Raw genomic sequence first — 115,343 nt, 5'->3', positions numbered from 1 at the left:
GACACTCTGCTGCGGGGACGCGAACCAAGCCAGCAAATCAGAAGCGTCCGCGACACAGGAGAAGTAATTATCGAGCAGGAGTCGGCAACTCCCCCCGCCCGGTTTCCGGGGATGGCAGCTTCCGGCAACACCGCTGCGGTATCGGCAATCCGGCCCGTCACACCGCTCTCTGGGTGGCGGAGTGCTGGCAAAATGGTTCCTATGCCCGCTCAAGGCGAGAACTTCGCTGCTAAGAGCGCGCCGGTTTCTGAGACTCGGTATTTCGAGCAACTGCTCGAAGAATCCCTGTCCGTCGAACCGGTACCCAAGGCCGGACGCTATTCCCATAATGTCGGCCCTAACGGCGAAGATTTGCCCCTCCACGTTTATCCTTACGGCATACCTCGCCACCAGCTCGAACAGGTGATTTCGACGCTGAACCTGCCGGTACTGCTGACGAAGGATATTGAGAGTGCTGACGTGGTTGTGGCTTTACGATCGAACGTTCGGAACCAGTCAAAATTGAGGCACTTGGCCAAAACTCGCCAAGTTCCCCTGCACACAATTAAGGCCGCCACTATTCCCCACGTAGCGAGAGCTTTGCGGCGCCTGTTGGACATGGATGACCCCGGCACCCCGGAAGTGGCAGACCTCGCCTTATTCGCCCGCAGCGGTTCTTCTGATGAGCTCGAAGCTCTCGAAGAAACCCGTTTGGCAGTCGAGCAAATTGTCATTCCGAAGGGACAGCCGGTGGAACTCCTGCCTCGTTCTCCCAACGTCCGCAAAATGCAGCACGAACTTGTGGAACACTATCACCTGAAATCCCACAGTTTTGGGGAAGAACCCAATCGCCGCCTGCGGATATATCCAGCTTAAAGTTGGAGAGTAGTGCCTTTGAAGGCAGAAGGTAGAAGGCAGAAGGGATAATTTTTTCCTGGCTTGTGTCTTTTACCTTTTGCCTTTTTCCTTTAAGTAGCTGGCCACTTTCTGATATGATGTGGTGTAACACTGTTCTTGTTAAGGCGATCGGCTCCCTTCCCAATTTCTAATTTCTAATTCCCCAATTTCCAATTACCAATACTTCGACTACACGAGCTTACAAGTTCCCCAATTCCCAATAGTTCAGCTACGCACTTCCCTTCGGCTCCCTGCGGCTTTGCGAACGGATGAGCCGCAGGCTAGCAGCTATGCTCAGCACAAACTCAGCACCAGCTCAGTAAAAGTTGCCACTTTCCAAATTATTAAATTAATCTACCTGAGTTGACATGAATGATTCCATAGTTCAGCTATTTATCAACTTAATTACTACTGAGATTGGTGTGCGAATTAGATCCCAAGATCGAGCTGGTTTGTCTCATAAAATTTTGACTCGGATGAGAGCAAAAAAAATCGCAGAACCCGAAAAATATTATAAGCTTTTAACAGCCCAAAATTGGGAAAGTAAAAAGGAATGGTCAGAATTAGTATTGCTATTGACAACAATTGAAAGTTATTTTATGCGAGATAAAGGACAGTTTTATCTGTTAAAAGAAGTAATTTTTCCTGAATTGATAGAGCAGAAAAGAAACTTGCACAAGACATTGGGAATGCAGCCGACACTGCGAATCTGGAGTGCGGGCTGCTCTACCGGTGAAGAACCTTATTCTTTAGCTATTGTTTTAAAACAATTGATTCCCGATTGGGAACAATGGAAAATATTAATTTTAGGTACAGATATCAATGAAAAAGTAATCAAAAAAGCGCCCCAGGGAGTTTACAGTCATTGGTCATTTCGCTTGGTTGAACCGGAGATACAAAAGCAGTATTTTCATCCGAGGCAAAATGATTGGGAAATTAATCTAGAATTGCGCGAAAGTGTAAGCTTTAGCTGTGTAAATTTAATCACAGATGAGTTTCCTAATATTTACCAAAATCTTTATAACATCGACTTAATTTTGTGTAGAAACGTGTTTGTTTATTTTGAACATAAGTATATTTCACTGGTACTGAAAAAATTTGCCAATACCCTGAGACCTAGAGGATATTTAATGACCGGTCACGCTGAAGTTTACGGTCAAATTATGAACGAGTTTGAACCCAAGATTTTCCCGGAGTCGGTGGTTTATCAGCGTCGGGATTCAGTAATGCAGGAAGGCTCTCAAATAGAGTCTAGGGTTGCGACGGTAGGGGAAGCAAACTCGGCTTTTCGGGAATTGCCCAAAGCAGATACTATGGGCGATGATAGTGGTGAGTTGCTAACAGGGGAAACGATGCCACCTCGTTTTACTACTAACAGCAATTTTCCCGAGATAGAGATGCCACCCGTATTAAAAACAAGTAATCCGCTGGGGAAGATGCTGCCCTCTCCCTATCGGGAGGAAGGTTTGCCGAACACTGCCGTGTCAGTTACAGAAAAAATAATAGCAGAAAATACTCAAACTAAAACGCCTCAAATGCTAATTTTAGAGGCCAAAAAATCCTTTAAAAATAAAAATTATGCTGAGGCAATCAACAAGGCACAAGAGGCAATAGACTTGCAGGGGCATAATTTTGATGCTTATTTTTTAATCGCTCAAGTTCAGGCAAATGCCGGCAATTATTCTCAGGCAATAGAATACTGTAATCGAGCGAGAAAAGTAGAGCCTGGTTCAGTATATACTGATTATTTACAAGCTCAAATTGCTGAGGAACAGGGGCAGTTGGAAACAGCAAAGAATTTATTAAAGAGGACTATTTATATGTGTCCATCTTTTGTTTCAGCTTATATAGAACTAGGGAATATATACAATAAAGAAGGTCAAGTAAAAAGAGCTCTTAAAATGTACAATTCATCTTGTGAAATCCTGAAAGCACTACCGCCCAGCACTCCCATAGATTCACAGGGGAAAATGACAGCTAGTCAAGTTCTGATTAATGTTAAAAAAATTGTTAAAATTATACAGTAAAGAAACTGTACACTAAAATATGGAAACTAAACCGTATCTTATCTTTGAACAGAACGGTTTTCTCTGCGGTATAGAAGCCTGCTACGTTCGGGAAATTTTCTTTCTGCCGGAGTTGACAGCAATTGCAGAAGCACCTCAAGATATTGTTGGGGCGATCGACCTTCGGGGCGAAATTCTGCCCGTGATGGATCTGAATCTGCGTTTTGGATACGCTTGGCAGGAGTATGCTGTGACAGATAGTACGATCGTCATCGAGTGGCAAGAATTGAAAGTCGGTATAATTGTCAATCAAGTTCGCGAAGTTAGAGAACTTTCAGAAGATGCCATCACTCCCCAGCTATCTTACGGGCGAGACAATTCAGAAGCCTCCCATCATTTTGTCGCTGGAGTGGCCCGCTGCGAAGCCGATATTATCATGCTGCTGAATCTCGATCGCTTAATTCAATATTCTCCCGAAAAGTCAGAGGAAAGCTGGTCTGTTTTTCCAAGCAATGCAGGTAGGGAAGAAACAGCAGGTGAGGCAGAGACGAAAAGTTTACAGAGGCAAATAAATGCAAAATTGTTAGGAGCAAATCCTAAAATTTTGAGCAAGCGTCACGTTTTTTGCCCGCAAGCTACGCCGGAAGAAAAGGCAATTTTTAAATCGCGGGCTAATAATTTGAGGCTACAAGGCGAGGGGGAAAATGATGCTGCAATTAATATGTCCCTGGCGGTGTTTGTTTTGAATGGCGAATACTTTGGTATTCCTTTGGATCTAGTGCGCGAATTTACTGACATTAGCCAAGTAACTCCGGTTCCTTGCACTCCCGATCGCATAGTTGGAAATATGAATTTACGGGGAGAAATTTTGACGCTAATTGATATTCGCAATGTTTTAAATATGTCTTTAAATATGTGGGAGGCTGCAAATTATCTCTCTAAGGCGATCGTTGTTGAAGTCGCGGATTTGGTCACTGGTATAGTTGTTGACGAAATATTAGATATTATATACTTAAATGTGTCGGAAATGGCGGCTGTTCCAGCAGGACTGCATTCTGCCAACCGCGAATATCTACGGGGGACAGCTATTTACGGGGAAAAAATGATGGCTATTCTGAACTTACAAAAACTGCTGACAAAAGGAGGATTAGTTGTTGATGAAGAGGTTTGAATCAAATCAAGAACAGGACTTACGCACAGCCTATGTATGATGAGTCAAGTGAAGCATCTGGCTTGATACTTCATTTCCTTCGCAATCCCAAGCCAACGCAGAGCTCAGGACTGGTAACGAGCGGGACTTCCCATGAGAGAATTATCTTGAAATGCGTCCAGGACTAAAGAAGTTAGTTATATCACAATACGGTTGAGTTAAGCTCGATATCCCTGGCGCCCCCTTCTCAAGGGGGGGACAAGAACTTACTCAAAGTTCTCGCAACGATGCGGGGGATGCAAGGGGGATCTCTGAGGAATAAATAGTTTTAACCCAAGCGTAGTGAGTTATACAAAATCCGCTTTTCAAGCGAGATTGGACTAAGGAATCTAATTCGTATATGCACGTGCTTAAATTAAGGAGAAAAATATGTTTTCTAAGTTAATAAAATTAAATATTAGAAATAGAATGCTGCTGGCTTATGTAGCGCCCGCAACTATATACTTGGGTTTTCCCTTGCTAGTTTATACAACTACTAATCAGGTATTGAATAATTTTCAAGAAGTAGAAAGAATCGAAAATGTTATCAGATACACAAATGATATGTCCGCAGGTGCTGAACAAATGGTACGAGGCTTGCGCGGGTATTTCATTAATAAAAATCCTAACTTTTTAAAGGATTTTCAGACAGGGAGAGAATTAGCTCTTCAGTCGGGTAAGAGTGCGGATTTGAAAATCGAAAATCCTGAACAGAGAAGTCGTTTAGACAGGATGTTAGATCTCTGCCAAGAATATTATGATGGTTCTAACCAAATAGTTGTTTTAGTACAACAAAATAAGAGAGCCGAAGCATTGGCTATATTTAACACAGGAAAACAGACCAAATTTGTGGAGGAATTTGTGGCCCTAAATAAGCAATTTCGCGAAATAGAAGTAAAAGCCATTAATCAAGCTACAGAAAGAACGAAGCAATCTTTAGTTTTCTTGCTCTCGGCATTGGTATTTGGTTCTGTGTTTTTATTGGTGTTAGGTGCGGTTATAGCTTGGCTGATTTCGTCAGGAATTGCCCAAACTATCGATCGGGCAATTAGCTCGATCGCCACTTCTTCCACTGAGATTGCAGCCACCGTCGAAGAACAGGAACGGATGGCAAGTCAGCAAGCAGCTTCAGTAAATCAAACTACTACTACAATGGACGAATTGGGAGCATCTTCTAGGGCGACATCACAGCAAATAGAAACCGCCGTGGTTCAAGCAATGCAAGCTTTGAATTTAGCTGGCGGTGGCACAAAAGCTGTAGAACAAACTTTAGAAGCAATGGCAACTCTGAAAACTAAAGTTCAAGATATCCAAGGACAAATTATAGAGTTGAGCGAACAAACAGATCACATTGGTAATATCTCAACTGTAGTGAGCGATTTGGCCAATCAAACTAATATGTTAGCACTCAATGCTGCTGTTGAAGCAGTGCGGGCGGGAGAACACGGCAAGGGGTTTGGCGTGGTGGCGTCAGAAATTCGCAAACTTGCAGATCGCAGTAAAAAATCAGGAGCACAAATTAATCTATTAGTTGCTGATATTCAAAAGGCGATTAACTCAACGGTAATGGTGACAGACGAAGGAACTAAAACAGTGGAATCCGGCGTGAATATTGCCTCAGAAACCGCAGCGGCATTTGCAGGAGTTGCCAATGCCATTAACAATGTGGTTTTGAGCTCTCAACAAATTTCGCTGAATGCCAAACAGCAATCGATCGCGATCGAACAGGTAGTGCAAGCTATGAACTCCCTCAATCAAGCCGCAGCCCAAACCGCTTGCGGTATCAGTCAAACTAAAGTCGGGACTCAAAAATTGAATGAAGCAGCCTTAGATTTGAAAGCAGTTTTGTAGGAGAGCGATGAATTATGAGTAGTTCCCAAAAAATGCCAAATATATCCTTAAAAATTAAAGCAATTGCTTTGGCGATTTGTCGCGGTAAAATTCCAGCGATATTAACGGGAGCAATAACTTGTTTCTTGGAAATCAGAACCTAATCTCAAATCAGGAGTATAGTTAGTTGTGAGTTATTATTTGGGAGTTGTTATTTTTTATTTCCTACCAAGTCTCAATTCCCTATACTTGACCTAAGCGAGCGTACAATTTCCCAATTCTCTATACTTGACCTAAGCGAGCGTACAATTTCCCAATTCCCTATACTTAGACTATGCTCGCGTACAATTTCCCCGTAACTAATTCGCCGTAACCAATAATGAACAAATTTTTCCAAAAAATGCAGCACCGCCTGCTAGTCCTCCTAATTTTAAGTACCTTAATCCCCGTATCTATTGTTGGTTGGTATGGAATTGCTTCTTCAACAGAAGCACTACAAAATTTAGCATTAATAACCCTTAGTGACAGTGTTAATTCTACTGCTAATCAAATGATTAACAAATTTGAAAATCTGAGAGCAGATATTTTGTTTCTCCGCAAAACTCCCCCTGTTCAGGGAATGATTAGAGCTAGAGAAGGAAATGGAGTAGACAAACAAACTAATTCAACTTATAAAGATTGGGTTTATCGAATGCAACTCACATTTTTAGCTATGATGGAAGCCAAGCCGTATTATATGCAATTGCGTTACATAGATAATAGTGGCAAGGAGATCGTGCGCGTAGATTCTGACGGCAGAAATATCCAAGTTATTCCAGAGTCTCAACTACAAAATAAAGCAGACCGAGATTACTTTATGGCAACTATGAAGCTAAAATTAGGAGAAGTATATGTGTCTTCTTTAGAGCTGAATCAGGAAAGGGGAAAAATAGAAGTTCCTTACAAGCCAACAATTCGCTACGCAACTCCTATTTTTAATTCCAAAGGAGAAAGACAAGGTATTTTGATTAGCAATGCTCTGGGTAGCACTCTGATCGATAGGGTTAAAAATTTTAATCATGAATTATCAGAGCAATCTTTTATCTTAAATCAAGATGGGTATTATCTGGCTCATCCCAATCCTAAAAAAGCATGGGGATTTGAACTCCAAACTAAGGAAAATGTCCAAAATGATTATTCAGCAGACATTGTTGCTAAAATACTCTCAGGGGGTCAGGGAAATATTGATGATAGGGAGCTAGTGATTAGCTATAATACAGTTTTTCCCAGCAAAGAAAATACAAAAAAATTTTTAGTAATTGTGGATAGTTCACCCAAAAAATTGCTATTTGATTCGATCGATTCTCTTCAAAAAATAGCTGCATTTATTGCTGTTGTTTCCCTGGCGGTGGTGCTGGGATTTGGATGGTTGTTTTTGCAAAAAATTGTTGCTCTGATTCGGGGGTTAATTTACCAAATATCGTCATTTTCACTGCAAATAGAATCAAATATGAACCGACAAGAGCAAATAGCAAATAGGCAATTTGTCTCGGTTAATCAAACAACTATAACTATAGAAAATTTGGGCAGATCTTCTCAGCAAACAGCCGAGCAAGCTGAGTCTGTTGCCATTGCCGCTCGCCAAGCTTTAAATTTAGCCGAAGAAGGTACTAAAAAGGTAGATCAAACTTTCAATCAAATGCTGAATCTTAGAGAAGCTGTGGTGGCAATTTCTAAGCAAAATCATCGACTCGACGACAGCACGAGTCAGATTGGCAATATATCGACTCTCGCAAGTTTGGTTAGCGATTTAGCCAGCCAAACTAATATGCTGGCTCTCAACGCCGCTGTTGAAGCAGTCAGAGCCGGCGAGTACGGTAAAGGTTTTGCGGTGGTAGCAAGCGAAATTCGTAAGTTAGCAGATGAAAGCCAACAAGCAGCACAAAAGATTAATGGTATTATTCCAGAAATTAAGGGTGCGATCAACTCAACGGTGAAAGCAACTGAAGATAGTCGCAAAACAGTTGCAGAAGGGGTAAAAACAGCACAAGATACGGCAGAAGCTTTTACGGGTGTGAGGGAAGCTTGCAATCTGGTGTTTGCTAGCAACCAGCAAATTTCATTTAATGTTAAACAGCAGGCGATCGCAATTCAGCAAGTAGGTGATGCCATGAGTTCTCTGAAGGAATCCGCGTCTCAAACAGTCAGTGGCATTACTCAAGTTAAAATCGGTACTCAACAACTCACAGAAGCTGCATTTAATCTTAAAGAAGTAGTGTAGTCATTAATCATTAGTCATTAGCAATTGACTGACTATTCAACATAATTATCATTACCACTTACCCATGAGCCATGCTCAATTACCTATTACTCAAAAACATATATGATGATTGAAGATCAAGAACTTCGAGATGTATTTAAAGTCGCTAGTCAAGAACACTTGCAGAAACTAGACGACGGACTGCTGTACTTAGAACAACATCCGAGTGACTTAGGTAAGTTAGAACAATTGTTGCGGGAAACCCATTCTCTTAAAGGTGATGCAGGGATGCTAGGGGTAAAAGATGTAGCCTCTTTAGCTCATCAAATTGAGCATATTTTGGGAGGCATCAAGCGGGGAGAAACTCAACTGAATTCGGATATTAGCGATCGACTTTCGCAAGGTTTAGAAGCCATGCGGAAACTCGTTAACGAAGCCGTTACCGGGGAAGATTCCGGCGTTAATACTTTTTACATCCTCGCTAGCATGATGGGTGCTTCTAGTCAGCCACAGCCACAGGCAGCAGCCTCAATAGTAGATCCCTCATCTTCACAAGTACCAGAACAACCCTTGGTAGAACCGCAATTTACTGAGCATCCTATTCAAGAACTAGAAACAAATATTGAAACTTCTCAAGCCCTTAACTTAGAGAAAAATTCCTCTTTTTTACCCTTACAATCCAAGCCGGAATTTCTACGGCAAGCTCAAAACTTGCCTGCACCTTCTGAACCAGCCACTGCGTCGGCTTCGCAGTCTGCAGTTACTGCCTCCTCAACCTCATCTTACCGCATTGAAACCATTCGCGTTGCTACTCAAAATTTAGACGATTTAATGACTCAAGCAGGGGAACTTACTGTCACAAAAACTCGGCTAGGACACCGAGTTGCAGAGATCGAACAAATTACAACTTTGTGGGAAGAGTGGAGCAGAGAATATTTTGTGACGAGCTTGAATGTCGATCGGATGCAAATAGATGAAAACGGTATTAAAGCCAACGGTAAATATAGCCAATTGCAGGATTACTATCAAGGTACAGAAGAACGTTTAGAACGTCTCGGAACTTTAGTCAACCGCTTGAGAAATCGCGTTTATGAAGATACTGCCCGACTCGAATTAATCGCTGAGGCATTAGAATCAGGAATTCGCACTCTGAGACTGCTGCCTTTGTCTACTATTTTTAATTTATTTCCTCGCACTGTTCGAGACTTAGCGAAACGGGAAGGTAAAGAAGTTGCATTAGTGATTGAAGGAGGGGAAACTACAGTAGATAAACGCATTTTAGAGGAAATGAAAGACCCTTTAATGCACATGATTAGAAATGCGATCGACCACGGTATTGAAACTGTTGAGGATCGTAAAAAACTAGGTAAACCTCCCGTGGCTACTCTCCGAATAAAAGGCTATAATGTGGCTAGCAATATTATTATTGAAGTTGCTGATGATGGCCGCGGACTAAATCTAGAAAGCATTAAACAAACGGCTGTAAAACGTAATATTTGTACGTTTGAACAACTGGCCGAAATGACCGAAAGTCAAGTAGAATCTTTAATTTTTACTCCTGGTTTTTCGACAAAAAATTTTGTTACAGAAGTATCGGGGCGCGGGGTGGGTTTAGATGTAGTTCGTACTAATGTTGAAGCTTTAAAAGGTAGTATTCAAGTAGACTCTGTACCGGGAAAAGGATGCACTTTGAAGCTGCAAATCAGCACGTCTTTAGCTACAGCAAATGTATTAATAGTCATAGTTGAAGATATTCCTTATGCTCTGCCAGTGGAGTTTGTAGACACGGCTCAACAGGTATCTCAGTCTGAGATATTTGCTATAGAAGGTAAGGAAACTATACTTTCAAATGGTCAGCCTCTGTCAGTTGCTCATCTGACAGATTTACTAGAATTAAACAATAGACAAGGGGGGCAAAAAAATCGGTATTTGAGACAGGAAAACGGGAGCGAAGCTCTGAGAAAAAATCAAAACTACTTTCTAAATTCAACTTCTTCAAAAATGCCTTGTATTGTTGTGAAAGTTGGGGAGGAAAGATTGGGATTATTTGTAGATGCTTTGATAGACGAACAGGATGTGGTGATGAAACCTCAAAGTCAATTGCTGAAACGGGTGCGAAATGTTTCGGGCGCCACAATTCTGGGTACTGGGGAAGTTTGTATGGTACTCAATCCCCACGATTTGATAAAATCTGTACGCCAGCAAGTTTCGTCCCGTGGGGTTGGGAGTGCGCGATCGCAACTTGAGACTGGCAGCAGAAAACAAGTTATACTATTAGCAGAAGATTCGATCGCCACGCGCACTCAAGAAAAACGCATCCTGGAAGGTGCGGGTTACGAAGTTGTGACTGCGGTAGATGGATTGGATGCTTTCCATAAATTAAAAACTCGCGATTTTGATGCTGTGATTTCTGACATACAAATGCCAAATTTAGACGGTTTGGCCCTGACTATTAAGATTCGGGAGCAAAAAGAATACAGTGAGTTGCCGATAATTTTAGTGACATCTTTGGCATCGGATGAAGATAGAAAAAGAGGGGCGGATGCGGGGGCAAATGCTTATATTCCTAAAGGTACTTTCAATCAAGATGTTTTGGTAGATACCCTAAAAAGGTTAGTTTAGTCAAGAGTCATTAGTCCTTGGTTATTAGGGATTTGTTATTTACTACCAATTAGCAAGGCCCAATGCCCAGTGCCCAGTACACAGTTGCCAGTGCATGGATGCTTAATACCCCATACTTTGACTACGCGGTTACTAAGGTAGTTGTACTGAGCTTAGCCACTCGCTCTGCGCGGCTTGCCCGCTCACGAAGCTTAAGGGAAGTAAGTCGTAGGGCATTACAAGTGCCTAATTTCCTATTCCCCATTTCCCATGCCCCATTTTCCAGCAAATAGATGTTATCGCCCATTAAACTATTGTTAGTTGAAGATTCTCCAGTAGTTACGATCGTCCTCAAACGAATTTTTGAGTCCTCGCCAGACATCCAAGTTGTAGGAACCGCTTGCAACGGATTAGAAGGACTAGAATTAATCCCCAAACTTCAGCCCCAAGTAATCTGTACGGATTTGAACATGGCACCAATGAACGGGTTAGAATTTACGGAAGAAGTAATGAAGAAATATCCGCTACCAATTTTAGTAATTAGTGCTTCAGTGCAAGCGAATGATACTCACAATGTATTTCAAGTGTTAAATGCTGGTGCATTGGATGTTTTTCCGAAACCGATTGGCGGGTTGGTATCTGATTACGCTCGCCTAGCCAATCAATTAATAGCTAAAGTTAAAATTCTCTCAGGAGTTAAAGTATTTACACGGCATCAAAAAAAAATGCCAACGCAAGATAATAATCAAATTGTAAAAATTAACCAAGCACCAGTTCCTAATTACCAATTTTCCAACGAAAATGTTAAATTCTCAACTATTAAAGTATTGGCTATAGGGGCTTCTACAGGGGGGCCGCAAGCACTGTACGCAATTATTTCTAAACTTCCGGCTAGTTTTCCCGTGCCTATAATTTGTGTCCAGCACATCAGTGAAGGTTTTTTGCAAGGATTAGTTGATTGGCTGGGTAATGAATCGAAACTGCCTGTTAAGATCGCTTCTTTTGGGGAATTGCCCCAAGCAGGAACTGTTTATTTCCCGCCCGAAAAACGTCATTTAGAATTTGACTCTCAAGGGCGATTTGTTTATTCAGAAGCTGCTCATGTCGCGGGACACTGCCCTTCTGTAACGGTGACATTTAAGTCGGTAGCTAATTTTTATGGCCGGGCAGCAGCGGGAGTTTTGCTGACAGGAATGGGTAGAGATGGTGCTGACGGAATGTTGGCTATCGCCAAACAAGGGGGGTTGACAATCGCCCAAGACGAAGCTAGCTGCATTGTCTTCGGAATGCCCAAGGAGGCGATCGCCCTCGGTGCCGCCCAATATGTTCTACCTGTGAGTGCGATCGCTCCCCTACTCCTGGCTAAATTAAAAATTTAGGACTTACCTCGCAAATTGTGCAGAATACCCGGCCCCCCGACTTGTTAAAGAAGTCGAGGATCAGAGAGCGAGATCGGAACTTTTTAGTTCATTAATTACTCAAATTACTTCATTAAATTACTCAAAACTAATTTTTTTTCTAAGTCCAATTATTTGATTTTGATAAACTTACCAATTACCTCGCGCAACTTATCAGCATCAAACGGCTTAGTTAAATACTCTGTTGCTCCCGCCAAACGCCCCTGTACCTTATCAAAGGCTCCATCTCGCGCTGTCAGCATTACGATCGGCAAATTCTGAAACTGAGGCAAGCTCCGCACCGTACGGCAGAGTTCCAATCCGTCAATACCAGGCATCGAAACATCCAGCAACAAAACAGAAATTTGTTCGTGATAAATAGTTGACAAAGCATCCACTGCATTGTCTGTTACGAGAACTCTAAACTCTTTGCTTAAGGCCTGTTTAACAAGTCCTTGCATTACGACGCTATCATCAACTGCCAAAATAGTTGGTACTTGACTGCTACTTGCAGACATATTCTTCTCCCTGTTTATTTATAGTTCTTGAAAATACAAAACATACTTCCTGCAGTTATTTTTTGAGAGTTGCCTCTACACAATAATTGTCAACCCCGTTCGAGCGTTAGTTGAAACATTACCCTGTTTTTTTACCTCTAACTCGAAAAAAGGAATTGGGAGAGTGGTCGATCGGCAATTACAACAGTTGCAAAATGTGCATCTGCGCCCAGAAACCCTAAAAGGTCGAGTTTGAACAACTCTTGTTACAAAGTTTAACATCTTACCAATCTTTTGTAATTCATCTCCTAACTGTAGTTGAACTCCCGGCTAAGGCACAGCTCGGTAAAGGACACTGGTATTGTGGCACAAACCCCTGATTTAAATCTACCAGCAAGCCAGCTACCCACGATTAGACAAGTCTGTTAAAATACAATTAAACTGATTAAAAAATTCTAGGTAAGCAATCGTCATATATTTTGGAAAGCGGCTTCCTCCCAACAGAGGCTCTGAGGTTTAGAGAGCCGGAGGTATTCAAAAGCATAGTCAACTGGAAGTATAATTTATATAGTCTTAAGATCTGGGGTGCTCTAACTCCGATAACTCAAAAGTTTCCCGATCAGTCAAGAGGTTAGTTTGAATTCGGCGCAAGCAGCCTGCGCCGAAGTTGCGCCCACAGTCTCCCATCACACAATTCATAGCTTGTTTTTCTCTAAAGTATTGAGAAGGGCGGTTGCCAGCAACTAGACGGGCAGTTACACATGATGAAAGCACCCTTGCCTCTTGGTGAAAAAGTGTTCAAGCTCCATAACATTGACTTGTATCAGCTTCTCGGCTCTGCTCCAGACGCTTGCTTGGACAGTTTGGTCGGTTTGGCAGCTCAGATCAGCCGAACTCCTATTGCTTTCTTGAGCTTGATTGACGGTAATCGCCACTGGTTGAAGTCGCAGTTAGGTATCGATCGAACTTTGGCCCCCCGTTACCTGAATTTTTGCGCTCGCGCCCTCGACCGAACTCCCGAAGAGTTCGCCCAGAGCTCAAACTCAAACTCGGAATTTGACCGGGCAATTTCCCTGCAACAACCGCCAGTTGCTCCCGAATTTGCGATCGAACCCCCTGCAAATTCCTTCAAGGAACCGCCTGTGGCCATTGTCCGAGACGCTTCCACAGACGTGGGATTTGCCGAGCATCCGCTGACGGTTTCCTACCCCTTCGTGAAGTTTTACGCCGGAATCCCAGTCATGACCTCCGATGGGCAGATGCTGGGAGTGCTATCCGTCATGGACTCCGTGCCGAGAGACTTGACAAAAGAAACGATAGAAGCTATAGAAGCTTTGGGTCGGCAAGTTGCGAGTTTGGTGGATCTGCGCTGGCAATTACTCAAAGCCCAGAAACACTTGCCAGAAGTAGAAGATATCACCTCCGACACCCAGCTAATCTCGGAGTTAGTTCGTGGCTCGAACCGATCCAGCTTGTGTGGCGAACAGACGCCACAGAGCGGCACGAGAAGATACCGAACAAAAAAGCTCCCCAGGAGCGGGGAAACCGGCAAATCTCAATATTTGTGGGAAACTTCAGGGGGCATCGGGCGCGCGGACGATACCCAAGCAATCCGAGAAATTGTTGCCAGCCCCCGGGACACCTCCAGCCAACTAACGGCCGCGTCGCTAGAAGAGCGAGCTCGCTTGGGAGCTCTGCAAGCTAAAGTCGGTGCAGCCCTCGGACAAGGTGGGAAAATATCGCCCATCCTCAACCGCTGCACCGAGGCAATGGTAGATTACCTCGACGCCAAAGAGGCGAGTATCTGGACGTTCAACCCGCAGACAGAGCAGTTAGAATTGCAGGCCGATTCAGGACTCACCACGGAAGGGTGGCAACGGGAAATAGAAGATTGGGTGCGAGCAGAACCGGGAAAACTCCAAACGGCTCCTGTATGCCTACTGTCGAACCCGTCTCTGTGCGCCATTGCCTATCCGCTGATAGTGGAGGAGCGGCTGGTGGGAGTGATGGCTCTGTGCAGTAGCGCTTTGGTAAGCGAGGGAGCGCTAGAAGTCCTGAGCTGCATGGCTAACGCCATCGCCGTGGCGATCGATCGCATCACGGCCCGAGAAGAATTGTTGAGCCGCCGGGAAGGTCTGCTCTTCGGCCTCGCCAGCCAGATGCGGAATTCCCTCGACCTCGACAAAATTTTAGATACGGCTGTCAACGAAATTCGCAGCTTGTTGCAGGTTGACCAGTGCTACTTTTTGTGGTATTCCATCTCGCCAGACGGGCAGCCAAGCTTTGCAATCACCCACGAGGCGGCAAATCCCGAACTCAAAGAGCGGCTTACAGAATACCCGATCGAACAAGTAACCCTGCTGGCCGAGAAAATTTGCCACCGCCAAACGCTCCGGATCGGGGACGCGGCAACAGCACTGTGCATCGAACAGCCGACGCGAGATTTTTTGACCAGTCTCGGGATTGTTTCTAACCTGCTGCTGCCGCTCAAGACTCGCTCCGGTCAAATGGGTGCTGTAGTTTGCAACCATTACAGCAGCAACCGTTCCTGGGCCACGAGCGAAGTGGAATTGCTGCAAGCGGTGGTGGATCAACTGGCGATCGCGATCGACCAAGCCGAACTCTACGCCCAAACCCGGGCGGCAGCCTTAGCGGCTCAAACTCAAGCCCGCCAACTGACGGAAACTTTGCAGCAGTTGCAGCAGAAAGAAGCTCAGCTCATCCAAAACGAAAAAATGTCCTCTCTCGGTCAAATGGTCGCCGGCGTCGCCCACGAAATTAACAATCCGGTTAATTTTATTTACGGCAACTTGACTTATTGCAAGCAGTACATGAAAAATCTGCTGGATTTACTGCACTTGTATCAAAAGCACTACCCCGAGCCTTGCCCCGAAATTCTTGACAAAAACGAAGAAATCGATGTTGATTTCATAGTGCCGGATTTGGTGAAAATTCTGTCTTCAATAGAGATGGGAACTGAACGCATCCGCCAAATTGTCCTGTCTCTGCGGAACTTCGCACGGCACGACGAAGCAGAGATGAAGCTGGTGGACATTCACGAAGGGATTGACAGCACGCTGCTGATTTTGCAGAGCCGGTTGAAGTCAAATGGGCTAATACCGGGAATTGAGGTAATTAAAGACTACGGCAACTTGCCGAAGGTAGAGTGCTATCCCGGACAGCTAAACCAAGTATTTATGAATATTTTGGCGAATGCGATCGACTCTTTGGAAAATCAGCCCCCACCCAAGACGATCAAAATCTCGACGGCGGTGGTGGCCCCAGACTCGGAGGCAGATCAGTCAGGAAAGTCGATGGGTCAAGTTGTGGTGATTCGGATTCAAGACAGCGGGCCGGGATTGGCCGAAAAAGCTAAATGCCACTTGTTTGACCCTTTCTTTACCACTAAACCTGTGGGCAAGGGTACGGGACTCGGCTTGTCTATCAGCTACCAGATTGTGGTGGAAAAACACGGAGGAAGTTTGAACTGTATCTCGAAACCGGGACAGGGAGCTGATTTCAGGATTGAAATCCCGGTAGCTCGCCCCCCTGCGCTCAAAGAATAAACCTGCGGGCGATCGGTTTCAAAAAGATTTTTTAAATTTTATTGTCAAAATGCTTGACAGATTGCTGTGTTTGAATGTTAAGATAGTGAAGGTTAAGACGTTGGGGCGTCGCCAAGTGGTAAGGCAGCGGGTTTTGGTCCCGCCATTCAGAGGTTCGAATCCTTTCGCCCCAGTTAAATTGTGTCCGGTCAATCGATTTTAGATTTTAGATTTTAGATTTTAGATTGAAGCATTGAACCCACGGATAAATTCGGGGGGCAAGTTTCATCGATTTTAGATTTTAGATTTTAGATTTTAGAATTAAAGCATTGACCCCACGGATAAATTCGGGGGGCAAGTTTCATCGGATACAGGTTTTTTATTTCACCGGTCCTGAGTCTGCGCGTTGGAATGAATCCGGGGGCTTGTATCCTGGATGATGAAGGTCAATCAATTGTTTAACTGATTGTTTGTAGTCTGCCCAAGGGCGACGAGAGAAGACCGACGGGAGCATCTCAATGAAAGCAGCCAAGCCCAAAATTGGAGTTAGGAGTCAGGAGTCAGGAGCCAGGAGAAAAGAGGAATAAGGAAGGAGCCAGAAGAAGTGTTTTTACAAATATGAGATGCTCCCAGACCGACTTCATAAGTACAAACCTAATTAGGACTTGCACACAGGGTATAAGAAACCGGTTTTTTTTGGTCGCCAGTGGGGATTTGTGGCAGAAACCAGTTTTTTTGCGTAAGTCCTCATACAAAAAAGAGTGAACCGCCCTACTCCATATCACTGCACAGTGAGCGGGCCACGAGCATTTAGCCGATCAAAAACGTATCGGGAAATTGCCGGAAAGGCTGTTTCGTCCTTGGAATAAGCCGGATCGTCTGCAAAAACAACTAAGATATAAATCGCGCGATCGTCTAAAGTTCTAACAAAAGCCGCTTCGCTGCGGGATTTGGAAGTATAGCCCACTTTGGAACCAAAATAAATATTAGTTGGTAAAGATTCGCCGAGAAATCCTTGTATCGAGTTGCTGGGGTCATTTTTCCAGGCCTTGGGGTCTAAGTCTCTCGTCAGCAAATAAGCCATTTTGCGGCTGGCGACGCTAGAAACCGCTTGCCTAGTATATATTTCATATATTAATCTGGCGGCTTGGTCGGTAGTTACTTGATTGCGAATCGGCTGGGAAGCATCGCCCCGCAATTGCAAGTCGCGACCGATTGGGCCTTCTTGCCTCAAATAGTATATGGGATAATTTTTGGTGCTTATACGAAGATCGTTGTAGCCGGCTGACTGGAAAAATGTGTTAACTTGAGTGCGCTTTTTCAGCCAGGTTTGCAATTCTTCTCCTGCAAGCCTACCCCCGGATTTTGTATCTGTGATTTTGTCTAAAAGTCTGCTGGCAGCATCGTTGTTGGAGACGCGAATCATTTGCTCTAGGTCGTTTTTAAAGGCAGATTCTCTTTGCGTAATGATGCCTTTTTCGATGGCAGCATAAAAGGCTGCCATCCAAAATAACTTGGCAACGCTAGCAGGAAATCGGAGAGTTTGATTTTGATATCCGGCGAAGGTATGAGTTTTAGGATTGCTGACATCAAATAAGGTAATTGATAGCCGTTCTGCCGGTAGTCCTTTGCTGGTTGCAATCTTCACAGATTCATCAACAATCCCTTGCAATTCTTGAGAGTAAACGGGATTGGGAGGTGTTTTGATGTTGTAGCTAAAGGTAGGGTCGCTTTGACGATCGGCTAAATTTTCCGATGGTTCAATTGTCGGAGGCGAGAGTGTTTCTTGAGGCGAGATGGGCTGTTGAGTCAAGATGACTGGCGGTTCTGGGGCACGGCGAATTCTGAACGGTATTGTGACGAGCCAAAAGAACGCGATCGCCCCGGCAATTAAGCACAGGATGTTACGGTATTTTAACCGAGAAAATTTCGTCCTGACTCGACGACGGGATTGGACTGGGCCTTCGCTGGTTTGGCGTCGGCGTCCGACTGGGCGCTGGCTGCTTTGGCGTCGGGATTCGATTAGACCTGTTGCATGAATCTTAGCTCGATCGGTCAACCGCAGATACAAGGGAGATGAACGCAGATTAACCCAGATAATTTCAAGAATTGAGAGCGACTTTTGCAAGAGGTCTATGGGGCGTCGGGTCTGGGTTGGGCGACGAGATGGGACTCGGCGCTCGGTGCTTTGGCGTCGCGACTGGACTGGACGCTCGGTGCTTTGGCGTCGGGACTCGATTGGGCGTTGGGGCCCGATGGGGCGGCGTCGGCGTTCTACTTGCATTACAGTTTTGTGCTATCAAACTCGCACGATCAGTTTATAATAGGGCGGCATCTAAATGACAAGTGTATCGATCTAGTCCGCTGTTGCCAATTTTATCGGCCTACTAGGCTGATTGAGACTTCTAGTAATTGTAAAAATTTCAGGATAGCACTGAGTTGAAGCAAAATCCTTTGAAAAACATGAGAAATTTTTGGAGTCTGGCGGTTTTGGGATTTGCGATCGTCGGCGTGAATAATTCTTTGATACCTGATGTTTGGGCATTTCAGTCTCAATCTGCTACGGGATATGTTGTCGATCGACAAACAGCAGGACAGGGCGCGGATGTAGCGTTTTCCTTGACGGGAGAAAGCGAAAATCTGGAAATAACAAACAAGCAAACTGTGTCCAGTTTTCCGAGTATGTTGTGGGACTTCAACAATTTAGCGGAAATTTCCTATTCCGAATTGCTGAAAGTGCTGGCGAGACGATCGGACTCAAATAATACCGAGAGAGAAACCATTTCACAACCTGAAGATATAGCACGTTTTGAACAGGTTGTACAGTATGCAAAACAACAAAACTTGCACGATCGCTCGATGGGAGAAATCGTCCAGGCGATCGCCGATAATTTCCGAGGAAAACCCTACGCCGCTGGTTTGCTGGACGAATCCGGCGAAGAAAAGTTGATCGTAACGTTGAATAAATTTGATTGCGTTTTATTTGTAGAAACCGTTTTGGCGATCGCCAGGGGCGTAGCCGTAAAAGATTACGACTATCAAAATTTTGTAAATCGCATAGAACAACAGCGCTATTTAAATGGTAAAATGAACGGTTATTGCAGCAGGTTGCACTATTTTTCAGAATGGATTAACGACAATCAAAAACGGCAAACTGTGGCAAATATCACCGCTGAATTAGGTGGAGTTCCCATGAATAAAACCCTAAATTTCATGAGCCAGCACCGCAGCAGTTACCCGCAAATGGTCAAAGACGAAGCGACTTATCAGTGCATAGTCAGCCAAGAAGCAGAGTTAGCCAAAACTATTGTTAATTATATCCCAACAAATCGGATAAAACGTGTTTATTCTCAGTTAAAACCAGGGGATATTGTAGCGGTAGCCACGGATGTTAAAGGATTGGATGTCACCCACACGGGTTTAGTTTATCGGAATGCTGACGGGAACCTCGGTTTAATTCACGCTTCGCCCGCTGGGGATGTGACAGTTGCTTACGACTTGCAGAGGTATATTAGGAGAGTCGAAAGTGCGATCGGCATAGTAGTCGCTAGGGCAAAAACACCTAATTAAATTGGTTTGTACTCCTAGGGTGCATCAGCTTGCATTATTTTAGTTGCAAATTCAAAATTTCTGTGTTCACCCACCCTACAAACTCTCTTGTGGGGTGGGCATCCGAGATCGCCCAGAATATACAATTTCAATTCACAACAGCTTATTGAACAATTTCGCTGCGAGATACCTTACTACTTCTAGCAGGATTTGGGGTTAATTCGGGTGGCGAAACTTGAACACTTCCCCAGTCATTCAAAAAGCTTTTCAGCAAAACCTCTTGCTGAGTGCGAAATGTCTCGACATTTGCCCCGCGATTCATAATCACAAACCACACTGTTTCTTGTTTTTGAGTGGGCAGGGCTCCGCCCAAAGCGCTAACATTATCCAACGTGCCAGATTTGATTACTGCTAATTGGGGAAGCGGCCGTTCTGATAGTATTCCTTTATCTTTCCCAACTACAGTTAAGACATCCGCAACTGTCATGCTGTAAGGTTGAAGATAGCGTTCTAAAGCTATAAATAACGCGCAAGCAGCCCGGGGAGAAATGCGATTTTCTTCGCTCAATCCCGAACCGTTGACGAGTTGAATTTCTGCGGGAGGAACTCCGGTTGCTGCTGCTGCTTTTTGCGCGACAGTTTTGGCGCCGCCGACAGTATCAGCTAGCATATCTGCCATGAGATTGTTGCTGTACTGATTCATTTTTTTGATCAATTCAGCAAGGGGCAAAGAATAATGTTTGACTAAAGGCTGCACGTCATTGGGAGATGCTGACAAAACTTTGACAGTACCCTCAATTGCTATTTGGGGTTTCGGCGTATTTGGAGGCAGTGTTTGATACTGGGCGGCGGCTTCGCTGGGCCAGGTTTCACTGTTCAATCCTTGTTTGAGCAATTCTCCCGATTTGAGGGGATCGAGTTCAAAGTTCATGTAAAACTTATCGACAATTATCAAATTGCCACTGACTCGCTTGATCCCTTTTTGATTTAAGGCGTTACCGAGGGCGATCGCCTCTTCCCATACAAACAACGGGTCGGCGTTTCCCTGTACAATTAAATCGCCTTTTAATACGCCGTTTTCAATTTTTCCCGTTGTACCAATTAAGGTGATAAATTCATGTTCCGGCCCGAATTTTTGCAATGCTACGAGAGATGTTGCTACTTTGGTAATAGAAGCGGCCGACAGAGGAACAGTACCTTGATGATTGGCTAGCAAAGTATTGCCAGATTGCATCCAGACGCCTTGGTCTTCTTTGGCATAACCTTGGGCGGCCAACCCGTTGAGATATTGCTGGATTTTGGTATTTGTGGGGGTTTCGGGATTGCTAACAGAGACTATTAAGGGCTGAGGCTGACTTGGTTTAACTGGGGGCGGGGAAGATTCAGCTACAGGAGAGGGAGATGCAAGTTGAGGTGATTCAGTAGCTGCACATCCGGCAATAATTGTGAGAAGGGCGATCGAACTCGCAGCAGTCAAGTAGCGGTTTTTCAGCATTACTTTAATTTTTTTCATCAAATGTACGATCGTCTGTTCGGCACGCCCGATGGAAATTTTAGCACTAGCCCGCGCGTTTTGGAGCATCAGGATCTGCGTTACCAGAATTGCGAACTGCTAACATTAGCTATCTTCTTCTCCATCTTCGTTCGCGTTCTTTGCGTCTTCGCGGTTCGTTAAATAGAGATTGTTTAAATACTGCGGGATTTTATATCAATAGCCCGGACTGTTTTTAGTTCTTAGTCTGAAACCCTCGATTTTTCGTTGGTAGCTCACATCTTGGATCATTCTCAAGAACAGGCTTTCCGGCCTGTTCCACAACAAGTGCAATTTCTTGTGGGGTGGGCAGGAGAGTCCGCCCATAAAAAGCTTATTGAAAATGGTGCAAGATGTCAGTTGGTAGTTCGATTGCCGAATCGCCTTGAAACCCTTATTCTACGGTTGGCAATCAAAAACTGTCCGAAGTTTTTTTATACCAGTTCCCAAAAACAATCCGACTTTAGGCAAGCTCCCAACCCTTATTTTATAAGCCATTCTAAAATCTAAAATCTAAAATCTAAAATCTAAAATAGTCTGATCTTCAGCGCCTGGGGCCTTCACCCCAGGCCGATCGCTCTCACAAATTTTCGATAAACTGGTTTATCCGGCCATACTCCCTATACTCAGCGGCACCATTTCGCCGTGCATCGTCAGGCCTAATAACATCGGCCCGCCCGGTCGAATCAACTCTCCTGTAAGGGCGCAGCGTTCCTCCTGCTGTGCTGTGGCATTAATGCTAGCTCGAATATCCGATCGAGAAAACATCTGCCGATACTCTCCAGACTTCTGCTGCACGTAATTCCAGAGCAAATCTCGAATCAAAGCTTGATAGCCTTGATTGCCCGCGAGCTCTTTAAGTCTCTCTTTGAGTTCTCTTTCGAGTCGAATGCTGGTGACTTCCATTTCGGTGGTTGAGGTTCTAGGTAGGGTATGCATAATTTTTTCTCCGTGACGGGTGGACATATCTGTAATATCAGTGTAGTATGTTTACAGCTAGATTGAAAGCCTCTTAACCACCTTCTGCCTACAGTGAAATTTCTCCCCACCTACTCCACCTATCAACTGAAGTGCGATCGCCCCACGGGTTGCTCCGAGTCGTTACAGCACGTCTTTAGCACGGGTTTGGCGACTGTCGCAGCGACCTCGTGGGCGGGCCGGGGCCTAAATAAACGCGGTTATAGTGGATTAGGAGAAATTGCAGAAATTCATTACAACGAGGTAGACCGGGACGGTCTGCAAGTGGCACAGCCATATCGAGATACGCGAAGCGGGAGGTACAGCTAAACGACTGTACCAAGACAGGATGAAAATTTGCATGAAAGCAGTTTTTCTAGCCCCCGCTTCTCTCGTAACAGAAGCGGGGGCATTTGATTGGATATTTGAAAAATTCGATCCGCTTGGGGAACTGGGAAAAAACCAGATGTAGCCAATGCTGACGAAGCAAGCAAAATTCAAAATTCAAAATCTAAAATCCAAAATTGATGAGGAGGAGCAAGCCGTGACCGTAGTAACTGATGTATTGAGGCAATCTGTGGTGGTGTTTTCTCAGAATTACCTACCAATGAGCCGTGTCAACATCAAACGGGCGATCGTACTTTTGGTAACAGGCAAGGCTGAACCTCTAGATTTTAGCATCGGCAACGGCTGGGTGGTACGATCGCCCAGCACCAGCATCCACGTACCCGAACAAATCCGCTTGACTTTTGGTAACAGGGAACGCCTGTGGAAAGTGCCCCCGGTCAATCGCCGGGAAGTTCTGCGCCGCGACGCTCATTCTTGCCAATACTGCGGTAGCAATCGGCATTTGACGCTGGATCACGTCATGCCTCGATCGAAGGGCGGCCCGCATACTTGGGACAACGTGGTGACGGCTTGCGAAAGGTGCAACTCTCGTAAGGGCGATCGAACTCCCATAGAAGCCGGAATGTCTCTGCGAACTAAGCCAAAGGCTCCTATACACCCCACTGTTGCTTTTGCCGAACTGTTTTGGCACGAATATCAAATAGGGGAATAGGGAATGGGAAGAATTTTAGATTTTAGATTTTAGATTTTAAATTGATGCGTAATTCTCATCTAAAATCTGCCCTAAATCGCAATTCCAAATTCCCGATCGCCAATTTTCAATTACCAATTTTAAACTTTCAATTTCAAATTTAGGGCTGTCAATATGCTGAAGTTGACTTACACTGAAACGGGCTTTAACCTCGAGCGTTTGGCTCAATCTCCCGAACAGTTAGTGGCGCTGCGAGTTGTGCTGGCTATGCGAGTTGGTCAAAGCATCAGCGTCGAACCGAGCACTGCGGCATTTTTGCTGCCCGCAAATTTGGCGGCGCTGTCTCTGTTGGAATCTGAGGCCCGCCGAAACGACAACGATGCGATCGACCTTTGTGTTGCTGATGCTGACTTTGTAGAAGTGACTCTGCGCGGTACGTGGATTTCTGAGGCGTCTGAGGGGGCTGACGGCGTGTTTGCGACTGTGTTGGGCGATCGGGCGGAGCTCTTGCTGCTCAATCTCTGGCTCGAAACTCAGGCTGCTGCGGAGGTTGTCGGGGAAGTCGGCGATTAATATGGGATGTGGAAGGAAGAGGGAACAAGCAAGAGGGAACAGGCAAGAAGGAAATATTTTCTTCATATCGGACTCCCCCACTTTTTCCCCTTCTGGCGATGTCAGTGGCGGGCTCAATTCCATTCTCCTTGCAGCCCAAAAGCAGCCCAATAATAAGGAGATTGCCATTCTGAAACCTGTAGCATTTCGATTTGCGCCGATCGCAGTGCCGCAGCAGGCGCCAATTTATCTTGGAGCATTTTTTTGTAAAATCGTGTCATCAGCTCAGAAGTTACTTGATCGTCAACATTCCACAGAGAAACCACCACACGCGGTGCCCCCGCATACATAAATCCCCTCGTCAAACCCACCAACCCTTCTCCTTTAATTTCTTTTCCCAAACCCGTCTGACACGCGCTCAGCACCACCAATTCGGCCGGTAAATTGAGATTGAAAATATCATTCAGTCGCAAGTAGCCATTTTGTAAAGAGCCTTTCTCATCAACCAAAGAAAGTACCAATCCCGATAATTCTGGATGTTTGCTATTAGCAAATCCGTGCGTAGCGAAATGAACAATGCGATATTGAGATAAATCGGGATTGGTGGCCGTGGTACGATTAGCAGTAAAGTCAAATGCTTGTTTTTCCAAATCATCGGGAACCAAAGCCAGAATTTGCTCAGCTTCAGTTCGCGTGAAAGGTAAGCGAGTCCAATAAATTTCGGCCTCCGATGCTGATCTCTGTAATTGTTGCGCTTCCAGGGGCAGATTTTCAACAGTTTGATTGTTCGTTACGGGCGATGTACTCGTGCCTTTGAGCCGTTCATCGTCAGTGCTAAAAACTGGATCTGCAAACAAGGCGATCGTCTTTGGAGCCGGTTGACGAGTCGCCATATCCCGCCGCAGAATAGCCAGAGTTGAGGCAGAAGGCAGATTAACAATTTCATGCTTAACTATTAGCGGCGCTTCAGATTTTTCCAGAGTAAGAGCGCCAAAAGGGATGTATTGCAAGGCTCCATCCGCAACAATTAGCAAGCGCTTGTTGCCCAACTCAGAAGCAACTGGAGCGACGATCATTTGGCTTATAAGTGCAGCAGATTCGGCAACCATTTGAGGAGATGTTCTCGTGGTGGCTTTGGTTAAAGTATCGCGGAAATTCTTAGCCGTAGCTTCAATCTCGGTGCGAGAAGGAAGTTCGTAACTGGTGAAAGAAGTTTTCGTCACCGCCCACAAATAACTGCGCTCCTCACCCAAAGAATATTCTAAAAGTAGCGTATTGTCATCGATTACCTGTTGTTGAATTTGTTGCCGGTTGAGAGGTTCGGGATATTTGAGAGCAGCGTAACGAGGACTGCTGGCGCGAACTTTAGCTTCTATTTGAGCGAGTTCATTGAGAAGTGTGTCGATTTTTTGTTGAATTTCATCCACAGCTTCTGGGGTGGATTGAGCGCTGACAATTTGGTATTTGCGAGTCTGAAAATCACTGAGTTGTTGTTGCAAATTTTGTTCTTGTGCTAGCAGTTGCGGGTCAACTCCTTGGCGAATATTTGCACTGGCTTCGCTGAGGAGTTCAAGCAGACTGCGGGCACGGGCACGTTCGCTAGCATGAAAGGCTTGTGCGTCGTAACCTTTATCTGGATTTTTCTGGTGCAGTTGCATCAACAAATCGATGTAAAACTGGTAATAATCTTGGTTGCGGGCAAAGTAAGACTGGCGCAGTTCTTGGCTAGCGATTTGAGTGCGGAGGTTTTCAATAATATTAATGGCGGTTTCGATGGGTGTTTGGGCGGCGGCGAGGTTATTTTGTTGGCGGTTTAAGATGGCTTGATTGTAGAGGATGTGCGCTTCTTCTGTTTTGTAACCGAGTTGTTGGGATAGAGATAAAGCTTGGTTATAGTTTTCAAGTGCGGTAGAATTCTGACCTAAAGCAGCTTGTATTTTCCCCATTTGGTTGAGGATTGTGGTTTCTTTTACTTTGTCGTTTAGGTATCGGGAGATGCTCAGGGCTTGGTTGTAGGCATTCAAGGCCGTTGACCATTCTTTTGAAGCGATATATTTGCTACCAATGCCAGTTAAGGCAGTAGCTTCTGCTGCTAAATTACCTGCGGGTCTGGAGATTACCAGGGCTTTGTTGTAGGAGTCTAGGGCATTTTTCCAGTTTCCTGTAGCAGCGTGAATATCACCAATGTTGTTGAGGGTGTTGGCGACTGTCGCTTGGTCATTTAATTGATAGAATAAGGGTAATGCTTGGTTATAGTAATCCAGGGCGCTTGTCGGGTCAGCTAAATCGATATAGAGTTGACCAAAACTGTTGATAATGGCGGCTTCTTCGGCTTTGGCACCGGATTGTTGCGATAAGGGTAATGCTTGATTGTAGGAGTCGAGGGCAGATTGAAATTGTCCGAAATGGGCGTAAATTTTACCCATTGAAAGGAGAGTGCGTGTGGCTTGGGCAGAGTTTTGCTCTGCACGATAGCCTGCAAGGGCTTCTTCTAACTTTTGAAGTGCGAGTTGTCTAGATTCGACACTACCTTGGCTAGAAAGTTGAGTTCCTTTGATAAAGGCGACTTCAGCCGCAGAAACTTTGATGCCCGTAGCAATATCCCAGACACGGGCAGTTCTATCCTGACTAGCCGTGAGGATTTGCCGCCCATCGGGGCTAAATTCTGCATGGTTGACCCCATCCTCATGTCCTCGAAATATCGCTAGAAGATTGCCTTTTACATCCCACAGACGGGCGGTTTGATCCTCACTGGTGGTGAGGATTTGCCGGCCATCGGGACTAAATACGGCGCTGTTGACAGAACTGTCATGATCTCGCAATACTGCTAGGAGATTGCCAGAAATATCCCACAGGCGGGAAAGTCTATCGTTACTGGTGATCAGGATTTGATTGCCATCGGGGCTAAATACTGCACTTTCATCGTGACTGGAACCTTTATCTACATCCTTCTGCCCCCGAAACTCTGCTTTGAGATTGCCTTTTGTATCCCACAGGCGGGCATTTCCGTGGAAATCACTGCCTAGAGTGAGAATTTGGCGACCATCTAGGGTAAAGATTGCACTTTCGACACTCGTCTCATGCCCTCGGAACACAGCCAGGAGATTGCCTTTGGTATCCCACAGACGGGCGGTTTTGTCTAAACTGGCGGTGAGGATTTGACTACCATCGGGACTAAAGACTGCACTGTTGACATCATTCTCATGTCCTTGGAATATAGCCAAGAGATTACCTTTGGTATCCCACAGGCGCGCGGTTTTATCTATACTAGCGGTGAGGATATGGCGACCATCCGGGCTAAATACTGCACTTCTAACAGAATATTTGTGTCCCTGGAACTGTTGCAGAAGGTTGCCTTTGAGATCCCACAGGCGGGCAATTTCATCATAACCAGTCGTGAGGATTTGGCGACTATCGGGGCTAAATACTGCACTTAAAACATAATGCTTGCGCCCTGGTAACTGTGCTAAGAGATTGCCAGAATTATTCCACAGGCAGACGGTTTGCTCGGTGGTGGTGAGGATTTGGCGACTATCCGGGCTAAAGACTGCACGCTGGACTCCATACTTATCGTCCCGTAACTCTGCTAGTTGAGCGCTATTTTTAGATACGCTTTCCCGAAAAGTTTGCAGCGCTGCCATTTGCTGGGCTTGGGCAGCAATTGCTACTGATACATCCCACAGACGGGCGGTGCCATCAGAACTAGCGGTGAGGATTTGACTACCATCGGGGCTAAATACGGCACTTGTGATACCTCTTTCATGCCCTCGCAACGCAGCCAGGAGATTGCCTTTGGTATCCCAGATTCGGGCGATTGGGTCGATTCCATTTGCAGCTTCAATACTGGCTGTGAGAATTTGGCTGCCATCGGGACTAAAAACTGCACTGTGGAGATATCTTTCATCTTCCCGAAACTCTGTCAAGAGATTGCCTTTGGTATCCCACAGACGGGCGGTTTTATCTAAACTAACCGTGAGGATTTGACTCCCATCCGGGCTAAATACGGCTGTTGTGAGTCTCTCTCTATGCCCCCGGAACACAGCCAGGAGATTGCCTTTGAGATCCCACAGGCGGGCGGTTTCATCATTGCTAGCGGTGAGGATCTGGCGACCATCCGGGCTAAATACTACACTTCTGACCCCATCCTCATGTCCCCGAAACTCTACCAATAGATTGCCTTTGAGATCCCACAGGCGGGCTGTTTTATCGTTACTAGCAGTAAGGATTTGCCTGCCATCAGGACTAAATACCGCATTTGTGGCTATTCCCCCCCATACTTTCTCAGGTGGTTGCAACTCAGCTAGGAGATTACCTTTAAGATCCCACAGGCGGGCGGTATCATCACCACCACCATTACCACCAGCGGTGAGAATTTGGCGACCATCGGGGCTAAATTTTGCACTGTAGATTCCTAAAGAGCCACTCCCCCGCAACTGAGCCAGGAGATTGCCTTGGGTATCCCACAAACGGGTAGTGCTATCATTCGCATCAACACTACCAAAACTAATGGTGAGGATTTGACGACCATCGGGGCTAAATATTGCGCGGCTGAGCCCCTCCTGCCCCTGGAACTCGGTTAGGAGATTGCCTTTGAGATCCCACAGACGGGCTTTTTTATCCTGACTAGCGGTGAGGATTTGCCTGGTATCGGGACTAAATACGGCACTGAGGACATCACTATTGTGCCCTCGGAATATTGCCAGTTGAGCGTTATTTTTGGACACGCCTTCCTGAAGGCTTTCCTTGACAGCTATTTGCTCGGATTCGGCAGCAATTGCGGCTGACACATCCCACAGGCGGGCGATTTTATCCCAACCTAATGTGATGATTTGCCGGCCATCGGGACTAAATACTCCCCAGACGAGATCCTTATGCCCCCGCAATTTTGCCAACAGATTGCCTTTGGTATCCCAAATTTGAGCAGTTCCATCCATACTACTGGTAAGGATTTGGCGACCATCCGGGCTAAATCCTGTTGCAATCGAGACAGAACTCCAGTGGGAATCTCCATGCTGCCCGAACACAGCGAGGAGATTGCCTTTGGTATCCCAAACTCGGACTTGCCTACTATAGGTTAGGATTTGCCGACCATCGGGGCTAAATATTGCATTTTGGACATGATTTTCATGCCCCTGGAACTCGGTTAGGAGATTACCGTTGGTATCCCACAAGCGGGCAGTTTTATCTAGACTAGCGGTGAGGATTTGCCGTCCATCGGGACTAAAGACTGCATTGGCGACACGATCCTTATGCCCCTGGAATTCTTTGAGAAGATTGCCTTTGATATCCCATAAGCGGGCAGTTCCATCCGAACCGACAGTAAAGATTTGGCGACCATTAGGGCTAAATACAGCTTTTGGGCGGACTGGTGCGCTAATTCTTGCTTTATGCCCCTGGAATTCTTTGAGAAGATTGCCTTTGATATCCCACAACCTGACGGTTTCATTCCCAAAGTTACTACTGGTTAGGATTTTAGAACCATCGGGACTAAACACGGCACTTATAACTTCACCCCGCTCCTGATCCCCCCGGAACTCTTTGAGGAGATTGCCTTTGATATCCCATAAGCGGACTCCATACTCAGTAGTAGTGAGAATTTGGCTGCCATCAGGACTAAATATGGCTGTACTGAATCTGGTTCCTGGGATGCCTCCCGAGCTACTTCCCGCTTTATCTCCCTGGAACATAACTAGGAGATTGCCTTTGGTATCCCACAAGCGGGCGGTTTGATCGGCACTAGCGGTAAGAATTTGCCGACCATCGGGGCTAAATACGGCACTGGTTACCTTCTCCTCATGCCCCACAAACATGGCGATTTGCCCGCCAAATGCTTGCACGGGTTGCTGCGTTCCTGATGGGTTGGGTTTTTCCGTTGTCGGTGATTGGGATGGCGTGGGAACCCTGGGTTGGCCGCTGATGGGGATGCTGTAGGTAGTAGCGAATACAACTCCCATCACCAGAGGGAGACAGCGATGCACTTTTCGGTATTTATCTGGCAGCATAATTGTTTTTTGGGAGAGTTAAGAATTGGGAGAGGGGGGTCAACTAAACCTGTCTCTATCGAATCCCTAAAAGCCAAAAGCTATAGTTTTTTGGATAGGCAAATCTGCTTAGCGTTGGCTCATGGTTTACCGAGGTCATTAAAAGTAAGATTGGCTGGGGGTTAGTTGTCAGAAAAAAATATTTATGTTAAGGACAAACTCTATCATTTTTTATAATCTTTGTCTGTCATTGGCTGCGTCAAGGGTGAGGCAAAGACGTTAAGAGATGTAACTTGAATCGGCGGCGGGGCGTTGGCTCGTCGATGTTATTATTTTGTGACGCGCTGAATGTGGTTTGTAAAGCGAGCTGATTTTTCTCAAGAAACTGCTATCTGGGTGTAATACCAACTCCGGTAGCGTGGGAATTCATATTACCCCCAGTCAGGACACCGCGAGTGCCTAAATCCTCATATGTTGCACCATTCTCAATTAGCCTTTTAGGAACAGGCAAGATGCGTGTTCCACAAGAAAATTTATATTTTGTGGAACAGGCATCTTGCCTGTTGCTGACAATGCTGCCAGATATCAGTAAGTCCCTTTAGGGTGTATAAATTATGTTGAAGTAAATGCCGTTATCTTGCAAATTGTCGCCTTTATCGCTAATTCTCACCAAAGGAAAAGCGTAATCTACCCGCAAGTTCACCCGCTGTATCGGTTCCCAGATTACCCCCAAACCCACACCTGCTAAAAATGTCTGATTGGTTAATGTATTAGGATTGTTCGCAACGTTCCATACCGTACCTGCATCCAAAAATGGAGCTAATTGTAGTTTGGGATTTCCCGAAGCATCGCGCTGCAAAGTAATCCGATCCTCGATCGACACTCGGAAGCCGTTATCCCCAGAACGGACATTTTGGCGGTAGCCGCGCAAAGATTGCCCGCCGCCAATTACAAATTGCTGCGAAGGCAACAAACTATTAGCTGACAACTGTAAGTCTGCCTGCAAAATTAATAAATGTTTGTCATTCAATCGCTGTACTCGCTGCACTTGACCCAGCCAACTCAAAAATTGTCCGTCGGGATCGGAACCTTCGTTTTGAGTAGCATCCAACAAGCTAGTGCCGATCGTAAATTGCGATCGCACGGCCCAAGCACCCTGCGGGTCGCGGCGAATGTAGTCCTGTCCCAGCTTAATTGCACTCGTAGTAGTCACACCATTGGAGTCCGGGCCGATGCCAAAAGGAACCGGTTCGCCAGCGACAAAAGTTCTACCTGTCTGATAAGTAAAACCGGCAGATAAGGCAAATTCTTCGATCGGCGTTCTCCGCAACGGCTGGCGGTAACTAATTTCAAATAAATGCGATTTTCCCGAAATGTCAGCACGGTTAAAAGGTGGTTGTACGATACTGTTGCGATTCGGCGCCGCCCTCAATTGCAAAGTGCCGTTCATCGCATTTAGCGGCACGCGATAGCTGAAATCAAACACGTCTGAATCGCCGAGCGATCGATAATAAGCCCCTGCCAGTTCGTCGCCATTTCCTGTTATATTGCGGTGCCGCAAACTAACTCCCAATCTTTCGGAACCGACACTGGGAGGCGAGTAATTGTCAATGCTGAAAGTAGGTTGAAACGGATTAGCTTCCGAGACTCGGACGATCAGAATGCTCTCGCCTTCATTATCCCCAGCCCGCAGACTGGCTTCTACATTGTCAAATAAAGGATCGACTCGCAGCAGCCGGAGTTGGTCTTCTAAGGAAGCTGTGCTTAAAGGCATTCCGGCACCGAGTCGAATCCGGCTGCGGATGTAACTCGGATGCAATCTTTTAGTTCCTTCTACCTCAATTCGGGCCAGCTTGCCTTCGATCACTTGAATTTGGACTACCCCTGCGGTGATAGTTTGGGGCGGCAAGACTGCTCTAGAAGTGATGTAGCCACGATTGAGGTAAATTTCGGTAATTTTGTCGGCGATTTGTTTGAGCTGTTCTAGGGTGGCAGAACGGCCCTCTAACGGGTTGACTAAGGCATTAATTTCGTCTTGGCTTAAAATTGTGCTGCCAACTACTTGAATTTTCTGCACCTCAATTGCTGTATTCGGCAGCGTTGGGGGAACTGGCGACGGGGACGGCGGCGCTACTGTGGGTGGTACTTGGGGAGGTTCTGGGGAAGGCTGCGGGGCCGGTTGCAGGAATCGATCGCGATTTGGATCTGGCTGAGTCGGCGGCGGTGGCAGGTTTGGAGGCAGCGAGGGTTGGTTCTGGGCTAAAAGATGATTGCAATCTAGCTGGTTCTGACATTTGGGCTCATTGTCAACCAGATTTTTTTGTTCGGGCAAGATGCCCGCACCACAAGCAGTTTCATCGATTGTGGAACAGGCATCTTGGCTGTTCTCGGCGCGGTTCGATTGTGTTTCTGGTTCAGGGTTGGTCTCGATCGAATCGGGGAGTTGATTTAAGTTTGTTGCAGCTTCATTTTGCTTGATTTCCAGTTTTTGCAGTGCTAATACTTGATTGCCCGTATCTGCTGAGTTGTCAGCGGCGACGGGCAACTGAGAAATATCGTCGGTTTGGGATATAGCTTTATTGGCATAAAAGCAAGCGATGGGGAGTCCAGTCAGAAGTGAAATCGCCAACCGAAATATTGCAATATTTGCATTCGGGCGCATAATTAATAATTTCTCTAAAATAAGTTTGTCGGCTGCTTGACTATGCCAGTTTATCATTTAGTATTAGGCGAAATTTGACCATCAAAATTTCCACAGTCCGCCTTTCAAGATGCCAGAAGTCCGAACTGCCGATCGGTACACAAATTTTAATTTATTTAGGACGATCGATCAAAAAACCCCGAACAGCCAAAAATCATCTGTGGCGCTGCCAAACACCCCGCTCGAAACCGAGTTTTTTGTATGCCGTGCAAAAGTCATACCATTTGAGATTTGAGATTTGGCAATGACTCGCCCAAAAACGGATACCGTGCCCCGAACGCTCATCAGTGTAGAGCCTAAAATTTTAGACTCCTGTTCCTCCTGCCAGATTCAATGCAGCAAGTAAATCTAAAATCTAAAATCTAAAATCTAAAATCTAAAATCGACTGACTTATGGTTATCACGGTTTGGGGCCAGGGCCTAGGGTTGCATTGGGAGCATCTCAATGAAAGCAGCCAAGCCCAAAATTGGAGTTAGGAGTCAGGAGTCAGGAGCCAGGAGAAAAGAGGAAGAAGGAAGGAGCCAGAAGAAGTGTTTTTACAAATATGAGATGCTCCCGTTGCATTCTTTTGTGAAACTAATGTCAAATTATTTTTTTGTTATGGGTGTTAACTCACTTGCGACTAAGGGTTCTTGGGCGATTTTGCCGAGTTCGACTGAGTTCAACACTTCTAACCACTTGAGCGCTAAACTGGCATCGCTGGGAGACTCCATACGCAATTGAGCGAGAGTTGCCAGGTACTCGTACCAGAGACGTTGTTGGGCGAAGATACTGAGCTTGGCGCGACGATCGGGCGATCGATCCAATTCTGTTTGCACGGTTGGGGCGAGTGCGGTGCGGTTGATCCACCCGGAAACGAGAACATCATCTCTTGTATTTTTTGGGTTGCATTTGATAGTAAAGTACCATTGATAGTTTTTGCCAACTTCCAGCGCTGGCGAGTTGTCGTCGGGGCCGAGGCTGACGCTAACTACACCTGCACGGCTAGTTACCATGCGAAAACTTTTTTTGTATAGTGTTTTGTCTCTTTCGTCTGCTAACTCAAACTGAACTGTTTTGTCGAGGGCTACGGGAAGGTAGTAGAAAAATGTTGGCTTTGCTGATATGGTTTGCCCCATAGTTGATTGGGGAATCAAGGCAGTTAAGGCAGTTGTGGCAGTGGGGCATTCTAAGCCGCGGGTTCCTCCCCCTTCCCGCCTTCCGGGTACTCCGTCCTGTGGCGGTTGAAAGCTATTCCACGTGGAACCCGTTGGCTGAATGTTCGGTCTGCTTCCGCTGGTTTCAGGGGGTTGAACTGTTTGCCAGTTGAGGGGTAGCTGCCGTGGTGAGGGGCGCTTGACAATGTTTGCGGGGCTGTTGAGAGCCTCTGCTGGTATTAAGAAACTACCGGCGGCAACTGCCTCTAAAGACAGAATTAATGAAAAAGCACCGATATTTAGAGCAGACTTCAAAGCCATGACGAACCTGCCTTTTGATGAACCTAGGAACTTTATCGCACGGTTTTATTGTATCCAAGGTTTTGATGGATATAGTAATCTGTTGTACTTAATTTATATCTTTAGGCAGATACGATTATTTTGGTCGCTGTGCTCAACATAGAATTCTGTGTCGCCTTTGTCAGTGGTAGCTTAGTAGTTATACTTACTTCCATTCACGGCAGCAGGTTGGGTTGAGCTTGTTAAACCTAACTTTGACAAAGACTCATATTGGGGCTCTTTTAACTCTAGCAAGAGGATACAGCGTGTCTTTTCGTAAAAACACCCGGTTGATGCGTCAATCCTGAATATCAGGAAACTCGGCAATTTTGCTGGTTAACCTCAAGCGATCGGCTACAAGTTACAAATCAGGTTTTCTGTACAATACCGGCAAGAAATTTAGCATGAATCTCGATTCACCTGTTCTCTCGGACAAACAGCCTTCGGGGCTGCGGATGGTCAGACCCATCGGAGTCTTGGCACTGCACGGCATTGCTTTTTTAGGAAATAGGTTGTTCGCTGTCGATCGCGCCGAAGGGCTGCTATTGGAGATCGATCGAGAAACTGACAACACTACTGTTTTAAATCCTTATCAAACGGCTAAGTTTGCGGGCGCAACCGGGCTGGCTATTTGGGAAGATACTCTCTGGTTTGCGCGGGATGAGGATATTTGTTGCTGTCGGGGCGCAGTTCGGGACGGGGCGATAACTGAACTCAAACCGGAACATTTTGTTTCACTTTCTTATCCTGCTGACGGGATTGCTGTGTGGAAATCTACGCTTTATGTGACTTGCCAGAGATTAAACTCGATTCTGGTTTTTGACCTGAAAACTGGTCGGGAAATTACTCGGTTTTACGCTCCCGGTATTGGCGTAGAAAATATCACAGTCCGGGATGAGGAAATTTGGGTTTGCGACAAGACTGAGCAAACTGTTTACTGTTTGGAACGGGCAACTGGGGAGATTAAATTTAGCGTTTTGACTCCCTTTGAGTCGCCTTCTGGTTTGGCTTTTCACAAGGATTCCGAAACCGGAGAGGAGGTTCTGTACGTGGCTTATGCCGGGGATGAACTTTACATCCGGGATGACCCGAATTCGGAAGATCCTTTTCAGTTGACGAAGCGCGATCGCACTTTTATTCAGCCTTTATATTTTCACTACAATGAAGCCGAGCGCTACGCTCTGTCAAACGGTTTTTTGATGGAAATGTCTTATGTGGAGGAACTGTCTCCTCTCGATGAGGTAGAAATCGAAAATTTGGAGTGGCGGATTGCTTTGCCTTCGGAAACTCACCGACAAAAGGTAAGGAGTGTTACACCGATCGGAATGCCTTTTACTGAGGAAATTCAGGAAGGGGAACGGGTGGCGGTGTTTAAGTTCGATCGCCTGCACCCTGGGGAACGCCGAATTTTTGGCTGGAAGGCATTGTTAGAAGTTCGATCGATTAAGTATCAGTTGTCGCCTCGGGATGTCGAAAAGATTCCGAAGCTGTCCCCGGAGTTTGCTGCTAAGTATTTGGTGGATAATGACAATTTGGCGATGGATACGGAGATTGTGCGATCGGCTGCTGTGGCTGCCATTGGCTCAGAAACTAATATTCTGAGGCAGTTACTGAGCATTCGCAATTTTGTTTACGACCAACTTTCTTACGGAATTAGGCCTCACATTGACACTCCCGATCTTGTATTACGCCGGGGCATCGGTTCTTGTGGCGAGTACGTGGGCTTGTTGTTGGCTTTGGCTAGGTTAAACGGGATTGCTTGCCGCACGATCGGGCGCTACAAGTGTCCGGCTTTTGCTGACAGAAAAGGGGTGTCGCTGGAGCCAGATTTCAATCACGTTTGGCTGGAGTTTTACATTCCGGGTTTTGGCTGGGTGCCGATGGAATCTAATCCTGATGATATTCAAGACAGAGGCCCTTATCCTTTGCGATTTTTTATGGGTTTGGCTTGGTATCACGTTGAAATTGGCAAGGGAATTCGGTTTCAAAGTCTCACGAGCGGCGGTCTCCCTTTGAACAAGGAGGATGTTTCCGTGGGGAGTCTGGCAATTAATCATGTGAGGTTTACAATTTTGGAAGATTTGCCAGCAGTTTGAATCGAGTGTTAACAATTAACAGTTAGCCGTCAACATTCAACTGTTAATTGTTAACATTTTTCATCTAAAATCGAAAGTAGAAAATGTAAAATCAGAGGAAGAGGGGTTGTGGAATTTTCGATTGCTAATATTCTAGTTTTAGTGGCCTTTGTACTGCTGGTGACGGTGACTGGCGGGGTCGCTTATTTGACTTCTGTGGAGTGGCGCGATCGCAGACGGTTAGATAAGGCTAAACGGAAAAAAAAGTAGCGGTTTGCTGTTGACAAATCGCATTTTTTATGATAATCAATAAGGCGACCTGGTTGGGTCGCCTTGTTTTTTGATTTGGGGAGTTTTCACCCCAGAGGTGCAAGGAAAGAGATAACCTAGGTCTGGCGCTTCAAAAACATCTTATTGAATAGCCTTAATTGACAGATTTTTTCTACTTTTTATTTTTCCGCTTCCCTCCACCTGTTTTAGGTGGGATTCCCCGCAATAAATCACCTAAAGCATCATTACTTCTGTTATTAAAATCAAAATTATTTTTCCCAAACTCCTTTAATAACTTTCTCTGATATTCCTCATGTTCGTAGGGTGAAGAACCGGCACACGCATAAATAAATGCTTTCGCCGTATAACTTTTTTTCAGATGTCGCTTGAAAGTATTGTATGTATTAATTACTTGCTCTGTGGCATGACCTAAATCACCTATATTATCTTTTAATTCTACAAAACAGATAACGCGCTCGCTCTCTTTAGCGTAAAAAACCATCAGGTCGCACATTTTTTGACCTTTTTCTATTCCCCATAAAAATTGACGCAGCTTACAACCAGGATTTGATTGGTCATCTATGTTAAAAAAAAGTATTGTTTCGCCCGGTAGGGGTTCTACTTTTACTGAAGCTTTACTTTCCTTCAAATAGGTTTGACCTGGAAGTAAACAGGAGGATAAAAGCAAATTTTCAAAAGGCATTAACTGTCTCTCAATCTTGAATTTTCAGTAAATTAGCATAAATGCGAGAAACATCATCAGACACTCGACCAAAAGTTTCCCAATTTATTGTACCTTCTTCACTGATAATGTTTTTGGCTGTTCCATCCTCAAACAAATAGACTGAAACTTTTTCTTGAGAAATAAAAGCATCTGTTCGCTCTAAATAAAACATTTCTTTAATGCTATCTGGATCTTCATGCTTAGCTGCTTGCATGAGATTAGCAAGATGGTCAACAATGTAGGGACTGTGGGTTGTAATTAAGACGTGCAATCCAGCATTGACTAACATTGCCAAAAATTCAGCTATCTCTACTTGAGCCGCTGGATGTAAATTCATTTCTGGCTCATCAATTATCAGTAACTCATTTGGTTCAACTAAATAGCGCAAACAGAGAACTAATGGAGCTAATTCTTTTACCATTGAAGAAACAATAGGCATCTCCAACTTGGTACTTTCTTTCGGTTGAAAAAGTAGTTCTTTTCGCAATTCGGATGTTGTTTCAAAGCCCACCTCTCCTTGTAAAATCTCTTTTTCCAAAAAATCAGCTAACTTCACATATTGCTTTAAAAAAGAATTTTCTTTTATTTCCTTTTCTCTGTCTTCTTTTTTTATAGAACTCAATATAATCATGTCCAACAAACGCTTTACTGGTTCAACCAAAGACGTTTTTCTTGGTTCAAATTCGGATTTATCTGTTTCTTTTAAAGGTTCTTCGCCTCTAATTTCTCTGACTCTAAAAGAGCTAAATGGAAAAGTTATAAAAGTAGTCCTTTCAGTAGGGAATATATGTATGTAAGCATAAAATGCTCTGTGGAGCATCAGAAAAATTTCCTGAATTACGAATCGCTTAATCGCTTTTCTGGGGAGCTTATTCAAATCTTTGCCTCCTCCTGAATAAAAGTATAATATTGTTTCGCCTGATTCTTTTACAGAATTTAGTAAGCCCAAAGAAATTTCTCTCTGGACAGAAACAGATTTTATCCTTTCCAGAAACTCTAATTTTGTTTCTTCCAACTTAAAATCTACTTGCAGATTTTCAAAATCTGCTCGTTCTGTAGCCATAAAAGAGCGCATCCAGTTTGGAGCCAAACGAGCCACATCATTAATATAAATTTCGGCACAGTCATTAGCAAATTTAATCATATCAATTTGTGCATTACCTTCATCAAAAAGTTGCTGAAGTGCGCTATCTATGATTGGATATGTCTGTTGGGTTTTACTCTCAAGATAATCTTTCAAGTAATTTCTGTATCCCTGCTGTCCGAGGATCGCTGATAAAGTGTATGCAGCCCATGTTTTCCCTTCACCATTACGACCAATAAAAACAGTTAAAGGCTTTAAATCAATTTCTGCTTTTTCAACAACACCTAAGTTTCTAATTTCTAATTTCATTAAAAAATGTCCTGTTGATAAACTATCAGATAGAGAGGAACCTAAAACCGTTAGTTTTATAGATTTTTCATTCCTTAACCCATTATACCTGGATTGGTGATTCCTGTTCAATATTAACAGCAAGTAGAGCGGCGACGAGCGCCGCCTTTCCCAACATCAGCTCTAAGTCCACTGTCGGAAAAATGTATTTTCTTGCCAAGCGGCGGCGGTGCGTTTTTCAAGTGCTGCCATTTCTGTTTGGTTCAAAGGTTTGAATGCTTGGGCGACTTTGAAGTTTTCTTCTAATTGCTTTACTGACTCGGCGGCGATGACGCAGCAGTGCACGCCGGGAAGTGAAAGCGTGTAGCCCATTGCTTGGTGCATTCCATCTAAAACACCGTTCTGAAATAATTTGCCGTAAGCTGGTATTTTCATGGCTATGACGCCGATGTTTTTGGCTTTGGCAACTGGTAAAGCGCTGGTAACAAAGGAGCGCGGGTGGTGTTTTTCGGCGGCGTTTAGGGAGATTAATGTTGTGTCGAAAGGATAGCGCTCCAAGCCTGCTGCAATGATAGCAGGTTCGTGGTGTCCGGTAATGCCGGAAAAACGAATTATTTTTTGCTGTTTGGCTTCTTCGATCGCCTTTATTGCTCCTTTGGCACTGAAAATTTGGTCTAACTCGGCTTGGAATGAGACGTGGTGGAGTTGCCACAAGTCTAGCCGATCGGTTTTCAATCTTTTGAGCGATCGCTCTAAGTCTCTCCACGCGCCGTCTCTGTCTCTGGCGGAGGTTTTTGTGGCTAGGAATAGGCGCGATCGATATGGTGGCAAAACTTTGCCTAAGTTTTCTTCGCTGGGCCCGTACTCGGCCGCCGTGTCAAAATAGCGAATGCCTAGTTCGATCGCGCGTTCAATTTGTACCGCCGCTTCTGCTTCTCTTCCCGGCTGTGACAGCGGTGTTTGTCCGGCCCCCCCCAAACCGAAAATCGGCACTTTCACCCCGGTGTTGCCTAACAGCCGTTCGGGCATTTTTACTGTGGCGGCAGCCTTGTTATTGGGTGCGGCTGCGATTTCCCGATCCTGCTGTTCGATCGCCTTAGCACCTGCAATGCCGCTGGCAACAGCTATACTGCTCAATATAAAATTGCGGCGAGTCTTTTTGCGGGTCATTGTTTCCGTCTCCTCAGAATATATGAGAGAAATTAACCGCGTTTGTGTTGGCACAATACATAAAATTTTACTGCAAATCAGATAATTTTCCCCCTCTCCGAGGGAGGAGAGGGCCGGGAGAAAATTATCTATGTGCCGATCGATTATTGGTCAATTATCCATGCGCGAATCAGTTCGTTTATCTGTTCTGGTACTTCGTCGTGGGGACAGTGACCTGCTTTGATAAAGTGTTCTGTTAACTGCGGATAGTGTTTGCGAAATTTGGCGCTTCTTTCTGTGGAATTCATCCACGGATCGCCTTCTCCCCACAGCATTAGCAAGCGGCAGGTTAATTGACTAAGTAATACGTCAATTTTTTCGCCTTGGGGTGTTCGGAATACGGATGCGAATACTTTGGGGGCACCGGGATCGCAGGATGGTTGGTAAATTTCTTCTACTAATTGGTCTGTGACGGCGCTTTGGTCGAGATAAACTTTTTCTAGGGTTTTCCGAATTGTCGATCGCTGGCGCACGTACTGGAACAGCAGAAAACTTGCCCAATCTTGCTGAAATAAGGTTTTAGCTACTGCAGATATGGCTTTTTGCAAGGGCGGGGCTTCGGGTGCGGGCTGCGGTTCGCTGAAGGGGCCGGCGCTGTTGATTAATATGAGTCCGGCTGCTGATTCGGGGCGCTGGGCTGCTACACACAAGGCGGCGTAGCCTCCGAGGGAGTTGCCGGCTAGTACGGCTGGTCGGCCGATGATGTTGGTGATAAAGTCGTGGAGTTGGTCGCGCCAAAGGTCGCCGCTGTACTGCAATTCGGGTTTTGCCGATCGCCCGAATCCCAAAAGGTCGATCGCCCACACTTCAAAGTCTTTGCTCAGCCCGCTGATATTTTTGCGCCAGTGGTCTGTGGAGGCTCCAAAACCGTGAATTAACAGCAGGGGAGGGCGTTCTGGATGCCGATCGCTGGATCGAACGTAGTATACTGAATGCCCTCGCCACTGCCAGTAAGTGCCAGCTATGGGGGCTGCGGTGATGGCTGGGGTTGTTTGCATGATGTAAAGAAATAATTATTTACTTTAACTATTGTATCGCGACGCTCAGATTTATAAAGTTTGGCATCCGCGCCGGGGTTCCGCTAGCAAAGGATTCGTCAATGTGAGCGAGTTGGGATCTGGCGATCTTACGCACTCAGGATTAATAAGTTTTGTAACGAATATTGATTTTGTGAGGGTCGCAGCAATGGGAGATGTTTTGCCCGATCGCATTTGGGAAAATAAATCGGGTTTTGGCTGCAACATACCTAGGTATGATGATTGTGCTGTGTGGCGGTAAGAGATAGCTCTGCGGCGATGGGTGCAAAGCTTGGCTGCGAGGGTCGGATCTGATTGGCGATCGTCAAGGGATCGACTTTTTTATAGTTATTTCCGAGGTTTTCCAGGTGGGGATCGTTTGTGGAAGAGGTGTTGACGGCTTGGGGGATGCAGCGAACCGTTTGGTTGCGAGTTGGCAAAAGCCGAGCTCAAAAATTTCGTGGCTGGGAGAAGTTATAAGTAAAATTACTGATGGTTCTCTGCAGAAGTTTCTCAGAATCGCTGAATATTTTGTGACGTTGTTTGCTGTTCTTAATTGCTTTGATACTCTAATATAGAAGTAGAGCTGCGCCGCTCAATTAATTAGCATTTTGAATATTAGGGAGCCAACTATGCAGGGTGTGAACTTGATCCACCTGAAAGTTAGGGAGTTTTCTGAGTGATTGCTACTTCACCTCGTCCCGTCGGACGCAATTGGATTACGATTAGCTTCGCTTCTACTCTATACCTTTGTCCTATTTTGGATCTGCTCCTAGCAGAGGTGCCAGATTACTGGCAAGCGGAATTGCGGTTGGGGCTTCAAGAAGCTTTGGTAAATGCTGCTAAGCATGGAAACAAATTAGACCCCGCTAAAACTGTTGGAGTCCGTTTTTCCATCGTCCAAAACCAATATTGGTGGGTGATATCGGATGAAGGTTCTGGCTTTAAAGCTCCTTGCAGTTGTAACCTTTATACCGATGATTGCGACAATCTCCTAGCAGAGGACGTTGCAGATAACTCTGGACTACCTCATGTGGAACAGGAATGCGGTAGGGGCTTGTTTATTCTTTACCAAATATTCGATCGGGTAGAGTGGAATTCTCAAGGTACAGAGTTACGGCTGTGCAAAGAACTTCCCAGTCGCTACCGACTGCCTCGCTTTCGCTAGCACCGCTATGAAAGCAGCAGTTTTCACCTCAGCTAGAGCTGGAAATTTTTTCCTTTCCGGGCTGAAGCTGGGAGTGAGAATTTGAACGCTCTGGCTATTGATAGCTGATCATAATGCAAAATGTGAGTTTTGAGTTAAAAAAGTATAAATCTTTTGAACTCACAATCGCGCTGCTCGATCGAGCGGCGCGATTGTCTAATTTTTGAGCGACTAATCAAGCCAAAACTCAAGACTCAAAACTCAAAATTATTTGCCGTGGGTGGGACAGGGAGGAGCCGATATCGATCGATCCAGCCATCCTGCTGCTTGGTTTAAGCGCGGGAGAGCTTCTTCGGGCTGTTTTTTGAGCAAAAAGACCAAAGCGGCTGCGGCTTGCTCTGCAGCCCGCGCAGAACGGTTGGCTTTGAGGCGGTGCCAATCTTTTTCGTGGATGGCGAGGCGCGCGGCTAGAGCTTGGGCTAGTTCTACCGTGCTCAGCTCGTTGAGGTTGACAGTTTGGGTTGTTTGTGTAGTTTCAAGCATAGGTGGTAAGGAAGAAGGAAGAAGGAAGAAGGAAGAAGGAAAATGCGATAAAATCAATGGTTTCAGCAATTAAAAACGTTTTAAATGCCGTTCGAGTTGCTATACTTATGTCTATTTGGCTAGAGTTCGTTAATTTAGAAAATATACTGCATATAATAACAACTTAATTGGAAATCGGTTTTTTTATTATTATTGTCAGGTTTGCAGATCGAAATGCCTCAACAGCCGTCAGAGTTAAATCCCGAAGAGCAAGAAAGTGAGTTTGTTCAAGCGATCGCAGCAGTGGAGCGATCGCTCGCGGCAGTCAAAGAACGGTACACTCAAATTCAGGTCGATCGACAGCGCCAAGTCGAACTCGGCCATCGGCGCGAAGAAATCCGCCAGTCGGGGCGCCGAAATCCCTTGCCGCAACTCAAAAAAGAATTGCGGGAAATTGAGCAAGAATTGGAAACTATCGAGTTGAATTTAGAAAGCAGCCTGTTTTCTTGGGGAAGCATAAAACAACCTTTTTGGCAAGCAGTTCGCTTTGGGGGACTCGGTATTTTGATCGGTTGGATTTTGAAATCCTATGCAGGTTGAACAATGTTGGGATTTTTGATTTTTTTATTTACCGCAGAGGGCGCAGAGGGCGCAGAGGAAGAGAAAAGAGAGAAATATGGTGCAAAATATTAAATAAACAGGAGTGGATATGACAAATCAACGAATAGCAGTAATTTTGCGCGCAGGTGAACCCGACGAAACTGTAACTGTTCAAGGCTGGGTTCGCACTAAGCGCGAATTGAAAGAATTTGCCTTTGTCGAAATCAACGATGGTTCGGCGATGGCTAACTTGCAAGTAGTCATAAATTCCGATTTGCCAGACTTTGAAAAGGTACTGAAACAACTGAATACAGGTGCATCTCTAGAAGTGTCGGGAGTGCTGGTAGCATCTCCGGCGAAGGGACAGCGAATGGAGTTAAAAGCCTCACAAGTACAAGTTTACGGTGATGCAGACCCGCAAACTTATCCGTTGCAAAAAAAGCGGCATTCCTTTGAATTCTTGCGGACAATCGCGCATTTGCGGCCGCGCACAAACACCCACGGTGCTGTCTTTCGAGTCCGCAATGCTTGTTCGGCGGCGGTACACCAATTTTTTCAAGAACGCGGTTTTTTGTGGGTTCACACTCCGATTATTGCTGCTAGCGACTGCGAAGGTGCGGGGGAAATGTTCGCTGTTACAAATTTTGATTTAAAGAATGTGCCGCGCACTGATTCGCAAGAGGTTGATTATGCTAAAGACTTTTTTGGAAAGCGCGCTTATTTAACAGTTAGTGGCCAGTTGGAAGCGGAAGTTATGGCGATGGCTTTCGGAAATGTTTACACTTTTGGCCCTACTTTCCGAGCAGAAAATTCTAATACTTCGCGACATTTGGCTGAGTTTTGGATGATTGAACCGGAAATGGCTTTCTGCGATTTGCAGGGAGATATGGATTTGGCTGAGGCGTTTTTAAAGTACATTTTTAAATACGTTTTGGATCGTTGCCCGGAAGATATGGAGTTTTTCAATGAGCGCATTGACAAAACGGTTTTGGCGACTGCTGAAAATATCATTAATAATCAGTTTGAGCGGATTACTTATACGGAGGCGATCGCACTTTTGGAAAAAGCAGACAAAAAGTTTGATTTTCCGGTCAGTTGGGGTTTAGATTTGCAGTCGGAACACGAGCGTTATTTGGCTGAGGACTTGTTTAAAAAGCCGACAATTGTCAGCGATTATCCCGTCGGGATTAAAGCATTTTATATGCGTTTAAACGATGACGAGAAAACGGTGCGAGCAATGGATGTTTTGGCTCCTAATATTGGGGAAATAATTGGCGGTTCGCAGCGGGAAGAAAGGCTGGATGTGTTGGAGCGGCGCATGGAAGCGCAGGGTATGAATAAGGAGGAATTGTGGTGGTATTTGGATTTGCGCCGCTACGGTACTGTGCCTCACGCTGGGTTTGGTCTGGGATTTGAGCGGTTGGTGCAGTTTATGACGGGAATGGGGAATATTCGCGATGTGATTCCGTTTCCGAGAGCGCCTTTGAGTATTGATTTTTAGCAAAACGTAGGGACACTCCAAGAGCCCATTGGTGTCAACTTAACGTCAAACGTAGTATCAGTCTGCTGTCGGACGATTAAGCCTCGATCCCCCCTAGCCCCCCTTAATAAGGGGGGGACAAGAATATTCTCAAAGTCCCCCAACAACCAGGGGGATTTAGGGGGATATAGACTCAGCTAAAAGCGATATTTATCAAGGGTTTTAGGCTGAAGTTGACACCAATGAGCGAAAGCCCGTCTCCCTACCTGAAAAGAGAGGAATGCAAGCCTTTTTTACCGATTAAGTCGCCGAGGGAATCGTGATATCAACTGATTGCACTTTTACCGAACTTCCCAAACTCGATAACGGCGGTTGAATCCCCTCCGTATTTCCCACTACTAGCGTTACCAAATTTTCCGGTTTCAAGTAAGTCTGAGCTACGCGCTGCACGTCGGCAATTGTTGCTGCTTCGATGCTGCGGCGGTAGCGAAAAATGAAATCTTCGGGATAACCGTAGTATTCGTAGCGCATTAATCGCGACAAAGTTTGACTGGGACTTTCAAATTTGAAGATGAAAGAATTCAGGGTGGAATCTTTAGCAAAAGCTAATTCTTCCGGGGTAATTGGTTCGGTGCGGATACGATCGATCTCGGCGCGAATTGCCTGGATAAACGGTACTGTTGCGTCCGATCGCGTTTGGCCTCCTGCGACAAACACCCCTGGATAGTCATATCTCGGACTCCAAGCGGCGTACACTGAATAAGCTAAACCTTGGCGCGATCGCACATTATTAAACAAACGCCCGCCAAAACCGTTGAGAACCCCATTCATCACGTCCAAAGCACCGTAATCTGGACTGCTAAGCATTCCGCCCAAATGGCCCATTTGCACGTAACTTTGACTTAATTGCGGCTGATTTACCAAAAATATGCCACCTTGATTTGCTGGCGCTACCGTTGGTAAGGGTGGCACTTCTGCACTTTGACTCGGTTGCCAGTTGCCGAATTTTTGCTCGATCTGCGATCGCATTTTAGCTGTATCAAAATCGCCAGAAATACCCAAAATCATATTCTTGGGATGGAAATATTTCTGGTAGAAACTCACCAAATCGTCGCGGGAAATATTCGCGAGGGTTTTGTATTCTACCGTGCGCGCGTAAGGACTGCGATCTCCGTAAATTAATTTTTGAAACTCGCGGCCGGTAATATCGTCAGGATCGTCATTGCGGCGGGCGATCGCACCTTGAGTTTGGTTCTTCGCTAAATCTAACTTTTCCTTAGCAAATATTGGCTCCCGAATCACTTCTGCAAATAAGTCAAACACGGGTTCCAAATCTTCAGCTAAAGCACTAAAATTAGCGCTGCCAGAAGTAACATCAATCCCCGTTTCTACCGACGCAGCTCGCTGTTCTAGCAACTGATTTAATTCATCAGCCGTATGCCGGCTCGTGCCGCCAGTTCGCATCACTTCTCCCGTCAAACCTCCCAATCCAATTTTATCGGCAGGTTCAAAGCGTTCGCCCGTGCGAAATAGCGCCGTTCCCCCAACTAACGGGAGTTCCCGGTCTTCCATCAGATACACCCGGATGCCATTTTTCAGCTCGAAGCGAGTGTATTTAGGCAGTTTAATTTCAGCCAGCGGCGGAAATGTTAATTCGTCGTAGTGTTTGGGTGCCGCCGCAAAGGAAGGTAACAAATTAAACGTGCCAAGTGAAACAGTAAAAAAGCAAAGCGATAGCAGAAATAACTTTACTTTTTTCAGTCTCAATTTAGTCCTTTTCATTCTTTCTCCAATGTTTCCTAATTTGACAATTCGAGGCAGAGCCTCGCGGATATGCGTTCCCAGGCAGAGCCTGGAAACGACTGTTTATTCCCTCTTTCTGCTTCCCTCTTTTTACCCTGAGCGAAGCAGAAGAGCCTTCTTCCTTTTTCCTTCTTCCTTTATTTCATAAGTTGACAATTCGAGGCAGAGCGTTGCGGATATGCGTTCCCAGGCAGAGCCTGGAAACGAGTCTTCCTTCTTCCTTCTTCCTTCTTCCTTCTTCCTTTTTCCTTCTTCCTTCTGGTTACAGTGGCAAAAGCTTACCAATCGTGCGATTTTCCGGGCGGAAAGTTGCCTGAGCGACACGCTGAATGTCAGCGGGAGTAACAGCCGCGATCGCATCCAATTCCTTGAACAAATTTCGCCACGAACCGGTATTTACTTGATAGTCCACCAGCGCAAATGCCATGCCCATATTAGAATTGAGCGATCGCAACAAATCGGCTCTCGCCTGAGTTTTCACTCGCTCCAATTCCAAAGCAGAAACCGGCTCTGTTTTCAGGCGATCGATTTCCTTGCTCAAAGCTGCAGCTACTTCATCAACGGTGCGGCCCGGAGCAGTTTGAGCGTAAAATAACATCAAATTCGGATACTTTTCCCCCGGATAACCGCTGAAACCTTGAGCCGCCAGCGCCAATTGCTGCTCTTCTACCAAAGATTTGTAAAGCCGAGAAGTGCGGCCATCGCTGAGCAAAGAACCAATCATTTCATAAATCGCATTGTCGGGATGATTCATCGCCGGTTTGTGGTATCCTTCCAAATACCAAGGTTGAGTTTTTAATTGCAGCGTGACTTCCTTAGTTTGCGTTTGGGGAGGTTCGACAAGTTGCAATTCTGGAGGCGCTGGTGAAGCCTTGTAACGGCCGAAATAAATTTGAGCGAGTCGCTTCACCTCCGAAGCTTTCACGTCTCCTACCACCGCCACAGTCAGCTTGCTGGGGACATAGTGAGTATCGAAAAACTTCTGCACGTCGCTGCGGGTGAGGTTTTTAATGTCTTCACTGTAGCCAATTACAGGGCGGCGGTAGGGATGAACAGAGAAAGCTTTGTTGGCAAAAGCTTCAACCATTTGTCCGATCGGAGAATTCTCAGTTCGCAGCCTGCGCTCTTCTAAAATTACCTGTTTTTCTTTGTAAAATTCCCGAAATACTGGTTCTAGAAATCGCTCTGATTCCAGCGACATCCACATTTCTAACTTATTAGCTGGAAGGCTGTAAAAATACATTGTGGCGTCGGTGGAAGTAGCAGCATTTAGTCCGACTCCGCCGGCTTGTTCCACTATTTTGCCGAGTTCGTTGCGCTTGACAAATTGCGAAGCTTCGGCTTCAACTTTGTCAAATTCTGCTTTTAATTGGGCGACTTCTTCAGTTTTGCCGCTGGCCTTGGCTGCTTGCATTTGCTCGAAGAGTTGGTCTTGTTTTTCTAGCAGCGGCTTTTCGGCTTGGTAGTCGGTAGTGCCGATTTTTGGCGTGCCTTTGAAGGCTAAATGTTCGAGATAGTGAGCGACACCTGTTTGACCGTCGGGTTCGTTTGCCCCACCCACATCGGCGTGAATCAGAAACGATGCTACGGGAGCTCTGGGCCTTTCGAGTACGATGAATTTCATGCCGTTGTCGAGCTTAAATTCGCTGACTTGGCTGATTACTCGATCGAGCGACGGTTGAACAGAGACTGCTTGGGAGCCGCTAGCGGGGTTGGGGCGGGCGAGGGCGATTTCGGGAGAAATGCCCCACCACAGCAGTACAGCGGCCAGCAGGGAGGCGATGAATCGAGTTTGGCTCACGGGCGATTCCCTACGGGATAGCTTCGCCGCGCGTGGTTGTTGGAACTGCGGGGTCATTCGATTTTAGATTTTAGATTTTAGATTTTGGAGTGTCAAACAAAAAAATGTTTGTGCTCGGTGGCCAGAGATTCTTTTTTAAGAATAAAGATTTTTGGAGGCATAAGCGATCTGTTGCGCCCCAGATGTTAGGCTGATACAGCAAATCTCAAAAAAGGTCTGGGGCCAGGCGACGAGTTTTAAGTTTGGGATAAAAGCCGCGCACAACTTAAAACTTAACATTATTTAGCCATTCCGTCCCGATCCCGTAGTTACAAGTCGCAAATTACCGATTGCAAAGCCATGCGAATTTTTAATCAGTCTCCTCCTTCTGAAACAGAAACCAAGAAGCGGATTTTACAAGCCGCTCAGCGGTTGTTTGCCCGCAGCGGATACGACGGCACGACAACTCGCGATTTAGCAGCGGCGGCGGGGGTGGCCGAGGGTACGCTATTTCGGCATTTTGATAATAAAAAAGCGATTTTGATTGAGGTGGCGACAGAAGGATGGGTGGAGTTGCTGACGGATTTGCTGACTGAATTAAGCGAAATGGGCAGTTACAAAGCAGTGGCTCAGGTGATGCGGCGACGGATGCTGAATATCCGCGAGAATAGCGACATGATGCGGGTGTGTTTTTTGGAGGCGCAATTTCACCCGGATTTGCGCGACAGAATTCAGTTGGAAGTCATCGGAAAAATGAGCGATGTTGCTGAGGCTTTTTTTGAAACAGCGATGGAAAAAGGAGTTTATCGGAAGATGAATCCGAAGATTGTCGCTCAGGTATTTTTGGGAATGTTTGCAGTTGCAGGTTTCAGTCAAAATACGATTATGGAGCCGAATGCTTCACCGCAGGAAATGCAGGAAATGGCTGAAGGACTCGCAGATATTTTTCTGAATGGGGTTTTGCAGAAAGATGAATAATTACGGCAACAGGGAAAACTTGTTATGAGCAAAGTTTTGCACTATTCTATTCGGCCGCTAACGCAGGAAGACGAGCCTTTTCTCTGGCAAATGCTGTATGAAGCGGCGCACATGGCAGAAGAAGGTGAATCAACGGTGCAAGCTGTTGTCAATCATCCTTTAATTGCGAAATATGTCCAGAATTGGGGACGTGCAAGCGATTTGGGCTTCGCAGCAATCGAATTGAACGGGAGCCAGCCAGTAGGAGCCGCCTGGCTGCGTTTGTTTACAGAGGATGACAAGGGGTTTGGCTGGGTTGACGATACTATCCCGGAATTGGCGATCGCCGTTCTTCCAGAATATACAAATCAGGGTGTAGGAACGCAGTTGCTCGATCGTTTGTTGTCAGCAGCAAAAGTCTCTTATCGATCGGTCTCCCTGAGTGTCAGAAGCTCAAATCGGGCCCTGAGTTTGTACGAGCGCTGTGGATTTAAAGTAATTGACGGAAGCGAGACAATTAACCGCACAGGAGGAACATCCTTCACAATGAAAGTGAATTTTGATTAAGTGAATTATTACTCTATAAATTCGTACATCTTTTGCACCCACTTCTCCCGATAATCCTGCCAGTCATCCGTCACTACTTCCCAAGTTGTATTGCTTTCAAGTTCCAGCAATAGACTTGATACTTCTTCCAGAGTCGATGCTATATGACATTCTTCTACCCAACTTTCACGGATCATTTTCCAGAGACTTTGTACTGCTTCTCGCTGAAAATTTGATTCTAATTCAACTAGCAATTTGGCTAGGTGTTTTTCGTCACTTGCTGCTGACACCTCGCTCATCCAACAGTCGCGACGTTCTTTCCATTCTTCCGTCACTGCGTCCCTGCTTAGGTGGGCTTGAAACTCTAACAGTAATTGGTTTAGTTCTACCATATTAAATTTGGTATTGTTTGCAGTTTGTGCTATGATTGTACAAATTTTAGTAATTTAGAGTGTGGGTTTTTTATAAGGAGATATGTGGCTGAGGCTTTCTTGGGAAACGGCGATGGAAAAACAAGTTTATCCAAAGACGAATCCGAAAATTGTCGCTCAGGTATTTGTGGGAATGTTTTCAGTCGCCCCCTTCAGGCAAAATACTATTATGGAGCCGAATGCTTCTCGGCAGCTACAGGAAATGGCTGAAGGACTCGCTGATATTTTTCTGAATGGGGTTTGGCAGAAAGATGAATCTTGACTCATTAGTTATGAGAAAATTTTAGAGCCTGAAAACGCATATCTACAGGCTCTGACTCGTCGCAACTACTGCTTCAACTTGTGCATTTCCTGTACCCATTTCTCGCGATTCTGCTGCCATTCATCGGTCACCGCTTCCCAATTTGTATTGGTTTCAAGTTCCAGCAATAAACTTGATACTTCTTGAACAATCGATGCTCCCAGACATTCTTCTACCCAACGGTTCCGACGCTCTTGCCACTGAATATCTACCGATTCCCACTGCAAGTTAGATTCCAATTCTACTAGCAATTCTGCTAGATATGTCAGGTTAACTGATGCTGCCACATCGCTAACCCAACTTTCCCGGCGATTTATCCATTCTTTTGTCACTCCTTCCCATTTGAGGTTGTTTTCAAACTCTAACAGTAACTGATTTAGTTCTACCATCTTAAATGTTTAATTTTTTGTATTTTGCGCTACAATTATACCAAGAAGTTTACTCAACAGAGTGTTAATTTTTTTTTAAGATTGCCGTTGCAGTGAAACTACAGAATATATAACTGAATAATGAGCGATGAATTTACTTTAGATATGCTAGACATTCCCAGCGGCTGGAGGCGGGGCGAAGGTGACTGGACAGGAGTGGCGGCGGCTCTTGCTAGAGGGGAAACTGTCGAAGTAATTCAAGAAGTTGGTTCTACTTTGTGGCAAAACAGTCTGCCAGAAAAACATTCTTTGTATTGGGATGGGGAAAATCTATCAACTATCAAAGCCAGAATTTGGATTAGTTTCACGCAGAGAAGATTTTCGCCCGAATCTTCTTTGCCAAAGGTTCAGTGGCATCCGAGAGTGTTGTGGATAGGGATAGGTTGCGAACGCGAAACAGGGCGAGAATTAATCGAAACTGCGATTAAACAAGTATGCCGTGCTTATCATTTAGCCGAAAGTGCGATCGCAGGTATTGCTACAATAGACACTAAAGCAGGTGAAGTCGGCTTGTTAGAACTTTGTCAAGAGCGAAATTGGCCGTTAAAAACTTTTGCGGCTGAAATTTTAAGTTCCGTAGAAGTCCCCAATCCTTCAAATATTGCAGCAAAAGCAGTCGGGACGCCCAGCGTAGCAGAAGCTGCGGCACTTTGTGCAGTTAGAAAAGAAAATTTAACCGCAGATGAACGCGAATATACGCAGATATCCATCAATCATCAGCGTCCATCTGCGTTTATCTGCGGTTCAAATCCCCTCTTAGTTCCTAAACAAATATTTCGCAGCAAAAATCCCCCCCTTTCACAAGGAGGGGTTAGGGCGGGTTCTGCGGTAACAGTAGCGGTTGCAGTTTCCCCGATCGAGTATCTGGGATAATGTATTACTGAGACAAAGTATTGGCATTCACAAATCGACCAATCAACCCAGAAACGAATGACAAAACAATCGAACCAAACAAAGCCGGCCAAAAACCGTTAACCGCAAAGCCAATATTGAACGCACCCGCCAACAACGAAGCCAGGGAAAGCGAAATTGCATTCACAACGAATAAAAACAAACCTAAAGTAATAATGGTCAAAGGTAGCGTCAGCAATGTAAGAATCGGTCTGACAACCGCGTTCACCAATCCGATAACAACAGCAGCCACCATCGCCGCCGGAAAGCTCACCACCGAAATACCTGGTACAATGTTAGCGGTAATGATCAGCGAAACTGCTGCTACTATCCAAGTTAAGAAAAAACTTAGCATATCTTTTTTTCCATCTCCATCACTATTAATTAAGATTGTAACTGTTTAGTCGATCGACCAAAGTTCGGGATACACTACGAAATACCCACCTTGCGAGAATATCAGACTTATGAAAATCCGGCAACTAGCAGCATTCCTTTTGGCGCTAACTTTCTTCATCCTGCCGCGGCCAGCGCTGGCTCAATCTAAATATTACGCTCCGCCGTTGTCCTTTAGCAACGCCGAACTGACAAGACGCGATTTTTCTGGTCAAATGTTGCGCGCCGCCGAGTTTTCTAACGCTAATATGGACTTGACTAATTTTTCTAATGCCGATTTGCGGGGAGCAATTATGAGCGCTTCGGTGATGACTCAGGCGAATTTGCACGGTGCCAATTTAACTAATGCAATGATAGATCAAGTTAAATTTACTAATGCCGATTTAAGTGATGCAATTTTAGCGGAAACAATTTTGCTGCGTTCTACTTTTGAGGGAGCTGATATCACCGGCGCTGACTTTACTGATGCAATTATGGACGGATCACAAGTTAAAGAATTGTGCACAAAAGCCAGCGGTATTAATTCCCAAACTGGGATTTCTACTCGCGATTCCTTGGGCTGCCGCTGATATCATCTCCGGTCAATTACTGATGATTGTTTGTTGGGTGGGGGCGGGTTTTTGAGATTGTTTGTTTGGGGCGATTATAGTTGGTGGAACCAGCCCCTACAAAATATGGTTTCGTAGGGGCTGGTTCCACCAAAAAGATATAACGATTACCAACAATTTAGATAAACCCGCCCCCACACCACCAATAATTCACTTTGCTTTTTTCTGAGCAGCCGCATAATGCTCACTCATTAACTGATTAACTTCTGGATTGTAAATCCGCAGATAATTCCAGTAATTCTCAAACACCGATTTTACGTATCCTTTCGTTTCAGGAAACGGAATCTTTTCCGCAAAAGCATCCGGGTCACTAAAACTAAACCTCTTCAACCAATCTGCTACTGCATTCGGCCCGGCATTGTAACTCGCCACAGCTAACATCGAGTTATTCTTGTACTCGTCGTGAGTGTGATCCAAATACCACGTACCGAGTTTAACGTTGTCGTCCACATTCTCCAATGAATACTTTTTGAGGCTGATTTGAGCGGCAACCCAAGCTGCGGTTTCCGGCATTACTTGCATTAAACCGGTAGCGCCAACTGATGATTTGATGGCGGGCATAAACCGCGATTCTTGCCGGATTAATGCTGTTACTAATACTGAATTTAGTTGGCGTTCTTGCGACCATTTGACAATGGTTTCTAAGTAAGGAAAAGGATAAAGTGCTTGCCAATAAATCGGTTGCTGTCTGAGTTCCAGGTATTGGGTTCTATCATCGGGTTTATCGCGCTGCCGCAAACTACCAACCATCCACAAACCGTCTAAGTTGTCTCCAACTCCTACTCGCATTAAACCGTCGGTAAACTGTTCGGCAATACTTGGTTCTACGCGGTCGATAAATTCTACTTGCCACAGCGTCCAAGCATCCCTATCTTGACCTAATTGATAGAGTTCTTTCAACGCAGGAGAACCGGCGGTTGGTTCGGGGCGCTGAGGCGGCCGCACTACATTGGGAGACAAATCTCGGACTGTTGTAAAGTCGCCTACGGGCCAGCCGAGAAGTACAGCCGATCGCCATGCAAAATATGATTCTGGATAGCGTAATATAGTGTAGTCAAATGCAGTCTTGGCGTCTTGTTGGCGGCCGAGTTGCTGTGCCCATTTCCCGACCCAAAATGCGGCTTCGGGAGCTTGTTCGCTGTCGGGATTGTGGGTGGTTAATTCTCTTGCCCACTGCCAAGCTGATTTTAAATCTCCACCTTTGGCAAACTGCTGGGCGATCGTCCACCGCAATTCGCCTGCCTTATCAGAATTATTGTATTTTGTCAAGAGCAACTTGCGGGTATCTGAGGCGGATTGACCGCTGCGTGCTTTGTCGAGAAGTTGGGATTTATCTAACAAAGCTTCGGGGGCATAATTGGGAAATTTGCTAATAACTCGATCGAGCAAAACGATCGCTTCTTTCGGTTCGCTCAGCCGCGATAGCCGAATTAAACCCAAACCAGTATCTTCGGCATCGGGAAACTCCCGCACTAATTCTTGATAGGCAATTCTCGATTCCGGGATTTTTCCGTCTAGCCACAAACCGCGAGCTTTGCGGTAAAGATTTTTGGCGTTGCGGGGAGCTTTCCCGTAAGCAATAGCTCCTTTGCCGTAATCTTGTTTTTCCCAATAGCCAAAGGCAATGTGTTCCCAATCTTCCGGTTTCAAAGCGGCGCTGTTTCGCTGCACCAGTTGTTCCAAAATTGTCCCGTAGTCTTTGACATAATGACCGTGTTTTGCTACGAGCAGCATCAACTGCGACTGATTGGGATTTTCTTTTAACTTGCGGAGGGCAATTTCTACGCTGCGGGGATGACCAGGAAATTCAGTAATTGCCTGTTGCCAATATTCCGGTTTTGACTTGCCTAAAACATATAAAGCTTCCGCTGCTACGGGGTCGTTTGGATAGTTTTTGAGCAGTTCCTGCCAAGCTTTTTGGGCTTTGCCTTTGTCGCCGGTCAATTGGTAGGCTTCCGCTCTTTTTAGGGCAATGTGAGCAGCTAAAACCGGATATTCTTGCTCTAATTTGTCCAATAATTTTAATGCTTTGGCCGCATTTCCTTGCTGGATTAAATCGCTGGCCAGCAGGTAGCGGGCGCGGCTTTGAGGGGAGATTTGCTGCTGCGGGTTCGTACTTTCAGACTGACTGGCTGCGAGTTCAACTAATTTTGCCGATCGCTCGCTCGGTGACAGCGATACCAGCATCTTGACTTCCGATTCGGAATTCGCTGCATTCAGGGGCTGCTGAGCCTTCTGGACAGAGCCAAAACCCATCCATTTCATCGCAGCAACCAAAGAGCCGATCGCAATAACGCAAACTGAAACGCTGATTAAAACAGAAAATCGGGCCCGGCGTCGTTTTAACATGGGAAAATTTAAGAGAATAAGATATAGAGAACTGATCGTTTGTCCAGAGCTATCACAGGCAGGATGGGTGTTCCACGCCATCACAGGCAGGATACCTGTTCAACGAGAAATAAATGTTAAGAGTGGGGCAAAAACGGACAGCCGACCCCCAAACAGATGATTGAGATTGGTGGAAGATCCGATCGCAGGCGGACTTGGCTGATATAGTAGCAGAATTTATTTTGATGTGGAGCGGAAAATTTGTGCGATCGATCTATTTACCCGCACCAACGAAAAACCACAAACCACCCACTACAAAGTAAAATCTAAAATCTAAAATCTAAAGTGTAAATCAAAACATGGAATTTCTAGTCACCGATACGCCCCGCTCTGTTTGGACGGGAGACGCCCTGGCAATTGGTCTATTTGAGGACGCCCTGGAACTCACCGGCGATCTGGCACAATTAGATGAAAAGCTTGCAGGCACTTTGAAAGAGCTGCTACTGGAAGTAGATTTTAAGGGCAAAGTGGGCACGAGCGCCATCACCCGCGTCGGCGGCAATAATCCCATTCGCAAAATTGCGCTCGTCGGTTTGGGCAAAACAGAGGACTTAAAATTAGACACCGTGCGGCAAGCTGCGGGCGTTTGCGCCAAGCTAGCCAAAAAAGAGAAATGCAAAACCCTCGGAATTAGCTTTCCGGTGTGGAAAAACGCGCCGGATGTTACAGCAAGCGCCATCGCCGAAGGTGTAGAACTCTCCCTAAATCAAGACAACCGTTTCAAATCGGAAAAGGAAGACAAAAGCCCGCAACTCGAACAAATTCATTTGCTCGGTTTTGCCGGTACCGAAAGTGCGATCGCCCGCGCCCGCCAAATCACTGCCGGAGTCATTTTAGCACGCGAATTAGTCGCAGCGCCGGCAAATTTTGTCACCCCGATTACAATGGCAGAAACCGCTCAGAGTCTGGCTGCAGAATGCGGTTTAGAATTAGAAATATTGGAGCAGGAAGAGTGCGAAAAACTCGGCATGGGAGCCTTTCTTGGCGTTGCCAAAGCATCCGACTTGCCGCCAAAATTCATCCACTTAACTTACAAACCCGAAGGCACACCGCGCCGCAAAATAGCAATTGTGGGCAAAGGATTGACCTTTGATTCCGGCGGTTTGAACATCAAAGGTGCCGGCAGCGGCATTGAAATGATGAAAATAGATATGGGCGGCGCTGCGGCTACTTTGGGAGCGGCAAAGGCGATCGGACACATCAAACCCGATGTAGAAGTTCACTTTATCAGCGCCGTCACAGAAAACATGATTAGCGGCCGCGCCATGCGCCCTGGAGACATCCTTACAGCTTCCAACGGCAAAACAATTGAAGTCAACAATACCGACGCTGAAGGTCGTTTAACCCTGGCTGATGCTTTGGTATTTGCTGATAAATTGGGAGTTGACGCGATTGTCGATTTAGCAACTCTAACCGGGGCCTGCGTAATTGCTTTAGGCGACGATATCGCGGGTTTGTGGAGTCCTCAAGATAGCGTCGCTGCCGAAATAGTCGCCGCATCAGAATTGGCAGGCGAAAAATTTTGGCGAATGCCGATGGAAGAAAAATATTTTGAGGGCTTGAAAGCATTGCACGCCGACATGAAAAATACTGGCCCACGTCCCGGCGGTTCGATTACGGCGGCGCTATTTTTGAAACAGTTTGTAAAGGATACTGCTTGGGCGCATTTAGATATTGCCGGCCCGGTTTGGACTGACAAAGAAAATGGCTACAATGGCCCTGGGGCTACCGGTTTTGGAGTTCGGACTTTGGTGCATTGGGTGCTGGGCGGTGCTTAATTCTGGATTTCCAGCCCAAAAATTGAGATTTTCTCTGCCTTAAAAGTCTGCTAGTCCATCTGTGAGCCAGAGGTTTTTAACCCCTGGCTCACTGCTTAAGTAATCTAAAAGAAAATTTAATAGCGCTCATTAACAATTTAAATGTTTCTGAATCAAGAGGTAGGCGAACCTATATATTCCGTTACAGGGAGCAACCTAAGCGTTGCTAGCCGTGACGCTCACCATTGCTCATACTTGCGATAAAGCTTCGTTCCCAGGGCCCAACCTCGACAGTTTTGACATTTCCTGAAAAAATAGCTGTTTCATAAAAAATGAAAAAAGTATATAATTATGTAAATATTTCCCTAGCCGAAATCAAATAATTAGATTTGATCGGATTTGCATTGGTACAGATAATTTTTTTCTTGAACTTTATGCAAGAACAATTAACAATTTTTTTTTCCACACTTGCTGTATATTCTACACTCGCCTGCAACGTGGTGCCGGAGTTGCGATTGTACGCTGTTTTTGACTCGCTGACGGCACTGGCTTATTGCTCGATCGCCCTATCTTTAGTTTATTTTACCCGCCAAGGTTCTCACCGCAAGATTTTCCGGGTATTTGCCGTTGTTTTTTTTGCTTGGGGCGCTGCTAAATTGACGGAAGTTTGGACGCTGTGGCACTCGATATATTGGCTGTCAGTAACTCTCAAAGCTGCAAGTGCTTTGATTGCGTGGTTTTTAGTCGCAGTCGCCCTTGCCCTCATGCCCAAAGCACTTGCCGAGTCTGGTTTCAATCAAAAAGAAAAACTTCAACAACAGTCGTTAAAACAGGTAGAAAAAAATCAGCAGCAGCATGATATAGAGACAGGAGAATTGGCAAAAAAAGCGCTCCATTTTTACCCTTCGGATACTATTGTCGATCGCGCTTTAGCTCTCAATTCGCTTAATGAACAGTTAGAAAAAGAAATTGCCGATCGCCACCGAGTTGAGGAAAAGTTGCAACTGACTCAGTTTGCGATCGACCGATCGGCAGATGCGATATTTTGGATCGGGCCCGACGGTAAATTTTTGTACGTCAACGACGCTGCTTGCACTTCCTTGGGATATTCTGCAGCAGAATTGCTCTCGATGACAGTGCACGACATCAATCCAGATTTTCCCCAAAGTGCTTGGAGTTTGCACTGGAAAGTCTTAAAACGCTGCGGTTCAGTTAATATTGAAGTTCACCACCTCACTAAGTACGGTCGCATTTTTCCGGTAGAAATTACGATCAACCATTTGGAATTTAACGGCAAAGAATATCAGTGCGCGTTTGCTCGTGACATTAGCGAACGCAAGCGGATTGAGGCAGCTTTGCGAGAAAGGGAAGAAGAATTTAGGTCATTAGTTTCTAGCATTCCCGGTGCAGTTTACCGTTGCAGTGCTGCAGGGCGATCGAGCCTAACTTTTATCAGCAGTGGCATAGAAGCTATTTCCGGCTATCCTGCAGCTAACTTTATGCAAAAACCAGTGCAGGCTTTTCTGAGTATAGTTCATCCCGATGACGCCCAGCAGATCGAGACAATTATCGATCGGGCTATTAAGACAAAACAACCTTACATCATCGAATATCGCCTGATGCACTGCGACGGAAATGTGCGGTGGGTTGCAGAGAAAGGTCAAGCCCTTTTCAACGCAGACGGTGAAGTTTTATCCCTCAACGGTGCCATTTTTGACATGACAGAGCGCAAAGCAGCGGAGGATGCTTTGCGACTCTCCGAGGCGATCGCCAACAACAGAGCCCAGCAGCTAGAAATCGCTCTCAAAGAACTTCGAGAAACTCAAGCTCACCTAATTCATACCGAAAAAATGTCAAGTCTCGGTCAAATGGTAGCTGGAGTAGCTCACGAAATTAATAACCCTGTCAGTTTTATCTACGGCAACATTTCCTACGCCAGCCAATATATCAGAGACTTGTTGCAGCTTGTGAAACTTTACCAAAAACATTATCCTCAGCCCGTGGTAGAAGTTCAAGAATGTATTGACAATATCGATTTAGAATTTCTGACAGAAGATTTACTAAAAATATTATCTTCGATGAAAATGGGAGCAGATCGCATTCGCGAAATAGTTCTGAGTTTGCGAAACTTCTCGCGTTTAGACGACTCAGTAAAAAAACCTACTAACCTTCACGAAGGCATAGATAATACCCTCTTAATATTGCACAACAAACTCCGAGCCCGAGGCGATTATCCAGAAATAAAAATTATCAAAGATTACGGTCAGCTCCCTTTAATAGAATGTTATGCTGGTCAGCTCAATCAGGTATTTATGAATCTGCTTAGCAACAGTATTGACGCCTTGGAAGATGCTTGCAACCAAAAAAGGCGATCTGCAGCCGACGGCGACGATTGGAAACCAACTATTAGGATTCGCACAGAAGCCCTGAACGAAAATAGTATTTGCATCCGCATTGCCGATAATGCGATCGGCATGACAGAAGACGTGCGGAGTCGATTATTTGACCCGTTTTTCACGACCAAACCGATGGGAAAAGGCACTGGTTTAGGGTTAGCCATCAGTTACCGAATTGTCGCGGAAAAACACGCCGGAGCCTTGAGCTGCAGTTCCACCGTAGGAGAAGGTACGGAATTTGCGATCGAGATTCCTTTATAAATTAGTGCGACGGAAGCATCAAGACTTTGGCAGAAGTTATCGCTCACTATAAATTGTAACGTGGGGTGTAAAAAACTTTCAATTTTCCAGAAAAATTCCAAAATTGGCTATAAATTATCCAGCTAATGCTCAACAGGGCAGTGAAATTATAAATTCTGTACCGCGACCTAAAGTTGAGTTGACTTCGAGCATACCAAAGTGTTGATCAACTACAATTAACCGTGCGATTGCCAATCCTAATCCCGTTCCTTTCCCTACGGCTTTCGTCGTAAACAAATGATCGAATATTTTCTCTTTGACTGATTCACTCATACCCTTTCCATTATCAGTAATGGTAATTTTTACCTGGTTATCTTCTAGTGAGGTTGTAATTGTAATGCGGTTGGGATTCGCCTGAATTTCCGCAAAACTTCGACCAGTATTTGATTCATCTAACGCATCGATCGCATTGGCTAGAATGTTCATAAACACCTGGTTAAGCTGTCCGGGGAAGCATTCGATCGCCGGAATATTGCCGTAGTATTTCACTACTTCAATGGCGGGTCGCTCATCGTTCGCTTTCAATCGATATTTGAGAATTAAGAGCGTACTATCTATGCCCTCGTGGATGTTGAAGGGCGCTTTATAGTCTTTGTCAGCTCTAGAAAAGGTGCGGAGCGAAGTGCTGATACTTTTAATGCGATCGCATCCCAGTTTCATGGAGTCAATCATTTTAGGCCAGTCTTCGATGATATAGTCTAAATCGATATCTTCGGCATGGTCTGCAAGCTCTGTTTCTGAGGCGCGAGATCGATAGAGATTGAGATGCTCCACTAAGTCTTGCACGGTTTGCTGGGTTTCATTCAAATTGCCCCAAATAAAGCCGACGGGGTTATTGATTTCATGAGCAACACCTGCTACCAGATTTCCGAGTGATGCCATTTTTTCGCTTTGCACCATTTGCAGTTGGGTGTTTTGCAAATCTGCCAGAGTCTGTTCGAGTTCCTGTGATTTTTGAATCACACCTGCTTCTGCTTGCTTGCGATCGGTAATATCAATCAGCATTCCATCCCAAACGGTTTCTCCGTCTTCTCTACGTTCTGGCTGAGCAGCGGCTTTCACCCATTTCACTTTCCCACTGGGAGTAATAATCCGCCACTCATGTTGAAATGGGGTGAGCGTTTGAGCGGACTCGATAACTGCCCGAAACCCCTCTGCTCGATCGTCGGGATGTTCAAAATCGCGTAGGCTGTATTTTCCTAGCATCACATCCTCTGCCGCCACTTCATAGAGTGTTTGACATCCAGAACTGACGTAGGGCACTGAAGCAGAACCATCGGCTTGAATCCGAATCTGATAAATCAAGCCAGGCACGTTATTGGCAAGTTTCTGAAAGCGGGCTTCACTATTCTTTAACTCTTCCAAAGACTCTTCTAGCTGTTGAGCATAGTTCTGAGATCGCTCGTAAAGTCGAGCATTTTCTAAGGAAATCGCCGCTTGAGCGCAGAGTAAGTTAAGTAGTTCAACGCGATCGCTGGTAAACGCCCCCGTTGCTAAATTATTCTCTAGATATAAAATGCCCATCAACTTACCTTGATGCAAAATCGGGCTACACAAGATACTCTTCGGCTGCTGACGCATGATGTATGGGTCATTGGCTAAAGTAGGATCGGTCGTCGCATCAATCAGTACAACAGTTCGCCTATCGTGCTTGACTTTGTAAATTAGCTTCAGAGGAATTTCTTGACTGTCTTCAACCAGAAGGCGCTGCAACACGACTGGCTCCATCCCCACGCTAATTGACCCTTTGATTAGCAGGCGCGAGTCTTGCAAGAGCATTAACACGCATTTATCAGCCCCCGCATTTTCGATGACGATTCTCAGCAACGATGCCAGCAGTTTTTCCAATTCGATTTCGGCAGAAAGAGTTTGGGAAGCTTTGAGAATCGCAGCTAAATCTAAAGCTACAGAGACACTGCTACTGCTGGAACTGGGAGAACTGGTGGAGGTGACACTTCCCAATGTGAAGATAGTTTCGTGAGGGGAGAGGGGAGAACGGGTTTGCTGGAAAAGGGGAGCCAGTAGTTGAGGATAGCGTTTTTCTAAGTCGGCGACTTTGGCTTTAGCGCCCCAACGAGCATAGCCATAGTAGGCGTTTGTCATGTATTCCTGGGCAATGCGCTGTTTACCCCAGTCGAGGTAAAAGTTGGCGGCTAGTTCATTGGCCAGTGCTTCTTCTTGGATGTATTCGTTGGCTTTGGCTCCAGAAATTGCCTTGTCGTATAGCTCACTTGCTTCTGCTTTGTGTCCTAACACTCGACATTTTTCTGCCTTGATTAAGTCAACTTTATGTTGGTGATTCATGGGGGCATGATGCGCCCATTGAGTAATATTCGTTTGATGAATTTCCATCCTGCTAAGAGTGTTTGCTTGCTCAATTTCTGACTCCATAGAGCATAGTGCCAGGTAGGTTAAGCCAGCATAGAAATGAAAAACAGGAATTTGAATCATTCCTGTCGCTCCCATCAAATAGCGGTTAGCTTGGGTAAGGTAGTCTAGGGCATTGGTGTAGTTGCCAAAAATATAGGCAAGCATCAGTTTATAGATATAAACAACAGCAAGGACAGTGAGTTCGTTATTTTGATACTGCTTAGGAAACATCACAGTTTCATCGTAGGCAGTACCGATTAATAAATCCGGTTGCTTGACAATTTCCGTCAAGTTCTGCGCCGTCTGTTGTGTTGCCTTTAGGTAAGCCAGAGGAGAATCTTGCTTCAGAGTCGCTAAGACAACACAGTAATTTTTTATTTCTAGTACCCAATCGTCCAGAGCCACTCCACCGAATAGATGATCGTAAAAACAAATAGCTATACTGTAGCCAGCATTGAGGAAATCACCTGTTTCCATCCCCGCTAAATAGCTATCTTTGAGAGTTGGTATTACTGCCCTCAGTGGTTCTTGACGATGCTGGAGGAAAGCGCCAAAAAACAGTAAAGCGGAGGACTTAAATTCCCGTACATTCAACTGATTGACTAAGTTCAGTGCCAATCGCCCGAAATCATAACCTGTTTTTACTTCTCCTAAAAAAGCAGATAACACCAGGCCATAACCTACATATCCGATTGTTGATGCGGGCGCATTTCCAAATTGGAGAGATAGACTCACCATTGTCGAGCAATACAGAGGTAGCAAGGCAGGAGAGGCTGAAAAAATCGCTGAAAACAACATGGCTAATAGTTGCATCGCTGCAATTGTCTCTGAGTCGCTCATCGCAGGGAGGTTAATCAGTTCTGAAATCTGTTTACCCTGAAGGCGAGCGCCAAGGGTTTGTAGTGCTTTGCCTGTCAACGCTTCATCAGGTTCAGATGAGAACTCAACCCCCAATTCTACCAGCGCATTTTTGCCGACAGATATTGCTTCCAACATCTGACTCTGCGCTGTCAGTGCGCTGATTTGGATCTCATAAATTTTCACTCGGTGTAGTATGGTTTGAGCGGATCGCAACACCAGTGCTGCCATCTGTTCCATTTCCTCAAAGTCACCATTCAAATAGGCAACTTCAGCCGATGCCACATACAGATTCAAAGTTAATTCATACTGATGTTGCCAGCAGTTAGCTGTCAGTAACTCAATTCCAGTTTGTAAATAAACTCTTGCTGCGGCGTAAGCTGTGGAATTTCTCGCCTTCACTCCAGCTTGTAAATTTAGTTGAGCTAATGCTTGCCGTTCTCTTGATTGAGCAATTAACTCCATTCCTAAATTCAAATGCCCTACAAGATCGAACAGTTTTTCCTCAAGCTGAATCTCCGATAAATTTTCGAGCAGTAACCGTCCAATTTTGAGGTGAGTTGCTGTTTTTTGCTCATCGGGAATCAGAGAATAGGCAGCTTGTTGGACGCGATCGTGTAAAAATCGATAAGTCGGATTAGCAGAATCATTAAAAACTTCCTCGCTATCAGATTGCGTAAAGAACTTATAGATTTCGGTAGTAGGAATTACCAAACCTTCTTGCAAGGCTTTCCATAAAGCTGTGGCGCTACTGTCTGCTGATTTCTCACTGACAATTGCTATGGTATTCAAATCAAACTGCGCCCCTATACAAGCCGCTAGTTTGAGACTATCCTGAGTTTCTGGTGGCAATTTCTGTAATTGCAATGCCATGAATTCAACGACATCATCAGTAATTGCTAAGGCCTTCACTTGGGCAATATCGCATTGCCAATATTGAATCTCGCAATCAAAGCTAATTAACTTGTCATCATGTAATGCTTTGAGAAACTGAGTAGCAAAAAAAGGATTACCTTGAGTTTTTTGAGAAACCAATTTTGTTAAAGGCTGGGCTAGAGATGATTCACAATTCAGTGTATCTGCCACCAACTGATTCATATCAGGTTGCCTTAAGGGTGGTAAAGTAATTGTATTCACCGTTGCCCCAGTTTTGACAATTTCATCCACTGTTAAAATGAATGGATGTACGGGGGAGACTTCATTATCTCGATACGCACCTAATATTAATAGATACCCAGCATCTTGCATCAATAATTTAAGCAAGTTCAGTGATGCGGAATCTGCCCATTGCAAGTCATCTAAAAACATGACTAATGGATGTTCTTTACTGGTAAACACTTGCACAAATTTTGGCAATAAGAGATTAAAGCGATTTTGGGCGGCTGTTCCCGATAATTCAATGGCGGCTGGCTGTTTACCGATAATATTTTCTAACTCAGGAATTACGTCAATTAAGACTTGTCCGTTGTCTCCTAATGCAGTTAATATCTGGCTTTTCCATGTTTCTAATTGCCAATCTGATTCGGATAGCAATTGCCCCATTAAATCGCGGAATGCTTGCACAAAGGCGCTAAAGGGAATGTTGCGCTGAAATTGGTCATATTTCCCTTTGATAAAATAACCCCTTTGCCGCACAATGGGTTTATGAACTTCGTTGACGACGGCGGTTTTCCCAATTCCCGAAAAACCTGCTACTAGCATCATTTCGGTGCTACCTGTGCTGATTCGCTCAAAGGCAGCTAATAGGTGATTAACTTCTTTTTCTCGACCATAGAGTTTGTCGGGGATGAGGAAGCGATCGCATATATCCCGCTTTCCTAATTCAAAGCTTTCAATTTTTCCAGTTTCTTGGCACTGCTGCAAACACTTTTCTAAGTCATGTTTCAATCCCCTGGCACTTTGATAGCGCTTTTCCGCATTCTTCGCCATCAGCTTCATGACTATATCCGAAACCACCTGCGGGATTTCTTTGCTGTTTATTGCAGGAGGTTTTTTCGCAATATGGCAGTGCACCAACTCCATCGGGTCGTCACATTCAAATGGCAGTTTTCCTGTCAGCAGTTCGTACAAAGTAACTCCCAGAGAATAAAAGTCAGTGCGGTAGTCGATGCCTCGGTTCATTCTTCCGGTTTGTTCGGGAGAAATATAGGCGAGGGTTCCTTCTAAGACGTTGGGATTTTGAATTTCTTGAGTTTCTCTCGGCAGTAGGGAGGCGATGCTAAAGTCTATGAGTTTAATTTGTTTGGTTTTGGGATGAATCAGAACGTTAGCTGGCTTAATATCTTTATGAATGACTCTATTTCGGTACAGTCCGTCAAGGATCTCAGTTATTTGAATGGCAATTTCCAATATTTCTGCTAGAGTCAGCGAGGCTTCTTGGGCGTAGTCTCGCAGAGAAATACCGCCAAAATCCTCCATTACTAGGGCATAGCTGTGGCGATAGGATTCCAAATTGTAGGGTTCAACGACTCCCAGCAGACGTAGGTTTTTGGCGATGGTGTACTGGTTGCGGAATTGCAGCAGTTCGCTGAAGCTGGGATAGTCTCGATTTAATAGTTTAATGACAACTGGAAGCCGATCTGTTTCTCGGATGGCTCGATAAACTACGGTTCTCGAACCGCAGTATAATTGCTCAACCAGATGATATCCGGCAATTCGGTTTGTCAAATCCACTGCGGTACTCCTCTGGATTATTCCATCTCAGACATTGACTCTTGTAACTAAGTATACACTTTTCTTTGTCGAGTCTGAGGAAAATAGAACTGCGATATCCCCAGGCAACAGACTCTACCGCTTGTATTGTTTTTCACTTTAGAATAGAAAGATGGCGCTCTATCAAGATAGTCTTATCCTTTCATTGGCAATAAAATTGTAAACTCCGTCCCTTCTCTCAATACAGAATTTACCTCGATTGTACCGCCGTGTTTCTCAACTACAATCTGCCGTGCGATCGCCAAACCCAATCCCGTGCCTTTCCCTACTTCCTTGGTAGTAAATAACTCATCAAAAATCTTTTCTTGCACCGTTTTACTCATGCCCACACCGTTATCTTTAATGGAAATTATCGCTTGTTTTTTGTCCACAAAAATGTCTGTTTTAATGGTAATTTCATTAACAATTTCTGCATAATCTCGTCCTTGATTTGATTCCTCCAAAGCATCGATCGCATTACCTAACAAATTCATAAATACTTGATTCAACTGTCCGGCATAACACTCCACTTGTGGCAAATTACCGTATTCCTTAATCACTTTGATTTCTGGACGAGTTTCGTTAGCCTTGAGGCGATGTTTCAGGATCATAATGGTGCTATCGAGGCCATCGTGGATATTACAAGCTACGGGATAGTTAGTATCAGCACGGGAGAATGTTCGTAGACTGGTACTAATATCCCGAATCCGCTTCACCCCTTCCCGCATCGAACTGACTAATTTCGGTAAATCTTCCCGGATGTAGTCAAGATCGATGTTCTCGATTTCCTCTTGAATCTCTGGATCGAGTTGGGGATATTTTTGTTCATACAAATCGAGCAATCCAAACAAATCTTTGATATAATCTAAGGCTGGTTGAATATTACCCACCAGAAACCCAACCGGATTATTAATTTCGTGAGCAACCCCAGCCACTAAGTTTCCCAAGGCTGACATTTTTTCGCTTTGAACTATTTTTATTTGTGCTTGTTTGAGATCGGTTAATGCTTGTTGAGATTCTTTATACAAACGGGCGTTTTCTAAGGAAATAGCAGCTTGAGAAGCCAGCAGATTTAGCACTTCAATGCGATCGCTAGTAAACGCGCCTACGGTCAGATTATTTTCCAGGTATAAAACTCCTATCAACCGCCCTTGATTAAGAATTGGAATACACAGAACACTTATCGGCTGGTGCTGTTCAATATAGCGATCGCTCGCAACCTGGGAACTTACCCTAGCATCAACTATTACCAAAGGTTTCAAACTACGCTTGACAGTGTTAACCAAACTAATTGCTACATCCTGACTTGATTCTAGAGGCATTGATGGTAATAGCTGAGGTTCCTGTCCCTCTGCTACAAGAGCCACTACCTGTAAATACTGTTTTTGTTTGATCAATAAGACACACTTAGTGGCGCCAGCATTCGCGATCGCTATTTTTAAGAGAGTAGTCAGGAGTTTATCTAGTTCAATCTCGCCCGAAATGGCTTGAGAGGCTTGGATCAGAGTAGGCAAATCGAGAAATTCCGAGTTGCTGCTAGAAGAGTGAGTAGAAGTAATCGTTCCCCGGGCGATCGTTTCCTTAAAGGAACTAAAGGATTGAGGTTGCTGAAGGATTATACCGAGTAGGCGAGGGTAACGTTTTTCCAAATCGTCTATTTTGGCTTTAGCTCCCCATCGGGCATAACAATAATATGCTTCAATCATGTAGCCTTGAGCTACTTTTTCTTTGCCCCATTCCAAGTAGAATTTCGCTGCTAGTTCGTTGGCAAGGGCTTCATCTTGAATAAAATCACTTTTGCTGGCGGATGCGATCGCGCGATCGTACAGTTCAATTGTAGCTAATTTATCTCCAGAAACACGCGCCATTTCTGCTGACACTAGTTCATAGGCAGGGCTAAAATTATCCGGGCAGTTTTGCACCCAAACCGCTAATTGCTGTTGATAGGCTACCAATCTTTGCCACAAGTCAGATTGTTTTACATTTAAACTTTGATGATAACTCTGACACAACAACAGAGCATAGATGAAGCGATGTCTGGCATAAGGAAGTAAGCCCTGCGGAGCAACATTGACAATCTCATCTTCAGCTTTCTGGGCATATTCTAAAGCTTCATGGGGGCGATCGTAGAGATAAAGAATTTGGCTTTTGAGAATATGATAAATACAGATAACTTGCCAGTTTTTATGGCTTCGGCAGCGATCCAGATACTCAGCTTCTCTAATTTCCGACCAAGTTATCGTTCCTGTCAAGCTCGATACAAGCATTTGACCACCAGTCAGTAGATCGATAGCCCATTGATTTTTTTGATTTTTACTAAAAGCCAGAGAGTGATTAATTTCTGCCTCTAGTTGCTTCAGTTCTACTCCTTGATAAAAATGACAGTACATATGGTGTCCAAAAGCATAGGCAGCATATTGTAAATTACTTGATTCCAAACCAATTTGATATGAAATTTGGTAATCTTTGCTGGCTACCTTGAGAGGATGAGACCAATGGCGGAGAGAACTACCAATCATTAAATAGGCTACACTTTCGGCTGAAGAATTATTAAATCTTGGCATTAATTGCAGCGTTAAATCGATTAACTCACCTGTGTTTTGATAGTTATTTAAAGCATAACCACGTAAGCCACCGTAAGCTGGGTAAATATAGCCCACTTCAGGAGTATTACCATATTGCAAACACAGATTAACAGCCTTGGCACAAATGACTGACCACAGACGCTGGTGCGATCGATAGGTGGGGGGACCCATAGCAATAGCTAACTTTGTCGCCATTTTTTTCTCAGGATCGGTCATCATCGGTAAATCACTGAGAGAAGCGATCGCTCGGCTTTCTAAAATGGCTTGAGCTGTGGCAATTTCGCGATCGCGCACCAACTCAAAATCATCATCAGTAATATCAATTCCCAACAAAGATAAAGCCTGAAGTCCCGCAGCAATAGCTTTTGGATATTCAGCCAGTAGGGTGTATTGAATAATTGCCAAATTGTAAATTTCCGCCTTGTCTAGGGGTGTCTTTGCCTGTGCCAGAGTGCGAACACTCCAGATTTTGGACTCTTCAATATTGCCCTTCAAATACTCAACTTCAACCCGTTCTTTGTGGAGCGCAAAGCATAAGTCATATTGAGTATTCCAACTGTCTTCTCCCAATAATTCCATGCCAGTAGTCATATACTCGCAGGCAGCAGCATAGGCGGTGGAAGTTTTAGCTTTTCGTCCGACCACTAAGTTTAATTTGCTCAATTTTTCCTTTTCTTGTGTATCGTTTAATAAGTACCGACCACGATTTAGTTGGTTGACAATATCGAAGATAATTTCCTCACGATCTGCCAAAACAGTATTTTTCAAAAGTAGTTGACCGATCTGTAGATGTGTGGCTTGCTTGCGCTCGTCGGGAATCAACAAATAGGCAGCTTGTTGAACGCGATCGTGTAAAAATCGATAAGTTGGATTAGCTGAAGCCTTGAAAACTTCATTACTATCCGATTGGGTAAAGAACTTATAGATTTTGGTCGTGGCAATCACCAAACCTTCCTGCAATGCTTTCCATAAAGCCGTCGCCGTCATTCCAGCCGATTTCTCACTGACAATTGCTAACGTATTCAAATCAAACTGCGCTCCTATACAAGCCGCTAATTTGAGAACATCCTGAGTTTCTCTGGGCAACTTCTGCAATTGCAATGCCATGAATTCAACGACATCATCAGTGATCGCTAAGGTTTTGACTTGGGCAATGTCACACTGCCAATGCCGAATATCCCAATTAAAGCTAATTAGCTTATCGTCATGTAATGCTTTGAGAAACTGAGTGGCAAAGAAAGGATTACCCTGAGTTTTTTGATACACTAATTTTGTCAAAGGTTCGCCAAGAGATGATTCGCAATTCAGCGTATCCGCCACCAACAAATTCATATCCGGTTCGCTTAACGGTTGCAAAGTAACCGTATTCACTGTTGCCCCAGTTTTAACTATCTCATCCACTGTTAAGATAAATGGATGCACGGGGGAAACTTCATTATCTCGAAATGCCCCCAATACTAATAAATATCCTGTATCCCTCATCAATAATTGTAGCAAATTCAGGGAGGCTGAGTCCGCCCATTGCAAGTCATCCAAAAACATCACTAAAGGATGTTCTTTGCTCGTGAGAACTTGCACGAATTTCTGCATGAGCAGATTAAAGCGATTTTGGGCGGCACTTCCTGACAATTCTGTTGCAGGAGGTTGAGCGCCAATTATCCGTTCTAACTCAGGAATCACGTCAATCAATACTTGTCCGTTGTCTCCCACGGCTGCTAAAATTTGGGTTTTCCATGTTTGCAGTTGGGTATCCGATTCTGATAGCAATTGACCCATTAAGTCGCGGAAGGCTTGCACAAAGGCACTGAAGGGAATGTTGCGTTGAAATTGATCGTATTTGCCTTTGATAAAATAACCGCGCTGACGGACAATGGGTTTATGAACTTCATTGACAACGGCGGTTTTCCCAATTCCAGAAAAACCTGCTACTAGCATCATTTCCGTTGCTCCCAGGCTGACTCGCTCAAAGGCAGCTAATAGTTGCTCAACTTCTTTTTCTCTACCGTAGAGTTTTTCGGGGATAGTAAAGCGATCGCATATATCTCGCTTTCCGAGTTCAAATTTTTCTATCTTGGCTGTTTTTTGTAACTGAAATAAACAATTTTCTAAATCGTGCTTGAGTCCTAATGCACTTTGATAGCGTTTTTCGGCATTTTTCGCCATCAGCTTACTGACAATTTTCGATAAAATTAGGGGAACTTCTGGATTTATTTGATGGATTGGTATCGAGTGTTTAGCAAGATGGCAATGCACCAATTTCATCGGATCGTCAGAGATAAATGGCAACCTTCCTGTCAACAATTCATAAAAAGTCACACCCAGGGAATAAAAGTCACTACGATAGTCAATGCCTCGATTCATCCGTCCTGTTTGTTCGGGAGAGAGATAGGCTAATGTTCCTTCTAAGATATTGGGATTCTGGATTTCTTGGGTTTCTCGTGGTAGGAGGGATGCAATACTAAAGTCAATTAGTTGAATTTCTTTGGTGTCGGGATTAATGAGAATATTAGCGGGTTTAATATCTTTGTGAATGACTCGCTTTTGGTATAGATAGTGAATAATGTCTGTTAGTTGTATGGCGAGTTGGAGAAATTCTGCTAAAGGTAAAACTTGAGACGGTTCGGTTTCATTTGTTGCGGTTTTGAGATAAGTAGATAGGGAGACTCCGCCAAAGTCCTCCATTACTAGAACATAGCTATTCTGGTATACTTCCAGCGTCAGGGGTTTGACGAGGTGAGGGAAGTCGAGATTTTTGGCAATGGTATATTGATTGCGAAACTGGACGAGCTCGTTGAAGGTGGGGTATTCGTTTCGCAGTAGTTTGATGACGACTGGATATTGGTCACGGGTACGGATACCTCGATAGACTAGGGTACGTGTACCTATATAAAGTTGCTCTGTAATCTCATAACCTGACAAAGTGGCGATCCTATCCATAACTTATTGACCCTTGATTATACAACAGTTAAATTAAAACATTCCATTCTATTGTATTTTATTATTTGACAAAGATAGCGATCGCAAACTCTGCACCCTCGCTAGGGACAGAATTAACTGTAATTTTTTCCCGATGTTTATCAATTATTATTTGACCGAAATCTACTTAGCCACCAGTCCCCGGATTTATCTGTGTACCTTTGAAAAAAGCTCCGCATCCCGATCGCAAGTCCCGGACTCATCCGTGCGAGCAATCTCAAATATCAAATTTCAAAGTGCATGACGTGCGATCGCTAATCATAAATTAGTTCCTTTGCCTACGCCGCACTATTTGCGCTATGTTATGTATAGTATGGTTGCGTAAATTGTGATGCTATCAGAAAACAATAATTGGTAATTTTTAACCCCAAATATACGCAGATAAACCAGGAGATAAACTTGATACTATCTGCGTATATTTGCCTGCATCTGCGGTTGTATTATGCTTTATTCCCCGTAGTGGCCGCCGACAACTTTACCCCGAAACACAACATAATTGTAGATGTTGTAAAAAATCATAATCGGGAGCAGAACGCCCATAAACACAATCATAAATACCAGGGCGCTGGGCGAAGCTGCGGCTTGGTAAATCGTGATTTGCGAGGGAATAATGTAGGGAAACACAATCAATCCCAAGCCGATGAAAGTCAGCAAAAAAATCAGAATCGTCCAGATAAACGGCGTTCGTTCTTCTTTATTTGCGAGACTTTTCAGCAGCAGTCCCACCAACAGCACTCCCAACAAAGGAATCGTGGCAAAGATATAAACTAGCGGTTTCTCGAACAACCTGGCTCTAGCGCTTTCGTAAAAAATCGGAGTGGCGATCGTAATTAAAATCGCTCCGATTAAAGTTGTCACCGCCGCAATTTTAGCCGTGCGATAGTGATTTGTTTGCAGTTCGCCCTCGGTTTTCATAATTAGATAGGTTGAACCGATCAAAACATAGCCTTGAATCAGCGTCAAAGCCACCAAGATCGATCGCCAATCCAGCCAATCCCAAGTAGAACCCACAAAGTGACCAGCTTCATCAACCGCAATGCCTTCGAGCACCGCACCCAAGGCAAATCCTTGAGCTAAAGCTGCTAAAAAACTCCCAGCACCAAAGGCATAATTCCAGAGTAATTTGCGATTAGAATGCTCGCGAAATTCAAAGGCTACAGCCCGAAATATCAAACCAAAAAGCATCATGCAAATCGGTATGTACAGCGCTGTCAAAATCGTACCGTAAGCGAGGGGAAATGCGCCAAATAAAGCGCCTCCCATCAACACCAGCCAAGTTTCGTTGGCATCCCAAACGTTGCCCAAACTCGTCATTAAAATGCCCCGGCGTTCCTCGTCGGAAGCAGTCAGAGACAGGATGCCTACTCCTAAGTCAAAACCGTCTAGCATGACATATAGCAGGAGAAACAAAGCCAAAACTACAAACCAAACTTGCGGGAGAAAATGCTCCAAAGCTTGCATACCATCTCCTATTGTTGTGCTTCTACGGGACGTTGATCGGGAATGTGTTCTCCGGGTTGACTTTCAATTGCAGGTTCATTGTCTAAACCTGGCACAGGCAGACTTAAATTAGGCCCTTGGCGGATAATTCTGCTGCCAAAATACAAGGCACAAACAAACAAAAAGCTGTAAACAACGGCAAAGAAACTCAGAGAAGTTAAAACATTGCTGGCGGGGATGTTTGACACCGCGTCAGCAGTGCGAATTTGCCCATATAAAGCCCACGGTTGTCTGCCGACACAGCGCACAATCCAACCGGATTCTACAGCAATATATCCCAGGGGAGCAGCTAATACCCAAGCGCGCATCAGCCAAGGTTGAGTGCTAATATTTTCAGCAGAAAGTTTGCCTCGCAGCCACTGAATTATACTGAACAGCATCAGTCCGAAAAAGAAGAATCCAATCCCGGACATGATGCGGAAACAATAGTAGATTAAACCCACCATCCGGGGTCTATCTTCTGGCTTCCATTCCTTCAATCCGAGTACGGGTTCGGAGAGTTTTTGTTTGAATTCTAGAATGTATCCTAAGCCATTGGGTACGCTAATTTCCCAGTCATTTTTTTGGGCTTTTTCATTAGGCAAAGCTAGCAACGTCCAATCGGCTGACTCTCCCGCTGGTGAAGTTTCCCACTTAGCTTCGATTGCTGCTAATTTAGTGGGTTGATAGTGATAAACTTGTTCAGCGCTCAAATGTCCGATGTATATTTGCAAAGGTGCAACGGCGATTGCTGTCGCTATGGCAATTTTTAAAGACTTGGAAAAAAACGCTTGGTTGCGCTTATTGAGAATGTACCAAGCGCTAATGCCGCCAATGACAAACAGCGAAGTTTCTAACGTCGCAAAAAACATATGGAGAATGCTGTTTAATGCGAACGGGTTCAGAATTGCTTGAAAGTAATCGCTGACAATAAACTTGCCATTGACCATTTCTCCGCCCGCAGGAGTTTGCAGCCAAGAGTTAGCGACTAAAATCCAGACTGTGGATAGGTTAGCGCCGAAGGCTACCATGATTGTAGCGAAATAATGGACGATCGGGTGAACGCGCTCCCAACCAAACAGCATAATGCCTAAAAAGCCGGCTTCTAGCATAAATGCCATTGAAGCTTCAAAGCCCAAAATGCTGCCAAAAAAGTCACCAACTGCTTCAGAAAATGGTGCCCAATTCGTACCAAACTGAAATTCCATCGGAATTCCTGAAGCTACTCCAATACCGAAGTTGAGGACGTAGAGTTTAGACCAAAAACGAGCGTGATGGTAGTAGTCGGGATTGCGAGTTTTTAGCCACATTCCTTCAACAATTACCAGATAAATCCCCATTCCAGTAGTCAGAACTGGCCACAGCATATGGAATATGGCGGTTAGGGCAAATTGCATCCGTGACAGCGCCACCGTGTTAGATAAGATATCCATCGTTATATCCTTTGCTCAGTTCAAGAGAGGTTAGCTTGCACAAATTCCATAATGGACACTGGTTATAATGTAGTGTAAAAATTTGTGACATTTTGTATACTTGGCAATTTTTAAGGTTTTATACAGATTTCGGTTGTATTTTCTTGTATGTTAAAATAGGTAGATTATGATTTGCCGTTGGGTGGGGGCGGGTTTGTGAGATTGTGGGTTTTAGGCATTTATTGTCGGTGAACCCGCCCCTACAAGATTTATGTTCGGTGAGGGAAAGATTATCTTAGCGAACCGTGACCGTATAAGTCAGTTTAAAGGGTTTAAAATTAGCTTTATTTTTGGCTGTTCCGCTCAATTCAAGTTCGTAAATCCCCGCCTTCGGAAACACGATATCAGCTCCCGGAATCCCTTGATATTTTTCCGCAGATATGGCTTTTAAAGGCGGCTGCATCAGCGGCTTATCCCCCTCTTTACGATTTTTAGGATAAACCCCTAATTTGCAATTACACTGCTCTAGCGGGATAATTTGACCGCCCCTGCGAGTCAGCGCAAACCACACTTTCGCCGGCTGTCCGGCGCGGGGATTGTGGTTGGGTTCGAGGTGAAAGGTAGCGGCTACATCTCCCGATACTTCGATTTCGTGCGCTAAAACTGAAAGAGAGTTTAACGGCGGCGCACAGGGAATTGCTGCTTCAATTAGCAATCCCAAAAATACTAACAATCCTAAAGTTTTACTTTTGTTTGACAGGCGAAACATAGAAATTTTCGAGTGAGAAAACTGACCAAAAAAAGCGCGATCGCACAAACATAACTAATACCACAACCAGCGCTAACACCGCTGTCAGCAGTTGATTGTGCAACTTCCATTCAAAACCGCCGAGATAGTGGGAACCGATGAGTGCCGCGTGTACAGCGCACAGCAGAAAAGCTGGAACGCTTAACAGGTGAAGCCTTCGCCACAGCTTGCCTAAAAAATTTTGAATGCGATCGCAACTTGTAACCGCTGCCGGTAGCATCAACAGCAGCGACAGCATCCCAGCCGCCATTCCCAACTGATGTTGCGGCAACATGAAGGAAACAGCATCAAAATTCCATTGCAGCGTATGATCCAGCATATGAAACGTGTGGGCGACTGCTAAGACAAACGCGCCCACACCCAAGACGCGGCGATAGCGCAACAGTTGCGGCAAAAACTTGCTAACCGGACGCGCCAACAGTGCTAGCATCAAGCACAGCAGCGCTGCGTGGCCGGTAAAATCGACCATTTCATCGGTTCGCAGCAAGGTAAGAATCCCGATCGCCACCGTCACCCAACCACCCGCACGAAAAAGTTGACTGCGTTTGTCCGCGCTCAATCTGCCAGCAAAAAAACTCAATCCCAGCATCGTTGGCAGCGTGCCGAGTCCAAAAGCCAGCATCGTCGCCGCACCCAAAACCGGGTTTCCGGTTTCCGCCGCCTTAATCTGCGCGGCGTAGAGGAAACCGCAGGGAATCAAACCCCAAAGCAAACCCAAAGCAATCGGCACCCACCAGTTTTTTTTCGCCGAAAGCTTGCTGATTGCTTGTCCGACTCGATCGTGCGACAGCGGGTGCAATCGGGGCAATCCCGGCAGTAAGTTCGGTTTAATTTGCCCTACTCCGAACCAAATCAGCATCGTGCCCGTCAGAAGTGCGATCGCCCGCCGCAATTCGCTACCCGTACCAGCCAAAAGCCCGCCAGCAATTAACACCGAACCCAATCCGCCAATTGCAGCACCAACCAAAGCGTAAGCAGTAATTCTCCCCAAATTTAGCAGCAAATGAAAGCGGAAAGCAGCTAATTTATCGTTGCGGGAATTAGAAAGAGAAAACGCCATTGTCAGCGGGCCGCACATCCCCGCGCAGTGACCGAAACTGCCGAGAAATCCCAAAGCGCTAATTAGCAGCAGGTCTAACATTTTGAGTCATGCGATTTTAGATTTTAGATTTTAGATTTTAGATTTTAGATTTTAGATTTTAGATTTGTTTTTACTGCTTACCTATTACCTATTACCCAATGCCCAATGCCCAATGCCCAATGCCCAATGCCCAATGCCCAATTACCCATTTTGAATGCCGATCGCTAAAATTCCCAAAATTTTATCAACCTGATTCAAAAAATACTCCAATAAATCTATTTGAACTGATTGCCCTTCCAGCATTAAAAACTTCCAAATTTCTCCCGTTGTCACAACCCCATAAATCCTCGATACCTGATTTCCCTCCCGTTCGTTAAACAGTTGAGCTGCATACATTTCCGCTACGCACTGACCCAACCCAGCATTAATATTTTCCTTTTTAGCCTCAACGATTAAAATCGCCGGCGCGCTAATAATCAGGAACTCTACCGATCGACTGATCAGAAAATCGCAACTGCCGTTTAATCCCAAATCGCTGTCAACCGTAAAATCAACTCCCGAAAACAAACTAATGCGATCGGGAAACTGTTTGGTAAGTTCCAGTAAAATCGGCGTAATAATCATTTCTGAGCGTGATTTTTCCGTATTACTCGCCAGAGCAAAAGGAACATTATAAGCTAAAGTTTCTGTTAAATGATTGCTGCATTCTAAAGCAGGTACGGCCGAAAACAAATCTTGCCTCGGCGAAATCGTTAAATTCAAAGCTTTTTTGACGCTGGCCAAACTAAAATCGCTGTAAGCCATACATTTGGCACCTTTAATTTCGGGACTTACCCGGAGTGTTATGTCACACTTCAATCAATTTGTCTTGTGGTTCAGATAGCGAGTGAGTGCGAAAAAATTAAGGTTTTGGCTTCTGACGCACCCTACTTTTTTATATAACTCATCCATATCCAAAATGACAACTGTCAACTGTCAACTGTCAACTGGCTACTTTTCTTCTGGATGAGCCGCCGCCGGCGAAGCTGCACCCATTTGATTAATAGCAGCAATTAGCTGATAAAGCCGCCCCAAATCCCGCTGGTTGAAATGCAAAGTCAGGCGCGGCAGATCGAAAGTCACATCTCCAATTTCCGGCGGCAAAGCTTGACTTTTTTCAATTTTTCCGGTGACAACAATATCGCTAAAATCAGTATTTAGCCGATCGACATTATCATCAGAAAGCTCGGTTTTCAAGCGAATTACCAGTTTTTCGCGCACGTAGCGGCAGGAGTGATAAACCAAATAAAAACTACCGATCGCCTCGCAAGCGACATTTATATCGTCCGTAATCGTATACAGGCTGCGATCGTCGGGTGAAATCAAACCCCGGCCCCGCAATTGTTTTTGCACAAAATAATTCCAATCAAGCCAATAATCTCCTCCCGGTCGATCGATCAATACCACAGGAGCCGGCCCGAACTTGCCAGTTTGAATCAAAGTCAGACACTCAAAAGCCTCGTCCAGAGTGCCGAAACCGCCCGGAAACAGAGCCAAAGCATCGCTCTCCCGGAGAAAAAATAACTTGCGAGTGAAAAAATATTTAAAATTGAGCAATTTGGGATCGCCGGCAATGAAAGGATTAGAACTCTGCTCGAAAGGTAACTGAATGTTCAGCCCAAAAGAACGTTCAGCCGTCGCCCCCTCGTTCCCCGCCTGCATAATTCCCCCGCCGCCGCCAGTAATCACCATAAACCCCTGCTGGGCGATCGCCCGCGCAAAGTCTCTGGCCATCAAATATTCCGCAGATTCCGCTGACACCCTTGCCGAACCAAAAATCACAATTTTGCGAACGTGGCGGTAAGGATAAAACAGCTCAAAAGCGCTCTCCATATCTCGGAGCGCCGCCGCAATAATCTTCAAGTCTAGGCGATCGAGATCCTCAGAGGCCATTTGCACTATAGTAGAGAGCGATCGTTCGATCCACTCAGAGTGCTTCAACATTGGCAAGCGATCGAGCAAATCCATCACTTCAGCTTGGAGGGACTCAAAACCTTGACCAGAACCAGAACGAATCATGAATTTTTCCGAAACGATAACAAATTGTCGCTACTAAAAATTAAGGGGCAAGCTAAATTTAGAAGCTAATAGCAACCAGCAAAGTGCCCTGCTGGCAACTAATAACTTTTCCAGTAGCTTTGCCCCGGTTCTGAAGCGAGTGAGCTTTCGCGGTCCAAAAAGAACAGCGCGAAACCGCTCGCAGTTGGGTTAAATGTACTTTTCCAGAGTGTTGGCCAGAGTAGTTTTAGGAACTGCCCCAACCACCATATCCACACGTTGACCGCCCTTAAATATCATCAGCGTCGGAATGCTGCGGATACCGTATTGGCTGGCCACGTTAGGATTCTCGTCGGTATTAACTTTTACTACCTTGACCTGCCCTTCATATTGCTGGGCAATTTCGTCTACGACGGGCGCCACCATCCGACAGGGCCCGCACCAGGGAGCCCAAAAATCCACTAGAACTGGAACTTCGCTATCGAGCACTTCCTGCTTAAAGGTAGAGTCGGTTACTTGCGCGGCTGCTGACATCCCTAGCCATCCTTGTAAATACTATTTCTCGGATAACAAGTCTAGCAAAAAGTGTAACCACTTGCGTCAATCGATTTTAGATTTTAGATTTTAGATTTTAGATTTTAGATTTTAGAATTGACCCCACGGATAAATTCGGGGGGCAAGTTTCATCGGAGACAGGTTTTTTATTTCTCGGTCCTGAGTCTGCGCGTTGGAATGAATCTGGGGGCTTGTATCCTGGATGATGAAGGTGAACGATTTTAAGAGAAGGCTTCTGAAGGAAGAAGGAAGACGGTAGAAGGAAGAGGGAAGACGGTAGAAGGAAGAAGGCACAAGGTTTCTGAAGGAACAAGGCACTTATGTTTCCGAAGGCACTTATGTTTCCGAAGGCAGAATGCACTTATGTAGAAAAAAATTCTCCCACCCCCAGACTCTCCCACCCCCAGACTCTCCCACTCTCCGGAGCTAAAAGCCTCAGTTCTGTATCTAGTAAGCAAGAGCCAAGATTTCCGGCAAAAAAGGAACCGCCCGAACAGTAGTCCGGGCGGAGTGTGGTGTGAGGAGTGAACGGAAACATGCGTCTCCGCTTCTTCTATTGTGACATCTCCTTCTCGATAATTCCACAATATTCTGTAAATTTCGAGACTCTTGAACAAATTTTGTCAAGGTATGATGGTATTCGATCGGTAAATCTACTTACCCATGCCCAACTGCTGAGCTTTTTGATAGACTTTACCCTCCGTCAGCAGAGAAGGAGCAATTACCACTTCCACTTGCTGCATCTCCTTAATATCCTTAGCGCCCAAGGTACCCATGCTAGTTTTCAGAGCTCCGAGCAAGTTGTGCGTACCGTCATCTAGCACCGCAGGCCCCCGCAAAATTTGCTCCACAGTACCCGTAGTCCCCACGCGAATGCGAGTGCCGCGCGGCAAAACCGGGCTGGGAGTCGCCATCCCCCAGTGAAAGCCGCGGCCGGGAGCTTCGGCCGCCCTGGCAAAGGGCGAACCAATCATCACTCCATCGGCACCGCAAGCAATGCACTTGCAGATATCGCCGCCAGTAATTAAACCGCCGTCAGCAATCACCGACACGTATTTGCCAGTTTCGCGATAGTAGTCGTCCCGCGCCGCGGCGCAGTCTGCTACCGCTGTGGCTTGGGGAACGCCGACACCCAATACGCCTCTAGACGTGCAAGCAGCCCCCGGCCCAATGCCCACGAGAATGCCCGCTGCGCCAGTTTTCATTAAATTCAGGGCGACTTCGTAGGTGACGCAGTTGCCCAAAATTACTGGTATCGGCATCTCTTGACAGAATTGAGTCAAATCTAAAGATGAGATTGATTCAGGGGAAAGGAAAGCTGTCGAGACTACAGTAGCTTGCACAAAAAATATATCGGCTCCAGATTCAGCAACCGCCCGGCCGTATTTGCTCGCACCGGCCGGTGTACCGCTAACGGCGGCAATCCCTCCTCCTGCTTTAATTTCTTTAATTCTGAGCTCGATTAATTCTGGCTTGATGGGTTCGGCATAAAGTTCCTGCATCAGGGAAACAAATTCGTGGTTCCCGACACTGGCGATGCGCTCTAATATTGGCTGGGGGTCGGCATAGCGGGTTTGAATTCCTTCTAGGTTGAGCACGCCCATTGCTCCCAATTCCGACAGCAAAATGGCCATGCGGACATCGACTACTCCGTCCATTGCGCTGGCGATAATCGGGATTTCTCGATCGATTCCGCCAATCTGCCACTTGGTATCTGCCAAACTCGGGTCGAGGGTGCGCTGTCCTGGTACGAGCGCGATTTCATCTATGCCGTAAGCTCGGCGAGCACTTTTGCCCCGCCCAATTTCAATATTCACGCTGTTTCACTTCCACAATGTATTTAAATTAGAGTAACAAAATCGTAGCCTGTCGGCAGGTAGCGATCGCACAAATCAGTTTAAAAAGCCCGATCTTGATTGGATTTTATGAAATCGAAAGGCGTACTTTTCCTCAGCAACGGCCACGGGGAAGACGCGATTAACTGTCAAATTCTCAAAGCTTTAAGAGTATGTGGCGCGGATGTTGATGTTTCGGCGATGCCCATTGTAGGTGACGGGGCTGCTTACCGCCGATCGACCGTGCCCATTATTGGGCCCACCAGTCAAATGCCGTCTGGGGGAGTTTTTTACATGAATCCCCTGTTTTTCCTCAAAGATATTGGGGCGGGGCTGATTGCTTTGACTTGGCAGCAATTGCAGGCTGTTTGGACGCATTCGCGCCACTGCGATTTGGTGGTGGCAACTGGGGATATTGTCGCTGCGGCGATCGCCCATGCCAGCAACCGCCCCTATATAATTTTTCTATCGGCCCATTCTAGTTATTACGAGGGGCGAGTCGATTTGGGTTTAATCTTGTGGCAGTTGCTTTGCTCCGAGAAATGTCAGGCGGTTTTTACTAGAGATGCTTTGACTGCTGCTGACTTAAACCGACAGGGTTTAAAGAAAGCTCAGTTTGTCGGCAATCCTGTCATGGACAACCTCAATTCTACGGGCAAAGATTTGCAGTTAATACGCGGAGTTCGGACGATCGCCCTTCTCCCCGGTTCTCGCCTCCGGGAAGCCACTACCAACCTCGTTTTGCTGCTGGAACTGGTTAAAGAAATTGCTAGGAACTCTACTGTACCAGTGCAGTTTCGGGCAGCTTTAGTTCCGGCTTTGATGCCTCAATTAGATGAGATTGCGGCGCGATCCCGATGGCAACACCGATCGGGCAAGTTAATTTATCACCACATAAAATCACCGGAAAGGCACCCAAAATTAGGAGTTGAAGTGCTTTGTTATGCAGATGGTTTCGCCGATATTTTACAGCAGTCTAGTTTAGTAATTGGGATGACTGGAACTGCTGTCGAACAAGCTGTGGGCTTGGGAAAACCTGTAATTGCAGTACCGGGAAACGGCCCTGCCTTTACCTATAGATTTGCGGAGGCTCAAAATCGGCTTTTAGGTGATTCGGTGCAGGTTATTGGCAGACAACCAGCGAATTCTGATATTATCAAGGAAGCTGCTTTGGCAGTCGATCGCACTTTGCAAGATGATAAATATTTAGCCAGTTGCATTCAAAATGGTTTAGAGAGAATGGGGCAAGCTGGTGGCAGCATAAAAATTGCTAATTACGTGGCAAACTATCTGGGTTATTGATTGTGGTAGGGTGCGTCAATCGATTTTAGATTTTAGATTTTAGAGGCGATCCCACGGATAAATGCTCTTTCTTGAGGATTTTCGATTTGGGATTGATTCCACGGATAAATCACGTGGCGGCTACCACCTTTGAAATTCGCTTGTCAGGTTTGAAATTTTCAAGCGCCACGGAAAGTGTAATTTTGACGCACCATTTATTTCCTGGTGCGTCAGTATGAGATTGCTGATTTGTCGCGAAAATAATTGTGGCTGACGCACCCTACTGCTATTTTAACAACTCAGAAACAGTTTTAAACTCGTAACCTTTCGACTGCAAATCCTTGACAATCATCTCAGTTGCTGCTACGGTTTTCGAGCGATCGCCCCCGCCGTCGTGCATCACAACAATAGAACCCGATCGCACATTTGCAATCACCCGGTTTGCGATATCTTCTACCGTGTGTGTTTTTTCATAATCTTGAGAATCCACATCCCACATAATCAGTTTTTTGTGCATTTGGGACACCAAATAAGACAAAACTACAAATCGCCGACCCCAAGGCGGCCGAAAACTGATAGTTTCTTGTTTAACGCCCAACTCTTGCAAAAGTTTGTCGGTTTTTTCAATCTCAGACAGCAAAACTTTCCGGGGTTTAAACATCATATCTTTGTGAGAGTAGGAATGGTTTGCCAACTCATCGCCCCTCGCGATAATCATTTTCACCATTTCTGGATGTTTCTCAATATTGCGGCCGATTTCAAAAAAAGTTGCTTTAACTTGATAGCGGTCTAAGATATCTAAAAGCTGATTTGTATAGGGAGGATAGGGCCCGTCATCGTAGGTGAGGGCAACAACTTTCACTTCGGTATCAGCGCGGTTAATGCCGAAATAATTGTGAAATTTAGTAACTTTAATTAATAGCGATGCTGCGAAAAAGAACGCTATTGTGAAAAGCAGAAACTTTTGTAAAATTTTACCGATTCGCATAGCTGCACGCACTCGATCGAGAATGAAAGTGGATTGTTGTCAGATTACCACAATTGGGTAACTGAATTCTTAAGCTATTTTATCATTAATTATTGTCAGTTTCTAGATTTGTGAGTTTTGGCGATCGCACAGTAGCTAGACGGTGCGATCGCAATTACGGTTATACGCTATATATAGCGTAAGTAAGTTCCGATCAAAAAAGCAATAATAAAAGATCGGGAGTTGTAGGGGTCAGGCAAGGATTTATATTCGGAGCGAGTTTACTGTTGCTCTCACCCGCTCCTCCCCATGTTATATTTATTTGTATACTCAACTTTTTTAGGCAGCAATAATTCCCAACATGATTTCACTGCCAGATATCACAATTGTCAGCCAGATTTACGAAAGTGCTAATTCCCTCGTATACCGAGGCATCCTCAAATTAAATCAGCAACCTGTAATTTTGAAACTCCTCAAAGAGGATTATCCCACCCCAGCCGAACTCTACCGCTATCAGCAGGAATACGAAATCACTCGCTTTCTCAACCTAGAGGAAACGATTAAAGCCTACGAACTGCGAAAATACGATAACACACAACTCATGTTGTTGGAAGATTTTGGAGGAGAGTCCTTAAAAATCCTGCTGGATGGCCGTCCCTTGGCATTACCAGAGTTTCTCCACCTAGCCATCCAAATCACAGATGCGTTAGGCAAAGTTCATCAAAAAAATGTCATTCACAAAGATATCAATCCATCTAATATTGTCTTGAATCATCAAACGGGACAATTAAAAATTATTGACTTTGGCTTATCTACTATCCTATCCCAAGAGAATCCCAGCCTCAGAAGTCCTAATCTTCTAGAAGGGACATTGGCTTATATGTCTCCAGAACAAACAGGCAGGATGAATCGCTCACTAGACTATCGCACTGACTTTTATTCTCTTGGCGTTACTTTCTATGAACTGCTAACAAACCAGTTGCCTTTTGAATCCGTTGATACACTTGAGTTAGTCCATTGCCATATTGCAAAACAACCCACTGCACCTCATGAAAATAATCCAGAAATTCCCTTGACTGTCTCAGAAATTGTCATGAAGTTAATGGCAAAAAATGCGGAAGATAGATATCAGAGTGCTTGGGGAATCAACGCAGATTTAAAAACTTGTATTGCTCAATTCAGAAATGGTAAATTTCAAGCTTTTTCCTTGGGATACCAAGATATTTCTCCTCAATTGCAACTTCCTCAAAAACTGTACGGGAGAGAATCACAGATTGAATCCTTATTGAGTGCATTTAATCGTGTAGCGTCGGGACAAGAAAAACAAGTAGGGGCTGGTTTAGCAAATAACCTGAGTAACCCAACGACAACTCAGTCACAAAATCTGCCCGTAGAGACACAAACTGAACTCATGCTAATTTCGGGATACTCTGGTATTGGTAAATCAGCTTTAGTTCAGGAACTGTATAAGATCATCACTCAAAAAAGCGGCTACTTTATTGCAGGTAAATTTGACCAGTTGCAACGCGATATTCCCTATCAAGCTTTAGTCGCTGCCTTCCAAGAATTGGTGCGACAATTGCTCACCGAAACTGAACCTCAATTACAACATTGGCGAGAGAAGATTCGACGTGCATTAGGAATCAACGGACAAATTATTATTGATGTCATCCCCGAAGTGGAACTGATTATTGGCAAACAGAATCCCGTCCCCGAATTACCTGCAACAGAAGCAAGAAATAGGTTTAATTTAGCTTTTCAAAATTTTATTCAAGTTTTTTGCCAAAAAGAACATCCCCTCGTCCTATTTCTAGACGACCTTCAATGGACAGACAGCGCTACGTTGCAATTGCTCCAGTTGATCGTGACCGATTTTACTACTCAATATTTGTTTGTAATCGGATCTTATCGAGATAACGAAGTCAGTGCAACTCATCCTACTATGCTGATTTTATCTGAGATGAAAAAACAGGGAGTAGTAATTAATCATCTCTCTCTTTCACCATTGAATTTAAGCCAGGTTAATGAATTCATTGCGGATACGCTGAAAACCGAGTGCGTCCCTACGCAAAGATTAGCCGAGTTGGTTTGGCAAAAAACTTATGGAAATCCCTTTTTTATTAAAGAGTTTCTCAAGTCACTTTATACAGAGCAATTGCTGATTTTTGATTTGAATGCTGGGGCTTGGTATTGGGATTTAGAGCAAATTATAACTAGGAATATTACTGATAACGTTGTTGAGTTCATGGCCGATAAAATTCAAACATTATCAGATTCAGCACAAAAAGTTTTACGATTAGCCGCTTGCATTGGCAACCAATTTGATTTAGAAACGCTTTCAATTATTAATGAAACTTCTCCAACAGAAACGGCTGATGAATTATGGAATGCTATTCAAGCAGGATTGATATTACCCCTTGGAGATGATTACAAATTCCTTAAAACAGACCGAGATACAAAGGAATTAAAAATTACTTATAAATTTGCTCACGATCGCATCCAGCAAGCGGCCTATTCCCTAATTCCCCCAGACGACAAGCAAGCGGTTCACTGGAAAGTTGGGCAACTGTTGTTACAAAATACACCACCACAGGTACTCCAACAAAAGATTTTTGATATTGTCAATCAGCTCAACTTCGGTATTGAAACAATTGACGTTCAGTTAGAAAAAGATAAACTTGCTGAATTAAATCTGATTGCTGGCAAAAAAGCGAAGGCATCAGCAGCTTGGAAACCGGCCTGGAATTACTTAAGCATTGGTATAAATTGCCTGAGTGCAGATAGTTGGCTTCGTCAGTATGACCTAAGTCTAGCACTGTATGTGGAAACAGTAGAAGCTGCTATCTTGAGTGGTCACGTTGAGGAAATGGGAAAATTGGCTGACATTGTGCTTCAACAAGCTACTTCATTGCTCGACAAAGTGAAAGTCTATGAAGTCAAGATTCAAGCCTATACAGCACAAAACAAAGCGTTAGAAGCGATAGAGACGGCACTTTCAGTATTAAAGCTGTTGGGGATTCGCTTTCCCAAGAAGCCAAATAAATTAGATATTATCATTGCACTCGCCCGGACAAAAATCGGGCTAACAGGGAAACGAATCGAGGACTTGATCGACCTGCCCGAAATGACTGATCCTGACAAGATAGCGGCCATGCGTATCCTATCAATTATGTTGTCTGCTGCCTATTTTGCCACACCCGAATTGTTTCCGCTGATCGTGTTTAAACAGGTGAATTTATCAGTAAAATATGGTAATACTTCGGTGTCCTCCTATGCTTATGCTACCTACGGACTAATTCTTTCTGGAGAAGTCGTAAACGATGTTAAGTCCGGCTATTTATTTGGAAAAGTAGCTCTATTGTTAGTCGATAAATTCAAAGTTGAAGAACTTAAATCTCGGACATTATTTATCTTTAATTACTTTATTAGACATTGGAAGGAGCATATTAGGGAAAGCTTAACCCCTTTGCTAGATGCTTATTTGATTGGACGGGAAACCGGAGATTTAGAATATGCGACTTTTTCAGCCGGCGCCTACTGCTACTATTCCCTGGTAGCGGGCCAGGAACTGACAAGGCTGGAACGCGAGATGGCTATGTACAGTAACGCTTTCCGGCAATTCAATCAAGAAACATTCTTTTATTACAATCAACTCCAGCGGCAGGTCGTATTGAACTTAATGGGTCGGGCTGAAAATAAGTGTCGTTTAATCGGTGAAAGCTATGATGAAATAAAAATGCTACCCATTCATTTGGCGGCGAATACTACAAATATTTGTCACTCCATCTATTTTTTTAAATTATACCTCGGCTATCTTTTTCAAGACTATCAGCAAGCCCTGGAAAATGCCGCCTTGGTTGAAAAAAATATAAACAGTGCTGTGGGATCTGTTCCTCTTTCTCATTTTTACAATTCCCTTACTCATCTTGCTATATATTTTGATGTTTCTAAATATGAGCAAAAACAAATCCTGAAAAAGGTTGAATCCAATCAGAAAAAGATCGAGAAATGGGCGAGATCAGCTCCGATGACTCACCTCCATAAATTTTATCTAGTGGAGGCAGAGCGATATCGAGTTTTGGGTGAAAAGGCTAGGGCGATCGACTACTACGATCGCGCCATTGCCTTAGCCAAAGAACATGAGTACATCAACGAAGAGGCTTTGGCTAATGAACTGGCTGCCAAATTCTACATCGCTTGGGGAAAAGAGCAAGTGGCTAAAGCCTATATGACAAATGCTTACTACTGCTATTTACGTTGGGGTGCAACAGCTAAAGTGACTGATTTAAAAGGACAGTATCCAGAACTTTTAAAGCGTTTTACCACAGCCGATTTCTCCGATCAATCGCGCCGCAACCTGTCTGATACATCTAACAGCACTTCCGGTGAACTCCTGGATTTGGCAGCCTTGATGAAAGCATCTGGGGCAATTGCCAGTGAAATTGAGTTGGATAAACTCCTCACGACTTTGATGAGAATCCTGCTGGAAAGCTGTGGTGCACAAACTGGCTATCTAATTTTAGAGTCTCAAGGACAACTAAGAGTCGAAGCGTCAGGTGAGGCTAACTCAAATCAAGTGATGGTGTTGCAATCTACTCCTATAGAAAGCTGTCTTCCTTTGTCGATTATTCACTATGTTGAGAGGACTAAACAAGGACTGATTGAAACCAATGTTGCCCGTGAAGGGAGATTTACTCAAGATGCTTATATCAAAACACAGCAGCCGAAGTCTATCCTTTGCGCCCCTCTGCTCAATCAAGGGCAATTAATTGGCATTGTTTACTTGGAAAATAATTTAGCAGATGGCGTTTTTACACCCGATCGCCTGGAAGTGATTCAATTGCTTTCAACTCAGGCGGCGATCGCCCTTACCAACGCCAGACTCTACACTCAGGTACAATCGACACAAACTCGCCTGAATAAATTCCTTAATGCCATTCCTTTTGGCATATCCGTTCACGACGCCAAAGGACAACTGGTTTTCGCCAATCCAGTTTCACAGCAGTTACTGAATATTCAAGATTTACCCAAAGCCGAAATCGAGCAACTCTCAAAAACCTATCACATTTATCGGGCAGGCACAGGCCAGATGTATCCAGTGGAACAGCTACCTTGGGTGCGATCGCTTGGCGGTGAAAAAACATGGGCGGATGATTTAGAACTGCACTACAGTGAGCGAATCGTTCCCTTAGAAGTAACTAGCACGCCAATTTTTGATGACACGGGTAATGTAGAATATGCGATCGCAGCTTTTCAAGATATTAGCGATCGCCAGCAAGCACAGATTACGCTCATCGAAAATGTCCGTTTAGAACAGGAAATTCGCGAACGCAAAAAAACAGAAGAGGCTCTGCAGCAGAGCGAGGCACGCTACCTTGGTATTCTGGAAGACCAGACCGAACTCATTGCCCGGTATCTGCCAGATGGTACCGTTACCTTTGTCAATGAAGGCTTCTGTCGATTTTTTGGACTGACAAGGGAACAACTCATCGGGCATCACTACGAACCTGTCGTGTTTGAGGAAGACCGCGAATATGTAATCCGAGTCGTCAATTCCATCAGCCAAGAAAATCCCGTTGTCACAATAGAAAATCGGGTGATTGTTAGCTCCGAATTGCGTTGGACGCAGTGGGTTAACCGAGGGATATTTGATGATTCCGGTTGCCTTGTTGAATTCCAGGGGGTAGGACGAGATATCAGCGATCGCAAAAAAGTTGAAGCAGAACTCGAACGGGCAAAAGAAGCCGCCATTGCCGCCAACCTCGCCAAAAGCACTTTCCTTGCCAACATGAGCCACGAATTGCGAACTCCCCTGAACGCCATTCTCGGTTTTTCTCAACTGATGAATCAGGATACAAATCTGTTAACTGAACAAAAAGAGAACCTTAACATCATTGAGCGCAGTGGAGAGCATTTATTATCTCTAATTAATCAGGTGCTTGACCTTTCTAAAGTTGAAGCAGGAGGCATGAAGCTATCTGAAAATAATTTCAACCTTCATCAGTTTTTAGCTGAAATCGAGGAGATGTTTGCGTTGAAAGCTACCGCCAAAAGCTTATACTTACGATTTGAATGTGCGGCTGATGTTCCTATATATATCTGCGTTGATGAAGTTAAGTTGCGGCAAGTGCTGATTAATTTTATCAGTAATTCCGTTAAGTTTACCTCTTCTGGAGGGGTGTCTTTAGAAGTAAAAAATAAACAGGTAAAAGCCCAAAGTGAAGCCGGAACAAAAACAACCAACAACCCACAATCAACAACCATTACCTTTGAAGTAAAAGATACGGGAGTTGGCATTGCGGCAGAGGAACTAGAGAATCTATTCAAACCCTTTGTGCAAACAGCATCCGGTCAAAAAGTGGAGCAAGGAACCGGATTAGGGCTAACGATTAGCCGTCAATTTGTCCGCTTGATGGGAGGTGAAGTAACAGTCATTAGTGGCGGTAAAGCTTTCACCCCTGGAATGCCTCTCAAGGAATTTTTAGAAGACACAACGGGCACAACATTTAAATTTGACATTCCTGTGGGCATCGCTGATGCCAGCGCCATTCAAAATCAAACCCACAGTCGTCGCGTCGTTGCCCTAGCGCCTAACCAACCCCAATATCGCATCCTAGTGGTGGACGATCGAGATTACAATCGGCAACTGTTAGTTAAACTCCTCAAACCTGTGGGTTTTGAAGTTGAAGAAGCGACTAACGGTATTGAAGCCCTTGAAATTTGGGATTCATACTCACCCCATCTCATCTGGATGGACATGAGAATGCCAGTTATGGATGGGTATGAAGCCACGAAACGCATTAAAGGCACCCTTAAAGGTCAAGCTACTGCTGTTATTGCTTTGACTGCTAGCGTGTGGGAAGAAGAAAAGGCAGTTATTTTATCCGCTGGTTGTGATGATTTTGTACGAAAACCGTTCCACACAGAAGCCATCTTTGACATCATGGCTAAACATTTGGGAGTCGGTTATATTTATCAGGATCAAGAGCTACCGTCTTCCCCTTCTAATGTGACTGGAGAACCGTTAAATTTCACTGATTTATTAGCCGCGATGTCACAAAAATGGATAGTAAAATTATATGAAGCCGCTATTGACGCGGATTCGGAATTAGTTTTTCAACTCCTTGAAGAGATTCCTGAATCTCAAGCTTGCGAGCTTCAAACTCTCAGAAATTGGGTGAATAAGTTTCAGTTTGAGAAGATTCTCGATTTAACTGAACCCTTGATTGGTGAATCTTGAGACAGCAAATTGCAGGTTTATCAAGTAAACTCTCGATCGATCACCCCTAGCCCCCAGATCCCCCTAACCCCCCTTAAGAAAGGGGGGACAAGAGTATTCAAAGTCCCCCAACAACCAGGGGGAGCGAGACTCAGCTAAAAGCGAGAGTTCTTGGGTCAGATTGCGTAAGTCCCGTTTATGCTATTTGATAACACGCGGTTGGTTCTGTTCAATCATTGACTTTAAGGCCGACTGTTTTAAGTCTGTAAGATCGCGGATGGTAATTGAGCAACCGTCTGCCAATCTCACAGCAGTTACATAATAGCATTTGTCAAGGGAATCACTTTCTAGATGAATCTCTCCTTCAAGCGATTCTCCAGTCTCAACAACTTCTACTAATAAATCAAACAATCCGGGACTCAATTGATTAAGCAGTTTTTTCAGAACGGGTTCGCCCGCGAGTTCTGTTCGTTTTTTTCCTAAGAGTCGGGCAAATACAGGGTTAACTACCAAGCAGCGAAAATCTTCAATTTCTCCAGCAATATCCGCCCTCACCGCCTGCACTGCGGCTATTCCATCCAGAGATGAGTTTAGCAAATTTGCCAACAGGGTGCGAGATTGGTAGGCGATTTCTGCGGTTTGCTGGTGTCGCTCGATTGCTTCTTTAAGCTGGCGTTTTTGGTGCTGGATAGTGACCTGAGTTTCGAGGCGAACTAGCACTTCTTCCGGCTGAAAAGGCTTAGAGATGTAGTCAACTCCCCCTACCTTAAAAGCTTTGACTTTATCAAAAACTTGATCGAGCGCGCTTAAGAAAAGAATCGGAATTTCTGAGGTCTTTTCATCTGATTTGAGGGCTGCGCAGACTTGATAGCCGTCCATGTCTGGCATTTTAATATCCAGCAATATAGCATCGGGCGGATAATGGCGAACAGTCCTCAAGGCCATCGAACCATTGGTGACGCAGCGAACTTTGTACCCCTCGTTAGTGAGAATTCTTGTTAGAAAACGCAGGTTCTCTTGGATGTCATCAACAATTAAAATGTTGCCTTTGTAAGTTTCTAATTCATTGATGTCACTTTCTCCTACCGAAGCCATCGTCATAGGTTCGCCTTCGACTTCGGCCTCGACGATCGCACTTGTGGTGTTTTGTTTCTCTAGCAGAGAGCGGAAGTTATTCTTAGTAACTTTTTCTCCCATTACGTCTGAAAGCCGGTGCCACAGGATGGCAGCTAAATCTTTGATATGTCCTATGCTCAGGTACAAGCTGTCAGCAAGTACACTATAAGTTGCGTTTTCCCAAGCAGCTTTTAAGATTTCTTTTTCCAGCAAACTTAATGTTTTACTGGTCTTGGACTCTAAGGCTGCTTCGATAAATTCTAGGGCTTCTTCAAAAGTCATGTACTAATCAATCTCATCGGGTAAGGTTTTTCAGTTTTGCACCCTAGCTTTGAGTTATACACCGCAGTAAGTCGGTGGAGAATTTCTAATAGCTATTATGACAGACTTATTGACAATTACGCTCCGGGGCGATCGCCCCCGATCCTGATTTCACCTTGTCGAAACCCGAAAAAGAGGATCGCGGCCGCCTAATTCTTTTTGAGGGCGATGGCTTAAACCCTTTAATTGCAAGGCTTTTAAGTTGTTTGTCTCCCCCCTCAGCTTTTTGAGTTTGTTCGCTTACATTTTTGCCAACCTCTTTCTTCACCAGTCTTGGAGGCACTCCGACTCTCAGAAACCGGGTTTTTACCTTGGGTGCGGGCTGCAAGCTGTGTATTTTCCTCCATCAAACCCGGTTTCACCGGCCCCATGCGTCAGTCCTATTTACATAACGCTTCAAATGATCCGACTTTTCCGACTTTACGATCCGACTTTTCCGACTTGCTTTATGCCGATATGCCAAACATACTATTAATAGCATCTACCAAAAGACATAGAAGAGTACCACTCCGGCTGTCGATCTGCTCTATCTAAAGATAGATAGCAAAACCAGGCCGTCCGACTTTTCCGACTTTCCGATCCGACTTTCCCGACTGACAGGGGCGGCGGAGGGCAGCCCTGATACAGACATGGAAAGGATGCAGCCTCAAAAAAAGAGCAACTGAATCCAATCTTTATCCGCATAAATACTGAGACCACACTCAGCTAGATGTTTGCGGGATTGGGGTGCAACGAAAAAAGCAACAGAGGAATGTTCCTTCACATCTATCTTTCACCACCTTTAAAATCATGTCATATTCTCAATCCGTTATTGCAACAGACATTCGGTGTTGTCCAGAAGATATAGAGAAAGCATTTTGGCAGCTATGGCAGCAGAATCGAGATGATTTTTACCGTTGCTGTCTCAGGTGGATGGGGGGGAATCCGGCTGATGCCGAAGAGGTGCTCAGTCGCGCCATGCTCAAAGCTTGGGATAAATTGCCAGACTATGCCGAAAAAATCACCAACCTCCGAGCTTGGCTGCTTCGCTTAACCCATAATCTATGTATAGATATACACCGAGAACGCCGCCGGAAAGCAATGCAGATCGAGGATATTGAAGAAGTAGCTGCTACAGGAAGCTCATCAGTTATTTCTTGTTTGAACTCTCCTGAAGAGACACTTCTGCATCATGAGTTGGGAGAGTACATTCGCCGCGCTATTGATACTCTTCCTTCTCGATTACGCAATCCGTTTATCCTGCGTTACTGCCACCAGATTGCCTATCAAGATATTGCCCAAAAACTTGCTCTCTCGCTCAATAACGTTTACAAGCGCATTCAACAGGCACGAGAAATTCTGCAAAAGCGTTTGAGCAGGTATTTGTCAGGGTTGGATGATGGTTTGTTAGATTCCTCCGAGTCCTCTAAAAAGGGGGACGTTGCCTTGAACAAGGATGATTTTGCCGCAGGGGTAGTTCCCCAGTGCCTACCGCCTCAAGATTGTGGGGCGATTCCCTACGGGATAGCTTCGCCGCGCGTGGGTGGGGCAACCACGGGGGGATTGCCCCTACAATCCGATGAAACGATCGCATCCGACTCGATCGCCCCGATGACAGAAAACATTGGCGAGACAATTAATTATCAGGTAACAGCAATATGTCTAGAAACACTGCACTCCGGGTGGTATCCCTCACTCAGTCCTCTGGGGTGGAGTTGAATGCTTACCTAGTTTTAGACGAAAAGCCAGCCCGAATTGACCAGAAGCTAAAAACATTAATTGAGTACGTGCAGCAGTATCCTTCGGGATGGAAGAAACGGTTGGAATTGGCGAATCTGCTGTATGCAATGGGTCGTATTGAGCAGGCGGTTGAGGAGTATCGCCAAGTAATCGATCGGCAGCAACCATTGATTGGCGTGCGGTTGCAATTGGGGAAACTCTTGCAGCTTATGGGACAAAAGGCTGAGGCAGTAGCGGTTTATGAAGGTGCCTTGGCCCATGCACGCAATGAAGCGACTCGGCAGCATATCAGCGGATCGATCGCACTCTGTAGAAATGACACTCAGGCAGCGATACTGGCTTTTGAGTCGGCGGTTTCCCTAGAACCAAATAATGCGGCTCACTGGCTGGCGTTGGGGCAAGTGCAGGTGGGGAGAGGGGATGCGGTTGCAGCTTTGCGATCGTTCGATCGGGTTTTGTCACTGAACCCGGATGATATTGTAGCGCTGATTTACAGCTACGACGCGAATCAGGCGGTGGGGAACGTGCGCCAAGCGCAGCGGCGGTTGAGCAAAGTGCTAGAGCTTGCTCCGGGTGATTTCCGCGTACTCAAACGACTGGCAGATACTCGTTGCCGGATGAGATTGGTATCGGGTGAGGAGGGGAAGCAGACTAAACAGATGATTAGTTCTGTGCTGCAACTGGCTCCTGATGCGGCGGATGCCCGCGAGTTGCTGGCATATTATCACCTTTTCCGGGGGGAGTCGGCTAATGGGGTTGGGGTGTTGGAACGGTTTACTGAGGAACACCCGAATCATCCTAGGGGTTGGTATTCCTATGGGCGTTACTTGTTCCATACGGGGGAATATCAGAGGGCGGCTGAGGCAATGCTGAAGGCTTATCGTCTGTATCCCCAAGATTGTGAAATTTATCGGGCGTTGTGCGAGATTTTGCCTGCTGCGGGGATGACTTCTTCCCCAGCCCCTCTCGATCCCCCCCAGCCCCCCTTAAAAAAGGGGGAGCCAGAGGAGGCAAAGCCTTCTAAATGCAGGGGGGAAACTCCTCTGGAAGTCCCCCTTGTTAAGGGGGATTTAGGGGGAGCCAACCGTGAAATAACCCTTACATTAATAGTAGAAGAGATGCTCGATCGTTTTCCCGATCGCTGGAATGTTTGGACGACGGCGGGGCGGGTGTTGGTGGAAAGTTTTCAGGAAATCGATCGGGGGTGTAGTGTCTCTGCGAAGGGGACGCAACTTGAACCGCAGTTACCTGATGCTTGGTTTGGTCATGGGCGGGTGTTGGCGCTGGCTCTTAAACACCGGGAGGCGGTGGAGGCTTTGGCGCAAGGATGGCAGTTGTTACCGGAAGATGGGGGTTATCTGCAATCTGTATCTGCTGCGGTGTGGCTGGGGGAGAGTTATCGAGGGCTGGGGGATGAGGTGGCGAGTCGGAAATGGTTGGAAAAGGCTTGTCAGTTTGCTCAGGAATTGATGGAGTTTGACCCGGCGATGGCTGGTTACTGGCAAGGGAGAGCGTTGTTGGGGTTGGGCGATGTGACGGAGGCAGTGGAGGCTTATCGAAGTGCGATGAGTCGGCGGTTGCTCTACCCTTTTCGCGGTGAGGTTGAGGAGGCTGTGAAACGGTTGAAAGGTAAGAGGCGAAAGGGCGATCGGGCTAAAGCGTAGATCCTTGACTTCTTAGGGAAGTCGGGGCTCTGAACCTCTCAGAGTGCATTAAGTTAGGAAAAAACACCCCCTAACTCGAAAAATTCAGAAATTGACCTCTGGATTCGTCTTATAGGTGTAGAGACAAAAATACAATTTCGTCTCGACTAAAAACCAAAATCAAACTAATCTAAAAAGAGGCTAATTAGGATGTTTAGATGGCGTTTCTAAAACTCATATTTTTTTAGCAAAACTACATTGTTAAGCTGATTAAATGTGATTGAAAGATGTAGGGTTGGCCTTCCCACCCTACATCTTTTGTTGCCGACCTTAATTCAATGACAAAATCTGGTGCAATGGGTGGAAATTAGAGTTCTCGTGCTTGATGCTGGTTTCATGGGTGGATTGAGTTAGGGAAAAACTGTGGCTAACTCTAAAAATTCAGAAATTGACTTTGGGAATCGTCTTTAAGGTATGAAAGCCTAAAAAGCTATTCAAATTAAACGATTTTAATCAGAGGTAAAATGCCAGCTCCAACGTACCTAAACTGTAACGGAAATAACACTAATCAAGCCCAAAAAGCATACAATGAAGTTCGCTTATTATTGGGTAAGGCTAATAGTGCTTTAGTCAATTTGCAAAAATACAGTCCCGCACAAAGATACGAACAAAAAGATTAACAGGAGGCAGATCGTTTTGTCAAGTGGTTCGGAGCAGTAAATGCAGCAAATTTAGCGACCGTCCGCGATCATGTAATTTATCCTATGGTCAGGCAATTAGAAAATAACTCTGTAACAATTGAATGTGGAGGAGTTAGTTGCGACCCAGGAGATTTTGCTTATGTCACAGCACCAGGTGCCGGCTTAGGTGTTGGAATCATAATTAACCTGTGTCAGCAATTTTTCACAGCACCCTTATATGGTACTAACTCCCAAGTAGGTACACTACTCCATGAAATATCACATTTAGTGGGGAATACTAACGACCATAGATATGGTCAGGATCGATGCTTGGAATTAGCACGAATAAACCCACCTGAAGCTATGAACAACGCTGACAATTATGAGTATTACCTAGAATCATTCCATTACTAGGTTGACGCAATTAGGGCAGGGAAGCGATCGCGAGTCTTTTTGGTTGAAAGAAGGCGCTCGCTTGTCAAAATTATTGGTTAAGTAATCAGAGGGGCACTTGTCCCTCTTTTTCATTTGATGGAAGTGCGATCGCCCCCTTTGCTGCTTCTCCTGATTGTTTCCTAGCATCAAGTTAGAAAAAAACGCCTCTAACTCTAAAAATTCAGAAATTGACCTCTGGAATCGTCTTATAGGTGTAGAACAGAGACATTGGTTCCCTTTTCTACATCGTTTTACTTTACAGGGAGATCGACCACCTATGACTGCAACATTTACACTTCACACTGTTCGGTGCGAAATTCCAAGTTCTGGAGTTGATAGCGGTTTGTTACAACAAATTGGCGGTTATGTAGAGCAAGCATCATCTGTAGCAAAACTCTTACCAGGCGGTCAAGTTGTCGGGGGATTTTTTACAGTCGGCGAAGCTTTGCTGGGTGTGCAAAACGTCTTAAAACAAGCGGAAGGTTTGACGGGCGTTCTTACTTCTATTGGACAAAAGTTTGCCGATCAGTTGTACATTAAGCGCGGGGATGAAAAAGTATTTCCCACAGACGAAAAATATGTCGATATCTCCAAAGAACAGGAGATAAAAACCGATATATCTTTTAATTTTGACAACGAAATTAAGCTCACTCTTTGGGAGTGGGATGCGATAAGTAGTGATGACTTTCTTGGAGAGTTAGTTGTCTCAGAAGAACTTGCTCTCCAGGAAGACACGCCTGAAGCAAAGGCTAAACAACGAGTAGCTTTAAAGGAAGCATTGGCTAAAATTCCTGATGACGCACCCGACTACGAAAAACAAGAGGATGAGGTGCGTCGGAAGCTTATGAAACCAAAAATTAATACCTATGTGATGAAGAACGACTCGGAGGGGTGTATTTACACGCTGGTTTACTCTGTTACTAAGGCTTGACATCTTTTTGAGAGAGAGAGACGGCGATCGCACTTTGAACCCTTCCACATATTTGCAAAGCGCAACAAGTTCGAGGATAGCTGTTTGTACTCCCTCTAGCTGAAAGGCGATCGCTCCTCAACACGATCGGGTTCAGGAGTCGGGAGAGCGATCGCCTTTTCAATGAGAAAGCAACAGTTCGGTTATCAGTGGCTTTTTAGGCTTTAGTGCTTCTTGAGGCACGTAATAAAAAGGAGGAGACAATGCCAAATACAAAAAAAGTATCTTGTTTTATCTTCCTAATGCCAACACAACCCTCTCAGACCTCTTTCCGAAAGGAGACTTAGGAAATCAGGCGTCAAAGTTTAAACATTTATGAAATCTTAGTGTTAAGAGGAAAAGCGATGGTCTGGATTTTATTGCACAATAATGATGATCAAGGCAGGGAGGCAACCACAAGGGCTAGAAGAGTTAAACTTGAATTCATTGAAGTCGTTCTACCTGGTCCAGCGGCGGAGCCTTCAACAAATTACGCTATGCTGAATGCTTTCCAAAGTGCAATACAGCAAAATAATTATCACGGTGTCATTTACAGTGGTCACGGTGCAAATAGTGGTAGTGTCTTCTTATCGAGTAGTGGGAAAGAGTTAAATACTGACCATTTTGCTACGTTGCTAGGGCTGGCACAGCCAACTCGCGTCATTGTCTTTAGTTGCTACGGTGGTAAAATTGTGGAAAACAACTTGCAGCAGTTTGGGGCTGTGAACAATATCTCAGTGCCGTTAGTGAATAATGCTGTGGCTTCTCTTGATGGAACCTCAATCGAAGGACCAAAGAGTAAAATTGAGGGCATGACCATTGAAGCTGGCATGAGGAGCTTGGTCAACAACGCTATGGCGGAAATCTATACGACAAAGCGAGGTGATTTCAACACAGTGCTTGGAAGACTTTGATTAATAACAGAAAGGAATGCATCATCTTTCATAAATTTGAGTTCGCTCCCTAGCGGACAACCGTATAAGTCAGGGTCAAGCCTTGCCTTATGGATAAAGAAAAGGCTTGATACCTTTTATTCCTATAAATTAAAAATATCCGCCGATTAGCACAGACACTTCGATTAATTGTCAGTATTATTACCGATGTCTTTTAGTGCGTGATATTGTAACCAGTCACTCAAAAATATCTCAATTAGGCAAAGATCCGACTTTTCCGACTTTACGATCCGACTTTTCCGACTGACAGGAGCAAGGTAGGGGAGCCATGATAGAGACATGGAAAGGATGCAGCCTCAAAAAAAGAGCAACTGAATCCAATCCAAACCTGGATAAATGCTACCTCAAAGTATAAATCGTGCCTGTAGACAAACTCCCATAACTCATGGAACTTATTTGGTTCTTTAAAACCCTCAACAAATACATTGCCTCCTACAAAGGGCAATTCATTTTACTCTTTATCTGCCTGATATTCGACGCCGCATTCGATTCAGTCTTCCGAGCCAGCTTAAAATTTATCATCGATGCCGCCATCGTTCCCCAAAACTATAGTCTTCTGGTTCTAATCCTGTCATTGCTAGTTGTCGGAGCAATTCTATATGCTTGCATCGGTTTGCTAGGAATTTTCCTAGGAGCGCGTTTAGGCATTTTAATCACCAACAATATCCGACACTCTCTATTCGAGCATCTCCAAAGCCTTTCAATGGAGTTTTTTGGACGACGTTCAGCCGGGGATATTGTCAATTGTCTCATCGCCGATGTCCAAAAGGTGGAAAATGGTGTAATTACAATGGGGCTGACAGTCGTTGTTTTAGAACTGTCTAACTTCCTATTTTCTCTGGTTTTCCTCTTCTTCCTCAACTGGCAATTAGCCCTGCTGAGTTTAATCGGTTTAACCCTCTGCACCATTGCTCCAGCAAAAATTGCCAGCCTTGCCACCGAAGTCGGCTATAAGTTGCTGCAAAAAGAAGGACAGATTGCCAGCGTCGTCGAAGAGAATATCCTCTCGCAAACCGTTGTCAAGATATTCGGGCTGGAGAACCAAATGACTGAGGATTTTTCCATCGATTTGAATGACTTACAACAGGTTTATGTCCGGGCAACCTTTCTGTCCTACTTAGTGCAGAAAGTTCCCATGATTGGTTTTGTCATGACGCAGCTTATCGTTTTAAGTATTGGTGCAATGATGACCTACAGGAATATAATTTCTGTAGGAACTCTTACCTCCTTTCAAGTTTTAATGCTAGGGTTGAATCTCAATATTCTTGGTTTAACTTCGTCAATACCTGCATTTATTGATGGAGTGGCAGGGCTGCAACGCATTAGCGATATATTATCAGAAACCCCTGCCATTCAGGATGCACCGGATGCAATTGATTTACCTCACTTTTCCAGTGAAATTTACTTTGACGATGTTACCTTTAGCTACTCCCAAGATAGAGGCGGAGTTAAAAATCTATCCCTGAAAATTAGCCAAGGAGACTTTGCCGTATTTGTCGGTCAAAGTGGAGCAGGCAAAAGTACAATTGTCAACTTGCTGACGCGATTTTACGATCCAGATAAAGGACGCATTCTGTTTGATGGAATTGATTTACGTTATACAACAATACGCTCCCTCCGTTCTCAAATTGGACTGGTTTCTCAGGATGTAATTCTCTTTAATTGCTCGGTGCGAGAAAACATCCGCATGGGCTATCTAGAAGCCACTGACGAACAAGTCGAAGCCGCAGCCAAAGCCGCCGAGATTCACAAATTTATTTTGTCCTTACCCCAAGGCTACGACACACTCGTTGGTGACAGGGGCGGACAGTTATCAGGGGGACAACGGCAAAGAATTGCTTTAGCCAGAGCGTTGGTGAGAAATCCAGCCATTCTAATTCTCGATGAAGCCACATCCGCCCTCGACCCCGCCACAGAAGCCGAAATCCTAGCCACCATCGAGCGCATCACCAAAGAACGCACCGTGATTTTGATTACCCACCGCATGGCTCATGCGTTGCGTGCGGATGTCATGTACGTGCTGGAAAACGGCAGCTTGGTTGTTAGCGGTTGACACACAGATTTGACCTGTACTGAACATTTTGGAGTTAAAAATTATGACCAGCACAAATGATTACAAATGGCTAATTCCCTCTTCTCATGGCCTGGGCTCGAAATCTATTGAAGAAGAGAAAGAGATGTGGGATAAAAGCCACGAAGATTATACCAACACCGCTTTCAGCATCACCCAAGACCCCAAAATCTGCAAAAACTTAATCCGTCCAGAGCGTTCTCCCGGCTACGATATTCCCAACTCGCCTGACATCAAAGTCCTAATTCCAGGTTGTGGCTCGGAAATTTATCTTCAGAAAACCTTACTAGAATTTTGCCCCCAAATTGGACAAATCTACTGTACCGATTTTTCCAAAACAGCCATTGAAAAAGCACAAGCAGACTGGAAAACAGCAGATGGAGATTCCCGACTCAACAATCAGCAAATCGTGTTTGAGCAAGTAGACTCCACGCGAATCACCGAAGAAAAACCGGAGTGGAACGAGAAATTTGATTACGTCCTCCTTGTAAATTCCGTGGTTTCCAGTGAGGATAAAACCAACCGCGATATGATTCGGGAGTTTGGGAAAGTTCTCAAGCCAGGTGGCAAGATATACGGATATTTTCCAACTACCTTATGCTTCTTAGAAATTGCCTATTTCAGTCGCAAACACGCTCACTGTGTTACAGAGGGATTTATCGATGTCTACGGCAATAAAGTTTGGGATGCTGAGTGGCAAACTGCCCAGATTTATTACACTCCCTTGCGGTTAAATCGCATCTTTAAAGAAGCGGGATTAAAACAACTCAGTTTGGAGATGCAGTTTTTGGACTATGAGCCTTTTGTTTCCATGTTTAAACAGATGATCGATCATGACGACCCGGATATCTTTCTCTGGCATCTTCTAGCCCGTTATGAAAAATAGGACTTAGGAATTTGGGCGACGCATCTCGCTTGATGCTTCGTTTCAGTCAGGATGACACATCGGCTTTTCGTAAGTAGGGACACGGCATTGCCGTGTCCTTCTTCGTATCAAAAACTAGGTTAAACCCGCAGTCCGGCAAGGGTTGAAACCCCTGCCTCAAAGCTAAAGTCCTCTGAAGAGGACTGAAAAACTCATTAGTCCTCTTCAGAGGACTTTAGCTATAAGCCCCGTGGAATTCATTCCCTGGGGGTCTGGCGGACTGGCGACTGTCAGCGGCGGGTTATGGTTGAGGTAAAACTCTAGAATCGGGAAATTAACAGAGGCGAGAAGTACGATCGCGCGTTTGAAGAGAAATGTATCGAAATATAAACGCGATCGCAAATTTATTTTTTATACCCTCCGATAACTCCCCACCTCCAGATTGCTTCCCAACTACGCTTCAACTATCAGAGTAATGTTGTCAAGTCTCACGACGCGAACAACTTCACCGGGTTGCAAAGTTATTTCTCGAACGCATTTGGCAGGCCACCAACTGCTTTGAAATCGCACGCTGCCGGACTGATTCGGTTTAATTTCTTCTTCAACGATCGCTCTTTCCAAATGGCTGACAGTCATGATTACTTTCTCCTGATTCTAGGTTGGCCTGAACATTGGGATGCTATAAACTTATAGCGAGTCCCTAACCCCTTGATTTATAACGACGCTTCAACTATCAAAGTAATATTGTCAATTCCGACTACGCGCACCACGTCACCAGGCTCAAAAGTCATCTCTCGATCGCACTTCGCAGGCCACCAACTGTTTTGGAAACGAACGCGACCGGACTCATTAGGTCGAATTTCTTCATCCACGATCGCTTTTTCGGAATTGTCAAAATTCATGATTGCTTACTCCCGATTGTAGATTTGCCTTAACTTTCAGAATTGATCGCAAACGACGCTGCAACGATCAAAGTAATATTTTCAATTCCCACAACGCGAACCACCTCACCGGGTTCAAAAGTCATGTCTCGATCGCACTTCGCCGGCCACCAACTGTTTTGGAAACGAACGCGGCCGCATTCTTGAGGGCGAATTTGTTCATCCACGATCGCTGTTTCAACATCGTTAATAGACATAGCTGCTTGCTCCTAAATATAAACTCGACTCGATCTGTGTGTAAGTTAGAAGCTTGTATGTCAACTTCCCCTCCACACTCAACAGTATCCCCTGCCAACCTCGGCCGTGTCAGTCGGTAAAAGTCCATACAAGTTCACTGTTTGAGGGTGTAAGCGAGTCGGAAAAAGTCTGTTAAAGTTGTCTCAGATGGGTAACGCTAAACCTGGTGACTAAATGGAAGCCGATCGTGCACTGGATTTTACCAACTCGTTACTTGTGGCTCGAAACCTGAAAACTCTCGATAACCTTGACAGCGCGATCTTTCGCGAAGCTTGGCAAGGCGTGCAAGGCAGGACGTACCAACAGGTTGCAGATAGTGAAGGGTATGGAGTAGGGACTGTTAAGGACGCTGCCTCTAATTTGTGGAAGCGACTTTCAGCGCTGTTTGGAGAAGGCGAAAAAGTCAAAAGAGACAACCTTCAAGCGGTTGTAGAGCGGTATTGGCGCAGCTACTCGAAACTTGAACCGCAGTCGGGACAAACTGTTCCGGCCCAAGTATCTCTCGGAGTTGATGCGGATTTGGAAATCGAAAACCCGAATTTTTTGGGCAGAGTCGGGGCAATCGAAGATCTCAATACTCTTGTCGCCCAAGGTGCAAAAGTGATTGTCATCCAAAGTGCCGGCGGTATCGGCAAAACAACTTTGGCCAGACAGTATCTCAAATCTCAAGGGTTCGATCGAACCATTGAACTGTTGATGGCAAAAGAGACAGAGAACATCACAGCCTTAGAAAGCGCGATCGAAGAATGGCTCAAGCAAGACTTTCAGGAAGAACCAGGGCCCGACTTTGGCGTCACCCTGGGGCGGCTGAAGCGGCAGCTTCAGACTCACAAAGTCGGCGTATTGATTGACAATTTGGAAGCCGCACTCGACGGACAAGGTAAGTTTATTGAACCGCACCGGCTTTACGTGGAACTGTTGCGAGTTTTGGCCGACGCAGCCGTGCAGTCAGTAACGCTGATTACCAGTCGCGATCGACTTTGCGATTCTGATGTCACCGTCGAACACTACTTGCTTCCGGGATTAGAGGTGGAAGTTTGGCGACAGTTTTTTAGCTGCCGCAACATCAATATAGATGATGTCGCCCTCAAGGAAATGCACAAAGTTTACGGCGGCAATGCCAAAGCAATGGGCATTATTTGCGGCACGATCCGAGAAGATTTTGACGGAGATATGGCGGCTTACTGGCTGGAAAACAGCGACCATCCGCTCGTTGAAACAGACTTAAAAAACTTAGTTACCAGTCAATTCAACCGCCTCCTCGAACTCGATTCGGAAGCCTATCAACTCCTCTGTCGCTTGGGCTGTTACCGCTATCAAGACGTGCCGACAGTCCCTACTGACGGACTTTTGTGTTTGCTGTGGGACGTGCCCGAAGCCGGACGCCGACAAATCATTAAATCGCTGTTGCACCGATCGCTAGTCGAGTCTCAGAAGGGCGAATACTGGCTGCATCCCGCAATTCGGGAAGAAGCGGTCGATCGGCTCTCGCCCGGAGACTGGGAAACTGCAAACCGCAAAGCCGCCGAGTTCTGGAGCGAGAGTGTTGAAAATATTGAAACGGTAGAAGATGCGCTGAAAGCTTTTGAAGCTTACTATCATTATGTGGCAATTAGTTGTTTCGAGCAGGCCGCGAGCGTCATCCTCAAAAAAATCAATATCCAGTTTGCCAAAGATTACAAGCTGGGTAGAGCGCTCTACAAATTAGGTTTCTTGCAGCCAATAATTTCAGCAACTACTCGCATCGTCAACAATGTGACTTCTGATTATTATTTGAGTGGCTTATACAGTATTTTAGGTATTTGTCACCGGATATTAGGTGAAATAAATCAAGCGATAGAATGCCATCAAATATCAGAAATAAAAGCCACTAAATCTTTGCAAATTCTAGCGAAAAGCGGCGACCCGGAAAACGGCAAACAAGCTAATCTGGAATTCTGGAAAGTTAACGCTGCAATTAATATAGGTTTTTGTCAAATAGAAATGGGCGAATTAGAATCAGCTAGGGAGATATTTGTCAAGCTGAAAACTTCGCGGGACGAAATCGAGATTAACAGTTATTCGATCGATGTCGGGTTAGCTTTCCTCAACTCCTGTATCGGAGCCAAAAAAGAGGCGGAAGAGCTCGCCGAAAAACTTTATGCCGATCGGGAAAACAGTCATTTGGTGGGTACGGGATACAAGTTAGTTTTTCTCGCCGCCACCTATCAAAACCTGCCAGAGACAGAGAAAGCTTTGAGTTTGTACCGCCAAGCGATCGCCCAGGCCGACCAAAACCAGTACAGCACCATCAAAGCCAAAGCTCTCAGCGGTATAGCAGCACTGTACCGAGAACAGGGAGAATTTGACCAAGCCCTGCAGCACCATGCAGAAGCAATAGAAATACTCGATCGAGCCAGCGCTAAATTAGACCGAGCCGAAGCTTGCTATCAACTAGCACTGACAGAACAAAAACTTGGTAACATCGAGAAAAGTCAAGAAAATTTTGAGCGCGCCATTCAACTGTTCAGCGAAATGGACGCCCGCAAACAAGTAGAAAAAGTACAGTTAGCCGCCACAAAAAAAACAGAAAAAATACCTAATTAATCGAGCAAAAAATCAGAAAATAGATACAATAAACGAAAGAACAACCGTAAACTTTGTAGAGATGAAACTAAAACGATTGGGACACGTAGCCGTCTGCGTGCAAGATATAGAGAAGTCTGCTGAATTCTACCGCAACTTGGGTATGGAGTTAGTCTGGAAAGATGCAGACTGGGCTTATTTGAAAGCAGGAGAGGACGGATTGGCGCTGTTGAGTCCGAGTTACGACCAAGCAGGGCCGCATTTCGGGTTTGTATTTGACGATCGTACCGAAATGGAATCCGCCTACGAACAACTCAAAGCCGATGGTGTTTCCGTCACCCACATTCACGAACACCGCGACGGTACTGCATCTTTTTACGGCAGAGATCCAGATGGGAACGGCTTCGAGTACCTTTACGAACCGGCGTGACAATCATAGTTCGCGATCGAATCTGGGTAAGGTGCGCACTGCGCACCCTACAGATTAGTGTGTCCGCGCACTCCTACCCAGTTGCTTACGGCCCGGAACATCGCTACAACTCCCCGAATAATGTGAGGTACTCACACCGACGCTTCTAAAGTAAGGTGCAGACTCTGAATCCGAAATATATCCACAACTTCCGAAAATCGGCTCGATAATCTAAAATCTAAAATCTAAAATCTAAAATCCTCATGTTGCAGAGAATACAAGTCAGAAACCGCTGGAAATCAATCTTCAAACCCTGGGAAGAAGCAGACCCTTGGCTGTTTGGCGCTTGCATCGCCCTTACCATCTTCGGCGGAATCATGATCCGCAGCGTCGAAATCAACCAGGGACTGATCGACTGGTGGCGGCACTGGGTAACTGGCGCAGTCGGTTTGTTCCTCGCCATCATTATTTCCCGCTGTCGCTACCAAATACTGCTTGAGTGGAAATGGCCGATTTACATATTAATCAATTTGTCGCTGATCGCAGTGCGTTTTATCGGTACTACAGGGCTCGGTGCCCAGCGGTGGATCAACATCGGTGGCTTCTACCTGCAACCGTCAGAATTTGCCAAAGTAGGCATGATTGTCACTTTAGCAGCTCTCCTGCACGAGAAGAGTGTCCCCACAGTCCGGGATATGTTGAGGATGCTGGCGATTATGGCTGTACCCTGGGGATTGATATTTGCCGAACCCAATTTAGGTACTTCCCTAGTGTTCGGCGCGATCACAATGGGGATGTTTTACTGGGGTAATGTCAATCCCGGCTGGCTAATATTGCTATTCTCTCCTCTGATCTCAGTTCTCTTCAATAACCTGTCTACACCGATTTGGATAGCTTGGGTAGTTGTTGCGGGTATTATCGCTTGGCGAACCCTGCCTTGGCCCTGGTTGGGGACTTTCGGTGCTGTGTTGGTGAACGTTGTTTCTGGACACCTCGGACATCTTTTTTGGAATGTGCTCAAAGATTATCAAAAAATGCGCCTGACAGGGTTTTTAAATCCAGAGAAAGATCCTTTAGGCAGCGGATATCACTTGATTCAATCTCGGATTGCTATTGGGGCAGGGGAACTGAAGGGCCGGGGCTTGTTTCAGGGAACGCAAACTCAGCTTAACTTTATTCCCGAACAGCATACGGACTTTATCTTTTCAGCTATTGGCGAAGAATTGGGTTTTATTGGCTGTATTAGCGTGTTGTTGGTGTTCTGGATAATTTGTTTCCGGTTGGTGACGATCGCTCAAACTGCTAACGATAATTTTGGTTCTTTGCTCGCGATCGGCGTACTGTCAATGTTGATTTTTCAGGTGTTCGTAAATATTGGGATGAACATTGGCTTGGCTCCGGTTACGGGTATTCCGCTGCCTTTCCTAAGTTACGGGAATGCGTCGCTGCTGAGTAATTTTCTTGGCCTGGGGCTGGTGGAGGCGGTAGCAAGCCAGCGACAACGCAAGAAGCGTTGGAATTAGGTCATTGGTAATTGGTAATGAGTTTTGGGAATGCGATCGCGCTTTTGATTTCTTTCGAGAGATTCTGCGGGCGATCGCATTTTTTGTCGATCGACCTAGCCACATCTAAATTTTACGATTCCTGAGCCGAGCCTTGATGACTGTCAAGTTTGATAAAATTCTTGTGGGTGCGCGCTAGAACCCGCCCAAAAATAAAATTTAGAGGCCAAACAGCTTAAGTATATCAACTTAATTAAACCACTCCTGACGCAAACAATAAATGGTTTTATGCGCTATGAGTAAGCCACTCTGTGTGCAATGGACGCCCTACTGAGGACGTGAGCAATGCCTGAAACCCTTGCTATTATTACATCTTTTTTTCTTCTTCCTGCTTCCTGCTTCCTGCTTCCTGCTTCCTTCTATCCTTTACATCCGTTACATCAGTTACATAATCCGTTGCCGAACTTCCTGCTTCCTTCTATCCTTTACATCCGTTACATCCGTTACATAATCCGTTGCCGAACTTCCTTCGCCTCTAATTATTCGTTCATATTCTTGTACGTAGCAACAGCCGAAGGCGAACTCCGGTTTAAATAACGGAATATCCAATACTTAAATACCGTATCCAATATCACTGGAAACGTTGCAATGAACAAAAATATGAACTGCCTATTTTCTGGCAGTCCCAAATGCCTCGATAAACCTTCGAGAATTACTTCCCAACCATGAGGCGAGTGGAATCCGACAAACACATCTGTAAACAAAATAATTACGAAAGCTTTCGCACTGTCGCTGAGACCGTAAATCACATCGTCCATGAAAGACTTTAAAATCTCAATTTCTTTCTTGTTAGTGACGATAATAGCGGCAAAGGCAATGACTGAAATCAAATCGGCAAAAATATTTTTAATAGCTCCCCCACTTTCAGCGCGGTATTCCTCCGCGAGCTCAACTGCTTTCTCGGAAATCTTCTTTTCCATTTCCTCTAAAGAAAGCGACGGAGCAGTGCCTATTAACCTTTCAAATTTCAGGTGCTGCTCAAATCTCTCCAGTTCTTCTAATGCTTCTTCTTCCAGGTTAACATTTATGAAAACTGGGGCATTTTCTTGACCTCTAAAATGGTCAACTATCGGTCCGACTAGAAAGTTTTTGGAGATTTGATTCGTCAACAGCGGAACTAAAATCAAAAGCAAAATAAATCTGAGAGAAATAATTGTTTTTACTTTGGAATTGCGAAAATTTTTGACTACTTCTTTTTCAGCTCCAGGGTCTAAATCTTTAGTGATTCGATTCAAAGTTCCCAAAAGCGATCGCGGTAATAAGTTCACTTCTTCATAGTTAGTGTCAACCTCACCATCGTGAATTTGAACCGAATTAGCTGAACCTTTATTTTTGGGGTCAGGTGGAGAACTGTTATTTGTTGTAGATTTTGCCTGCAGATTTACTGAGCTGACAACCGGAACAATTGCCGTCGATCTACTATTATTAATATACTTGTCGATGACTCCATCAATAAACTCTAGCTTCTCAAATATAAGGGAGTCTCTATCTTTATGGTTGAGAGGTGATCCGTGCTGGTGAAGCTCAGCGCTGTGTCCCGTTTTCGGTTGTGCCCCCACTCGTTCCGGCAGTTCCAAAAAAGAACGGCTAGCATTAAACTCAACCATTCTGGTTTGGATGACCTTGAGGTATTTTTGCAGTTCGGATTTAAAGTAAGACAAGGTGCTTTGTCCGTACTCTCCAGATCGCTCAGAGATTCCTTGACCGCCAAAATGCTCGTCTTCGATCGCCTTAATTGCTAACGCAGCATCGTAGGCCTGTTCTAGAGCCCTCTCAGGCGTTTCTCGATACCATTGGTGAAGGCTGTAGAGATATTTTACAATCCTGTTCCACGAAAAAGTATTCATAGCTAAAGCTGGTTAGTTGGCTGTAGACATTAGTGATTAAAGTATTCACGGTATGGTAACAAATTTACATGAACTGAGAACGGCCAGCGAGGATTCAATTTGGATTGTCGGATCTGCCCGCAGTGGCAAAACCACTCGTTTAGTCGAGCAGTTCTGCATTTGGAGCAAAACTGTCAAGCCCCTGCCCACAAAAGTTTCAGGGCGATCGATCTCCGGGCGGCGGCGGGCTGGACAAACTGCCCCAGCAATTTTAGTCTTAGCAGCTAACGGAGACAACCGGCTAGAATTGGCCGATCGCATCGCCGTCGCTACCGAAGGAAAATATACCTTTCACTCCACAACGCCCTTCGGTTTTTTTGAGCAGGAGGTATTGCTATTTTGGCCCCTGCTAGTTCAGTCGCTGGATGTGAGGGCTCAATTTCCCCTGCGGCTGCAACCTGAAACAGAACTGGAACTTGCCACGAGACTCTGGCGTCGCGAACTAGACGAAGGCATTTTGCAACAAACAGGAGTAAGTCCAAACCGAATGGTGCGTCGAACACTAGACTTATTACAACTTGCTGCTGTCAGCGGTACGCCCAGAGAAGAGATTCCCAGCATTCTGGAACAGGGATTTGCTGGGGAGGGTGGCTCTAACAACCTGTGGCATAGCATGGGAGAGTTGCTGGAAAGGTGGCGGGAATGGTGCTTGACGCGGGGGCTGCTGACTTACGGGATTGTTTGCGAACTCTACTGGCGCTATTTGTTGCCGGATGTTAGTTACCAGCAGCATTTAGCCTCTAGATACCAAGCTGTGATCGCAGACGATGTTGACGATTATCCGGCGATAAGTCGCCATCTGTTCGATCGAATGCTCGACCAAGGTGCAGCGGGGGCGTTCTCCTACAATCGGGATGGAGGAGTGCGTTTGGGCTTGGGGGCTGACACGGAATACCTAGCCCGACTCGAAGGCCACTGTCAAAGCGTGGAAAATTTGGACGCAAAAGCCGGTTTAGCCCCAGAGATTGGAGATTTAGCGGTAAGTTTAGCAGTCAATTCTGACGGTTTTTATCCTTTAGGCTTGAGTTTGCCCGGATCGGTTCGATCGCTCCAAACCACTTCCCGGGCTCAACTGCTGCGAGAAACCGCCGAAATCATCGTGGATGCGGTGAAGTCACAAGCCGTGGAACCGCAGGAAATCGCCGTAATTGCCCCTGGGATGGATGCGATCGCCCGTTACAGTTTAACGGAAATTCTGGCGCGAGATGGTATTGCCGCCGTATCTCTCAACGATCAGCGTCCCCTCTCGACTACCCCAGAGATTCGAGCTTTACTCACTTTGTTAGCCTTAGTTTATCCGGGACTCGGCCGTTTAGTCGATCGAGACGGCGCCGCCGAAATGCTGGTAGTGTTGGGCAGCCAGAAACACCGTTCATTGGAAACAGAAGCTTCTAACTCGACTTTCAATCTAGAATCTCAAATTCACAATCAAAAATCGATCGACCAAGTGAGAGCAGGTTTAATCGCCGATCACTGTTTTTGTCCAAATCTCGATCGACCTCAATTGCTGCCAATTACAGCCTTTCCCCGGTGGGACAGAGTGGGACACCGAGCCGCCGCAGCCTACGAGCAGATTGTGGAGTGGATCGAACAACAGCGGTCGCAACAGCAGGAGCGGCTGTTGCCTAGTCCAATAGCCCTGCTCGATCGAGCAATCCAGAAATTTCTCATGAACGACAGATACCTCCCCTACGATCGGCTAGCAGCCCTGCGCGAGTTAATGGAAACCGCCACCCACTATTGGGAAATCAACGGGCGAATGCAGCGCGTAGAACCAACAAACGGCGGCGACTCAGAGACGATCGCCCGGTTCATCCAATTGTTGCGCCAAGGAACCGTCACCGCCAACCCCTTTCCAGTGAGTCCAGAAGGCCCAGCAGCCAGAGCCGTCACCCTCGCCAACATCTTCCAGTATCGCAGCAGCCGCCGCGCCCACAAATGGCATTTTTGGCTGGATGCCGGCTCGCCGCTGTGGCTGAGTGGCGGTGCGGCGACATTGTTTGGCGCTCCTTTATTTTTGCGATCGCAACAGGGGCGTCCCTGGGAAACCGAAGAGGAAACAGCGGCCGACCAACAGCGGCTGCGGCGAATTCTGCTAGATTTGTTAAGTCGCTGTTCCCTGCTTTACCTTTGCCACAGCGAACTATCCGTCAGTGGACAAGAACAAACCGGGCCACTTCTGCCCCTAATTAACAGCTCTGTTTCTTGTCAGCAGTCAGCATAAGGCCTTCGCTTCTGCAAGCCTTATGCACATCTGTATTCAGCATTCGACATTCGGAAAGAACAAATTATGACTGCAAAGATTTTTATTTTTTCTGCTTTTGGATAAATACATCAGGCTGACTCGAAGCCCGACTTGTAGGCTGGATCAAAATGCGGCGATGTTAAAGTATACCCAACATAGGCAGCAAAACGTGCAATAATTAATATTTTGATATCAAAAGATGCGGGGCTTAAAAAATATCCATAGCCGTTGCAGTTTTGATTTAGTATGCTAGAAATGATCGGGATTATTAATCAATTTTAAGCCAGATTTGTGCCAAAAAACTGATACTAATCAGTTCTTAAAGTTAATCGGGATCGTCGTTTAAAGGAGCCAAAATAATGCCAAGTGCAGTGCCAGTAGTAGTTATACCAACACCAGAACCCGAAACCCCAACACCAGAACCCGAAACCCCAACACCAGAACCCGAAACCCCAACACCAGACCCGCCGACGCCAACACCAGACCCGCCGACGCCAACACCAGACCCGCCGACGCCCACTCCCTCCGGGGACGACACATTTGGCGGCATAGACGACACAGTGGGCGGAGGCCAAGGTACCTCGCCCGGAATCATCGGAGGCGTAGTCCGCGGCGGAGAAACCAACGACTCCTTAGTTGGCAGTCCCGGCCCCGACGTGATTTCCGGGCTGCAAGGCAACGACAACCTGCAAGGAGCCGACGGCGACGATTTAATATTCGGGGCCGACGATGACGACGTGCTGTTCGGCGGGCCCGGCAACGACGTTCTCGATGGCGGTTCAGGACTCGATACCCTGTACGGAGGCAAAGACAACGACTCCCTCGACGGGGGAAATAACCCTGACGTGCTTTACGGCAATGACGGCAACGACACGGTAATCGGAGGCGAAGGCAGAGACACGGCTTACGGCGGCAAAGGCAGTGACAGCTTGCGTGGGGGTTCTGGCGACGATAGCTTTTTGGGCGATCGAGGCGACGACATCGTGTGGGGCGACCAAGGTAACGACTCGCTCTTCGGCGGCGATGGCGAAGACTTGGTATTTGGCAACGAAGGAGGCGACTGGCTTTACGGAAACGCCGGCGGGGATACATTTTTTTCCGGCGACGGCGACGACATCGTATTCGGCGGCGATGGTGATGACATCGTGGACGGCGGTGCTGGCAACGACGTTCTGTGGGGCGAAATAGACAAAGACATAATGGCAGGAGGCGAAGGCAGAGATGTCTTCGTCATCGGTGCCTTTAGTGCCCCCAGTGGCAGCAGCGACGGCACTAACGCGGCATTTCTCACCACAGGCGGCCCAGATCTCGCCGATGCCGACATTTTCACAGACTTTCGCCAAGGCGAAGATTTAATCGGGTTAAGCGGCGACCTCAAGTTTGAAGATTTGGTAATCTTCCAAAGCACTGAGACCAAAGCCGGCAGTACGATTATTCGCAACGGCGTCAGCGGCGACTTTTTAGCAGTATTGCCCGGAGTAGACAGCAGAACCCTAGGGCGAAGCTCATTTGTAATTGCCCCCAGAGTTCCCGGCAGCGCAACTCCGCTTCCCCTGCCGACGCCGACAGACAGTCCGACACCGACAGGAAGTCCGACACCGCCGACACCGCCGACACCGCCGACACCGCCGACACCGCCGACACCGCCGACACCGCCGACACCGCCGACGCCAGACGAGCCGGTGCCGACGTTCCCGACGCCGAATTTGCCGACGCCGACAGGAAGTCCGACGCCGCCGACACCGCCGACGCCCATCTTTAACCAACCTCCAAGAGCAGTTAACGACAACTTCACCACGGTGGCGGGTCAAGAACTCAGTTTCAACGTTCTGTTGAACGACACTGACCAGGAACAAAGCGCTCTGACTGTCACGACTTTTGCTCCAGCAAGCAAAGGGAGTCTGGTTCCCGTGGGCGGCGGCGTATTCAAATACACCCCGAATCCCGGCTTCTCGGGTACTGACAGCTTCAGCTACTCGATCTCAGACGGCAGCGGCGGCACAAGTAAGGCGGTAGTAACCATCAACGTCAGTAGCCCGCCGCAGCTAATAATTAACGACGGTGTGGTGGTTGCCAAAAGTAATCCTACCCAGACAATTACTGCAGCGGAGTTGTTAGTCACAGATCCCGACAACAGCCCCTTGGAAATCGTTTACACGATTACTAAAGCCCCCGACGCTACCAGAGGTTTTGTCCAAAGGGGCACCACATTTCTCAACGTCGGCGGCAAATTCACGCAAGACGATATCAACAACAACATCGTCAAATACAACTTGCTTGCAGGAGGTGGCAGCGACAGTTTCACGTTTACAGCCTCCGACGGCTCTGGAACTATCGGGCCGGCATCCTTCAGCATCACGGTGGTAGATAATATTGTCGATCGCAGCGCTCTCCCGGCGAGCAGCTTTACAGGCAGCAACCTCAGCGACTTCATCCTCGGCGGGGCCGGCGACGATACCCTCTCTGGGGGCGACGGCAACGACCTCATCGATGGCAGCGGCGGCAACGATGTCGTATTCGGTGAAACAGGCAACGACTCGCTGGTGGGTGCGATCGGCAACGACATCCTCGACGGCGGACTGGGCAACGACACCGTTGACGGCCAAGACGGCATAGACTCGCTGATCGGCGGACTGGGCAACGACCTGATGTTCGGCGGCAATGACAATGACAACCTCTTGGGCGGTGACAACAACGACACCATTGACGGCGGAACAGGCAACGACTCTATGTTGGGAGAATCCGGCGACGACTCGATACTTGGAGGCAGGGGCATCGACACCTTACTTGGTGGCATTGGCGACGACTCCCTCGACGGCGGTGCAGGCGACGACATCCTCGACGGTGGACTGGGCAGAAACTTGCTCGACGGCGGTATCAATAACGATTCCATCTCCGGCGGCGACAACGATGACACGATTTTGGGTGGAGAAGGCACCGACACGGGACTCGGAGGTTCGGGCAATGACTACGTGTTGGGCGAGGCCGGCAGCGACTCCCTCGACGGCCAAGCGGGCGACGACACTCTCGACGGCGGTGCCGGCAGCGACTGTCTCAGCGGCGCCTTCGGCAATGACTTGGTATTGGGCGGCGAGGACAACGACTCGCTTTCCGGCGGTGCAGGCAATGACATTTTGGGTGGCGGTGTCGGTTCTGACTTGCTCACGGGCGATGCTGGCAATGATTTCTTCTACTACGAAACTCCCAGCGAAGGCGTGGACGTGATTGCTGACTTTAACGCTAACGGCAGCGAGACCGACAGATTTTTGTTCAGGTCGTCAAATTTCGCAGGTTTAACCAACTCGGGAACTACCCTCGATTTCACCAGTTTTATCGTCAGGAATATCGGGTCTAGCGGCGACGACATCAGCAAGCAATCAGTCATTTTGTTTGAATCTAAATTTGATAACGCTCAAGCAATAAATGCAGTGTTGAAGAATCAAAAGGGTTCGAGCAAAACGGGAGCTTTCTTCGTGTACCTGAATAATACTTTTAACAAGTACGTTCTCGGGTTTGACCCGAATGTGGCAGATGACAGTCTCCCAGCTTTCGATTTGGCAGTGTTGAATTCTATTCCTACAGTGCCCGGAGCGCTCAGCACCGTCATTACTGCATCTGACTTTAAGTTTATTTAGTAGTTTTTGAGTAGCGTCGCAAGGAGTCGGAACAATGCCAAGTGCAGTATCAGTACCTTTTCTCGAAGGGCGGCTACCTGATGAGAACGAGGATAGTTTGGATAGCGGTACGGTGCCGCAGCCTACGCCGTCGTCGGGAACGGAGCCGATGATGACGGGGACGGAGCCGATGATGACGGGGACGGAGCCGATGATGACGGGGACGGAGCCGATGATGATGGGGACGGAGCCGATGATGATGGGGACGGGCCCGGATATTTCGGTCACGCCTGTGCCGCGGCCACCTGTGACAGTTCCCACGCCTCCCCCAGAGCCACTTTTTGTCGATGGCTTAGTTGTCGCAAATGACGGCAGTAACTATTTAATCGGCAGCTTGTTCAATGACACGATTTCCGGGGCAGGTGGCGACGACACGCTTCTGAGTCGGGACGGGGACGATCTACTCAGGGGCGAAGACGGTAACGATTCTCTCAACGGCGGCGCTGGTAAAGATATCGTTGAGGGCGGGCGCGGCAATGACACGGCGCGGGGCGGCAAAGAGGATGACTTGGTTTCTGGCGACGAGGGCAGTGACACTGTTTTTGGCGACCAGGGCAACGATCTTGTCTTGGGTTCTGAAGGCAACGACTCGCTGTACGGCGGTAAAGGCAATGACTGTCTGCGCGGTGGTGGGGAAGACGACCTGATTTTGGGCGACAAGGGCAGTGACACTGTTTTTGGCGACACAGGTAACGACTGCCTGCTCGGCGCTGCTGGCAATGATATTTTGTTGGGCCAGGAGGGCGGGGATGTCATCACCGGCGGTGTTGGTAATGATACTGGTGACGGCGGCGAGGGTGATGACCTGCTCTTCGGGGGCGACGGCAATGATTCGGTGTCGGGAGATGCTGGGGATGATATTCTTTCTGGCGATCGCGGATCGGATACTCTCACAGGAGGCGAGGGATCGGATATCTTTGTTCTCGGTAGGGTGGGCACGTCGGCTGGCAACGGGTTTCTCACTACTGGCGGCCGCGACATCGGCGATGCTGATGTAATTAGAGATTTTAATGCCGGAGATTCGATCGGTCTGGCTGGAGGTTTGAACTTTACAGAGTTAGAAATTTTCCAGGGCCAAGGCTCGAATTCTAGCAACACGATTATTAGGGACAGGCAAACTGGGGAATTTTTGGCGGTGTTAATTGATGTTCGATCGAACTCGCTAGATGAATCTCGGTTCACTACAGCTCAAATACCGCGCGTAAACGACAATCCCTTCACCATTGAGGGGACAACTCCTTCTAGCGGCGGGACAGGTACTAATAGCGGCGGGACAGGTACTAATAGCGGCGGGACAGGTCCTGCTAGCGGCGGGACAGGTCCTGCTAGCGGCGGGACAGGTACTAATAGCGGCGGGACAGGTACTAATAGCGGCGGGACAGGTACTAATAGCGGCGGGACAGGTCCTGCTAGCCCTGCCGGGACAGGTCCTGCTAGCCCTGCCGGGACAGGTCCTGCTAGCCCTGCCGGGACAGGTCCTTCTAGCCCTGCCGGGACAGGTCCTTCTAGCCCTGCCGGGACAGGTCCTTCTAGCCCTGCCGGGACAGGTCCTTCTAGC

Annotated in this window: 73 protein-coding genes, 1 tRNA gene and 2 pseudogenes (1 of these 76 cut by a window edge); 40 read left to right on the top strand and 36 right to left on the bottom strand. The window is 45.8% G+C overall.

Going from position 1 to position 115,343, the window contains the following annotated elements:
- The 7 genes from QUB77_RS11980 to cheB all read left to right on the top strand — a co-directional run.
- Nucleotides 1-855, top strand: partial view of a R3H domain-containing nucleic acid-binding protein gene (locus tag QUB77_RS11980; protein ID WP_333170401.1) — the final stretch only. The gene continues 912 nt to the left of window position 1, outside the view; 855 of the gene's 1,767 nt are visible here — the last part of the coding sequence; the start codon falls outside the window, past its left edge; its stop codon occupies nt 853-855.
- Between the two features lie 389 nt (nt 856-1,244).
- Nucleotides 1,245-2,903: a CheR family methyltransferase gene (locus QUB77_RS11975; RefSeq protein WP_333170402.1), complete on the top strand. Its 1,659-nt coding sequence runs from the start codon at nt 1,245-1,247 to the stop codon at nt 2,901-2,903.
- A 19-nt stretch (nt 2,904-2,922) separates the two neighbouring features.
- Nucleotides 2,923-4,053 carry a chemotaxis protein CheW gene (locus QUB77_RS11970; RefSeq protein WP_333170403.1) on the top strand — a complete coding sequence of 377 codons (1,131 nt, stop codon included), beginning with the start codon at nt 2,923-2,925 and terminating at the stop codon, nt 4,051-4,053.
- Nucleotides 4,054-4,461: 408 nt separating this feature from the next.
- Nucleotides 4,462-5,922, top strand: a complete 1,461-nt coding sequence (locus QUB77_RS11965; RefSeq protein WP_333170404.1) for a methyl-accepting chemotaxis protein — start codon at nt 4,462-4,464, stop codon at nt 5,920-5,922.
- Nucleotides 5,923-6,280: 358 nt separating this feature from the next.
- On the top strand, nt 6,281-8,161 hold the full coding sequence (locus QUB77_RS11960; protein WP_333170405.1) for a methyl-accepting chemotaxis protein: 1,881 nt from the start codon (nt 6,281-6,283) through the stop codon (nt 8,159-8,161).
- A gap of 105 nt (nt 8,162-8,266) precedes the next feature.
- On the top strand, nt 8,267-10,762 hold the full coding sequence (locus tag QUB77_RS11955) for a hybrid sensor histidine kinase/response regulator (RefSeq protein WP_333170478.1): 2,496 nt from the start codon (nt 8,267-8,269) through the stop codon (nt 10,760-10,762).
- A 272-nt stretch (nt 10,763-11,034) separates the two neighbouring features.
- Nucleotides 11,035-12,120 carry a chemotaxis-specific protein-glutamate methyltransferase CheB gene (gene cheB / locus QUB77_RS11950; protein ID WP_333170406.1) on the top strand — a complete coding sequence of 362 codons (1,086 nt, stop codon included), beginning with the start codon at nt 11,035-11,037 and terminating at the stop codon, nt 12,118-12,120.
- A gap of 149 nt (nt 12,121-12,269) precedes the next feature.
- Here the strand turns inward: cheB and QUB77_RS11945 are convergent, their stop codons facing one another.
- A complete protein-coding gene (locus QUB77_RS11945; protein ID WP_015175702.1) occupies nt 12,270-12,656 on the bottom strand; it encodes a response regulator in 387 nt (128 codons plus the stop codon).
- A gap of 740 nt (nt 12,657-13,396) precedes the next feature.
- Here QUB77_RS11945 and QUB77_RS11940 point away from each other — a divergent pair.
- Both QUB77_RS11940 and QUB77_RS11935 read left to right on the top strand, forming a co-directional pair.
- Nucleotides 13,397-16,201: a GAF domain-containing protein gene (locus tag QUB77_RS11940; protein WP_333170407.1), complete on the top strand. Its 2,805-nt coding sequence runs from the start codon at nt 13,397-13,399 to the stop codon at nt 16,199-16,201.
- 101 nt (nt 16,202-16,302) lie between these two features.
- Nucleotides 16,303-16,374: transfer RNA gene (locus tag QUB77_RS11935), tRNA-Gln, on the top strand.
- 587 nt (nt 16,375-16,961) lie between these two features.
- Here QUB77_RS11935 and QUB77_RS11930 read toward each other — a convergent pair.
- Nucleotides 16,962-18,464, bottom strand: coding sequence for a serine hydrolase (locus QUB77_RS11930; RefSeq protein ID WP_333170408.1), 1,503 nt, complete (start codon nt 18,462-18,464; stop codon nt 16,962-16,964).
- Nucleotides 18,465-18,643: 179 nt separating this feature from the next.
- Here QUB77_RS11930 and QUB77_RS11925 point away from each other — a divergent pair, with 179 nt between their 5' ends.
- Complete coding sequence (locus QUB77_RS11925; protein WP_333170409.1) at nt 18,644-19,750, top strand: N-acetylmuramoyl-L-alanine amidase-like domain-containing protein; 1,107 nt, start codon at nt 18,644-18,646, stop codon at nt 19,748-19,750.
- 142 nt (nt 19,751-19,892) lie between these two features.
- Here the strand turns inward: QUB77_RS11925 and QUB77_RS11920 are convergent, their stop codons facing one another.
- Together QUB77_RS11920 and QUB77_RS11915 are read right to left on the bottom strand one after the other, a co-directional pair.
- Nucleotides 19,893-21,224 (bottom strand): D-alanyl-D-alanine carboxypeptidase, encoded by a 1,332-nt coding sequence (locus QUB77_RS11920; RefSeq protein ID WP_333170479.1) that lies wholly within the window; start codon nt 21,222-21,224, stop codon nt 19,893-19,895.
- 639 nt (nt 21,225-21,863) lie between these two features.
- Nucleotides 21,864-22,199, bottom strand: a complete 336-nt coding sequence (locus QUB77_RS11915) for a ribbon-helix-helix domain-containing protein (protein ID WP_039886507.1) — start codon at nt 22,197-22,199, stop codon at nt 21,864-21,866.
- Between the two features lie 562 nt (nt 22,200-22,761).
- On the opposite strand from QUB77_RS11915, the gene QUB77_RS11910 reads away from it, so the two are divergent.
- Both QUB77_RS11910 and QUB77_RS11905 read left to right on the top strand, forming a co-directional pair.
- Nucleotides 22,762-23,277: an HNH endonuclease gene (locus QUB77_RS11910; RefSeq protein WP_333170480.1), complete on the top strand. Its 516-nt coding sequence runs from the start codon at nt 22,762-22,764 to the stop codon at nt 23,275-23,277.
- 153 nt (nt 23,278-23,430) lie between these two features.
- A complete protein-coding gene (locus QUB77_RS11905; protein WP_333170410.1) occupies nt 23,431-23,829 on the top strand; it encodes an alr0857 family protein in 399 nt (132 codons plus the stop codon).
- A 113-nt stretch (nt 23,830-23,942) separates the two neighbouring features.
- Here the strand turns inward: QUB77_RS11905 and QUB77_RS11900 are convergent, their stop codons facing one another.
- The 3 genes from QUB77_RS11900 to QUB77_RS11890 all read right to left on the bottom strand — a co-directional run bounded on the left by QUB77_RS11900 (nt 23,943) and on the right by QUB77_RS11890 (nt 33,948).
- Complete coding sequence (locus tag QUB77_RS11900) at nt 23,943-29,810, bottom strand: CHAT domain-containing protein (RefSeq protein ID WP_333170411.1); 5,868 nt, start codon at nt 29,808-29,810, stop codon at nt 23,943-23,945.
- Nucleotides 29,811-30,387: 577 nt separating this feature from the next.
- A complete protein-coding gene (locus QUB77_RS11895; RefSeq protein WP_333170412.1) occupies nt 30,388-32,508 on the bottom strand; it encodes a ShlB/FhaC/HecB family hemolysin secretion/activation protein in 2,121 nt (706 codons plus the stop codon).
- Between the two features lie 570 nt (nt 32,509-33,078).
- Nucleotides 33,079-33,948: a DUF928 domain-containing protein gene (locus QUB77_RS11890; protein ID WP_333170413.1), complete on the bottom strand. Its 870-nt coding sequence runs from the start codon at nt 33,946-33,948 to the stop codon at nt 33,079-33,081.
- Nucleotides 33,949-34,370: 422 nt separating this feature from the next.
- On the opposite strand from QUB77_RS11890, the gene QUB77_RS11885 reads away from it, so the two are divergent.
- Nucleotides 34,371-36,062, top strand: a complete 1,692-nt coding sequence (locus QUB77_RS11885) for a transglutaminase domain-containing protein (RefSeq protein ID WP_333170414.1) — start codon at nt 34,371-34,373, stop codon at nt 36,060-36,062.
- A 108-nt stretch (nt 36,063-36,170) separates the two neighbouring features.
- A complete protein-coding gene (locus QUB77_RS11880) occupies nt 36,171-36,311 on the top strand; it encodes a hypothetical protein (protein ID WP_190660773.1) in 141 nt (46 codons plus the stop codon).
- A gap of 172 nt (nt 36,312-36,483) precedes the next feature.
- Here the strand turns inward: QUB77_RS11880 and QUB77_RS11875 are convergent, their stop codons facing one another.
- The 5 genes from QUB77_RS11875 to QUB77_RS11855 form a co-directional block, all read right to left on the bottom strand.
- Nucleotides 36,484-37,014 (bottom strand): hypothetical protein, encoded by a 531-nt coding sequence (locus QUB77_RS11875; RefSeq protein ID WP_333170415.1) that lies wholly within the window; start codon nt 37,012-37,014, stop codon nt 36,484-36,486.
- A 10-nt stretch (nt 37,015-37,024) separates the two neighbouring features.
- Entirely contained in the window at nt 37,025-38,428 is a 1,404-nt protein-coding gene (locus tag QUB77_RS11870; protein WP_333170416.1) for an AAA family ATPase, read from the bottom strand.
- 162 nt (nt 38,429-38,590) lie between these two features.
- A complete protein-coding gene (locus QUB77_RS11865; RefSeq protein ID WP_333170417.1) occupies nt 38,591-39,577 on the bottom strand; it encodes an aldo/keto reductase in 987 nt (328 codons plus the stop codon).
- 143 nt (nt 39,578-39,720) lie between these two features.
- Nucleotides 39,721-40,614 carry an alpha/beta fold hydrolase gene (locus QUB77_RS11860; RefSeq protein ID WP_333170418.1) on the bottom strand — a complete coding sequence of 298 codons (894 nt, stop codon included), beginning with the start codon at nt 40,612-40,614 and terminating at the stop codon, nt 39,721-39,723.
- 248 nt (nt 40,615-40,862) lie between these two features.
- Nucleotides 40,863-41,072, bottom strand: a complete 210-nt coding sequence (locus tag QUB77_RS11855) for a hypothetical protein (protein ID WP_333170419.1) — start codon at nt 41,070-41,072, stop codon at nt 40,863-40,865.
- 239 nt (nt 41,073-41,311) lie between these two features.
- On the opposite strand from QUB77_RS11855, the gene QUB77_RS11850 reads away from it, so the two are divergent.
- Nucleotides 41,312-41,800: an anti-sigma regulatory factor gene (locus QUB77_RS11850; protein ID WP_333170420.1), complete on the top strand. Its 489-nt coding sequence runs from the start codon at nt 41,312-41,314 to the stop codon at nt 41,798-41,800.
- A 246-nt stretch (nt 41,801-42,046) separates the two neighbouring features.
- On the opposite strand, the gene QUB77_RS11845 is transcribed toward QUB77_RS11850, so the two are convergent.
- Complete coding sequence (locus QUB77_RS11845; protein ID WP_333170421.1) at nt 42,047-42,322, bottom strand: DUF6439 family protein; 276 nt, start codon at nt 42,320-42,322, stop codon at nt 42,047-42,049.
- Nucleotides 42,323-42,535: 213 nt separating this feature from the next.
- Here QUB77_RS11845 and QUB77_RS11840 point away from each other — a divergent pair, with 213 nt between their 5' ends.
- Together QUB77_RS11840 and asnS are read left to right on the top strand one after the other, a co-directional pair.
- On the top strand, nt 42,536-42,901 hold the full coding sequence (locus QUB77_RS11840; RefSeq protein ID WP_333099811.1) for a DUF2203 domain-containing protein: 366 nt from the start codon (nt 42,536-42,538) through the stop codon (nt 42,899-42,901).
- Between the two features lie 109 nt (nt 42,902-43,010).
- The gene (gene asnS, locus QUB77_RS11835) at nt 43,011-44,402 is read left to right on the top strand and encodes an asparagine--tRNA ligase (RefSeq protein WP_333170422.1); all 1,392 of its coding nucleotides are present in this window, start codon (nt 43,011-43,013) and stop codon (nt 44,400-44,402) included.
- A gap of 279 nt (nt 44,403-44,681) precedes the next feature.
- Here asnS and QUB77_RS11830 read toward each other — a convergent pair whose 3' ends face one another.
- The gene (locus tag QUB77_RS11830; RefSeq protein WP_333170423.1) at nt 44,682-46,163 is read right to left on the bottom strand and encodes a pitrilysin family protein; all 1,482 of its coding nucleotides are present in this window, start codon (nt 46,161-46,163) and stop codon (nt 44,682-44,684) included.
- 283 nt (nt 46,164-46,446) lie between these two features.
- Nucleotides 46,447-48,042, bottom strand: coding sequence for a pitrilysin family protein (locus tag QUB77_RS11825; protein WP_333170424.1), 1,596 nt, complete (start codon nt 48,040-48,042; stop codon nt 46,447-46,449).
- A gap of 282 nt (nt 48,043-48,324) precedes the next feature.
- Here QUB77_RS11825 and QUB77_RS11820 point away from each other — a divergent pair, with 282 nt between their 5' ends.
- Together QUB77_RS11820 and QUB77_RS11815 are read left to right on the top strand one after the other, a co-directional pair.
- Nucleotides 48,325-48,942, top strand: coding sequence for a helix-turn-helix domain-containing protein (locus tag QUB77_RS11820; RefSeq protein WP_333056383.1), 618 nt, complete (start codon nt 48,325-48,327; stop codon nt 48,940-48,942).
- A gap of 24 nt (nt 48,943-48,966) precedes the next feature.
- Entirely contained in the window at nt 48,967-49,488 is a 522-nt protein-coding gene (locus QUB77_RS11815; RefSeq protein WP_333170425.1) for a GNAT family N-acetyltransferase, read from the top strand.
- An 8-nt stretch (nt 49,489-49,496) separates the two neighbouring features.
- Here QUB77_RS11815 and QUB77_RS11810 read toward each other — a convergent pair whose 3' ends face one another.
- Nucleotides 49,497-49,859, bottom strand: a complete 363-nt coding sequence (locus QUB77_RS11810) for a hypothetical protein (RefSeq protein WP_333170426.1) — start codon at nt 49,857-49,859, stop codon at nt 49,497-49,499.
- 82 nt (nt 49,860-49,941) lie between these two features.
- Between QUB77_RS11810 and QUB77_RS11805 the strand changes: the two genes are divergently transcribed.
- Nucleotides 49,942-50,160 (top strand): hypothetical protein, encoded by a 219-nt coding sequence (locus tag QUB77_RS11805; protein ID WP_333170427.1) that lies wholly within the window; start codon nt 49,942-49,944, stop codon nt 50,158-50,160.
- 65 nt (nt 50,161-50,225) lie between these two features.
- Here QUB77_RS11805 and QUB77_RS11800 read toward each other — a convergent pair whose 3' ends face one another.
- Complete coding sequence (locus tag QUB77_RS11800; RefSeq protein ID WP_333170428.1) at nt 50,226-50,588, bottom strand: hypothetical protein; 363 nt, start codon at nt 50,586-50,588, stop codon at nt 50,226-50,228.
- 120 nt (nt 50,589-50,708) lie between these two features.
- Between QUB77_RS11800 and QUB77_RS11795 the strand changes: the two genes are divergently transcribed.
- Nucleotides 50,709-51,500 carry a cobalamin biosynthesis protein gene (locus tag QUB77_RS11795; RefSeq protein ID WP_333170429.1) on the top strand — a complete coding sequence of 264 codons (792 nt, stop codon included), beginning with the start codon at nt 50,709-50,711 and terminating at the stop codon, nt 51,498-51,500.
- Nucleotides 51,501-51,504: 4 nt separating this feature from the next.
- Here the strand turns inward: QUB77_RS11795 and QUB77_RS11790 are convergent, their stop codons facing one another.
- Nucleotides 51,505-51,873, bottom strand: coding sequence for a phage holin family protein (locus QUB77_RS11790; RefSeq protein ID WP_333170430.1), 369 nt, complete (start codon nt 51,871-51,873; stop codon nt 51,505-51,507).
- Between the two features lie 109 nt (nt 51,874-51,982).
- Between QUB77_RS11790 and QUB77_RS11785 the strand changes: the two genes are divergently transcribed.
- Nucleotides 51,983-52,480 (top strand): pentapeptide repeat-containing protein, encoded by a 498-nt coding sequence (locus QUB77_RS11785; protein ID WP_333170431.1) that lies wholly within the window; start codon nt 51,983-51,985, stop codon nt 52,478-52,480.
- 189 nt (nt 52,481-52,669) lie between these two features.
- On the opposite strand, the gene QUB77_RS11780 is transcribed toward QUB77_RS11785, so the two are convergent.
- Nucleotides 52,670-54,868: a transglycosylase SLT domain-containing protein gene (locus QUB77_RS11780; protein ID WP_333170432.1), complete on the bottom strand. Its 2,199-nt coding sequence runs from the start codon at nt 54,866-54,868 to the stop codon at nt 52,670-52,672.
- Between the two features lie 338 nt (nt 54,869-55,206).
- Here QUB77_RS11780 and QUB77_RS11775 point away from each other — a divergent pair, with 338 nt between their 5' ends.
- Both QUB77_RS11775 and QUB77_RS11770 read left to right on the top strand, forming a co-directional pair.
- Nucleotides 55,207-56,685 (top strand): leucyl aminopeptidase, encoded by a 1,479-nt coding sequence (locus tag QUB77_RS11775; RefSeq protein WP_333170433.1) that lies wholly within the window; start codon nt 55,207-55,209, stop codon nt 56,683-56,685.
- Nucleotides 56,686-57,098: 413 nt separating this feature from the next.
- Nucleotides 57,099-59,321, top strand: coding sequence for a PAS domain S-box protein (locus QUB77_RS11770; RefSeq protein WP_333170434.1), 2,223 nt, complete (start codon nt 57,099-57,101; stop codon nt 59,319-59,321).
- A gap of 129 nt (nt 59,322-59,450) precedes the next feature.
- Here QUB77_RS11770 and QUB77_RS11765 read toward each other — a convergent pair whose 3' ends face one another.
- The 10 genes from QUB77_RS11765 to QUB77_RS11720 all read right to left on the bottom strand — a co-directional run bounded on the left by QUB77_RS11765 (nt 59,451) and on the right by QUB77_RS11720 (nt 80,029).
- Nucleotides 59,451-65,261 carry an AAA family ATPase gene (locus tag QUB77_RS11765; RefSeq protein WP_333170435.1) on the bottom strand — a complete coding sequence of 1,937 codons (5,811 nt, stop codon included), beginning with the start codon at nt 65,259-65,261 and terminating at the stop codon, nt 59,451-59,453.
- A 173-nt stretch (nt 65,262-65,434) separates the two neighbouring features.
- Entirely contained in the window at nt 65,435-70,801 is a 5,367-nt protein-coding gene (locus tag QUB77_RS11760) for an AAA family ATPase (RefSeq protein ID WP_333170436.1), read from the bottom strand.
- Nucleotides 70,802-71,287: 486 nt separating this feature from the next.
- Nucleotides 71,288-72,301: a cytochrome d ubiquinol oxidase subunit II gene (gene cydB, locus QUB77_RS11755; RefSeq protein WP_333170437.1), complete on the bottom strand. Its 1,014-nt coding sequence runs from the start codon at nt 72,299-72,301 to the stop codon at nt 71,288-71,290.
- An 8-nt stretch (nt 72,302-72,309) separates the two neighbouring features.
- On the bottom strand, nt 72,310-73,752 hold the full coding sequence (locus QUB77_RS11750) for a cytochrome ubiquinol oxidase subunit I (RefSeq protein WP_333170438.1): 1,443 nt from the start codon (nt 73,750-73,752) through the stop codon (nt 72,310-72,312).
- 274 nt (nt 73,753-74,026) lie between these two features.
- Nucleotides 74,027-74,500 (bottom strand): hypothetical protein, encoded by a 474-nt coding sequence (locus QUB77_RS11745; protein ID WP_333170439.1) that lies wholly within the window; start codon nt 74,498-74,500, stop codon nt 74,027-74,029.
- The gene (locus tag QUB77_RS11740) at nt 74,475-75,680 is read right to left on the bottom strand and encodes an urease accessory protein UreH domain-containing protein (RefSeq protein ID WP_333170440.1); all 1,206 of its coding nucleotides are present in this window, start codon (nt 75,678-75,680) and stop codon (nt 74,475-74,477) included. Before QUB77_RS11740 ends, QUB77_RS11745 begins: the two co-directional genes overlap by 26 nt.
- A 141-nt stretch (nt 75,681-75,821) precedes the next feature.
- Nucleotides 75,822-76,424, bottom strand: a complete 603-nt coding sequence (locus QUB77_RS11735) for a hypothetical protein (RefSeq protein ID WP_333170441.1) — start codon at nt 76,422-76,424, stop codon at nt 75,822-75,824.
- Nucleotides 76,425-76,610: 186 nt separating this feature from the next.
- On the bottom strand, nt 76,611-77,678 hold the full coding sequence (locus QUB77_RS11730; RefSeq protein ID WP_333170442.1) for an LOG family protein: 1,068 nt from the start codon (nt 77,676-77,678) through the stop codon (nt 76,611-76,613).
- Between the two features lie 189 nt (nt 77,679-77,867).
- Entirely contained in the window at nt 77,868-78,191 is a 324-nt protein-coding gene (gene trxA / locus QUB77_RS11725; RefSeq protein ID WP_006631199.1) for a thioredoxin, read from the bottom strand.
- Between the two features lie 674 nt (nt 78,192-78,865).
- Nucleotides 78,866-80,029, bottom strand: a complete 1,164-nt coding sequence (locus QUB77_RS11720) for a GuaB3 family IMP dehydrogenase-related protein (RefSeq protein ID WP_333066301.1) — start codon at nt 80,027-80,029, stop codon at nt 78,866-78,868.
- 108 nt (nt 80,030-80,137) lie between these two features.
- On the opposite strand from QUB77_RS11720, the gene QUB77_RS11715 reads away from it, so the two are divergent.
- Entirely contained in the window at nt 80,138-81,349 is a 1,212-nt protein-coding gene (locus tag QUB77_RS11715) for a lipid-A-disaccharide synthase-related protein (RefSeq protein ID WP_333170443.1), read from the top strand.
- 265 nt (nt 81,350-81,614) lie between these two features.
- On the opposite strand, the gene QUB77_RS11710 is transcribed toward QUB77_RS11715, so the two are convergent.
- Nucleotides 81,615-82,316 (bottom strand): polysaccharide deacetylase family protein, encoded by a 702-nt coding sequence (locus QUB77_RS11710; protein ID WP_333170444.1) that lies wholly within the window; start codon nt 82,314-82,316, stop codon nt 81,615-81,617.
- Nucleotides 82,317-82,656: 340 nt separating this feature from the next.
- Between QUB77_RS11710 and QUB77_RS11705 the strand changes: the two genes are divergently transcribed.
- Nucleotides 82,657-89,535, top strand: a complete 6,879-nt coding sequence (locus QUB77_RS11705; RefSeq protein ID WP_333170445.1) for an AAA family ATPase — start codon at nt 82,657-82,659, stop codon at nt 89,533-89,535.
- 180 nt (nt 89,536-89,715) lie between these two features.
- Here QUB77_RS11705 and QUB77_RS11700 read toward each other — a convergent pair whose 3' ends face one another.
- A complete protein-coding gene (locus tag QUB77_RS11700; protein WP_333170446.1) occupies nt 89,716-90,912 on the bottom strand; it encodes a response regulator in 1,197 nt (398 codons plus the stop codon).
- Between the two features lie 828 nt (nt 90,913-91,740).
- Here QUB77_RS11700 and QUB77_RS11695 point away from each other — a divergent pair.
- From QUB77_RS11695 to QUB77_RS11665, 8 genes and pseudogenes are all read left to right on the top strand, one after another.
- Nucleotides 91,741-92,649 (top strand): RNA polymerase sigma factor, encoded by a 909-nt coding sequence (locus QUB77_RS11695; protein WP_333170448.1) that lies wholly within the window; start codon nt 91,741-91,743, stop codon nt 92,647-92,649.
- Nucleotides 92,589-94,334 carry a tetratricopeptide repeat protein gene (locus QUB77_RS11690; protein WP_333170449.1) on the top strand — a complete coding sequence of 582 codons (1,746 nt, stop codon included), beginning with the start codon at nt 92,589-92,591 and terminating at the stop codon, nt 94,332-94,334. The genes QUB77_RS11695 and QUB77_RS11690 overlap by 61 nt, the downstream gene beginning before the upstream one ends.
- A 503-nt stretch (nt 94,335-94,837) precedes the next feature.
- Entirely contained in the window at nt 94,838-94,993 is a 156-nt protein-coding gene (locus QUB77_RS11685; protein ID WP_333170450.1) for a hypothetical protein, read from the top strand.
- 15 nt (nt 94,994-95,008) lie between these two features.
- Nucleotides 95,009-95,407: pseudogene (locus QUB77_RS31720) on the top strand (M35 family metallopeptidase); the annotation flags it as partial.
- Nucleotides 95,408-95,705: 298 nt separating this feature from the next.
- Nucleotides 95,706-96,359: a hypothetical protein gene (locus tag QUB77_RS11680; protein ID WP_333170451.1), complete on the top strand. Its 654-nt coding sequence runs from the start codon at nt 95,706-95,708 to the stop codon at nt 96,357-96,359.
- 365 nt (nt 96,360-96,724) lie between these two features.
- On the top strand, nt 96,725-97,291 hold the full coding sequence (locus tag QUB77_RS11675; protein ID WP_333295923.1) for a hypothetical protein: 567 nt from the start codon (nt 96,725-96,727) through the stop codon (nt 97,289-97,291).
- A gap of 424 nt (nt 97,292-97,715) precedes the next feature.
- Entirely contained in the window at nt 97,716-99,383 is a 1,668-nt protein-coding gene (locus QUB77_RS11670) for an ABC transporter ATP-binding protein (RefSeq protein ID WP_333170453.1), read from the top strand.
- A gap of 43 nt (nt 99,384-99,426) precedes the next feature.
- A complete protein-coding gene (locus QUB77_RS11665) occupies nt 99,427-100,287 on the top strand; it encodes a class I SAM-dependent methyltransferase (protein WP_333170454.1) in 861 nt (286 codons plus the stop codon).
- A 204-nt stretch (nt 100,288-100,491) separates the two neighbouring features.
- On the opposite strand, the gene QUB77_RS11660 is transcribed toward QUB77_RS11665, so the two are convergent.
- From QUB77_RS11660 to QUB77_RS11645, 4 genes are all read right to left on the bottom strand, one after another.
- Complete coding sequence (locus QUB77_RS11660) at nt 100,492-100,668, bottom strand: hypothetical protein (protein WP_333170455.1); 177 nt, start codon at nt 100,666-100,668, stop codon at nt 100,492-100,494.
- Between the two features lie 51 nt (nt 100,669-100,719).
- Complete coding sequence (locus QUB77_RS11655; RefSeq protein ID WP_333085395.1) at nt 100,720-100,902, bottom strand: NfeD family protein; 183 nt, start codon at nt 100,900-100,902, stop codon at nt 100,720-100,722.
- 77 nt (nt 100,903-100,979) lie between these two features.
- Nucleotides 100,980-101,168: an NfeD family protein gene (locus tag QUB77_RS11650; protein ID WP_333170456.1), complete on the bottom strand. Its 189-nt coding sequence runs from the start codon at nt 101,166-101,168 to the stop codon at nt 100,980-100,982.
- 29 nt (nt 101,169-101,197) lie between these two features.
- Nucleotides 101,198-101,404 (bottom strand): NfeD family protein, encoded by a 207-nt coding sequence (locus QUB77_RS11645; protein WP_333036967.1) that lies wholly within the window; start codon nt 101,402-101,404, stop codon nt 101,198-101,200.
- A gap of 214 nt (nt 101,405-101,618) precedes the next feature.
- Between QUB77_RS11645 and QUB77_RS11640 the strand changes: the two genes are divergently transcribed.
- The 3 genes from QUB77_RS11640 to rodA all read left to right on the top strand — a co-directional run bounded on the left by QUB77_RS11640 (nt 101,619) and on the right by rodA (nt 105,941).
- Nucleotides 101,619-104,030, top strand: coding sequence for a tetratricopeptide repeat protein (locus QUB77_RS11640; protein ID WP_333170457.1), 2,412 nt, complete (start codon nt 101,619-101,621; stop codon nt 104,028-104,030).
- A gap of 61 nt (nt 104,031-104,091) precedes the next feature.
- Nucleotides 104,092-104,439, top strand: a complete 348-nt coding sequence (locus tag QUB77_RS11635) for a VOC family protein (protein WP_190661613.1) — start codon at nt 104,092-104,094, stop codon at nt 104,437-104,439.
- 242 nt (nt 104,440-104,681) lie between these two features.
- A complete protein-coding gene (gene rodA / locus QUB77_RS11630; protein ID WP_333170458.1) occupies nt 104,682-105,941 on the top strand; it encodes a rod shape-determining protein RodA in 1,260 nt (419 codons plus the stop codon).
- 518 nt (nt 105,942-106,459) lie between these two features.
- Here rodA and QUB77_RS11625 read toward each other — a convergent pair.
- Nucleotides 106,460-107,827, bottom strand: a complete 1,368-nt coding sequence (locus tag QUB77_RS11625; RefSeq protein WP_333170459.1) for a proton extrusion protein PcxA — start codon at nt 107,825-107,827, stop codon at nt 106,460-106,462.
- Between the two features lie 52 nt (nt 107,828-107,879).
- Here QUB77_RS11625 and QUB77_RS11620 point away from each other — a divergent pair, with 52 nt between their 5' ends.
- From QUB77_RS11620 to QUB77_RS11610, 3 genes and pseudogenes are all read left to right on the top strand, one after another.
- Nucleotides 107,880-110,090 (top strand): recombinase family protein, encoded by a 2,211-nt coding sequence (locus QUB77_RS11620; RefSeq protein ID WP_333170460.1) that lies wholly within the window; start codon nt 107,880-107,882, stop codon nt 110,088-110,090.
- 380 nt (nt 110,091-110,470) lie between these two features.
- On the top strand, nt 110,471-113,746 hold the full coding sequence (locus QUB77_RS11615; RefSeq protein ID WP_333170461.1) for an Ig-like domain-containing protein: 3,276 nt from the start codon (nt 110,471-110,473) through the stop codon (nt 113,744-113,746).
- 34 nt (nt 113,747-113,780) lie between these two features.
- A pseudogene (locus QUB77_RS11610) lies at nt 113,781-115,343 on the top strand (calcium-binding protein); the annotation flags it as partial.

It is taken from the genome of Microcoleus sp. AT9b-C3 (assembly GCF_036705485.1).
In the GTDB taxonomy this organism is placed as follows: domain Bacteria; phylum Cyanobacteriota; class Cyanobacteriia; order Cyanobacteriales; family Microcoleaceae; genus Microcoleus.
The sequence above is the reverse complement of the archived record's forward strand: the minus strand, read 5'-3'. Positions and strand labels throughout refer to the sequence as shown.

Bases quoted from the DNA above. Each gene is read 5' to 3' on its own strand.
- QUB77_RS11670 (WP_333170453.1), top strand. From the start codon at position 97,716: ATGGAACTTATTTGGTTCTTTAAAACCCTCAACAAATACATTGCCTCC.
- QUB77_RS11970 (WP_333170403.1), top strand. From the start codon at position 2,923: ATGGAAACTAAACCGTATCTTATCTTTGAACAGAACGGTTTTCTCTGC.
- cydB (WP_333170437.1), bottom strand. From the start codon at position 72,301: ATGCAAGCTTTGGAGCATTTTCTCCCGCAAGTTTGGTTTGTAGTTTTG.
- QUB77_RS11705 (WP_333170445.1), top strand. From the start codon at position 82,657: ATGATTTCACTGCCAGATATCACAATTGTCAGCCAGATTTACGAAAGT.
- QUB77_RS11760 (WP_333170436.1), bottom strand. From the start codon at position 70,801: ATGGATAGGATCGCCACTTTGTCAGGTTATGAGATTACAGAGCAACTT.
- QUB77_RS11635 (WP_190661613.1), top strand. From the start codon at position 104,092: ATGAAACTAAAACGATTGGGACACGTAGCCGTCTGCGTGCAAGATATA.
- QUB77_RS11840 (WP_333099811.1), top strand. From the start codon at position 42,536: ATGCCTCAACAGCCGTCAGAGTTAAATCCCGAAGAGCAAGAAAGTGAG.
- QUB77_RS11695 (WP_333170448.1), top strand. From the start codon at position 91,741: ATGTCATATTCTCAATCCGTTATTGCAACAGACATTCGGTGTTGTCCA.
- QUB77_RS11700 (WP_333170446.1), bottom strand. From the start codon at position 90,912: ATGACTTTTGAAGAAGCCCTAGAATTTATCGAAGCAGCCTTAGAGTCC.
- rodA (WP_333170458.1), top strand. From the start codon at position 104,682: ATGTTGCAGAGAATACAAGTCAGAAACCGCTGGAAATCAATCTTCAAA.
- QUB77_RS11785 (WP_333170431.1), top strand. From the start codon at position 51,983: ATGAAAATCCGGCAACTAGCAGCATTCCTTTTGGCGCTAACTTTCTTC.
- trxA (WP_006631199.1), bottom strand. From the start codon at position 78,191: ATGTCAGCAGCCGCGCAAGTAACCGACTCTACCTTTAAGCAGGAAGTG.
- QUB77_RS11795 (WP_333170429.1), top strand. From the start codon at position 50,709: ATGAGCGATGAATTTACTTTAGATATGCTAGACATTCCCAGCGGCTGG.
- QUB77_RS11730 (WP_333170442.1), bottom strand. From the start codon at position 77,678: ATGATTCGTTCTGGTTCTGGTCAAGGTTTTGAGTCCCTCCAAGCTGAA.
- QUB77_RS11740 (WP_333170440.1), bottom strand. From the start codon at position 75,680: ATGTTAGACCTGCTGCTAATTAGCGCTTTGGGATTTCTCGGCAGTTTC.
- QUB77_RS11680 (WP_333170451.1), top strand. From the start codon at position 95,706: ATGACTGCAACATTTACACTTCACACTGTTCGGTGCGAAATTCCAAGT.
- QUB77_RS11685 (WP_333170450.1), top strand. From the start codon at position 94,838: ATGCCAGCTCCAACGTACCTAAACTGTAACGGAAATAACACTAATCAA.
- QUB77_RS11825 (WP_333170424.1), bottom strand. From the start codon at position 48,042: ATGACCCCGCAGTTCCAACAACCACGCGCGGCGAAGCTATCCCGTAGG.
- QUB77_RS11750 (WP_333170438.1), bottom strand. From the start codon at position 73,752: ATGGATATCTTATCTAACACGGTGGCGCTGTCACGGATGCAATTTGCC.
- QUB77_RS11845 (WP_333170421.1), bottom strand. From the start codon at position 42,322: ATGCTTGAAACTACACAAACAACCCAAACTGTCAACCTCAACGAGCTG.
- QUB77_RS11620 (WP_333170460.1), top strand. From the start codon at position 107,880: ATGGTAACAAATTTACATGAACTGAGAACGGCCAGCGAGGATTCAATT.
- QUB77_RS11945 (WP_015175702.1), bottom strand. From the start codon at position 12,656: ATGTCTGCAAGTAGCAGTCAAGTACCAACTATTTTGGCAGTTGATGAT.
- QUB77_RS11690 (WP_333170449.1), top strand. From the start codon at position 92,589: ATGTCTAGAAACACTGCACTCCGGGTGGTATCCCTCACTCAGTCCTCT.
- QUB77_RS11775 (WP_333170433.1), top strand. From the start codon at position 55,207: ATGGAATTTCTAGTCACCGATACGCCCCGCTCTGTTTGGACGGGAGAC.
- QUB77_RS11735 (WP_333170441.1), bottom strand. From the start codon at position 76,424: ATGGCTTACAGCGATTTTAGTTTGGCCAGCGTCAAAAAAGCTTTGAAT.
- QUB77_RS11780 (WP_333170432.1), bottom strand. From the start codon at position 54,868: ATGTTAAAACGACGCCGGGCCCGATTTTCTGTTTTAATCAGCGTTTCA.
- QUB77_RS11915 (WP_039886507.1), bottom strand. From the start codon at position 22,199: ATGCATACCCTACCTAGAACCTCAACCACCGAAATGGAAGTCACCAGC.
- QUB77_RS11965 (WP_333170404.1), top strand. From the start codon at position 4,462: ATGTTTTCTAAGTTAATAAAATTAAATATTAGAAATAGAATGCTGCTG.
- QUB77_RS11810 (WP_333170426.1), bottom strand. From the start codon at position 49,859: ATGGTAGAACTAAACCAATTACTGTTAGAGTTTCAAGCCCACCTAAGC.
- QUB77_RS11920 (WP_333170479.1), bottom strand. From the start codon at position 21,224: ATGCTGAAAAACCGCTACTTGACTGCTGCGAGTTCGATCGCCCTTCTC.
- QUB77_RS11805 (WP_333170427.1), top strand. From the start codon at position 49,942: ATGTGGCTGAGGCTTTCTTGGGAAACGGCGATGGAAAAACAAGTTTAT.
- QUB77_RS11960 (WP_333170405.1), top strand. From the start codon at position 6,281: ATGAACAAATTTTTCCAAAAAATGCAGCACCGCCTGCTAGTCCTCCTA.
- QUB77_RS11710 (WP_333170444.1), bottom strand. From the start codon at position 82,316: ATGCGAATCGGTAAAATTTTACAAAAGTTTCTGCTTTTCACAATAGCG.
- QUB77_RS11830 (WP_333170423.1), bottom strand. From the start codon at position 46,163: ATGAAAAGGACTAAATTGAGACTGAAAAAAGTAAAGTTATTTCTGCTA.
- QUB77_RS11745 (WP_333170439.1), bottom strand. From the start codon at position 74,500: ATGTTTCGCCTGTCAAACAAAAGTAAAACTTTAGGATTGTTAGTATTT.
- QUB77_RS11815 (WP_333170425.1), top strand. From the start codon at position 48,967: ATGAGCAAAGTTTTGCACTATTCTATTCGGCCGCTAACGCAGGAAGAC.
- asnS (WP_333170422.1), top strand. From the start codon at position 43,011: ATGACAAATCAACGAATAGCAGTAATTTTGCGCGCAGGTGAACCCGAC.
- QUB77_RS11625 (WP_333170459.1), bottom strand. From the start codon at position 107,827: ATGAATACTTTTTCGTGGAACAGGATTGTAAAATATCTCTACAGCCTT.
- QUB77_RS11925 (WP_333170409.1), top strand. From the start codon at position 18,644: ATGAGAAATTTTTGGAGTCTGGCGGTTTTGGGATTTGCGATCGTCGGC.
- QUB77_RS11940 (WP_333170407.1), top strand. From the start codon at position 13,397: ATGATGAAAGCACCCTTGCCTCTTGGTGAAAAAGTGTTCAAGCTCCAT.
- QUB77_RS11955 (WP_333170478.1), top strand. From the start codon at position 8,267: ATGATTGAAGATCAAGAACTTCGAGATGTATTTAAAGTCGCTAGTCAA.
- QUB77_RS11650 (WP_333170456.1), bottom strand. From the start codon at position 101,168: ATGAATTTTGACAATTCCGAAAAAGCGATCGTGGATGAAGAAATTCGA.
- QUB77_RS11655 (WP_333085395.1), bottom strand. From the start codon at position 100,902: ATGACTGTCAGCCATTTGGAAAGAGCGATCGTTGAAGAAGAAATTAAA.
- cheB (WP_333170406.1), top strand. From the start codon at position 11,035: ATGTTATCGCCCATTAAACTATTGTTAGTTGAAGATTCTCCAGTAGTT.
- QUB77_RS11975 (WP_333170402.1), top strand. From the start codon at position 1,245: ATGAATGATTCCATAGTTCAGCTATTTATCAACTTAATTACTACTGAG.
- QUB77_RS11665 (WP_333170454.1), top strand. From the start codon at position 99,427: ATGACCAGCACAAATGATTACAAATGGCTAATTCCCTCTTCTCATGGC.
- QUB77_RS11900 (WP_333170411.1), bottom strand. From the start codon at position 29,810: ATGCTGCCAGATAAATACCGAAAAGTGCATCGCTGTCTCCCTCTGGTG.
- QUB77_RS11640 (WP_333170457.1), top strand. From the start codon at position 101,619: ATGGAAGCCGATCGTGCACTGGATTTTACCAACTCGTTACTTGTGGCT.
- QUB77_RS11715 (WP_333170443.1), top strand. From the start codon at position 80,138: ATGAAATCGAAAGGCGTACTTTTCCTCAGCAACGGCCACGGGGAAGAC.
- QUB77_RS11860 (WP_333170418.1), bottom strand. From the start codon at position 40,614: ATGCAAACAACCCCAGCCATCACCGCAGCCCCCATAGCTGGCACTTAC.
- QUB77_RS11895 (WP_333170412.1), bottom strand. From the start codon at position 32,508: ATGATAAACTGGCATAGTCAAGCAGCCGACAAACTTATTTTAGAGAAA.
- QUB77_RS11800 (WP_333170428.1), bottom strand. From the start codon at position 50,588: ATGGTAGAACTAAATCAGTTACTGTTAGAGTTTGAAAACAACCTCAAA.
- QUB77_RS11870 (WP_333170416.1), bottom strand. From the start codon at position 38,428: ATGAAATTAGAAATTAGAAACTTAGGTGTTGTTGAAAAAGCAGAAATT.
- QUB77_RS11865 (WP_333170417.1), bottom strand. From the start codon at position 39,577: ATGACCCGCAAAAAGACTCGCCGCAATTTTATATTGAGCAGTATAGCT.
- QUB77_RS11930 (WP_333170408.1), bottom strand. From the start codon at position 18,464: ATGCAAGTAGAACGCCGACGCCGCCCCATCGGGCCCCAACGCCCAATC.
- QUB77_RS11890 (WP_333170413.1), bottom strand. From the start codon at position 33,948: ATGGCTTTGAAGTCTGCTCTAAATATCGGTGCTTTTTCATTAATTCTG.
- QUB77_RS11820 (WP_333056383.1), top strand. From the start codon at position 48,325: ATGCGAATTTTTAATCAGTCTCCTCCTTCTGAAACAGAAACCAAGAAG.
- QUB77_RS11885 (WP_333170414.1), top strand. From the start codon at position 34,371: ATGAATCTCGATTCACCTGTTCTCTCGGACAAACAGCCTTCGGGGCTG.
- QUB77_RS11615 (WP_333170461.1), top strand. From the start codon at position 110,471: ATGCCAAGTGCAGTGCCAGTAGTAGTTATACCAACACCAGAACCCGAA.
- QUB77_RS11770 (WP_333170434.1), top strand. From the start codon at position 57,099: ATGCAAGAACAATTAACAATTTTTTTTTCCACACTTGCTGTATATTCT.
- QUB77_RS11645 (WP_333036967.1), bottom strand. From the start codon at position 101,404: ATGTCTATTAACGATGTTGAAACAGCGATCGTGGATGAACAAATTCGC.
- QUB77_RS11905 (WP_333170410.1), top strand. From the start codon at position 23,431: ATGCTGAAGTTGACTTACACTGAAACGGGCTTTAACCTCGAGCGTTTG.
- QUB77_RS11875 (WP_333170415.1), bottom strand. From the start codon at position 37,014: ATGCCTTTTGAAAATTTGCTTTTATCCTCCTGTTTACTTCCAGGTCAA.
- QUB77_RS11790 (WP_333170430.1), bottom strand. From the start codon at position 51,873: ATGCTAAGTTTTTTCTTAACTTGGATAGTAGCAGCAGTTTCGCTGATC.